At 55.9% G+C, this 113,619-nt stretch carries 114 protein-coding genes, 1 tRNA gene, 2 other RNA genes and 1 riboswitch (2 of these 118 only partly in view); of the genes, 36 read left to right on the top strand and 81 right to left on the bottom strand.

Annotated elements, in window-relative coordinates; genetic code table 11:
- The 17 genes from PQR63_RS06000 to gyrA form a co-directional block, all read right to left on the bottom strand.
- Positions 1-1,327: the 5' portion of a DNA polymerase III subunit gamma/tau gene (locus PQR63_RS06000; RefSeq protein WP_408166477.1), read on the bottom strand. Its footprint begins 707 nt before the window's first position; the window shows 1,327 of its 2,034 coding nt (coding positions 1-1,327); it begins with the start codon at positions 1,325-1,327; the stop codon falls past the left edge of the window.
- A 142-nt stretch (positions 1,328-1,469) separates the two neighbouring features.
- Positions 1,470-2,915 (bottom strand): mannose-1-phosphate guanylyltransferase/mannose-6-phosphate isomerase, encoded by a 1,446-nt coding sequence (locus PQR63_RS05995; protein ID WP_408166475.1) that lies wholly within the window; start codon positions 2,913-2,915, stop codon positions 1,470-1,472.
- Positions 2,916-2,977: 62 nt separating this feature from the next.
- Positions 2,978-3,946 (bottom strand): sensor domain-containing diguanylate cyclase, encoded by a 969-nt coding sequence (locus PQR63_RS05990; protein WP_408166474.1) that lies wholly within the window; start codon positions 3,944-3,946, stop codon positions 2,978-2,980.
- A 304-nt stretch (positions 3,947-4,250) separates the two neighbouring features.
- On the bottom strand, positions 4,251-4,619 hold the full coding sequence (locus PQR63_RS05985; protein WP_408166472.1) for a ComEA family DNA-binding protein: 369 nt from the start codon (positions 4,617-4,619) through the stop codon (positions 4,251-4,253).
- 128 nt (positions 4,620-4,747) lie between these two features.
- Positions 4,748-5,689: a D-glycero-beta-D-manno-heptose-7-phosphate kinase gene (gene rfaE1 / locus PQR63_RS05980; RefSeq protein ID WP_408166471.1), complete on the bottom strand. Its 942-nt coding sequence runs from the start codon at positions 5,687-5,689 to the stop codon at positions 4,748-4,750.
- 4 nt (positions 5,690-5,693) lie between these two features.
- Positions 5,694-7,070 carry a UDP-glucose dehydrogenase family protein gene (locus PQR63_RS05975; protein WP_408166469.1) on the bottom strand — a complete coding sequence of 459 codons (1,377 nt, stop codon included), beginning with the start codon at positions 7,068-7,070 and terminating at the stop codon, positions 5,694-5,696.
- 32 nt (positions 7,071-7,102) lie between these two features.
- Complete coding sequence (gene lapB, locus PQR63_RS05970; RefSeq protein ID WP_408166467.1) at positions 7,103-8,278, bottom strand: lipopolysaccharide assembly protein LapB; 1,176 nt, start codon at positions 8,276-8,278, stop codon at positions 7,103-7,105.
- Between the two features lie 10 nt (positions 8,279-8,288).
- Complete coding sequence (locus tag PQR63_RS05965; RefSeq protein WP_408166784.1) at positions 8,289-8,621, bottom strand: LapA family protein; 333 nt, start codon at positions 8,619-8,621, stop codon at positions 8,289-8,291.
- Positions 8,622-8,842: 221 nt separating this feature from the next.
- Complete coding sequence (locus tag PQR63_RS05960) at positions 8,843-9,148, bottom strand: integration host factor subunit beta (RefSeq protein ID WP_007876341.1); 306 nt, start codon at positions 9,146-9,148, stop codon at positions 8,843-8,845.
- A 13-nt stretch (positions 9,149-9,161) separates the two neighbouring features.
- Positions 9,162-10,877 (bottom strand): 30S ribosomal protein S1, encoded by a 1,716-nt coding sequence (gene rpsA / locus PQR63_RS05955; protein WP_408166465.1) that lies wholly within the window; start codon positions 10,875-10,877, stop codon positions 9,162-9,164.
- A 185-nt stretch (positions 10,878-11,062) separates the two neighbouring features.
- Positions 11,063-11,725 (bottom strand): (d)CMP kinase, encoded by a 663-nt coding sequence (cmk, locus tag PQR63_RS05950; protein WP_408166464.1) that lies wholly within the window; start codon positions 11,723-11,725, stop codon positions 11,063-11,065.
- A gap of 71 nt (positions 11,726-11,796) precedes the next feature.
- A complete protein-coding gene (gene aroA / locus PQR63_RS05945) occupies positions 11,797-13,128 on the bottom strand; it encodes a 3-phosphoshikimate 1-carboxyvinyltransferase (protein WP_408166462.1) in 1,332 nt (443 codons plus the stop codon).
- Between the two features lie 142 nt (positions 13,129-13,270).
- Entirely contained in the window at positions 13,271-14,167 is an 897-nt protein-coding gene (locus tag PQR63_RS05940) for a prephenate dehydrogenase (RefSeq protein WP_408166460.1), read from the bottom strand.
- Positions 14,168-14,179: 12 nt separating this feature from the next.
- Complete coding sequence (gene hisC / locus PQR63_RS05935; protein ID WP_408166458.1) at positions 14,180-15,286, bottom strand: histidinol-phosphate transaminase; 1,107 nt, start codon at positions 15,284-15,286, stop codon at positions 14,180-14,182.
- Positions 15,287-15,304: 18 nt separating this feature from the next.
- The gene (gene pheA, locus PQR63_RS05930) at positions 15,305-16,378 is read right to left on the bottom strand and encodes a prephenate dehydratase (protein WP_408166456.1); all 1,074 of its coding nucleotides are present in this window, start codon (positions 16,376-16,378) and stop codon (positions 15,305-15,307) included.
- 169 nt (positions 16,379-16,547) lie between these two features.
- Positions 16,548-17,645, bottom strand: a complete 1,098-nt coding sequence (gene serC, locus PQR63_RS05925; RefSeq protein WP_408166455.1) for a 3-phosphoserine/phosphohydroxythreonine transaminase — start codon at positions 17,643-17,645, stop codon at positions 16,548-16,550.
- Between the two features lie 168 nt (positions 17,646-17,813).
- On the bottom strand, positions 17,814-20,486 hold the full coding sequence (gyrA, locus tag PQR63_RS05920; RefSeq protein WP_408166454.1) for a DNA gyrase subunit A: 2,673 nt from the start codon (positions 20,484-20,486) through the stop codon (positions 17,814-17,816).
- Between the two features lie 328 nt (positions 20,487-20,814).
- Here gyrA and PQR63_RS05915 point away from each other — a divergent pair, with 328 nt between their 5' ends.
- From PQR63_RS05915 to ssrA, 6 genes are all read left to right on the top strand, one after another.
- Complete coding sequence (locus tag PQR63_RS05915) at positions 20,815-21,504, top strand: OmpA family protein (RefSeq protein WP_408166452.1); 690 nt, start codon at positions 20,815-20,817, stop codon at positions 21,502-21,504.
- A 280-nt stretch (positions 21,505-21,784) separates the two neighbouring features.
- Entirely contained in the window at positions 21,785-22,405 is a 621-nt protein-coding gene (gene ompA, locus PQR63_RS05910) for an outer membrane protein OmpA (protein ID WP_408166450.1), read from the top strand.
- 110 nt (positions 22,406-22,515) lie between these two features.
- Entirely contained in the window at positions 22,516-23,211 is a 696-nt protein-coding gene (gene ubiG / locus PQR63_RS05905; RefSeq protein WP_408166448.1) for a bifunctional 2-polyprenyl-6-hydroxyphenol methylase/3-demethylubiquinol 3-O-methyltransferase UbiG, read from the top strand.
- Positions 23,212-23,294: 83 nt separating this feature from the next.
- Positions 23,295-23,954 (top strand): HAD family hydrolase, encoded by a 660-nt coding sequence (locus PQR63_RS05900; RefSeq protein ID WP_408166446.1) that lies wholly within the window; start codon positions 23,295-23,297, stop codon positions 23,952-23,954.
- Positions 23,955-24,091: 137 nt separating this feature from the next.
- Complete coding sequence (locus tag PQR63_RS05895) at positions 24,092-27,883, top strand: DUF748 domain-containing protein (RefSeq protein ID WP_408166444.1); 3,792 nt, start codon at positions 24,092-24,094, stop codon at positions 27,881-27,883.
- 86 nt (positions 27,884-27,969) lie between these two features.
- Positions 27,970-28,332: a transfer-messenger RNA gene (gene ssrA / locus PQR63_RS05890) on the top strand.
- 394 nt (positions 28,333-28,726) lie between these two features.
- On the opposite strand, the gene PQR63_RS05885 is transcribed toward ssrA, so the two are convergent.
- Complete coding sequence (locus tag PQR63_RS05885) at positions 28,727-29,644, bottom strand: lysozyme inhibitor LprI family protein (protein WP_408166442.1); 918 nt, start codon at positions 29,642-29,644, stop codon at positions 28,727-28,729.
- Between the two features lie 219 nt (positions 29,645-29,863).
- On the opposite strand from PQR63_RS05885, the gene PQR63_RS05880 reads away from it, so the two are divergent.
- The 4 genes from PQR63_RS05880 to ssrS all read left to right on the top strand — a co-directional run bounded on the left by PQR63_RS05880 (position 29,864) and on the right by ssrS (position 31,884).
- A complete protein-coding gene (locus PQR63_RS05880) occupies positions 29,864-30,781 on the top strand; it encodes a DNA-3-methyladenine glycosylase family protein (protein ID WP_408166440.1) in 918 nt (305 codons plus the stop codon).
- 171 nt (positions 30,782-30,952) lie between these two features.
- Positions 30,953-31,195, top strand: coding sequence for a DUF904 domain-containing protein (locus PQR63_RS05875; RefSeq protein ID WP_408166439.1), 243 nt, complete (start codon positions 30,953-30,955; stop codon positions 31,193-31,195).
- Positions 31,192-31,503: a cell division protein ZapA gene (locus PQR63_RS05870; RefSeq protein ID WP_094564959.1), complete on the top strand. Its 312-nt coding sequence runs from the start codon at positions 31,192-31,194 to the stop codon at positions 31,501-31,503. The genes PQR63_RS05875 and PQR63_RS05870 overlap by 4 nt, the downstream gene beginning before the upstream one ends.
- Before the next feature lie 202 nt (positions 31,504-31,705).
- Positions 31,706-31,884, top strand: a non-coding RNA gene (ssrS, locus tag PQR63_RS05865) — 6S RNA.
- Between the two features lie 246 nt (positions 31,885-32,130).
- On the opposite strand, the gene nrdR is transcribed toward ssrS, so the two are convergent.
- Entirely contained in the window at positions 32,131-32,613 is a 483-nt protein-coding gene (nrdR, locus tag PQR63_RS05860) for a transcriptional regulator NrdR (protein ID WP_094564960.1), read from the bottom strand.
- A 148-nt stretch (positions 32,614-32,761) separates the two neighbouring features.
- Positions 32,762-34,009 carry a serine hydroxymethyltransferase gene (glyA, locus tag PQR63_RS05855; RefSeq protein ID WP_094564961.1) on the bottom strand — a complete coding sequence of 416 codons (1,248 nt, stop codon included), beginning with the start codon at positions 34,007-34,009 and terminating at the stop codon, positions 32,762-32,764.
- Between the two features lie 158 nt (positions 34,010-34,167).
- A riboswitch (ZMP/ZTP riboswitch) is annotated at positions 34,168-34,271 on the bottom strand.
- A gap of 183 nt (positions 34,272-34,454) precedes the next feature.
- Here glyA and PQR63_RS05850 point away from each other — a divergent pair.
- From PQR63_RS05850 to PQR63_RS05800, 11 genes are all read left to right on the top strand, one after another.
- Positions 34,455-35,204: an SDR family oxidoreductase gene (locus tag PQR63_RS05850; protein ID WP_408166436.1), complete on the top strand. Its 750-nt coding sequence runs from the start codon at positions 34,455-34,457 to the stop codon at positions 35,202-35,204.
- 17 nt (positions 35,205-35,221) lie between these two features.
- Positions 35,222-35,725, top strand: coding sequence for a tol-pal system-associated acyl-CoA thioesterase (ybgC, locus tag PQR63_RS05845; protein WP_408166434.1), 504 nt, complete (start codon positions 35,222-35,224; stop codon positions 35,723-35,725).
- Positions 35,726-35,887: 162 nt separating this feature from the next.
- Positions 35,888-36,589, top strand: a complete 702-nt coding sequence (tolQ, locus tag PQR63_RS05840) for a protein TolQ (RefSeq protein WP_094564963.1) — start codon at positions 35,888-35,890, stop codon at positions 36,587-36,589.
- Positions 36,589-37,017, top strand: a complete 429-nt coding sequence (locus tag PQR63_RS05835; RefSeq protein ID WP_408166432.1) for an ExbD/TolR family protein — start codon at positions 36,589-36,591, stop codon at positions 37,015-37,017. Before tolQ ends, PQR63_RS05835 begins: the two co-directional genes overlap by 1 nt.
- A 1-nt stretch (position 37,018) precedes the next feature.
- Positions 37,019-37,951, top strand: coding sequence for a cell envelope integrity protein TolA (tolA, locus tag PQR63_RS05830; protein ID WP_408166431.1), 933 nt, complete (start codon positions 37,019-37,021; stop codon positions 37,949-37,951).
- A gap of 15 nt (positions 37,952-37,966) precedes the next feature.
- The gene (gene tolB, locus PQR63_RS05825) at positions 37,967-39,268 is read left to right on the top strand and encodes a Tol-Pal system beta propeller repeat protein TolB (RefSeq protein ID WP_408166429.1); all 1,302 of its coding nucleotides are present in this window, start codon (positions 37,967-37,969) and stop codon (positions 39,266-39,268) included.
- 39 nt (positions 39,269-39,307) lie between these two features.
- Positions 39,308-39,832 (top strand): peptidoglycan-associated lipoprotein Pal, encoded by a 525-nt coding sequence (pal, locus tag PQR63_RS05820; RefSeq protein WP_408166428.1) that lies wholly within the window; start codon positions 39,308-39,310, stop codon positions 39,830-39,832.
- A 5-nt stretch (positions 39,833-39,837) separates the two neighbouring features.
- Positions 39,838-40,599 carry a tol-pal system protein YbgF gene (ybgF, locus tag PQR63_RS05815; protein ID WP_408166426.1) on the top strand — a complete coding sequence of 254 codons (762 nt, stop codon included), beginning with the start codon at positions 39,838-39,840 and terminating at the stop codon, positions 40,597-40,599.
- A 67-nt stretch (positions 40,600-40,666) separates the two neighbouring features.
- Positions 40,667-40,742: transfer RNA gene (locus tag PQR63_RS05810), tRNA-Lys, on the top strand.
- Between the two features lie 820 nt (positions 40,743-41,562).
- On the top strand, positions 41,563-42,612 hold the full coding sequence (locus PQR63_RS05805; RefSeq protein WP_408166424.1) for a ChuX/HutX family heme-like substrate-binding protein: 1,050 nt from the start codon (positions 41,563-41,565) through the stop codon (positions 42,610-42,612).
- Between the two features lie 137 nt (positions 42,613-42,749).
- Positions 42,750-43,124: a DUF423 domain-containing protein gene (locus PQR63_RS05800; RefSeq protein ID WP_408166423.1), complete on the top strand. Its 375-nt coding sequence runs from the start codon at positions 42,750-42,752 to the stop codon at positions 43,122-43,124.
- Positions 43,125-43,203: 79 nt separating this feature from the next.
- Here the strand turns inward: PQR63_RS05800 and PQR63_RS05795 are convergent, their stop codons facing one another.
- From PQR63_RS05795 to PQR63_RS05755, 9 genes are all read right to left on the bottom strand, one after another.
- Positions 43,204-44,541 (bottom strand): DUF3100 domain-containing protein, encoded by a 1,338-nt coding sequence (locus PQR63_RS05795; protein ID WP_408166421.1) that lies wholly within the window; start codon positions 44,539-44,541, stop codon positions 43,204-43,206.
- 238 nt (positions 44,542-44,779) lie between these two features.
- A complete protein-coding gene (locus tag PQR63_RS05790) occupies positions 44,780-46,291 on the bottom strand; it encodes an aldehyde dehydrogenase family protein (protein ID WP_408166420.1) in 1,512 nt (503 codons plus the stop codon).
- Between the two features lie 27 nt (positions 46,292-46,318).
- A complete protein-coding gene (locus tag PQR63_RS05785) occupies positions 46,319-47,185 on the bottom strand; it encodes an NAD(P)-dependent oxidoreductase (RefSeq protein ID WP_408166419.1) in 867 nt (288 codons plus the stop codon).
- Positions 47,186-47,326: 141 nt separating this feature from the next.
- Positions 47,327-48,241, bottom strand: coding sequence for a LysR family transcriptional regulator (locus PQR63_RS05780; RefSeq protein ID WP_408166417.1), 915 nt, complete (start codon positions 48,239-48,241; stop codon positions 47,327-47,329).
- 130 nt (positions 48,242-48,371) lie between these two features.
- Positions 48,372-49,052: a methyl-accepting chemotaxis protein gene (locus PQR63_RS05775; protein ID WP_408166782.1), complete on the bottom strand. Its 681-nt coding sequence runs from the start codon at positions 49,050-49,052 to the stop codon at positions 48,372-48,374.
- Positions 49,053-49,185: 133 nt separating this feature from the next.
- Positions 49,186-49,995, bottom strand: coding sequence for an ABC transporter ATP-binding protein (locus PQR63_RS05770; protein ID WP_408166781.1), 810 nt, complete (start codon positions 49,993-49,995; stop codon positions 49,186-49,188).
- 67 nt (positions 49,996-50,062) lie between these two features.
- Positions 50,063-50,971, bottom strand: a complete 909-nt coding sequence (gene ntrB / locus PQR63_RS05765) for a nitrate ABC transporter permease (protein WP_408166415.1) — start codon at positions 50,969-50,971, stop codon at positions 50,063-50,065.
- Between the two features lie 75 nt (positions 50,972-51,046).
- Positions 51,047-52,327, bottom strand: coding sequence for a CmpA/NrtA family ABC transporter substrate-binding protein (locus PQR63_RS05760; protein ID WP_408166413.1), 1,281 nt, complete (start codon positions 52,325-52,327; stop codon positions 51,047-51,049).
- 337 nt (positions 52,328-52,664) lie between these two features.
- Positions 52,665-53,297 carry an ANTAR domain-containing response regulator gene (locus tag PQR63_RS05755; RefSeq protein WP_408166412.1) on the bottom strand — a complete coding sequence of 211 codons (633 nt, stop codon included), beginning with the start codon at positions 53,295-53,297 and terminating at the stop codon, positions 52,665-52,667.
- Positions 53,298-53,817: 520 nt separating this feature from the next.
- Here PQR63_RS05755 and PQR63_RS05750 point away from each other — a divergent pair.
- From PQR63_RS05750 to PQR63_RS05740, 3 genes are all read left to right on the top strand, one after another.
- Complete coding sequence (locus PQR63_RS05750; RefSeq protein WP_408166410.1) at positions 53,818-54,663, top strand: hypothetical protein; 846 nt, start codon at positions 53,818-53,820, stop codon at positions 54,661-54,663.
- 101 nt (positions 54,664-54,764) lie between these two features.
- On the top strand, positions 54,765-54,923 hold the full coding sequence (locus tag PQR63_RS05745; protein WP_094564977.1) for a DUF3309 family protein: 159 nt from the start codon (positions 54,765-54,767) through the stop codon (positions 54,921-54,923).
- A gap of 123 nt (positions 54,924-55,046) precedes the next feature.
- Positions 55,047-55,370 (top strand): hypothetical protein, encoded by a 324-nt coding sequence (locus PQR63_RS05740; RefSeq protein WP_408166408.1) that lies wholly within the window; start codon positions 55,047-55,049, stop codon positions 55,368-55,370.
- A gap of 269 nt (positions 55,371-55,639) precedes the next feature.
- On the opposite strand, the gene PQR63_RS05735 is transcribed toward PQR63_RS05740, so the two are convergent.
- From PQR63_RS05735 to PQR63_RS05675, 13 genes are all read right to left on the bottom strand, one after another.
- Positions 55,640-55,855 carry a YMGG-like glycine zipper-containing protein gene (locus tag PQR63_RS05735; protein ID WP_408166406.1) on the bottom strand — a complete coding sequence of 72 codons (216 nt, stop codon included), beginning with the start codon at positions 55,853-55,855 and terminating at the stop codon, positions 55,640-55,642.
- A 150-nt stretch (positions 55,856-56,005) separates the two neighbouring features.
- Entirely contained in the window at positions 56,006-56,341 is a 336-nt protein-coding gene (locus PQR63_RS05730) for a hypothetical protein (RefSeq protein ID WP_408166404.1), read from the bottom strand.
- Positions 56,342-56,578: 237 nt separating this feature from the next.
- A complete protein-coding gene (locus tag PQR63_RS05725; RefSeq protein ID WP_408166402.1) occupies positions 56,579-56,752 on the bottom strand; it encodes a CsbD family protein in 174 nt (57 codons plus the stop codon).
- Between the two features lie 189 nt (positions 56,753-56,941).
- On the bottom strand, positions 56,942-58,993 hold the full coding sequence (locus PQR63_RS05720) for a PAS domain-containing sensor histidine kinase (protein ID WP_408166400.1): 2,052 nt from the start codon (positions 58,991-58,993) through the stop codon (positions 56,942-56,944).
- Between the two features lie 237 nt (positions 58,994-59,230).
- The gene (locus PQR63_RS05715; protein WP_408166398.1) at positions 59,231-59,698 is read right to left on the bottom strand and encodes a response regulator; all 468 of its coding nucleotides are present in this window, start codon (positions 59,696-59,698) and stop codon (positions 59,231-59,233) included.
- A 112-nt stretch (positions 59,699-59,810) separates the two neighbouring features.
- Positions 59,811-60,440, bottom strand: a complete 630-nt coding sequence (locus tag PQR63_RS05710; protein WP_029363191.1) for a response regulator — start codon at positions 60,438-60,440, stop codon at positions 59,811-59,813.
- A 244-nt stretch (positions 60,441-60,684) separates the two neighbouring features.
- On the bottom strand, positions 60,685-61,002 hold the full coding sequence (locus tag PQR63_RS05705; RefSeq protein ID WP_408166396.1) for a BON domain-containing protein: 318 nt from the start codon (positions 61,000-61,002) through the stop codon (positions 60,685-60,687).
- A 94-nt stretch (positions 61,003-61,096) separates the two neighbouring features.
- Complete coding sequence (locus PQR63_RS05700; RefSeq protein ID WP_408166394.1) at positions 61,097-61,474, bottom strand: cell envelope biogenesis protein TolA; 378 nt, start codon at positions 61,472-61,474, stop codon at positions 61,097-61,099.
- 105 nt (positions 61,475-61,579) lie between these two features.
- The gene (locus PQR63_RS05695) at positions 61,580-61,783 is read right to left on the bottom strand and encodes a CsbD family protein (RefSeq protein WP_408166393.1); all 204 of its coding nucleotides are present in this window, start codon (positions 61,781-61,783) and stop codon (positions 61,580-61,582) included.
- A 131-nt stretch (positions 61,784-61,914) separates the two neighbouring features.
- Positions 61,915-62,469 (bottom strand): ferritin-like domain-containing protein, encoded by a 555-nt coding sequence (locus PQR63_RS05690; protein ID WP_408166392.1) that lies wholly within the window; start codon positions 62,467-62,469, stop codon positions 61,915-61,917.
- A gap of 65 nt (positions 62,470-62,534) precedes the next feature.
- Positions 62,535-62,846 (bottom strand): ElaB/YgaM/YqjD family protein, encoded by a 312-nt coding sequence (locus tag PQR63_RS05685; RefSeq protein ID WP_050479500.1) that lies wholly within the window; start codon positions 62,844-62,846, stop codon positions 62,535-62,537.
- Between the two features lie 355 nt (positions 62,847-63,201).
- Positions 63,202-63,420 (bottom strand): hypothetical protein, encoded by a 219-nt coding sequence (locus PQR63_RS05680; RefSeq protein ID WP_408166390.1) that lies wholly within the window; start codon positions 63,418-63,420, stop codon positions 63,202-63,204.
- Between the two features lie 52 nt (positions 63,421-63,472).
- Positions 63,473-63,688, bottom strand: coding sequence for a hypothetical protein (locus tag PQR63_RS05675; protein ID WP_408166388.1), 216 nt, complete (start codon positions 63,686-63,688; stop codon positions 63,473-63,475).
- Between the two features lie 599 nt (positions 63,689-64,287).
- Between PQR63_RS05675 and PQR63_RS05670 the strand changes: the two genes are divergently transcribed.
- Entirely contained in the window at positions 64,288-64,752 is a 465-nt protein-coding gene (locus PQR63_RS05670) for a PA2169 family four-helix-bundle protein (RefSeq protein WP_408166779.1), read from the top strand.
- Between the two features lie 121 nt (positions 64,753-64,873).
- Here the strand turns inward: PQR63_RS05670 and PQR63_RS05665 are convergent, their stop codons facing one another.
- From PQR63_RS05665 to PQR63_RS05635, 7 genes are all read right to left on the bottom strand, one after another.
- Positions 64,874-65,443 (bottom strand): NADPH-dependent FMN reductase, encoded by a 570-nt coding sequence (locus PQR63_RS05665; RefSeq protein ID WP_408166386.1) that lies wholly within the window; start codon positions 65,441-65,443, stop codon positions 64,874-64,876.
- A gap of 117 nt (positions 65,444-65,560) precedes the next feature.
- Positions 65,561-66,286, bottom strand: coding sequence for an ABC transporter ATP-binding protein (locus PQR63_RS05660; RefSeq protein ID WP_408166384.1), 726 nt, complete (start codon positions 66,284-66,286; stop codon positions 65,561-65,563).
- A gap of 163 nt (positions 66,287-66,449) precedes the next feature.
- Positions 66,450-67,220, bottom strand: coding sequence for an ABC transporter ATP-binding protein (locus PQR63_RS05655; RefSeq protein WP_408164636.1), 771 nt, complete (start codon positions 67,218-67,220; stop codon positions 66,450-66,452).
- A gap of 29 nt (positions 67,221-67,249) precedes the next feature.
- The gene (locus PQR63_RS05650) at positions 67,250-68,467 is read right to left on the bottom strand and encodes an ABC transporter permease subunit (protein ID WP_408166382.1); all 1,218 of its coding nucleotides are present in this window, start codon (positions 68,465-68,467) and stop codon (positions 67,250-67,252) included.
- 194 nt (positions 68,468-68,661) lie between these two features.
- Positions 68,662-69,591 carry a branched-chain amino acid ABC transporter permease gene (locus PQR63_RS05645; protein ID WP_050478544.1) on the bottom strand — a complete coding sequence of 310 codons (930 nt, stop codon included), beginning with the start codon at positions 69,589-69,591 and terminating at the stop codon, positions 68,662-68,664.
- Positions 69,592-70,134: 543 nt separating this feature from the next.
- A complete protein-coding gene (gene ispH, locus PQR63_RS05640) occupies positions 70,135-71,097 on the bottom strand; it encodes a 4-hydroxy-3-methylbut-2-enyl diphosphate reductase (RefSeq protein ID WP_408166380.1) in 963 nt (320 codons plus the stop codon).
- A gap of 10 nt (positions 71,098-71,107) precedes the next feature.
- A complete protein-coding gene (locus PQR63_RS05635; RefSeq protein ID WP_094564995.1) occupies positions 71,108-71,563 on the bottom strand; it encodes an FKBP-type peptidyl-prolyl cis-trans isomerase in 456 nt (151 codons plus the stop codon).
- A gap of 130 nt (positions 71,564-71,693) precedes the next feature.
- Between PQR63_RS05635 and radC the strand changes: the two genes are divergently transcribed.
- The 3 genes from radC to rpmG all read left to right on the top strand — a co-directional run bounded on the left by radC (position 71,694) and on the right by rpmG (position 73,011).
- Positions 71,694-72,368 (top strand): RadC family protein, encoded by a 675-nt coding sequence (gene radC, locus PQR63_RS05630; protein ID WP_408166378.1) that lies wholly within the window; start codon positions 71,694-71,696, stop codon positions 72,366-72,368.
- Between the two features lie 214 nt (positions 72,369-72,582).
- The gene (rpmB, locus tag PQR63_RS05625) at positions 72,583-72,819 is read left to right on the top strand and encodes a 50S ribosomal protein L28 (protein WP_054264245.1); all 237 of its coding nucleotides are present in this window, start codon (positions 72,583-72,585) and stop codon (positions 72,817-72,819) included.
- 24 nt (positions 72,820-72,843) lie between these two features.
- Complete coding sequence (rpmG, locus tag PQR63_RS05620) at positions 72,844-73,011, top strand: 50S ribosomal protein L33 (RefSeq protein WP_007877024.1); 168 nt, start codon at positions 72,844-72,846, stop codon at positions 73,009-73,011.
- A gap of 155 nt (positions 73,012-73,166) precedes the next feature.
- On the opposite strand, the gene PQR63_RS05615 is transcribed toward rpmG, so the two are convergent.
- The 17 genes from PQR63_RS05615 to PQR63_RS05535 form a co-directional block, all read right to left on the bottom strand.
- A complete protein-coding gene (locus PQR63_RS05615; RefSeq protein ID WP_408166377.1) occupies positions 73,167-73,547 on the bottom strand; it encodes an MliC family protein in 381 nt (126 codons plus the stop codon).
- A gap of 16 nt (positions 73,548-73,563) precedes the next feature.
- Positions 73,564-74,760: a DesA family fatty acid desaturase gene (locus tag PQR63_RS05610; protein ID WP_408166375.1), complete on the bottom strand. Its 1,197-nt coding sequence runs from the start codon at positions 74,758-74,760 to the stop codon at positions 73,564-73,566.
- A gap of 162 nt (positions 74,761-74,922) precedes the next feature.
- On the bottom strand, positions 74,923-76,260 hold the full coding sequence (locus tag PQR63_RS05605) for a mechanosensitive ion channel family protein (protein WP_408166373.1): 1,338 nt from the start codon (positions 76,258-76,260) through the stop codon (positions 74,923-74,925).
- A 49-nt stretch (positions 76,261-76,309) separates the two neighbouring features.
- Positions 76,310-76,897, bottom strand: a complete 588-nt coding sequence (locus PQR63_RS05600) for a phospholipase D family nuclease (RefSeq protein WP_408166371.1) — start codon at positions 76,895-76,897, stop codon at positions 76,310-76,312.
- Positions 76,897-78,153 carry an RsmB/NOP family class I SAM-dependent RNA methyltransferase gene (locus tag PQR63_RS05595; protein WP_408166369.1) on the bottom strand — a complete coding sequence of 419 codons (1,257 nt, stop codon included), beginning with the start codon at positions 78,151-78,153 and terminating at the stop codon, positions 76,897-76,899. The genes PQR63_RS05600 and PQR63_RS05595 overlap by 1 nt, the downstream gene beginning before the upstream one ends.
- Positions 78,154-78,175: 22 nt before the next feature.
- Positions 78,176-78,796 (bottom strand): phosphoribosylglycinamide formyltransferase, encoded by a 621-nt coding sequence (gene purN, locus PQR63_RS05590; RefSeq protein ID WP_408166367.1) that lies wholly within the window; start codon positions 78,794-78,796, stop codon positions 78,176-78,178.
- A 75-nt stretch (positions 78,797-78,871) separates the two neighbouring features.
- Positions 78,872-79,339 carry a barstar family protein gene (locus PQR63_RS05585; RefSeq protein WP_369828895.1) on the bottom strand — a complete coding sequence of 156 codons (468 nt, stop codon included), beginning with the start codon at positions 79,337-79,339 and terminating at the stop codon, positions 78,872-78,874.
- On the bottom strand, positions 79,318-79,698 hold the full coding sequence (locus PQR63_RS05580) for a guanyl-specific ribonuclease (protein WP_408166365.1): 381 nt from the start codon (positions 79,696-79,698) through the stop codon (positions 79,318-79,320). The genes PQR63_RS05585 and PQR63_RS05580 overlap by 22 nt, the downstream gene beginning before the upstream one ends.
- A 124-nt stretch (positions 79,699-79,822) precedes the next feature.
- Positions 79,823-81,019 carry a patatin-like phospholipase family protein gene (locus tag PQR63_RS05575; protein ID WP_408166362.1) on the bottom strand — a complete coding sequence of 399 codons (1,197 nt, stop codon included), beginning with the start codon at positions 81,017-81,019 and terminating at the stop codon, positions 79,823-79,825.
- Between the two features lie 99 nt (positions 81,020-81,118).
- Positions 81,119-81,877, bottom strand: a complete 759-nt coding sequence (locus PQR63_RS05570; protein ID WP_408166360.1) for a 3-hydroxyacyl-CoA dehydrogenase — start codon at positions 81,875-81,877, stop codon at positions 81,119-81,121.
- 81 nt (positions 81,878-81,958) lie between these two features.
- Positions 81,959-84,076, bottom strand: coding sequence for a sodium-translocating pyrophosphatase (locus tag PQR63_RS05565; protein ID WP_408166778.1), 2,118 nt, complete (start codon positions 84,074-84,076; stop codon positions 81,959-81,961).
- A gap of 278 nt (positions 84,077-84,354) precedes the next feature.
- On the bottom strand, positions 84,355-85,011 hold the full coding sequence (gene adk / locus PQR63_RS05560) for an adenylate kinase (RefSeq protein WP_408166358.1): 657 nt from the start codon (positions 85,009-85,011) through the stop codon (positions 84,355-84,357).
- A gap of 312 nt (positions 85,012-85,323) precedes the next feature.
- On the bottom strand, positions 85,324-86,127 hold the full coding sequence (gene kdsB / locus PQR63_RS05555; RefSeq protein WP_408166356.1) for a 3-deoxy-manno-octulosonate cytidylyltransferase: 804 nt from the start codon (positions 86,125-86,127) through the stop codon (positions 85,324-85,326).
- A gap of 49 nt (positions 86,128-86,176) precedes the next feature.
- Positions 86,177-86,386 carry a Trm112 family protein gene (locus PQR63_RS05550; RefSeq protein ID WP_408166354.1) on the bottom strand — a complete coding sequence of 70 codons (210 nt, stop codon included), beginning with the start codon at positions 86,384-86,386 and terminating at the stop codon, positions 86,177-86,179.
- Complete coding sequence (lpxK, locus tag PQR63_RS05545; RefSeq protein WP_408166776.1) at positions 86,367-87,350, bottom strand: tetraacyldisaccharide 4'-kinase; 984 nt, start codon at positions 87,348-87,350, stop codon at positions 86,367-86,369. The genes PQR63_RS05550 and lpxK overlap by 20 nt, the downstream gene beginning before the upstream one ends.
- Before the next feature lie 84 nt (positions 87,351-87,434).
- A complete protein-coding gene (locus PQR63_RS05540; RefSeq protein WP_408166352.1) occupies positions 87,435-87,893 on the bottom strand; it encodes an ExbD/TolR family protein in 459 nt (152 codons plus the stop codon).
- A gap of 12 nt (positions 87,894-87,905) precedes the next feature.
- Positions 87,906-88,511, bottom strand: a complete 606-nt coding sequence (locus PQR63_RS05535) for a MotA/TolQ/ExbB proton channel family protein (protein WP_408166350.1) — start codon at positions 88,509-88,511, stop codon at positions 87,906-87,908.
- Positions 88,512-88,836: 325 nt separating this feature from the next.
- Here PQR63_RS05535 and xseA point away from each other — a divergent pair, with 325 nt between their 5' ends.
- The 5 genes from xseA (at position 88,837) to PQR63_RS05510 (ending at position 93,255) form a co-directional block, all read left to right on the top strand.
- Positions 88,837-90,210 carry an exodeoxyribonuclease VII large subunit gene (xseA, locus tag PQR63_RS05530; RefSeq protein ID WP_408166348.1) on the top strand — a complete coding sequence of 458 codons (1,374 nt, stop codon included), beginning with the start codon at positions 88,837-88,839 and terminating at the stop codon, positions 90,208-90,210.
- Between the two features lie 199 nt (positions 90,211-90,409).
- A complete protein-coding gene (sodB, locus tag PQR63_RS05525; RefSeq protein ID WP_007876983.1) occupies positions 90,410-90,988 on the top strand; it encodes a superoxide dismutase [Fe] in 579 nt (192 codons plus the stop codon).
- Between the two features lie 125 nt (positions 90,989-91,113).
- Complete coding sequence (locus PQR63_RS05520) at positions 91,114-91,500, top strand: OsmC family protein (RefSeq protein WP_094565012.1); 387 nt, start codon at positions 91,114-91,116, stop codon at positions 91,498-91,500.
- 358 nt (positions 91,501-91,858) lie between these two features.
- A complete protein-coding gene (locus PQR63_RS05515; protein WP_094565013.1) occupies positions 91,859-92,560 on the top strand; it encodes a pirin family protein in 702 nt (233 codons plus the stop codon).
- 80 nt (positions 92,561-92,640) lie between these two features.
- Positions 92,641-93,255: an FMN-dependent NADH-azoreductase gene (locus PQR63_RS05510; RefSeq protein ID WP_094565014.1), complete on the top strand. Its 615-nt coding sequence runs from the start codon at positions 92,641-92,643 to the stop codon at positions 93,253-93,255.
- 65 nt (positions 93,256-93,320) lie between these two features.
- Here PQR63_RS05510 and PQR63_RS05505 read toward each other — a convergent pair whose 3' ends face one another.
- From PQR63_RS05505 to PQR63_RS05470, 8 genes are all read right to left on the bottom strand, one after another.
- Complete coding sequence (locus PQR63_RS05505; RefSeq protein ID WP_408166346.1) at positions 93,321-94,247, bottom strand: LysR substrate-binding domain-containing protein; 927 nt, start codon at positions 94,245-94,247, stop codon at positions 93,321-93,323.
- 31 nt (positions 94,248-94,278) lie between these two features.
- Positions 94,279-95,202, bottom strand: a complete 924-nt coding sequence (locus PQR63_RS05500) for a rhodanese-like domain-containing protein (protein ID WP_408166344.1) — start codon at positions 95,200-95,202, stop codon at positions 94,279-94,281.
- An 85-nt stretch (positions 95,203-95,287) separates the two neighbouring features.
- Positions 95,288-96,007, bottom strand: a complete 720-nt coding sequence (locus PQR63_RS05495; protein ID WP_408166342.1) for a YoaK family protein — start codon at positions 96,005-96,007, stop codon at positions 95,288-95,290.
- 1 nt (position 96,008) lies between these two features.
- Positions 96,009-96,476: a DoxX family protein gene (locus PQR63_RS05490; protein ID WP_408166340.1), complete on the bottom strand. Its 468-nt coding sequence runs from the start codon at positions 96,474-96,476 to the stop codon at positions 96,009-96,011.
- Positions 96,477-96,525: 49 nt separating this feature from the next.
- The gene (locus PQR63_RS05485; protein ID WP_408166338.1) at positions 96,526-96,693 is read right to left on the bottom strand and encodes a XapX domain-containing protein; all 168 of its coding nucleotides are present in this window, start codon (positions 96,691-96,693) and stop codon (positions 96,526-96,528) included.
- The gene (locus tag PQR63_RS05480; RefSeq protein ID WP_408166337.1) at positions 96,690-96,887 is read right to left on the bottom strand and encodes a DUF1427 family protein; all 198 of its coding nucleotides are present in this window, start codon (positions 96,885-96,887) and stop codon (positions 96,690-96,692) included. Before PQR63_RS05480 ends, PQR63_RS05485 begins: the two co-directional genes overlap by 4 nt.
- 16 nt (positions 96,888-96,903) lie before the next feature.
- On the bottom strand, positions 96,904-98,763 hold the full coding sequence (locus PQR63_RS05475; RefSeq protein ID WP_408166335.1) for an amidohydrolase: 1,860 nt from the start codon (positions 98,761-98,763) through the stop codon (positions 96,904-96,906).
- A 103-nt stretch (positions 98,764-98,866) separates the two neighbouring features.
- Positions 98,867-99,520, bottom strand: a complete 654-nt coding sequence (locus PQR63_RS05470) for a hydrolase (protein WP_408166333.1) — start codon at positions 99,518-99,520, stop codon at positions 98,867-98,869.
- Positions 99,521-99,880: 360 nt separating this feature from the next.
- On the opposite strand from PQR63_RS05470, the gene dkgB reads away from it, so the two are divergent.
- Together dkgB and PQR63_RS05460 are read left to right on the top strand one after the other, a co-directional pair.
- Positions 99,881-100,684, top strand: a complete 804-nt coding sequence (gene dkgB, locus PQR63_RS05465; RefSeq protein ID WP_408166331.1) for a 2,5-didehydrogluconate reductase DkgB — start codon at positions 99,881-99,883, stop codon at positions 100,682-100,684.
- 373 nt (positions 100,685-101,057) lie between these two features.
- Positions 101,058-102,089: an alpha/beta hydrolase gene (locus tag PQR63_RS05460; protein ID WP_408166329.1), complete on the top strand. Its 1,032-nt coding sequence runs from the start codon at positions 101,058-101,060 to the stop codon at positions 102,087-102,089.
- Positions 102,090-102,166: 77 nt separating this feature from the next.
- Here PQR63_RS05460 and PQR63_RS05455 read toward each other — a convergent pair whose 3' ends face one another.
- The 7 genes from PQR63_RS05455 to PQR63_RS05425 form a co-directional block, all read right to left on the bottom strand.
- The gene (locus tag PQR63_RS05455; RefSeq protein ID WP_408166327.1) at positions 102,167-103,465 is read right to left on the bottom strand and encodes an MFS transporter; all 1,299 of its coding nucleotides are present in this window, start codon (positions 103,463-103,465) and stop codon (positions 102,167-102,169) included.
- Positions 103,466-103,604: 139 nt separating this feature from the next.
- Complete coding sequence (locus PQR63_RS05450; protein ID WP_408166325.1) at positions 103,605-104,039, bottom strand: MarR family winged helix-turn-helix transcriptional regulator; 435 nt, start codon at positions 104,037-104,039, stop codon at positions 103,605-103,607.
- Between the two features lie 1,047 nt (positions 104,040-105,086).
- Positions 105,087-106,733 (bottom strand): methyl-accepting chemotaxis protein, encoded by a 1,647-nt coding sequence (locus PQR63_RS05445; RefSeq protein WP_408166323.1) that lies wholly within the window; start codon positions 106,731-106,733, stop codon positions 105,087-105,089.
- Positions 106,734-107,233: 500 nt separating this feature from the next.
- Positions 107,234-108,775, bottom strand: coding sequence for a methyl-accepting chemotaxis protein (locus PQR63_RS05440; RefSeq protein ID WP_408166321.1), 1,542 nt, complete (start codon positions 108,773-108,775; stop codon positions 107,234-107,236).
- Between the two features lie 234 nt (positions 108,776-109,009).
- On the bottom strand, positions 109,010-110,167 hold the full coding sequence (locus PQR63_RS05435) for an NAD(P)/FAD-dependent oxidoreductase (RefSeq protein ID WP_408166774.1): 1,158 nt from the start codon (positions 110,165-110,167) through the stop codon (positions 109,010-109,012).
- Between the two features lie 37 nt (positions 110,168-110,204).
- Positions 110,205-111,728, bottom strand: coding sequence for an amidase (locus PQR63_RS05430; RefSeq protein WP_408166320.1), 1,524 nt, complete (start codon positions 111,726-111,728; stop codon positions 110,205-110,207).
- Positions 111,729-111,754: 26 nt separating this feature from the next.
- Positions 111,755-112,987 (bottom strand): MFS transporter, encoded by a 1,233-nt coding sequence (locus PQR63_RS05425; protein ID WP_408166318.1) that lies wholly within the window; start codon positions 112,985-112,987, stop codon positions 111,755-111,757.
- Positions 112,988-113,167: 180 nt separating this feature from the next.
- Between PQR63_RS05425 and PQR63_RS05420 the strand changes: the two genes are divergently transcribed.
- Positions 113,168-113,619, top strand: partial view of a LysR family transcriptional regulator gene (locus PQR63_RS05420; protein WP_408166316.1) — the start only. The gene runs 484 nt beyond the window's last position; only the first 452 of its 936 coding nucleotides appear in the window; its start codon is at positions 113,168-113,170; its stop codon lies off the right edge, out of view.

Here is a 113,619-nt window from a genome sequence, read left to right as displayed (position 1 = left end):
CTGATGCCGCGCGGGCTGCTTCCAATGCAGCGGCGCGGGCCGAGTTGCCCGGACCTGGTGCAGGAGCTGCAGCCGGTGGACGTGAAACTGGCGTACTGGTCGTTGCGACCTGCGGTGCTGCGCTCAAGGGAGCGGCAGCAGGCGTCGACCTGGCCGGTGCTGTGGTTCTTGCCGCTGGTGCCGCTGGTGCCGCCGGAGCGCTGCCCGCAGAGCCGGCCGCGCTTGCAGCTACTGGACGGAAAGCCAGCATACGCAACAAGGTCATGCTGAAACCGGCATATTCATCCGGCGCGAGACCCAGCTCATTGCGACCATGAACAGCGATCTGATAAAACAACTGCGCTTCTTCAGGATTGAATTGGGATGCCAGACGCATGATGTCTTCACGCTGCGGCACGTCTTCCGCCAACGCAGCGGGAACAGTTTGCGCCAAAGCGATCTGATGCAACAGCGTCGCCAGATCTTGCAAGGCCGCGTTATACGACAGGCTGCGGGTAGCCATTTCGTCGGCGACCGACAGGAGGGCTGCACCGTCTTCTACAGCCAGCGCATCCAGCACGCGGATCAGATAGGACTGATCGAGCGCACCGAGCATGCCCTGCACGGCTTCCAGGGTCACTTTGCCGGCGGCGTAGGCAATCGCTTGATCGGTCAGCGACAAGGCGTCACGCATGGAACCATGCGCGCCTTGTGCCAGCAGGCGCAGTGCGGGTGCTTCGAATTCGATGTTTTCCTGGCCAAGAATATTGTCCAGGTGGCTGATGATGTGACCCGGCGGCATTTGCTTCAGATTGAACTGCAAGCAACGCGACAGCACGGTCACGGGAATTTTTTGCGGATCGGTCGTCGCCAGGATGAACTTGACGTGTTCAGGCGGCTCTTCCAGCGTCTTCAGCATGGAGTTGAAGGCGTGATTGGTGAGCATGTGCACTTCGTCGATCATGTAGACCTTGAAGCGGGCGTTGGATGGCGCATAAATCGCCTGCTCCAGCAGTTGCGCCATTTCATCGACGCCGCGGTTGGAGGCGGCATCCATTTCGATGTAGTCGACGAAGCGACCGGCATCGATGGCAACACAGGCTTCGCACACGCCGCAAGGCTGCGCGGTAATGCTGCCGTTGCCGTCAGCGCCCACGCAATTGAGCGACTTGGCCAGAATACGGGACAAGGTCGTCTTGCCAACTCCACGGGTGCCGGTGAACAAATAGGCATGATGCAGACGCTGCTGTTCCAACGCATGTGTCAGCGCCCGCACGACGTGCTCCTGCCCGACCAGCGTATCAAAGCTGCGGGGGCGGTATTTGCGTGCGAGAACTTGGTAGGACATAAACGTTTGGGTGCTTTAGGACAGTGGCGTTGGGTCAGACGGGCATTTTATTCTATTTCGGGCCCGTCTTTACCGACTATCGAGGAATTGGCCTGCTTGACCGGTCAAGCACCGGAAGAAATATGTATTTTTAAATGATGGACTATTTCCGTCCGTAAGTGTCTTCGAAGCGGACGATATCGTCCTCGCCCAGATAGCTGCCGGATTGCACCTCGATCATTTCCAGTGGGAACTTGCCAGGATTTTCCAGGCGATGCGTGACGCCCAGAGGGATATAGGTCGACTGGTTTTCCGATAGCAGGAATACCTCTTCCCCGCGCGTAATGCGCGCTGTGCCTTTGACAATGATCCAATGCTCGGCGCGGTGATGGTGCATCTGCAAACTTAGCGTACAACCAGGGTTCACCACGATGCGTTTTACCTGGAACCGTTCGCCGGCATCGATGGAATCATACCAACCCCATGGGCGATGAATCTTGCGATGTGTCACGGCTTCGCCGCGCTTTTGGCCCTTCAACCGGGCAACAATCTGCTTAACTTCCTGCATATTGCTTTTGTCGGCAACCATGACTGCGTCGGAGGTCTCGACAATCACCAGGTTATCGATGCCTACGCAGGCAACCAGACGCTCCTGCGCGAACACAAGATTGTTTGACGCCTGAACCAGCATGACATCGCCACGCACGACATTACCTGCCCCATCTTTCTCGGACACATCCCACAACGCGTCCCAGGCGCCGACATCTGACCATCCAGCGTCCAGCGGAATGATGCGTCCATCAATGCCAAGCGTCGAAGCAGTCGCCAGTTTTTCCATGATGGCGTAGTCGATGGAATCGGCGGGACACGACTCAAAAGCAGCCTTATCGATACGATAAAAATCATGATCTTGCTTGCCCCCCTCAAATGCAGCGCGGCAAGCGTCGGCCATAGCCGGTTGAAAATGATCCATCGCACGCAACCAGACGCTTGCGCGCATCATGAAAAGGCCACTGTTCCAGAGATAATCACCAGAGTCGATGTAAGTCTGTGCCGTGGCAGCGTCGGGCTTTTCGACAAAGCGATCAATGACATAGGCATCATCGACGACTTTCCCGCGTCGAATGTAGCCGTAACCGGTTTCAGGGCGGTCCGCGACAATGCCGAATGTCACCATGGCTCCTGCGACTGCGTGAGGGATGCCTTTCTTAATCGCGATCTGAAAAGCATCGGCGTCTCGAATAACATGGTCTGCCGGCATGACCAGCAAAATCGGATCCGCTTTATCCCGATGAGCAAGCAACGCTGCCAGTGTCAAAGCCGGGGCCGTGTTGCGCCCGACTGGTTCAAGCACAATATGATTGCTGGGACGTCCTGCGGCACGCAACTGCTCCGCAGTAATGAACCGATATTCTTCGTTGCAAACGACGACAGGCGCTTCAATCAATGTGTAATCGTCGCCACCATCTTGAATTCGCAAGGCAGTCGCCTGCAGCATCGTATCGGTGCCGACCAGTGGCAATAGCTGTTTGGGATATTGTTCGCGGGAAAGTGGCCACAAGCGCGTACCGGAGCCGCCTGAAAGAATTACTGGCTGCAGATAAGTCATTAATCTATCGCTGTATTTAATCGCTGTTTATTGGAGGATGGCTACTGCAGCGCCTCAAAAAATTATGGTGCCTCGCGCCGCCTTTTCTTTTGCTGATACATCAGCGCATCGGCGCTGCTCATCAAGTCGCCAATCGTATCATGGGAGGCGGGATCATATTCGATGGCGCCGACGCTATACAGCAAATCGTAGCCCCGCTTGCTGTCACGATTATACTCATTGACCGCTGTCTCCAGATGGCCAAGCACGGCCTGGGTTTCTTGGGCAGGCGTATTGGTCAGGAACACGGCAAACTCATCCCCTCCAAGACGGCCGATCACATCCGATTCGCGAAAATTACCCATCAGGATGCGCGCGAAATTGACCAACGCCCTATCCCCTTCGGCATGACCGAAACGGTCGTTGATTTGCTTAAACAAATCCAGATCGAAATACAGCAAGGAAGCTGGCTTCCCTAGCCGTTTGCACATACTCAATGCATGTTCCGACAACGACTCAAAGCCGCGCCGGTTTGAAAGCTTGGTAAGTTCATCCATGGTTGCCAGATGCACAGCGGCCATTTCCTGTTCGACCATGCGCGCCAGATCCGCCAGCATGACTTTGTCGTCTTCGTCAAATTCACGGGGAATGGTATCGAGAATGCATAAGGTGCCCAACTTATAACCTTGCGGGCTCCGGATCGGGCATCCTGCATAGAAGCGGATGTAGGGGTCTCCCACCACCAATGGATTGTCATGAAAGCGAGAATCTTCTAAAGCATTGCTTACTACCATGACTTCATCACGCAAGATCGCATGCGAGCAAAAGGAAACATCGCGCCCCATTTCACAGACATCCATCCCAACACGCGCTTTAAACCATTGCCGTTTGGCGTCCACCAGACTCACCACCGCTGTCGGCACTGAAAAAAGCCGACGCGCGAGCCGGGTCAGGCGATCGAATCGCTCTTCGGGGGGTGTATCCAGAATGTTCAGCTTGTGCAAATCGTCAACGCGCGCTTGCTCGTTGACAGGAATATCAGCGATTTTCATAAGTCCCTTTTTACCCAGTAATCGAGAGAACTCGTTGACACACAGAGCCATGGCACCGCCCTATGCGTGCCATTGAAACATCCCCACCTTGATCGTCTCGCACAGACACGCTTTGTGCTCGCGACAATTACCCTGTCGGCAAATCAAGGTTATTTATTCTTGATCTTTTAATCACTGTAATGCCGATTATTTTTATGTGCAAGCAAGGACCGCGCTGAATGACTACTTGCTGCCACAAGAACAAAAAACCCCGCAAAAGCGGGGTCTGTCGGCAAACCTGTCGATGTACGGAGCCGTCGGGCAATTAACCCTTGCTGACTGCCGGTTTGTCCGCTTTGGCGTCCTGTTCTTTCATCTTTTTAGGAAAAGGTTTGGCTTCGCCCTTGCTCGTGACCAGCGATTTGTTACGAGGCTGCCCGTTCACCGTCAGGCCGGCATCGGACAATTTATTGGCGCTTTTATCGCCAACGCCTTTGACGCGCGTCGTGAAGTCCGACCAGTCCTTGAAATCACCCTTTTTACGCTCGTCCAGAATGCGCTTGGACATTGCAGGGCCGATGCCTTTGATGCCGTCCAATGCGGCCTGATCCGCCTTATTGACGTCAGCCTGAGCAAATGCCAAACCGGCAGTCATGGCGAACGCACAGATTGCCAGCAAGATTTTCTTCAACATAGTGTTCCTTTCGAGGTAAGTGTTGAGTCCATTAACAACACCGGCAAACAAAGTTGGCCGGCTGAATGACTTAACGATACCTCGGAACAAAAGTTGACAAAATAACAACCAAATAAAACCGAAATAAATTAGAGAGAAAGTTCTTCGCGGGTGACAGTCGCCGTTCCCAGTTTGCCCACAACGATCCCACCTGCCAGATTCGCGATTCGGACCGCTTCCGGCAACGCAACGCCATTGCCCAACATGACGGCCAATGTCGCAATCACGGTGTCTCCGGCGCCGGAGACGTCAAACACTTCGCGCGCGACAGCGGGGAAGTTGAGGACCTCGCTCTCCAGATACAGCGTCATGCCTTCTTCGGAACGTGTCAACAGCAGCGCTTCCAGCTCAAGCGCCTTGCGCAGATTTTGCGCCTTTGCAGTCAACTCCTCTTCAGTCTTCCAATTGCCGACAATCCGGATAAGTTCGGAGCGATTCGGCGTCAGCATGGACGCGCCTTTGTAGCGCGAGAAATCATCGCCCTTGGGATCCACCAGAATCCGCTTGCCCAGCTTGCGGCCGACGCTGATCATATCGGCGACATTGACCAGGCTGCCTTTGGCGTAATCGGACAAGATGATCACGTCGTAGTTGCTGACCAGCGCGTTGTATTGCGTCAGCTTGTCGCGCAATACGGTGTCGGTCGGCGCATCTTCGAAATCAACTCGCACCAGTTGTTGCTGGCGGCCAATGACGCGCAACTTGATGATGGTGGAAATTGCCGGATCGCGATTGAGATAACTATCGATGCCCAGTTCGGTCAACAAACCTTCGACAGCCGAACCCGCCTCGTCCGCCCCGATGACGCCGAGCAAACCGGTGTTCGCGCCCAGTGTCGCTGCATTGCGCGCAACGTTTGCGGCACCACCCAGACGTTCTTCGCGCCGCTCCACGCGTACGATGGGAACGGGTGCTTCAGGCGAGATGCGATTCACTTCGCCGAACCAGTAGCGGTCCAGCATGACGTCGCCAACGATCAGGATACGGGCTTTATTGGTAGCAGTAAGGGTTGCGGAAAGCGTTGTTGCCATGAATTTATGCCTTGGTCAAAATGGAGCGGCCGATACCGTGGTATTCGATACCAATATCAGACATCACTTGCGGTTCAAACAAATTGCGGCCATCGAAAATAACCGGCGACTTGAGCTTGCTCTTGAGCTGATCGAAGTCAGGGCTTCTGAAAGCCTTCCATTCGGTCACGATGGCCAAAGCATCTGCATCTTGCAACGCATCCATCGGACTTTCGCAGAAGCGAACGCGGGAGAGTGCTTCCTTGTTGTCAGCGAAATCCAATGCCAGGACGCGCTTAGCTTCCTTCATGGCGACCGGATCGTACACGGCGACCGTCGCACCACGCTCAATCAGTTCGCCGAGCAAAACGCGCGACGACGCTTCACGCATGTCGTCGGTGTTCGGTTTGAACGCCAGCCCCCAGATTGCAAAATGCTTACCTTGCAGGTTCTCGCCAAAACGCGTCACAACCTTCTTGCCGAGTACATGCTTCTGGTTGTTGTTGACCTGCTCCACTGCGCGCAAGATATGCAACTCCTGCCCATAATCGCGCGCCGTGCGCTCCAGCGCCTGCACATCTTTCGGGAAGCAAGAGCCGCCGTAGCCGCAGCCCGCATACAGGAAGCTGTGACCGATGCGCGGATCAGAGCCGATGCCGTGACGTACCGCTTCAATATCGGCACCCACTTTATCAGCGAGATTGGCCAGTTCATTCATGAAAGAGATGCGCGTGGCCAACATCGCGTTCGCAGCATACTTGGTGAATTCTGCGGAACGCACATCCATCCAGTAGGTGCGCTCGTGATTGCGGTTAAATGGTGCATACAGCTTTTTCATCGTCGCATAGGCACGCTGCCCTTCCGGCGTATTGTCGTGACCAATGACAATACGATCTGGACGCATGAAATCCTCGACCGCTGCCCCCTCCTTGAGGAATTCGGGATTAGACACCACCGAAAAGGAAGCATCCTTGGCAGCACGCTGATCCAGCTCTTGCTGTATCGCAGCGCTCACGCGATCTGCCGTGCCGACAGGCACCGTCGATTTGTCGACGATGACCTTGAAGCCAGTCATGTGTTTGCCGATGTTGCGTGCCGCAGCGAGAACGTACTGCAGATCCGCAGAGCCGTCTTCATCGGGCGGCGTACCTACCGCGATAAATTGCACATCGCCATGCGCTACGCTGGCGGCGACATCGGTGGAAAACGTCAACCGGCCGGCAGCACGATTACGTGCAACAACATCTTCCAGACCGGGTTCATGAATGGGAATACCGCCGTTGTTGAGAATGTCGACCTTGGACTGATCGACATCGAGACAAAAAACGTCGTTGCCCAACTCTGCAAGACAAGCACCGGTGACTAGCCCGACATAGCCGGTGCCGATAATGGTAATTTTCATAGTGTTCCTACAGATGCAAGCGCATGCGCGCTTTAGTTCATCACATTCAATTCTTCAGTACGACGCGGCGGATACGTTTCCCAATGATTGCAGCCGGGGCAATGCCAGTAGAACTGGCGTGCCTTGAAGCCGCAATGCGTGCATTGATAGCGCGCCAGCTTTTGCGTGTAGCTATGTACCAGCGTTTTGACGACAGACAGTTCAGGACGGATTTCCGGCGGGGCATTGATCAGGCGAGCCTCGAGGAATTTATCCAAACCCAGCAACGTCGGCGTCCTGCGCAGTTCATCGCTGACTAGTTGGTTAGCAGCCTCGACGCCTTCCAGCTCCAACACCGCCTTGAAAACCACTTCCAGTAAATCAATGGAAGGAGCCTCTGCCTGATAGGCACGCAGCAAATTCAAGCCTTCTTTGAGACGTCCGACTGCCTGATAGCCATCAAGCAAACGCTGGGCCACCAAAGCAGCATGAGGCACGCTTTGATGTTCGACACGACGCCAGGCCAGCAAGGCGGCTTCGACGTCGCCCTTGGCCAGATATACGTCACCCAGCAGGATGTTGGCACGCACACTCTTGCGATCGGTTGCCAATGCCTTTTCAAGCATGTTCATGGCGGCATCAGGGTTGGTATGCACCAACTCGTCTTCCGCCAGTTCACAATAGAACTGCGCAATTTCTTTTTGTCGCCCGCCCGCGCCCGAAGCCTGCAAAGTCTCGGCGGCTTTGATGGCCCTCGCCCATTCTTTTTCGCGCTGATAAATTTCCAGCAAGGCGCGTCCGGCTTGTGCCCCGTATTGTGTATCGTTGAGCAGATGAAAAGTTTCTTCCGCACGATCCAGCAAGCCCGCTTTCAGGTAATCCTGCCCGAGTTCGTATTGCGCATGCGCCTTATGCTCCGCCGGCAAATCCGGGCGCGCCAGCAAGTTTTGGTGAACACGAATCGCGCGCTCTGTCTCGCCACGGCGGCGGAACAAGTTGCCCAGTGCGAAGTGCAGATCGACGGTTTCCGGATCAAGTTTGACGATTTCGATAAACGCATCGATCGCCTTGTCCGGCTGCTCATTCAAAAGAAAATTCAGCCCTTTGAAGTAACCGCGTGGCAACGTGCGCGACTCGGAAATCAACTGGTTGATATCGACACGCGCTGCAATCCATCCCAGACCGAAAAAGACGGGAATACCAAGCAGCCACCAGAATTCAAATTCCATAAAAGTCTTTTTAGATGAGATGCTGCGGTGGAACAGGAACGACGCTGTCCGGCTGCGGCTGCTGAATCTGCGCCAGTTGCTGGGCTTCGCGCTCTTTCTGCAGCGTCGAGACGGCTTTCTTGTGTTTGGATGCTTCGCGGCGATGGCGGAACACGATCGGCGTCATGGCCAGTACACCAAGAATGGCGCCACCGACAAAACAGACCAGCAATACGAGCACCAAAGGATCGGTGCGCTCATAACCGAGGAAGAAATGGAGCGTAATTTCTTGCGTATTTTTCAGCGCAAAGAAAAAGAAAAGAATAAAGAGGACGGCCGCAATCAGTCTTGAAATTATCTTCATGGCGCTAATCCTTTTTGATGTATTGGCCAACCGCAACGGTGTGGCGATAAGGTACAGCATGCAGCACAGACAACCAAACAATAAAATCAGGTCGCCGATACGGCAGATGTGAAATTGTACGTGAAAAAAAACGGCATCCAAAGATGCCGTTTAATTTGTTAAGCGCTATTTACATTCAGTAGGCTCAACAGTCCCGCTTGCTCTACAGCAGGCGCAACAACTTAGTCTTCCTTGATGGGTTGCCCCACCATGGCGTCGACACGCTCCCGCAATTCCTTGCCGGGCTTGAAATGAGGTACACGCTTTTCCGGCACCATCACTTTGTCGCCCGACTTGGGATTGCGACCGATACGAGGCGGCCTGCGATTTAACGCAAAGCTGCCAAAACCACGGATCTCGATACGCTGGCCGGTTGCAAGTGCATCGACCATTGCATCGAGGATGGTTTTGACCGCGTAATCCGCATCCTTGGCGACAAGTTGCGGATAACGCTCAGCCAGGCGAGCGATCAGCTCAGACTTGGTCATTATGCTCGACTAATCAGTTCTTGTTGTCGAGCTTTGCCTTCAGCAGTGCACCCAGGCTGGTGGTACCGGAAGCAGCGCTGGAGTCCGAAGACATCTTTTGCATTGCTTCTTGGGTCTCCGCATTGTCCTTTGCCTTGATCGACAATTGGATGCTGCGTGCCTTGCGGTCGATGTTGATGACCAGTGCTTCGACGCTGTCGCCGACCTTCAGGTGCGTACCGGCATCTTCAACGCGATCGCGCGAGATTTCGGATGCACGCAGGTAGCCTTCGACTTCTTCGGACAACTGAATCACTGCGCCCTTAGGCTCGACCGACTTGACCGTACCGTTAACCAGTGCGCCCTTGTCGTTCATTGCAGCGAAGTTGTTGAACGGATCACCTTCCAGTTGCTTGACGCCCAGGGAAACGCGCTCACGCTCGACGTCGATTGCCAGAACAACTGCTTCCAGCTCGTCGCCCTTCTTGAAGCGGCGGACAGCTTCTTCGCCGGTTTCAGTCCAGGACAGGTCAGACAGGTGAACCAGACCGTCGATGTTGCCGGTCAGGCCGATAAACACACCAAAGTCAGTGATCGACTTGATGGCGCCCTTAACCTTGTCGCCCTTCTTGTGGCTGATCGCGAAATCATCCCAAGGATTTGGCTTGCATTGCTTCATGCCCAGGCTGATACGGCGACGCTCTTCGTCGATTTCCAGAACCATGACTTCAACTTCGTCACCCAGCTGAACAACCTTGTTAGGCGCGACGTTCTTGTTGGTCCAATCCATTTCGGAAACGTGCACCAGACCTTCGATACCTTGCTCGACTTCGACGAATGCGCCGTAGTCTGTCAGGTTGGTGACCTTACCGAACAGGCGTGTGCCTTGTGGGTAACGACGGGACAGACCTGTCCATGGGTCGTCGCCCAGCTGCTTGACGCCCAGCGAAACGCGGTTCTTCTCTTGATCGTACTTGAGGACCTTGGCAGTGATCTCTTGACCGACTGTGAGCACTTCCGATGGGTGACGCACACGACGCCATGCCAGATCGGTGATGTGCAACAGGCCGTCGATACCGCCCAGATCCACGAACGCGCCGTAGTCGGTGATATTTTTGACGACACCGGTAACCACAGTGCCTTCTTTCAGGGTTTCCATCAGCTTTTGACGCTCTTCACCCATCGATGCTTCGATGACTGCGCGACGCGACAACACGACGTTGTTGCGCTTGCGATCCAGCTTGATAACCTTGAATTCCAGGGTCTTGCCTTCGAAAGGCGTTGTATCCTTGACCGGACGTGTATCCACCAGCGAACCTGGCAGGAAGGCACGAATACCGTTGGTCAGAACGGTCAGACCGCCCTTGACCTTGCCATTGACAGTACCAACGACGATCTCGCCGGACTCCATCGCTTTTTCGAGCGAGAGCCACGATGCCAGACGCTTGGCCTTGTCACGCGACAGGATAGTGTCGCCGAAACCGTTTTCCAGCGATTCGATCGCGACGGAGATGAAATCACCGACGTTAACTTCGAGTTCGCCGTTGTCATTTTTGAATTCTTCGATTGGAATGAAGGCTTCGGACTTCAGGCCGGCGTTGACGATAACGAAGTTATGGTCGAGGCGGACGACTTCAGCCGAAATGACTTCACCAGAACGCATGTCTTGACGTGACAGCGATTCTTCAAACAGCGCTGCAAATGCATCAGCGCCAGCGGCTCCAGGAGCCAGGATAGTTGTGGTAGACATAGATTTAAGAAAGGTGTTGGCCAATATCCGGTCGCGATTTGCAGAAATCAGACTGCTGACGATGCACGCAAAGGGCGATAAATAATGGGTTTAGGTTTATCAACACTCGCCGGACTTTGCATCTGGCGAGCACCAATGGCATTACAGAAACAACAGATAAAACTGCTCAAAAATACTTCAGATGCTTATAAAGCCGCGTACCAGCCGAGTACCTGCTTGACCGCTTCATCAGCTGTCATGTCGGAAGTATCCAGAAGATATGCCCCTTCCGCCGGCTTGAGAGGCGCAGACGCACGATTCATATCCCGTGCATCACGCTCCCTCAAATCCTTCGAGAGGTCTTCCATATTAGCAGGAAAACCCTTGTCAATCAATTGCTTATAGCGTCTTTGCGCTCTTGCTTCGACGCTGGCGGTCAAAAAGACCTTCAGGGGAGCATGCGGGAAGATCACTGTGCCCATGTCGCGACCATCCGCCACCAGGCCTGGTGCCTTGCGGAAACTGAGCTGCAAACCATACAGAGCATGGCGAACCGTTGCCAGAACAGCAATTTTTGATGCGGTATTGCCGACTTCTTCAGCCCGGATCGCCTGCGTAACATCTTCATTGGCGAGAAAAATATGGCCGCCGTCAAAATGGCAATGCAAGTGCTCCGCACTCTTGGCCAGGCCATGCTCGTCAGTCATGGCGACACTACGACGGATCGCGGACAAGGCCGTGAGCCGATACAAGGCGCCGGAATCCAGATAGTGAAAGCCGAGATGCTGCGCCACTTTTTGCGCCACCGTACCTTTGCCTGAAGCAGTCGGGCCATCGATGGCTATAACGGGAATAGTTGCCGCATTCATAGGAATCCCCGTTTCTTCATAAAATTTTCAATCACAGTGTTAATCAAATTCTTAGTCAACATTCCGACGGATCAAATCAGTGTCTGTTCGGCAATCTGCTCGAACACCCGGAAATAGTCGGGAAAAGTCTTTGCCACGCATTTCGGATCGTTGATACGTACGCGCGTACCCTGACGCGCAGTGCCGTCCAGCGAGGCCAGCGAAAAACACATCGCCATGCGGTGGTCGTCATAGGTATCGATGGTCGCAGGCGTTAACTGGGCGGGAGGCGTCACGCTCAGGTAGTCCTCGCCCTCTTCCACGGTCGCACCGAGCTTGCGCAGCTCCGTTGCCATGGCGGCCAGACGGTCGGTTTCTTTTACGCGCCAGCTGGCGATGTTGCGCAAAACGCTGGTGCCGTTGGCATACAAGGCCGCCACGGCGATCGTCATGGCCGCGTCCGGGATATGGTTGAAATCGGTATCAATGGCTTGCAGCACGCCGTTGGATGACGCCTCAATCCAATTGTCGCCCATGGTGATGGTCGCGCCCATCTGACGCAGCGCTTCGACGAAACGCACATCGCCCTGGATACTGTCCTTGCCGACGCCTTCCACTCGGATCGGTCCGCCGGCAATCGCTCCCGCCGCCAAAAAGTAGGACGCGGATGACGCGTCGCCTTCAACGTGAATCGTGCCCGGGCTCTGATAGTGCTGCCCGGCGGCAACCGTGAACGATTGCCAGCCGTCGCGCTGCACTTCAATACCGAAGCGGCGCATCAGGTTCAGGGTAATTTCAATGTACGGCTTGGAAATCAGTTCGCCGATCACTTCGATCGTCATCGGCTCCGTCTTGGCCATTAATGGCGCAGCCATCAGCAGCGCCGTCAGGAATTGACTGGATACGTTGCCGCGCACCTTCATGCGATGCGCGTTGAGCATGCCGCGGCGGATATGCAAAGGCGGATAACCGGGGTTGCCGGTGTATTCGATCTGCATACCGACGTCGTTCAAGGCATCCACCAGATCACCGATCGGGCGCTCATGCATGCGCGCCACGCCATGCAAAGTGTAGTCGCCGCCGATGACCGCCAATGCGGCCGTCAGCGGACGAATCGCGGTACCCGCATTGCCCATGAACAAATCCGCCTGATGCACCGGCAGCACGCCATCCACGCCATGTACGATGTAGTCCTGCGTGCCGTCGACCTGCTCCCATTTGACGCCAAGCTGCTGCAAGGCCATCAGCATCACCAGCGTATCGTCAGATGCCAGCAGATCCATGATTTTGGTGGTGCCGCGCGACAAGGCCGCCAACAGCAGAATACGATTGGAAATACTCTTCGAACCCGGCAATTTAACCGTACCTTGTACGTGAGCGACAGGCGCCAGATCGATGTGATGCGGATAGGAGGCTTGCTTCATGAGAATTCGTGATTCACCAGGTTGATAGTGGATTGGTAGAGCTTGACAGTAGATTAATAAAAGATTGGCCTCGGATTAGCTGCAAAGGAGCCGCGAAAGCAAGCGCAGACAACTACCGCAACGCGAACAACTTGCAAGCCGCTCAGTCGCCACCCTCTTTGCTTTGCCGTTCGGCGGTTTCGATCGCTACAGACCAATTGTGCCGCGCCTGCTGGGCATTTGCGTAAATTTTTTCCAGAGCGTCGCTGTCGCGCTCGACGAGCATTTTGCGCATGCGGATCAGTTGAACCAGATAGGCGTCCAGTTCATGCAGCAAAGCCGCCCGATTGGCGAGCGAAATATCACGCCACATTTCCGGCGAAGAACCGGCAATGCGCGTGAAATCACGGAAGCCACTGGCAGCGTACTGAAACAGAATCGGCGCATGCGGCTTCGATGCGATGTCGTCTACCAAGGCGTACGCCAGCAAATGCGGCAAATGACTGACCGAGGCGAAGACAGCGTCGTGCTCTTGTGGCGTCAGACGATGAATGATCGCACCGCAGGCCTGCCAGGCTTGCGCCACACGCTCGATATCCTGCTCGGTGTTTTCCGGCAAGGAAGTGATTACCGTCTTCTTGCCCACGTACAAATCGGCCAAGGCGGCGTCGGGACCATTTTGCTCACGCCCGGCAATCGGATGCCCCGGTACGAATTGCGCGATCTTGTCGCCAAACGCTTCGCGTGCCGCGGCAACGACATCGGCCTTGGTGCTGCCGGCATCCGTCACAATGGTACCCGGCTGCAAATGCGGCGCGATGCTCGCCAGAATCGCACCGGTCTGCGCGACCGGCGCCGCCAGCATAATCAAATCCGCACCTTGCACGGCATCGGCAACGTTGGTGCTCACCTCATCGATGATGCCCAACTCCTTTGCGCGCAACAGGGATGTTTCGGTACGACCGACACCGACCACGTGCTCAACGGCACCAGCTTTTTTCAATGCCAGTGCAAACGAACCGCCGATCAGGCCGACGCCAAAGACAACAATTTTCTTCACTATGCTCAGCCTTCAGCCCAGAACGACTTTCAACGCGTCGATAAACGCAGCATTTTCTTCAGGCAGGCCAATGGTGATGCGCAGCCATTGCGGCAAGCCGTAGTTGCCGACCGGACGCACGATGATGCCCTTCTTCAACAACGCCAGATTAACGCGAGCACCGGCGCCGTCGTCATCGCCTACCTTGACCAGCACGAAGTTGCCGAACGACGGCACATACTTCAGTCCCAGCATATCGAAGGCCGCAATCAGTTGCTTGTAGCCTTGTGCGTTGATCTCGGCGCTCTTTTGCAGAAAAGCTTTGTCGTTGAGCGCAGCAACTGCGGCTGCCTGTGCCAGCGAATTGACATTGAACGGTTGACGGATACGGTTAAGCAAATCGGTCACGCCTGGTTGGGCGATGGCAAAACCAACGCGCAAACCGGCCAGGCCGTAAGCCTTGGACATAGTGCGCGAGACGATCAGATTCGGATAAGTACGCACCCAGTCGGTCGACTCATATTGCAGGTCGGCCGACAGATATTCGTTATAAGCCTCGTCGATAACGACGACGACATGCTGCGGCACCACCTTGAGGAAGGCATCCAGCTCTGCCGGTGGCAGGAAGGTGCCGGTCGGGTTGTTCGGATTGGCGATATAGATCAGACGCGTGTCATCGGCAATAGCCGCCGCCATGGCTTGCAAGTCGTGACCGAAATCCTTGGCCTTGACTTCAATTGCGCGGGCGCCCACCGCCTGGGTCGCCAGTGCGTAGACCAGAAAACCGTATTGCGCGTAGATCACCGACTGCTTCGGTTGCACGAAGGCGTGCGCCGCCAGTTCCAGAATGTCGTTGCTGCCGTTACCGAGCGTGATCCAGTCTTGCGGGACATTATATTTGGCGCTGATTGCCGCCTTCAGATCAAAGCCGTTGGCATCCGGATAGCGGCCGATATCGGCGACGGCCTGCTGCATGGCCAGCTTGGCCGACTCGGGCATGCCCAACGGGTTTTCGTTGGATGCCAGCTTGATGATCTTGCTTTCTTCCAGGCCGAATTCACGCGCGACTTCGGCGATCGGTTTGCCTGCCTGGTATGGCGCGAGTGCGCGCACATATTCCGGACCAAATTGTGTGGACATAATGAACCTTCGGATGACTTAAACGGTAAAAGGATAAGAGCCCAGCAGCTTGAAGAAAGCAGCGTTCTCTTTTAATTCGGCCAGTGCCTTGGCGACTTTTTCGTCTTGCTCGTGACCTTCGAGGTCGACGTAGAAATAGTATTCCCACGCCCCCATGCGCGCCGGACGCGACTCGAAGCGCGTCATCGACACGCCGTGCTTGGCCAGCGGCGCCAGCAAGTTGTAGACGGCGCCGGCCTTGTTCGGCACCGACAGCACGATGGAGGTCTGATCACGTCCCGACGGCGCAGTTTGCAGGCGGCCAATCACGGCAAAACGCGTGCGGTTGTGCGGATCGTCCTGAATATGCGCGTTGACGGTTTGCAGACTGTACTTCTGCCCGGCGATCTCGCCGGCAATGGCGGCCACGGTGAGATCTTCGCCAGCCATACGCGCCGCTTCGGCATTCGATGCTACTGCCTGACGTTCAATGGACGGATAGTTCTGATTCAGCCATGCATTGCATTGCGCCAGCGCCTGCGAGTGTGCGCAGATGCGCGTGATGCCTTGCATGCCACCATCTTTGGTCATCAGGCTGTGATGTACCGGAATGGAAATCTCACCACTGATACGCAGCGTGGTTTGTAGCAACAGATCCAGCGTACGGTTGATCACGCCTTCGGAAGAATTCTCGATCGGCACCACGCCGAAATCGGCCGTACCGGCTTCAGCATCGCGAAACACTTCATCGATCGAAACGCAAGGCAAACCTTCCACCGCATGACCGAATTGCTGATACACGGCTTGTTCGCTGAAGGTGCCTTCCGGACCGAGATAAGCGACCACGACACGTTTTTCCAGCGCACGGCAGGCCGACATGACTTCGCGAAAAATGGTTTGAATGTCTGTACCCAGCAGCGGACCGGGATTGCGCTCGGCAGCCTTGCGCAACACCTGCGCTTCACGCTCAGGGCGAAACACCGGCGCATTGGTCTCGGCCTTCACATGGCCGACTTCTTGTGCGACGCGAGCGCGCTGATTCAGCAAATCAAGAATTTGCGCATCGATGGCGTCGATCTTCTGACGCAGGGGCAAGAGTTTATCGTCACTCATCATAGTTCTTTCTGATTCAGTCTTGTTCCGGCCGTTTGCAGGAAGCAGCTTCCCGTTCGGCTCTTGGAGAGCGGCTGACAAAGCGCCGGTGGCAAGGCGCGCCGACGCAGACAGTGCGCTAGCACGGCAAGGAGGCCCAACGCCGCCAGCGGTGCTTTGCCGGTCGCTCTCAGCCGTGAGTTTGCTCGAAGTCGCGCAGATACCCGACCAGCGCCTCAACACCTTCAATCGGCATCGCGTTGTAGATCGATGCGCGCATGCCGCCGACCGACTTGTGGCCTTTCAGCTGCAGCAGACCGCGCTCTTTCGCGCCAGTCAGGAATGTCTCGTTCAATGCCTCGTCATGCAAGAAAAACGGCGCGTTCATGCGCGACCGGCATTCCTTGGCAATGCGGGTTTTATAAAATTCGGTGCTGTCGAGATAGTTGTACAACAAGTCCGCCTTGGCGATGTTGCGACGCTCCATCTCAGCCACGCCGCCTTGGCGCTTGAGCCATTGGAACACCAGTCCGGCGATATAAATCGCGTAGGTCGGCGGCGTGTTGTACATGGAATCATTGTCGGCGACGATCTTCCAGTCGAACGCGGAAGGACAGATCGGCAAGGCATGACCCAGCAAGTCTTCGCGCACGATAACGATGGTCAGGCCGGCCGGGCCGATATTCTTTTGCGCACCACCGTAGATGACACCGTATTTGGAGACATCTACCGCGCGCGACAGAATGTGCGAAGACATGTCAGCGACGATCGGTGCATTGTCGGTATCGGCAGCGACGTCCGGCGTGAATTGATACTCAACGCCGTCAATGGTTTCGTTGGTACACAGGTGAACGTAGGCAGCGTTGCGGGACAGCTTCCACGACGCGCGCGCAGGAATGCTGGCGAACTTCTCCGCTTCGGACGTTGCGGCGACGTTGACTTCGCAATAACGGCGCGCTTCCTTGATCGATTTGGCCGACCACGAACCGGTGTTGACGTAATCGGCAACACCAGGCTTGCCACGCAGAGCCGCCAGATTCATTGGGATGATGGCGTTCTCGGCGATGGCGCCGCCTTGCAAAAACAGGATTTTGTAATTGGAAGGAACAGCAAACAGCTCGCGCATATCGCGCAATGCTGCTTCGATGATCGACATGTATTCCTTGCCGCGATGACTCATTTCCATCACGGACATGCCACTACCGTGCCAGTCCAGCATTTCGTCAGCGGCTTGCTGCAATACTTCTTTCGGCAATACGGCTGGACCAGCGGAAAAATTGTAGACCATGATCTAGGGTAAAAATAAGGAAGAGACGAAGCAACGATACAAGAACAGGACCAGAAAAAACAGGAACAGACGAAGGATGAAACAAGCAGAACAAACCGAATAAATCGAACAAACACAACAGGATGAAAATGACCGGCCATCAGCCGGTCATTTTCTGTTCAACCCTGATTATTCTGCAGGTGCGTCGCCTTCGCCGGCGGCTGCAGCACCGCCTTCGGAGTCAACTGCGCCTTCGGCATCGTCTTCGAGCTTGTCTTCTTCAGCATCAGACTCAACAACACGCTGCAGACCGCTCAGCTTGGTGCCGTCTTCCACTGCAATCAGCGTCACGCCTTGTGTTGCACGCCCCATTTCGCGAATTTCTGCGACGCGGGTACGGATCAACACGCCACCAGTGGTGATCAGCATGATTTCATCGCTGGCTTCAACCAATGTTGCAGCAACAACCTTGCCGTTGCGTTCGCTGGTCTGGATCGCGATCATGCCCTTGGTGCCGCGGCCATGACGGGTATATTCGGTAATCGGCGTACGTTTGCCGAAGCCGTTTTCAGTTGCCGTCAGGACCGATTGCTGTTCGTTCTCAGCAACCAGCAACGCAATAACCTGCTGACCTTCTTCCAGGTTCATGCCGCGCACGCCACGTGCCGTACGGCCCATCGGACGCACGTCGTTTTCATCAAAGCGAACCGCTTTTCCGGAGTCGGAGAACAGCATGACGTCATGTTGACCGTCAGTCAGCGCTGCGCCGATCAGGAAGTCACCCTCGTCGAGGTCGACTGCAATGATGCCGGCCTTGCGTGGATTGCTGAAGTCGGACAACGGCGTCTTCTTGACAGTGCCGAGGCTGGTCGACATGAAGACATAACGGTCTTCTGGGAAAGTACGGTTCTCGCCGGAGACCGGCAGAATGACTGTGATCTTTTCCCCGTCTTGCAGCGGGAACATGTTGACGATCGGCTTGCCGCGCGAATTGCGCGAGCCTTGCGGCACTTCCCATACCTTCAACCAATACATGCGGCCACGGTTGGAGAAGCACAGGATGTAATCGTGCGTATTGGCGATGAACAGTTGGTCGATCCAGTCGTCGTCCTTGGTCGCCATGGCTTGTTTGCCGCGGCCACCACGTTTTTGCGCGCGGTATTCGGAGACTGGTTGCGACTTCATGTAACCGGTGTGCGACAAGGTCACGACCAGATCTTGCGGCGTGATCAGGTCTTCCGTGCCGAGGTCGGTGGCGTTGAGTTCGATGGTCGAACGACGCTCGTCCTTGGCGCCGATGCCGAAGTCGTTCTTGGCGGCGTTCAGTTCGTCGGTGATGATCGCAGTAACGCGAGCCGGCTTGGACAGAATATCCAGCAAGTCGGCGATCTGCTCCATGACGTCCTTGTACTCGTTGACGATCTTGTCTTGCTCCAGACCGGTCAGACGTTGCAGACGCATTTGCAAAATTTCCTGCGCCTGATCGTCGGACAGCTTGTACAGGCCGTCGTTTTGGATACCGTAATGCGTCGGCAGATTTTCCGGACGGAAGGCATTGATACCGCCGGTATTTTCAGCACCGGTACGGGACAACATTTCGCGCACAACGGAGGAATCCCAGGCGCGCGCCATCAGTTCCGTCTTCGCGACCGGCGGCGTCGGCGCCGCACGGATGATCGCGATGAAGTCATCGATGTTGGCCAGCGCAACCGCCAGGCCTTCCAGGACGTGACCACGCTCGCGCGCTTTACGCAGTTCAAAAATGGTACGGCGCGTAACGACTTCACGACGGTGGGACAGGAAGCATTCCAGCATCTGCTTCAGGTTCAGCAGCTTCGGCTGACGATCCACCAACGCCACCATGTTCATGCCGAAGGTGTCTTGCAGCTGTGTCTGCTTATACAGATTGTTCAGCACGACTTCAGGCACTTCACCGCGCTTGAGCTCAATAACGACGCGCATACCGGACTTGTCGGACTCGTCGCGCAGATCGGAAATACCGTCCAGCTTCTTGTCGCGAACCAATTCAGCGATACGTTCCAGCAACGCCTTCTTGTTGACCTGATACGGCAGCTCGTCGACGATGATCGCAGTACGGCCTTCGCGGCCAAACTCTTCGAAATGCGTCTTCGCGCGCATGACCACGCGACCACGGCCTGTACGATAACCATCGCGTACACCGGAGACGCCGTAGATGATGCCGCCCGTCGGAAAATCCGGCGCGGGAATCAGCTCAATCAGCTCATCGATTGTGCAATTGGCGTTCGACAACACGTGCAGCGCGCCATTGATGACTTCGGTGATGTTGTGCGGCGGAATGTTCGTCGCCATACCAACCGCGATACCGGACGAACCGTTAATCAGCAGGTTGGGGATGCGAGTCGGCAGAACCGAAGGTTCTTTTTCCTTGCCGTCGTAGTTGGGATCGAAATCGACAGTTTCTTTTTCGATATCGGCCAGCAGCTCGTTGGCAATCTTGTCGAGGCGGCACTCGGTGTAACGCATCGCCGCAGCGCCGTCGCCGTCGATCGAGCCGAAGTTGCCCTGGCCGTCGACCAACATGTAGCGCAGCGAAAAGTCCTGCGCCATACGCACCAGCGTGTCGTAAATCGAAGCGTCGCCGTGCGGGTGATACTTACCCATGACTTCACCGACCACACGCGCACACTTCACAAACGGGCGGTTCCAGACATTGTTCATCTCGTGCATGGCAAACAGCACGCGGCGATGCACCGGCTTCAGGCCGTCACGCACGTCCGGCAGAGCACGGCCAACGATCACGCTCATCGCGTAGTCGAGGTAGCTCTTGCGCATCTCTTCTTCAAGGGAAATGGGGATGGTTTCTTTGGCGAATTGATCCATTGGCAAGTCGATAGGTATTGATCTTGGTTGTTAAATCAGACCCGCAACAGCATGGCTAAAACATCCATAGCGGGTAGCGACTTTAAACCAAGCATTCTAGCACGCCGAGCCTTAGTGCCACCGGTTTTAGCTCTGCGGCAATATGCAGCGCCCGGCATAAACAATTGGAGGCAAGGCGACGATTATGATTAAAATGCGAGCCTTCTCTAGAAAAATTGCAATTTGATGCGAGCAGGGATTTTTTCCTCAAAGCAAATTGGCGAACAATCGTCCTTTTGATGCATTCTCGAAATAATTCGCCCGCCTCCGTCTCAACATACTAACTAATATGTCTTATCAATTTATCGCCGGATTACTGCTACCCGCTTTCGCCTCGGCAGCCAGCGCACAAAGCCCCACCAACATCGCTGCCACTCCCGCATCGACCGCCTACAATCAGGACAATCAAGGCAATATTGCACGCAGCCAATATGGACTGTGCTGGCGTACGGGCTACTGGACACCTTCCAACTCTGTCACTGGCTGCGACGGGGATTTGACGCCACCAATCGCCAACCCGATTGCACCGGCGTTGGTCAGCAATCCCGCCGCCCTCATTAATACGGAGCAGCGCACCTCGCCCAACAATCCGGATAACTGCAATTTTACCGTCGCCCTCTCCGGCGATCAGACCTTCGGCTTTGGCATGACGCGTTTAAATAACGCAGCTAACCGCATTCTCAATAAGGAAGTCGTAGAAAGACTGAAGACCTGCGGTCAGATTGACAACATCACAGTAACCGGTCACGCCGATCGACTTGGCTCGCAGAAACATATTCAGGAAATCTCACTCAAACGAGCAGAAGCGGTTGCGGACTTTCTGAAGAGCAAAAATATTTCCACTCCGATAGAAATCGTCGGCGCAGGCAACAATGAACCGATCAGTCACTGCCCCGAGAAACTTGCATACAAGAAATTAACAAGCTGCCTATCACCTGACCGGCGTGTGGTTATTTCTGTGCAAGGGCATGAAAAATAAGGTTTTTTAGGTAAAAATTGGCTTTTTTGGTAACTCATATAGCGTGTTCTTAGAGGTAAAGGTCTTGTTACCAAAAAACAACAGAGTGTTAAAAACGTTGATTGGACTATTTGGCAACGTTCGCCGATTGCACCAGCCTGTGGCAGAATGGCGGCTAAGTTCATTGCATGCCCCTGCAAAGGGACATGTGACGACCTGAACACATGATATTATTCGTTTTTTTGATGTCGTAATTTTGTAGCGCAGTTTATCTGCGGATATCTCACCCGAGAGGAGAAACATGAACAAATTAGCAAAACTCGTCTTCGCTGCTGCGTCCGCAGCCATCGCTCTGTCTGCGACTGCACAGGAAATCAAGGACATCAAGGTCCGTCCAAACAGCCTGTACTTGCAAGATGGTCGTGACGTTGTAACCCGCAGCGGCTACGGTCTGTGCTGGCAAACTGCATTTGTTAACGGCCCTTGCGAAGAAGCACCTGCTCCAGTTGCTGCTGCCGCTGCTCCTGCTGCTGCTCCAGCCGCTGCTCCTGCTGCTGCACCAACATCGGAAAAAGTTACATACGCTGCTGACGCATTCTTTGACTTCGACAAGGCAGTCCTGAAGCCAGCTGGTAAGTCCAAACTGGACGAACTGGTTGCCAATCTGAAGGGTCTGAACCTGGAAGTCATCATCGCTGTTGGTCACACTGACTCCGTCGGTTCGGTTGCTTACAACCAAAAACTGTCGGTTCGCCGCGCTGAATCGGTTAAGGCATACTTGGTTTCCAAGGGTGTTGAAGCTAACCGCGTCTACACTGAAGGTAAGGGCAAATCGCAACCAGTCGCAGACAACAAAACTGCTGCTGGCCGCGCCAAGAACCGCCGCGTTGAAATCGAAGTTGTTGGTACACGTAACAAGTAATTACCAGCACGCGATTTTCAATCGAAAAAAACCCCGCTTCGGCGGGGTTTTTTTATGGAAATTTGTTTTGTGTCGGACAGCGAGCGATTGCTTCGGCTATCATTCGTCCTATGAATGCCGATCCTCTAGAACTGCAAAAATTTAGCGATCTCGCCCATCGTTGGTGGGATCCCACATCCGAATTTCGTCCCTTGCACGAAATCAACCCTCTTCGCCTTGAATGGATCAATGCCCGAGCGGCGCTATCCGGCAAGAATGTGGTCGATATCGGCTGCGGTGGCGGCATCCTTGCCGAATCCATGGCGCGCAAAGGTGCCAAAGTTACTGGCATCGACCTCTCCGAAAAAGCGCTGAAAGTTGCCGACCTGCACGGCATGGAATCCGGTGTGCAAGTTCGCTACGAAAAAATTGCCGCCGAAGATCTCGCCGCACGCGAAACCGGACAATTCGATGTCGTGACTTGTATGGAAATGCTGGAACACGTTCCCGATCCGGCCTCCATCGTGCGCGCCTGCGCCGCCCTCGCCAAGCCGGGCGGCCATGTGTTTTTTTCCACGTTGAACCGTAATCCGAAGGCGTATTTATTCGCCATTCTGGGTGCCGAGTATTTACTGCGCATGCTGCCAAAGGGCACGCACGATTACGCCAAGTTCATCACGCCGGCCGAACTGGCGCGCTTCATCCGCGAAGCAGATCTGGAACTCGACGGCATCAAAGGACTTTCCTACAATCCTCTGACCAAACTGTATTCGATCAATCAGGACACCAGCGTCAACTACATGGTGGCTTGTCGCAAGCCGCTGTAGTCGCTCAGACTGCTCCAGCCACTGGCAGATACGAGGTTCGGATCAACCGGGCCTCGCCCCCAAAACAACATCACACATCCACAATGTCTCTGAAGAAGCCACGCGCAATCCTGTTCGACCTCGACGGCACACTCGCCGATACCGCCCCGGACCTCGCGGAAGCCGTCAATGCATTGCGCGCGGATCGCGGCCTGGAACCAACACCCTACGAATTGCTGCGCCCCGTCGCATCGGCAGGCGCCCGCGGTCTGATCGGCGCCGCCTTTGGTATCAAGCCCGACGACGCAGCGTATGAAGAATTGCGCGTCAGCTTTCTGAACCGTTACGAAGCAAATCTGGTCGTCAAAAGCAAACTGTTCGACGGTATCACCGATCTGCTGAAGCAGCTGGAAGCACAAGGTCTGGCCTGGGGTATTGTCACGAACAAGGCCTCCCGCTTCACCGATCCGCTGGTGCCGCAAATCGGTCTGGGTCACGCCGGGTGCATCGTCTCCGGCGACACCACGCCGCATACCAAGCCACACCCCGCACCGCTGCTGGAAGCCGCGAGCCGCCTGCAACTGCCTGCAGAAGATTGCTGGTACGTCGGCGACGACCTGCGCGACATTCAGGCCGGGCGTGCTGCCGGCATGCAAACCGTGGCAGCAGCCTGGGGCTATTGCGGCCACGCCGAACCGGCATCCTGGGAAGCCGATGCACTGTTACATGACCCGTTGCACTTGCTTGACCTGATCAAGTCATAATCGTCGTAGTCTTATTCGTCGCATTTATTGCAATTGCAGCGCAGCCGGAAGATCGCTTCCATCCGACTTCCGGCCACATCAAAATATATTGAAGGCGCTTGCCTGCCGCAAGCGCACTTCTTCACGAGGAAACGATCATGGCGAATCATCCCCGTCCTGCCTGGCAACTGCGCACACTGCGCTGGTCCGCATACACCATCACCGTTCTGCTGCTGCTCGCATTAATCAGCTGGCTGGCACTGCCATCGCTGGTCAAGAAAATTGCCGCCGAACAGACTCAGGCAAAAATCGGACGCAAGCTCGACATCGGCGAAGTCAGCTTCAATCCCTTCATCCTTGCCCTGCGCGTGCAGGATGTCACGCTCTATGAACCTGATCAGAAAACCGCCGCGTTCAGCGCCAAAGAACTGGTGGTCAATGCCTCCGCGACTTCCCTGCCACGGCTGGCTGCCATCCTCGACGAAGTCAAACTGGTCGATCCCAAGGTCCATATCGTCCGTCTGAGCGATGAAGGCATCGGCCGCTATAACTTCTCCGACATCATCGACCGCGTTCTCGCCATGCCAAAAAGCGAAGGAGAAACCTTCTTCTCGCTGGCTAACCTGCAACTGCAGAACGGCGCCATCCTGTTCGACGACAAGGTCACTGGCAAGACCATCGACATCCGCACACTCAACATCGGCGTCCCCTTCGTATCGAACTTACCGCGCAATGTGGACACCTTCGTCCAACCTGTCCTGTCGATGACCGTCAACGGTACGCCGTTTTCGCTGAAAGGCCGCAGCAAACCATTCGCCAGCTCGCTCGACACCACGCTGGCCGTCGACATCGACAAGCTGGACCTGGCGAGCTATATGCCCTTCGTTCCGGTTACGCTGCCGATTAAACTTGAGAGCGCCAAACTCACTACTCAGCTTGACCTGACCTTCAGCCGCGACAAGGACAAACCGCAAATCGCACTCGACGGCGACGTGACGCTGGCGGATATCTCAGTGCAGGAAAAAAATGCGGCGCAATTGCTAAAAGCTGGTTCTATCGCGGCAAAAATCAACAAGCTCGATCTGGTCAAACTCAGCGGTGTCATTGGTCAGGTCACCATCGACAAGCCCGAAATATGGGCAGAGATGAACAGCAAGGGTGAAATCAACTGGACGCGCATCGGCAAAGACAACGCCAAGCCTGCCACGACAAAGAAAGCGGCAACCTCTGGCAGCGCCAAGCCAGTTGCAGCCGCAGCAGCATCAGCTGCACCAACGACACCTGCGGCCCCTGTTGCACCAGCACCTGCGACGACAGACACCAAACCCGCAGCAACCGCACCAGCCATCACCGTTCGTAAATTGATCGTGCGAAACGGTAGCGTCAAATGGACGGACGACGCCAACGCCTCGCCGCGCCAGACTGTCCAACTGGAAAAAATCAACGTCGACGCCGGAGAAATCTCCACCGTCGCTGATGCCAAACCTGCCAAGATCGTCTTGTCGCTGACTGAAAACGGCCATGGTGAAATAGGCTTCAACGGCGAAGTTGCGCCCCTCAAAGGCAACGTCAACGGTAACGCAACGCTGAAAGCCGTAGAGTTGAGCGGCTATCAGAATTACCTGAACCGCTCCCTCAATGGCGCGCTCAGCGGTAAAGTTTCCGGCCAGACCGATGTGCAAATTGCGGGCGGCATGGTCAAACTGGGCAAACTCGGTATTGAGGTGAGTGACCTGAAGCTGGCTTCCAAAGCCAAATCTGCCGCCGCCGTCATCGGCGCCAAAGCCATCGCACTGGACAACGCATCAATCGATCTCCAGGCGCGCAAAGCAGAAGCGGATGCATTCCGCATTACCGGCCTGAACGGCGACCTGCGACGCGACGCAAAAGGTGTATTGAATCTGCAAGATTTGCTCGCCACCTCCACAGGAGCCACTACGGCCAGCAAGACGACGAACACCGCCGACACGCCCACCAAAACTCAGTCCGTCACAAAGACCACGCCTGCCACCGCCGCGACCAGCACCGCCTGGCAAGCGAAGCTGCGCAGCCTCGCTATCACCGACAGCGCCATCGCCTACGAAGATAGCGCCACCACGCCGACGCAAAAACTGCGCGCCGATGGCATCAACCTGAAGATCGACAATCTCTCCAGCTTGCTGGATCAGACCATGAAGATCTCACTGCAAAGCAAACTCAACAAGAACGGCAAACTCAACGTCACCGGGCAGGCGGCACCACAGTTGAAGACAATCGATCTGGTGCTGGATGCACAAAACCTGCCGATCGCACCGTTCCAGACTTACTTCACTGACTATCTGAATGTCACCCTCACCAGCGGCACGCTAAGCACCAAAGGCAAGCTCGCGGTAACGCCACCGCTTAACAAGCAAACTCTGGCGCTGCAATATAACGGCTCGGCAAGCCTGAATAACTTCCGCGTACTCGACAAGCTGACTTCCAGCGATTTCCTGCGCTGGAGAACATTAAACCTGCAAGGCATCAACGCCAAGATCGGTGGCAAGCCGATCGTCTCTCTGGAAAAAATTGCCCTTTCCGATTTCTATGCACGCGCCATCTTGTCCGATCAGGGTAAGCTAAACCTACAAGAAATCATCGTCTCCAAAGACCAGCCGCCGAGCTCCGTCACGACACCAGCGAGCAGCGATGGCAAGCCGTCCACCACTGTCGCAAAAACCACCACCTCAACAGCCCCGGTCACACCCGCAGCACCGGACCCGAACGCACCGGTTGTACGCATCGGCCAGACGGTTCTGCAGGGCGGCAACATCAACTTTACCGACAACTTCGTCAAGCCCAATTACACCGCCAACATGACCGGCATGGGCGGCACCATCGGCAGCATCGCCTCCGACAAGCCGGAGCCAGCCACCATCGACCTGCGCGGCAAGATCGACAACGATGCGCCGTTGCAGATCTCCGGCTCGCTCAACCCCTTGTTCAAGCCGATGTTCCTCGATGTCAAAGCCAGCGCCAACGGCGTACAGCTGCCGCGCCTCACGCCTTATTCAGCCAAGTACGCCGGCTACCCGATCACCAAGGGCAAGCTGTCGATGGATGTGCAATACAAAATTGAAAATGACAAGCTGGTCGCGCAAAACGACGTACGCATCGAGCAACTGACCTTCGGCGACCACGTTGACGGCCCCAACGTCACCAAACTTCCGGTCATGCTTGCCGTATCGCTGCTCAAAGATCGCAACGGCACAATCAATCTCAACCTGCCGATTTCCGGCTCGCTGTCCGATCCGCAGTTCTCGATCGGCGGCATCATCATGCGCGTGTTCGTCAACCTGATCGTCAAGGCTGTCACATCGCCATTCGCATTGATCAGCTCGATGTTCGGCGGTGACAGCGACGCAGGCGAACTGAGCTACATCGAGTTCGAACCTGGCTCATCAGAACTGACCGACGACATCCGCAAGAAACTCGACACCCTCGGCTACGCGTTGCATCAACGTCCGGCACTGAAGATCGATGTCATGGGCCGCGCTGATCCAGCCGTCGACGATATGGGTCTGCGCCAGGAACTTCTCAACCGCAAGATGCGTGCGTTCAAGCGCAAGGACATCATTGAAAAAGAAGGCCAGCCCTCCGGCAAAGATCTGCAGATCAATGAAGCGGAGCGCACCAAGTACATGGAAAAGGTTTATAAGGACGAAAAGTTCAAGAAACCGCGCAACGTCGTCGGCCTCACCAAATCGTTGCCACCGGAAGAAATGCAGAAGTTGATCGTCGACAACACCACGATTACCGAGGACGACTTGCGCAATCTCGCGCAACGCCGCGCCGATCTGATTCGCAACTACCTGCAAGATCAAAGCATCATCTCAGCCGACCGGATCTTCCTGATTGCCCCGAAGCTCAACGCCGACGGCATCAAGGACAAGGGCAAGACCAGCCGCGTCGAACTGACTTTGCAACAGTAAGACGAGCATTGAAGCAGTTGAGTAGGGGCGGACTCTTGATAACCCGGCGAGCCGCCCCCATACTGAGATATAATGCAGATCTGCATGGGGCCGACTTGGTTTCGACGTGGGTTGCAAAGCAGCGCAGGGCATACCGAGGCCTGACTACCTCGTAAATACAATCAGACAAGATATAACTGCAAACGATAACTCGTACGCACAAGCGGCTTAATACCCGCTTGCTCTACACTACTTCTTCCTTGGGGTAGGCTGGTCAAACAGCAGTAGAGTCATTTACAAGGAATCGCTTTGAATCGGGTCACTTGGTTCAAGGCTAAATCTAAGGTGACTCGCCTTAACGAAGCGTGCGCGTCCGCGTCGTTCGGGTTAAATCAAATGGCAGCGCTAAGTATGTAGAACTGTCTGTAGAGTGCTTGCGGACGCGGGTTCGATTCCCGCCGGCTCCACCACCAATACAAAAGGTCACCCTAGGGTGGCCTTTTTTATTGGTGTTGCGCCTGAGAGAACCGAATCCGCGTCCGGCTCGGATGCGGGGCGAGTCCGGGGTTGCACGAAGCACTGCTTCGTGCCGGACGAGCCAGTTTGGCTTGCAAGCCAAACTGTGGGAGATTCCTTCTCAATCCAATGTCATCGCCAATAAAAAACATCCTCAGATGGCTGTTTCATTGATGTAGGTCTGAGAAAACCGAATCCGCGACCTGCACGGACGCGAGGAGAGTCCTGAGTTGCACGAAGCACTGCTTCGCGCCGGACGAGCCAATTTGGCTTGCAAGCCAAACTGTGGGAGATTCCTCTGCGCATCAATCACATCACCAACGAAATCGATGCCAGTCCGCCCCCTGCTCACTCACTCTCCACCAACAACCCATTCATCGCATCCCGCATCATGATCGACGCCAGCGATGCATGATCATTCTTCACCATATCAAGATCATGCAAACCATACCCTGGCAACATCAGCTGCTTGATATAAGCACAATCGCTATCGCAGGTATAACGCACCCTCCCCGCTTTCTTCTGTACTTCCAGCGTGTACTCGCCATGCACCTTGCCGCGATAGCGGACCATGACCTGTGGGCGGGCATCGAGAGCCGTGGCTTCGTTTAAATCTTCGTAGACATATTCGCCATCGGCCCCGCTAAGGTAGTGCGGCTTTAACGGTACCGCAGGGGCAGACTGAGACGCAGCAGAGACAAGGAACAGATGATTGCCACGGGCTGGCTCTGCAATCAGTTTCTGCACTTGCGCCATTGCCGCTTGCATTTGCTCCGGCGTCACCGCTTGCGCCGGGATAGTTGTAACCGCACCGGATGCAGGCACAGGCAAGGATTGCAATACTGTCGATGCGACAGATATCCCCGCCAACTCGGCATCCAGCGCAATCTGACGCTGCCGATACCAGTCGAGCAGACACTCGCGCGTCTGGCAGTTCTTCTCTCGCCAGCGCCAGAAGCCGTCTGAACGCGCGGCAAATTCACGACGGTCCGCGGCTTTCGCCTTGGCGTGCTTGTATGTCTTTCCCAATTGATCGTCGAGGCGGGATAACTCGGCATCGCCGCAAATGATCTTCTCCGTTGCGGATCCTGCTTTGCTGCAATTGAAACTGGCACCGAACGCGGAAGTGACGACACCGCTGGCCAACAGAGTCGCCAGCAGCAATCGTCGCTTCCAATCTGACGCGCTGAAAACAATGCGATGACGGGTATCGTCCGGCGAAAGCGGCGCAATGGCCGATGCGAAGAGGCGTTGAATCTGGCTCATGATCTCGTGTGCGTGTCTGAGATGGGGGAAGCCGAAGGATCGCATCGACGCACGGGCGGCAAAATCGAAATGAAGCAGGCTTTCCCGCCGAAATCTTTACAAATACCGGGTAACATTTACGTCCGTTACAAGCCGTTGCAAATTGCTGCCATTCCTTTACTGATCTGCTGAATCCATCACGATGCAGATCACTCAACATCCACCATGCCGGATTCGGACATGCCTTCAGAAAAGCAAAGCGCTATACGAGAATTGCCTTTCAAGCCGCCATTTGATTGGGAGCGGCTGTTACGTTTTTTTAGCGGGCGCTCAACGGCTGGTGTGGAGGCAGTAGAAAACAGTGTCTATCTGCGCGCCATCGAATGGCATGGCGACGCGGGCACGCTAGCGGTCTCACGGCATCCACAAGACAACGCTCTGATCGCCCTGTTGGAGGGCAAGGTCAGCCGCCACGCGGACGCGCTGGTTGCGCCGCTAAGCCGCATGTTCGGGCTGGATGCAGATCCGCAACCGATTCGCCGCCATCTCGCCGCAGATCCTTGGTTGGCACCGTTGCTGAAGGAGGCTCCCGGCCTGCGCGTGCCCGGTGCCTGGTCTGCATTTGAACTGATCGTGCGCACCATCGTCGGCCAGCAGGTCAGCGTGAAAGCAGCAACCACCATCGTAGGACGATTGGTGGAACGTGCCGGCGAGCGTATCGAACATCATGCGCATGCAGCGACCTCGTGGCGCTTTCCCACGCCGGGTGCTTTGGCGGTGGTAGACCTCACTGCCATCGGCATGCCCGGAAAACGCGTCGCCGCACTACAAGGTTTTGCGCATGCAGTGGAGATCGGCGATGTGCCCGTCGACGCGCCCGAGGTCGATCTTGCCGATCGGCGCAAGACCTTGTTGGCTTTACCTGGTATCGGTCCATGGACAGTCGAGTACGTCGCCATGCGTGCGTGGCGCGATGCCGATGCATGGCCGGCATCGGATCTGGTGCTGATGCAAGCGATAACGAGTCGCGATCCGGCCTTGCTCAAACTTGCTCACCAACGTGCTCGGGCTGACGCTTGGAGACCATGGCGTGCTTATGTGGCAATGCATCTGTGGAACGAAATTGCAGACCGGACAGGGAACAATAGCGACGGTTGACGCTATGACAACAAACCCGCCGCCTCGCGCACTCTGCCCAACAGAATCCCTGCTCTTAGCGGTAAAAACGGGATAGATTCTGTAACCGTCTGCAACCGTTGCGCTATTTGTCGCGCCCGACGCCGCCAAGAGAATATAATGGCGCTCATCTTTTGCACTACACCTTAGGCCATGAGCTCCGAATTTCACCAACTCTCCGAGAAAGTTGCGCAACTTGCCGCTCTGACTCAGTCATTGCGCCGCGAAAACGCCGATCTGCGTCTTAACGTCACCGCGCTGACCACCGAGAAGGTGGACTTATCGCGACGCATGGAAGAAGCCCATCAGCGTATCGAAGCACTGCTGGAAAAATTGCCGGTCGCAATCGCGGCGACACCGACAACGCCAGCCATCAATGAAGAGGAGACAGCATGATTCAACTCAACGTGACAATCATGGGCCACTCTTACACGCTCGCATGCAAAGAAGGTGAAGAAGCAACGCTGCAACAAGCCGTCGCTTATCTCGATGAAAAGATGTGCGTCATTCGCGACTCCGGCAAGATCAAAGGCAACGATCGTATCGCCGTCATGGCTGCACTCGGTATCGCCGCAGAATTGCTGTCGACACAACCCGGAGACGGCCCTTTTGCCGGCATGACGGTTGCAGAATGGAAGCAAAGCATCGCCGCCATGCATACTGTTTTGGATGAAGCGCTGACACCACAAGAAAATTTGTTCTAAGCATATTTTTTAGTGCATTTTCTTGCCTGCCTTTTTCAACTCTTGATCTGCAGGAAACTCCCGTTTCGCTTCGCACATGAGCGCTTCCTATTCGCCGATGTCAATGCTTGTGCGTGAATAATTTTTAGTCACATCTGTCTGCGCAAATACCCGATATTTTTACGCAAACACTTTGACAAGAATGGCGAATAGAGTAGACTTAAGTCTCCTGCCGTGTTCGCGAATGCTTATATTCCTTGAACCATTTATGTGCACAGGCTGTGGGATTTTGTTTGGTGGGCGTGAGCGTCGCTAGTCCGATGAACCCGAAATTAAACTAACTGCAGCCAACTTGAACCGCTTGGTTCAGGATGCCAGCATAGCGGCACAGGCGGGACTAGTTTCAGAAGAAAGCGACTGTAGAAATACGGTCGCTTTTTTTATGCAAAAACGCTTTGTGAAATTCAGTGCTGCGCCGGCATTGATACCTGAGCGTCGATCTCAGTCAGAGACCTCGCGAGGCGTTCATATTGCTTGCGCAATACAGCGATGTAGTTTGCGGGGAGATTGCGAAGACGCGCATGAACAACTGTGCGGATATGCCTATAGATAACTGTCAGTGACTAGCGTAACAACGAGCGACTGCGATCAGTCGCTGCGCTTCTTGGCTGCAGCTTTACGCTCGTGCCCCACTTCGGCAATCGCATCCTGGAATTCCGTGACGTCTTCAAAGCTCTTGTAGACCGAGGCAAAGCGAATGTAGGCGATCTTGTCGAGGCGCTTCAATTCACGCATGACCAATTCGCCGACCTGCCCCGACACGACTTCACGGGCGCCGCTGGACAACAATTTTTCCTGAATGCTCTGAATCGCCGCATCGACCGCTTCGGCCGACACCGGACGTTTGCGCAAGGCCAGCATCAGACTGGCGCGCAGTTTGGAAGGATCGAACTCGCTTCGGCTGCCGTTCTTCTTGACGATGACGGGCATCGTCAGCTCAATGCGCTCGTAGGTGGTGAACCGCTTGTCGCAATTGGCGCAACGACGACGACGACGAATCGCGTCGCCCTCTTCCGAGAGTCGCGTATCCAACACGGGCGTGTCGTCATGATTGCAGAAGGGACATTTCATAGAGGCGAGTAGAAGCTGACTGCTGGGTTAATACCGGAGACCATCTTACTGCGCCTGCGGCCTTCACCCCTGTCATATCGACAAAGATGAAGGCCGCAGGATGAAACAACAACTTTACTGAATTGCGACTGACCGGGCTTGCGCCTGATTAAGCAGCATAGACCGGGAATGCATCAGTCAACTTCTTGACTTCAGCCTTCACGCGCTCGATGGTTGCGGCGTCATGCGGATTGTCCAGCACATCGGCGATCAGGTTAGCAACCTTTTCCGCTTCCGCTTCCTTGAAACCGCGTGTAGTCATCGCCGGGCTGCCCAGACGGATACCGGAAGTCACAAATGGCTTCTCAGGATCGTTAGGAATGCCGTTCTTGTTGCAGGTCATGTGGGCCGAACCCAGAATCGCTTCGGCTTCCTTGCCGGTCAGATTCTTCGGACGCAGATCCACCAGCATCACGTGGGACTCGGTACGACCGGACACGATGCGCAGACCACGCTTGATCAGCGTCTTGGCCAATACGTCGGCGTTCTTCACGACTTGCTGTTGATACGCCTTGAATTCCGGCGACAGCGCTTCCTTGAATGCCACTGCCTTACCGGCGATGACGTGCATCAGCGGACCGCCCTGGATGCCAGGGAAGATCGCGGAGTTGATGGCCTTTTCGTGCTCGGCCTTCATCAAGATCACGCCACCGCGCGGACCGCGCAGCGACTTGTGCGTTGTCGATGTGACGAAGTCGGCAAACGGCACAGGATTCGGATACACGCCTGCAGCGATCAGGCCGGCGTAGTGCGCCATGTCGACCATGAAATAAGCGCCGACTTCCTTGGCGATCTTGGCGAAACGTTCGAAGTCGATACGCAGTGCGTAGGCGGATGCACCAGCGATGATCAGCTTTGGCTTCTTTTCACGCGCCAGTGCTTCCATGGCTTCGTAGTCGATTTCTTCCTTGTCGTTCAGGCCGTAGGAAACGACGTTGAACCACTTGCCGGACATGTTCAGCGCCATGCCGTGCGTCAGATGGCCGCCTTCTGCCAGCGACATGCCCATGATGGTGTCGCCTGGTTTCAACATGGCGAAGAACACACCTTGGTTCGCTTGCGAACCGGAGTTCGGCTGCACGTTGGCGGCTTCAGCGCCAAACAACTGCTTCAGGCGATCGATGGCCAGTTGCTCGGCCATGTCGACGAATTCGCAACCGCCGTAGTAACGCTTGCCTGGATAACCTTCAGCGTACTTGTTGGTCAGTTGGGTGCCCTGGGCTTCCATGACTGCCGGCGAAGTATAGTTCTCGGAAGCGATCAGCTCGATGTGATCTTGCTGACGGACGTTTTCTTTCTGGATGACCGACCACAATTCCGGGTCGATATTCGCGATGGTGTGATTCTTTGCAAACATGATTTCTCCAATGGATGAGGATGCGCCTGAAGGCATATCAGTTCGACGCGCCCAAAGCAAAAACACAATGGGCGAAGCCGACTTGACTGACTTCCAAATCGAATGAGGGCCAAAAATAAAAGGGAATTGCAGGCAGCCTCAGTCGTACGTTCTCCATTCAGGGCTGCCCAGGCGCACGGCTAATGAAATCTCACGCTTCCCGATGGATACCCATCTTGTGCCGGAACAGGGTTCCGGTTTTTCGCCAGTTACGTGAGACGAAATGGTCTGCTCATTGTAAGTGAAGGCTTAAAATTCAGCAAGATTTGCGTCTGCCGCCCTGCGTGAAAATGTTGCATCGCACGCCGCCTCTCGCCGCGGCGCGCTTTGGGCTACAATTTCGGGTTGTAGATGCAATATGAATTCAAATACTGCATTGCTCAGACACCAACACGGAGAACACACAATGATCGTCTTGATTACAGGTGCAACAGCTGGTTTCGGCGCAGAAATGGCGCGCAAGTTCGTACAAAACGGTCACAAGGTCATCGCTACCGGTCGCCGCAAAGACCGTCTCGACGCCCTCGCCGGCGAATTTGGCGACAAAGTACTGCCTCTGGTGCTGGACGTCACCGACAAGGCTTCCATCAAATCCGCGCTGGCCAGTCTGCCGCAAGGGTGGCAAGACATCGACGTACTGATCAACAACGCCGGCCTCGCACTAGGTCTGGAGCCTGCACATCAGGTCGCGCTGGAAGACTGGGAAACCATGATCGACACCAACGTCAAGGGTCTGGTCACCGTCACGCATCACATCCTGCCGAACATGGTCAAGCGCGGCACCGGCACCATCATCAATCTGGGTTCGATTGCAGGTGCTTATCCGTATCCGGGCGGCAATGTTTATGGCGCCACCAAGGCATTCGTGGATCAGTTCACCCTGAATCTGCGTGCGGATCTGGTCGGCACCGGTGTACGCGCCACCAATCTGGCACCCGGCCTGTGTGGCGGTACCGAGTTCTCCAACGTGCGCTTCAAGGGCAATGACGGCGCAGCTGCCAAGGTCTATGAAGGCACGACGCCACTGACCGCCGAAGACATCGCCGAAGCGGCCTTCTGGGTTGCTACCCTGCCGCCGCACGTCAACATCAACTACATCGAACTGATGCCAACTTGCCAAGGTTTTGGACCGCTGAATATCAAACGCGCCCAATAAATCCAATAAACATCCAGATGTCCGATTTAAACAATAAAAACAATATCAGCAGCAACAGCGTCGGCGGCAGCAACAATGGCAGCGACGCTTTCTCCTGGCCGGTTCGGGTCTACTACGAAGACACCGACACCGGCGGCGTCGTGTTTTACGCCAACTATCTCAAGTTCTTCGAACGCGCGCGCACCGAATGGCTGCGTGCGCTTGGTTATTCCCAGCAAGCACTGGCAGAATCCTCGGGTCTGATCTTCGTGGTCAAGAGCACCGCGGTGGATTACTTTTCGCCTGCGCGACTCGACGATGAACTGAAATTGACCGTCGTGGTCGAACAGTTCCGCAACGCGTCGCTGGCTTTCGTTCAGGAAGCGTGGCGCATCGAGAAAACATCGCAGGGAACGCTGCAGGGAACACAACAAACATTATTGGCGCGCGGCCGCATCACCATCGTCTGCGTCAACGCGGCGAGCTTCCGGCCTCAGGCCATTCCGGAAAAAATGCTGGCGCGCTTCAAGGAAAATTTATAATTCGCCATCTATTCAACATCTGCACGGCTTGTGATTCAAGCTTGCCCATCAAGCCTGCAACCCATGATCGCAGCGGCATCTTTACACCTGCCGCAACGGGATTGAAAAAATTTGCACGTACAATTGACCATCTCTGACTGAACCTCCGACCCTCACGCCCCCATGAATGTCACTCAAGATCTATCCTTCGTTACCCTGATCGCCAATGCTTCCATCATTGTGCAACTTGTCATGTTGCTCTTGTTGTCGGCGTCGATTTTCAGCTGGACCTACATCTTCCGCAAGATGTTCACGATCCGCAGTTCGCGCATCCAGACCGAAGAGTTTGAACGCTCGTTCTGGTCCGGCGGCAATCTGATCGCGCTGTATCAGGACACGCTGTCCAACCGCCGCAAGGGCGGCGGCCACGGCGGTGCGCTGGAACGCATCTTCCAGGCCGGCATGGGCGAATTCAACAAAGCCAAAGCACAAGTCGGCAAAGGCGCCACGATCGATTCGACCGGTTTGCTGGACGGTGCCCGCCGCGCCATGCGCGCAGCCTACCAGCGCGAAATGGATGCGCTGGAATCGCACCTGGCCTTCCTGGCGTCAGTCGGTTCGGTGTCTCCCTATGTTGGTCTGTTCGGCACCGTATGGGGCATCATGAATGCCTTCCGCGGCCTTGCCAATGTGCAACAAGCAACGCTTGCTGCGGTCGCTCCCGGCATTGCCGAAGCGCTGATCGCGACTGCGATCGGTCTCTTTGCCGCGATTCCTGCTGTGATTGCCTACAACCGCTATTCACACGACATCGACCGCCTGGCGATCCGCTTTGAAAGCTTCATCGAAGAGTTCTCCAATATCTTGCAACGTCAGGCACGCTAATGGCCGGTTCATCCATGCGCGGGGGACGCCCCCGCAAGTTCAAATCGGAAATCAACGTCGTGCCATACATCGACGTGATGCTGGTGCTGCTGATCATCTTCATGGTGGCCGCACCGGTGAATGACCCGAGCGTCATCAACCTGCCGACCGCCGGCAAGTCGACCGTGCCGCCGAACGAATACATCGAGATCGCGTTGAAGCCAGACGCCAAGGCCACCATCAAGGTCAACGGCCCCAAGCGCGGTGAGACGCAGACGGCGAGCAGCCGCAACGATCTGGCGCAAAAACTGCAGGCCCTGCATGCGGACAGCCCGGATATGCCGGTGATGATTTCCGCCGACAAAGATATCAAGTACGACGAAGTGATTCAGGCCATTGCGTCCGCCAAGAAGCTGGGCATCACACGCGTGGGACTGGCAACAAAGTAATATGAGCTCTCCTTACCAAGTACCAAGACAACCGGGCCGCTGGCGCGCCATCACGCTGGCGGTGGTGGTGCATATGGCCTTGCTGGCTTTTCTCTGGTTCGGCATCAGCTGGCAAAGCCAGACACCGCTGACCGTCGAAGCGGAAATCTGGGATCCGAACGTCAAGGAAGCCGCTCCCCTGCCACAACCCGAGCCGGAACCGGAACCACCGAAACCGACGCCGCAACCGGTTCCAGAACCAGTCAAACCGCCACCACCACCGAAGGTCGAAGAACCTCCGGTGGTGAAGCCTGATATCGCGCTGGAAAAAGAAAAAGAAAAAGAGAAAGAAAAGAAGCGCAAGGAAGCGGAAAAGAAAGATCGCGAAGAAAAGGCAAAGGAAGCCAAGCTCGAGCGTGAAAAAGAAGATCAGCTGAAGAAGGAAAAGCAGGAGAAGCTAGACGCCGACAAGAAACTCGCCAAGCAGAAAGAAGACGCTGAGGCGAAGAAGAAAGCCGACGCCGACAAACTCGCTGCCGAGAAGAAACAGAAACAGCAAGCCGCCGACAACAAGGCCGCCGAACAACGTCGCCAGGATGACCTGAAACGCATGATGGGTCAGGCTACCAGCTCCAGTGGCGGCACCGGTACGGCGGCGCAATCGCAAGGCCCGCGCGGTGCGGCAGACTATGGCCGGAAGTTGGGCGCGAAGATCCGTTCCAACACCATCTTCGACGTGCCTGGCGAGTTAAGCGCGAACCCGGCGGTAGAATACACTGTCGAACTGCTGCCAGACGGCACCGTACGCAGTATCCGCAAGAACAGAACATCCGGCATTCCGGGCTTTGACGAAGCAGTCCTGCAAGCGATCAACAAATCGCAACCTTTCCCTCCAGACAAGGATGGACGGGTGCCGAACAGCTTCACCTTCACCCATTTACCGAAAGATCAGTAAACGATGACAATGAGGATGATGAAAAACTCACGCACCTTGCCACTTGGTTTTCGCCGCCTGACAGGCATTGCTCTGACCGTCGCAGGTATCGCCATAGCACCAGCCTCGCACGCAGAGTTGCGCTTTGAAATTTCCGGTGTCGGCGCCAGCCAGATCCCGGTCGCCATCACCTCCTTCCCGGGAGAAGAAGGCGCGCCGCAACAGATCACCAACATCATCAGAGCCGACCTGACGCGCAGCGGCGTATTCAAGTTGATTGACAACAGCGACTCGCTGTCGGACTCTTCCACGATCAATTACAACGACTGGAAAGGTCGCGGTGCCAATGCGCTGGCAGTGGGCAGCGTGCAGCGTCTGGCCGATGGGCGCTTCGATGTGCGCTATCGCCTGTTCGACACCATCAAGGCATCACAATTGTCGGCACTGTCGTTCGGCAGCCAGCCGCAACTGATCCGCCTGACCGCACACAAGATTGCCGACGATATCTATGAAAAGCTGACCGGCATTCCAGGCATCTTCTCCACCCGTATTGCTTATGTGACACGTTCCGGCAAGGAATATCGCCTGGAAGTTGCCGACGCGGATGGCGAAGGCGTGCAGGTCGCACTGCGGTCCAACGAGCCGATCATCTCTCCGGCCTGGTCCCCAGATGGCGGCAAGGTCGCTTATGTTTCATTCGAAGCCAAAAAACCAGTTATCTATATCCAAAACCTCGTAACGCGTCAGCGCACCCTGGTGGCCAACTTCAAGGGCAGCAACTCGGCACCGGCCTGGGCACCTGACGGTTCGCGCCTGGCCGTGGCACTCACGCGTGACGGCCTGACGCAGGTCTACATCATCAACGCCGATGGCAGCGGCCTGCGTCGTCTGACCAACACCGCCGGCATCGATACCGAGCCACGCTTCTCGCCGGATGGTAATTACATCTACTTCACCAGCGACCGTAGCGGCGGCCCGCAGATCTACAAGGTCAGCCCCAACGGCGGCGAAGCGCAGCGCGTGACCTTCGGCGGCAGCTACAATATCAGCCCGCGGATTTCACCGGACGGCAGGACGCTGGCATTTATCTCGCGCCGCGAGGGTAAATTCCAGCTTTACGCGCTGGATTTGACCAACGGTCAGGAACAACGCCTGTCCGACACCGTCAAAGATGAGTCGCCCAGCTTCTCGCCAAACGGCAAGTACATCATGTACGCGACGGAATCGGGTCGTCGCGGATCTTTAGCCATCGTCTCCACGGATGGCCGGATCAAACAGCGCTTAACAACCCAGGTCGGCGATGTCAGGGAGCCAACCTGGGGGCCGTTCATGAAATAAACAATTATTCACATTCATTCACGACACAAGGAGTTTCAGATGCGCACATTCAGTTCTTTTGCAATCGTTCTTTCGGCAGCAGTGCTGCTGGCAGCATGCTCGTCCACCAAGCTGGACGACAAAAACGCACCGGTGGAAAGCCGTGCTACAACCGGCACTAACAGCGGCGCAGATCCACGCGCAGTCAACACCGTCAACGCTGGATCCGACCCACTGAACGACCCGCAAGGCATTCTCTCCAAGCGCAGCGTCTACTTCGACTACGACAGCTACTCCGTCAAGGAAGAGTTCCGTTCGGTGGTAGAAGCACACGCCAAGTACCTGAACTCGCACAAGGATCGCAAGGTCATCATCCAAGGCAATACCGATGATCGCGGCGGTACCGAATACAACCTGGCCCTGGGTCAGAAGCGTGCAGAAGCCGTCCGCAAGGCACTGGTTCTGCTGGGCGTCTCCGACGCACAAGTTGAAGCTGTTTCCTTTGGCAAAGAAAAGCCAAAGGCATTGGGCAGCGACGAAGCAGCATGGGCTGAAAACCGCCGCGCTGATATCGCTTACCAATAAGACCTATGCGCACTTCCCTGAAAACCAAGTTCAAATCGGTTTCTGCAGCGGCCATGTTGGCCGCTGTCGCGTGCCTGCCAATGACAGCGCACGCGGGCTTGTTTGACGACGACGAAGCGCGCAAGGCCATCCTCGATCTGCGCAACAAAGTCGATAGCCTGCAAAAGGATATGGTCAACAAGTCGGACAAGAACAGCGCGCTGAGCCTGTCCGATCAAAACGACCAACTCCGCCAGGAAATCGCCCGACTGCGTGGCCAGATCGAAGTATTGACCAATGAGCTGTCCAATACGCAGCAACGCCAGAAAGACTTTTACGTCGATCTGGATGCACGTCTGCGCAAGCTGGAACCGCAAAAAGTCAACATCGACGGCAAGGAATCCAGCGTCGATCTGAATGAGCAAAAATCCTATGACGCCGCACTGAACCTGTTCAAGGGTGGCGACTACAAGGGTGCCGGCGCAGCGTTCAACGACTTCCTGAAGCGTTACCCACAATCCGGTTACGCGCCATCGGCGCAATACTGGGTCGGCAACGCACTGTATGCGCAGCGCGACTACAAGGGCGCCATCGCAGCACAGCAGGCAGTAGCGAAAAATTATCCGGACAGTCCCAAGGTGGCCGACGCCATGCTCAACATCGGCAGCTCATATATCGAGCTGAAGGACAAAGCAGCGGCGAAGAAATCGTTGGATGCGCTGATTGCGAAGTATCCGGAAAGCCCGGCAGCCCAGACAGGCAAAGAAAAACTGGCAACATTGAAATAGCGCCTTGAAATATTTTCCCTACCTGTTTGACACCGTCGATCAATATTGCATATAATAGCGGTCTTTCGGGTCGTTAGCTCAGTTGGTAGAGCAGCGGACTTTTAATCCGTTGGTCGCAGGTTCGAGTCCCGCACGGCCTACCAGAAATTCGCAGTAGATAAAAAGGGTTCCAAGCAATTGGAGCCCTTTTTGTTTTGCGCGCTTTGCACGTCGAGCGTCTTCAAAACTGCTCCACAACATGTGGCGCCATTGTTCTTCCGACCTCTTGTCGCCCTGTCCTTCATCCGCTGATTTCTACTCGCGTGATCACCATCCCTATCGTGTGCAGTAAATCAGTTGCAGCGGCGATGCGTTTATTCATCGATCTATTCAAGCAGTTCCTCTTTGCAAGATTCAACGTCCAGTCGATCTGACAGCAGTGATTTACATTGAGATGCCTGGCTCTTCCCTCTCCAATAAATCCGGGCAAAAAAAAGCCCCCGAACTTTGCAGGTCGGAGGCTAAATCCAATCCAGGGAGGAGTTGGAGGAGACAGGTTCACTTTATCGCAGCGCACCATCCGCCTCCAGAACAATTACACAATGACACATCCTCAACACTTTTCTAACAGCTGACGACGCGCTGGATAAGCAAAGCTGACAGCGCCGCCAACTTTTGTAAAAGACTATGACCGTCCTTGCAATTTTGATCGTCATACACAATAATAGATGAGAATTATTCTCATCTAAAGAATTTCTCCGTCGACGAGTTTGCTGACAAATCGCTGTTGTTTGCCTACGGTTGTTCGCCGACATCTCACAAGGCCTCGTTCACTCGGCCTCATGAAGTCGACGATATGTTTTTTCTTTAGATGCCAGACAGCAGCAACTTGGATATCGGCAACCCGTCCCCACATGGGACGGAATCACGCGGGACCGCTCAGCCATGCCAAAGCCATGCACCTTCAGTTTTCCTGGATGGGTCATGCATGACAATCACGGCCGCCCCCCTCTGCAACACAGCAACAACGAAGGAAAGATCATGATGCGTCTGCGCCCTCTCGACGATCAGCAACTCCCCAACCTGACAGACGTGCAACGCATCGCGCTGCATCCGCAAGCCACCCGACTGCAAGGTGAATTTGCACCGCTGCTCAACCGTCTTGCAGCACTCGGCAACCTCACAGAAGTCACCCGCAACTCGTCCGCCCTGCTGGAAAAAGACAATGTCAGCGGTGCACTCTATGTGCAGAACGAAATCGAATTTGCACCCGCCGAGGCCATGCATCTGCGCATCTTCTATCCGCAATGGGAACACGGCTACGCGCTGGAAGAACACGACGAGTGCAGCGGCAACAAACAGCACAGCTTCCAGTTCTTCGATCGCTACGGCAACATGCTGCACAAGATCGTCCTGCGCGAAACCGCTGACATCGCCGCTTTTCGGAAGCTTGTCAGTGAACACGCCGCCGCCGATCAAACCTCACCTCTGCAGCTTGTGCACCCACTTGAGGACAAAGCCGATACCCGCAAAGAAATTGATATCGATGCGCTGCGTGCCGATTGGGCGCACACGCACAACCACAACGATTTCGTCCAGCGGCAGGAAGCATTCGATCAACAACGCTTGCGCAAGCTGCGTCTGGCCGGCAAGGCCTTCGCGTATCAGGTCGCCAATGACTCGGCGCGTATCATCCTGCAGCGCATGACGGAGTTCGGCACCGCCATCATGGCGCAAGTCGGCAATGCCGGCATCGTGCAGGCCTACTACGGCAAGATCAAAAACATCGGGTTCAAGGATTCGCGCCTGAAAATCATGAACTCGGGCTTTCGCATGTCGCTGCGCGAAGACCACATCGACTCGGTCTGGGTGGCAAAGAAACCGACTACCGACGGCATTATCACCTCGCTCGAACTGTTCAATCGCCAGGGCATGCATATCGCCAGCTTCCTCAGCAAGAAAGACAACGGCCAGCCGGAGCCGCGCGAATGGCGTGAATCCATCATGCGCCTGCTGCCGATCTTTGGTACCTGAAAAAGGATGCAGTACTACCCACTTCCGTCGGCCGTACTGCGTCAAGTTGGAAGCGTCGCAACAGATCCGACGCCGACTGCATCGCTCGCGAACGCAGAACAATTACAATACCCGCAGATCAATTTAGGGAATCACTTATGAGCGAACGTCTTCTCGTCATTCTGGCTGGCATCAACATGTTCATCGCTGTGGGTGCCGGTGCTTTCGGCGCGCATGGGCTGAAACAAATCCTCGACGCCGACATGCTGGCGATCTGGCAAACCGCCGTCATCTATCAGATGGTGCATGCGCTGGGCATGTTTGCCGTGGCCCTGCTGATTCCGAAATTCGGACCGGCGATACTGGGCTGGGCAGGCAGTGCGATGTTCATCGGTATCGTGATTTTCAGCGGCAGCTTGTATGTGCTGGCGTTGAGCGGCGTCCGTTTTCTGGGCGCGATCACACCGATCGGCGGCCTTGCTTTCCTGGCCGGCTGGCTGCTGGTCGCGTGGGCAGCATATAAAGCGCAATAACGGATAGCAAACCTCTGCAAATAAAAACGGCCGGTGCATTTACATGCCCGGCCGTTTTGCATTACCGATGATCAAATGGTCAGTGGAAGAACTCCGCAATCAGTGTCGCACCGATAAAGGTTCCGGCGTTCGCCGCGAACGACACCAGCACGATGCGCCAGCCCAGTTTGCGGAAAGCCGGGATATCCTTGGCAATCGACAGACCCGCAAACGTCAGCATCGGCGTAATCACGGCGAGGAAATTGATCTTGCCGGTAATGGCAACGATCGCATCCGCCCACGGGCAAACCGGCGAAGTCAGGAACATCGCCACCAGCGTCACCCAGCACACTGCCGGAATCTTCTTGCCGGTCACATTGCACAGGATATCGCCGACAAACACCGCGGCAATCATGATCACGATACAGCCGATCGATTCCAGCGGCGCCACCTTATAGGCGATCCAGTTGGCGATGATGGTCAGCACACCCGCGAACACCCAGGCGCCAATGCGGCCGGCCATGTTCAGATCCGCCACTTCCACATGCGTTTGCGTGTGCAAATCATCGGATGCTGTGCTCGAGGACGAGGTCGTGCGGCCGATAATCGGTTCCAGCACACGATAGCCCCACACCGCTAGCGGCAGCGAGATGAACAGCGTGAAGTAAGTCCCGATGGTGGTCGTGATCAAATTGCTGGCAGCCGCAAAAGTCGCAACATCCTTGGCGACTTCAGGCGTTTGCTGGGCGGCGATGGCGCCTGCCGCAGCGGCCATCATGCTGCCGGAGCCGACACCCGCGCCCATTGCCAGCGCAACCGGATGGAAGATGTTGAGACTGGTGATGAAGCCCGCAAAGATGGCAATGAAGACCGCGCCGAACAAGGTGCCGGTAATGTATTCCGCCAGCACGCCGCGTCCTTCCGGTGAATTCATGCCATAGCGTTCGCCGATGATGGCGAGGCTGGGTTCACGTCCCACAGAAAACGTCGCGCCGATCGCTTCGCGCTTGATGCCCAACAGCAGCGCCAAAGGCAGACCGATAATGATGGTGCCGACGAAATGGCCGAACTCCTGAAATACCAGCGCCCAACCGGCACCGATGATCTTCGGCAGCGAACTGCCGACCATCAGGCCCAGCTTGGCGACGAACAGCAGCAACGCAGGCTGCAGGATCGCCGCTGCGCGAAACTGCAAAGGCTGACTCAGGGAGAGCGGCCCCGGCATCTTCGATTGCAGGCTGCCGATAACGGCACCCATGATCAAGGCCCAGACCATCGGCAGGAGCACGACTTTACCCGGGCCGACCTTGAAGGTGACGGAACCGATCAGCTCGGCAACGACGAGAATCACGACTGCAAAAACGTAGAGCTTCCAGGTTTGCAGCCCGGGCTGCGTAAGATGTGATGGTGTAGCGGTTGTGGTTGGTGCTGCTTGCATTTTCTTCCTCCGGATTTGCATCCTGCATGAGGTCTGTCAACAAGCCGTCATGCCAATGCGCGGCATGCGGCCCTCCCTTTTTTCACTCCCTGTACAACAAAAATTCAACGGCCTTCAACACCCTTCGCCGTTGCCCCGGCACCAATGATGCCCTGTGACGTCCCGCATCGCAATTGAAAAGCAAACGTTCTCATGCGATGGGAGACATCACCTCCCTGCAACCTCCTGTCGATGCCAATCAAACGTAACCGAAAGTCGCCGCCGGCGAAGCCGCCGTCTCGACCCACACACTCTTGGTTTGCGTGTACTCGTACAAAGCTTCGACACCGCTGGACCGGCCATAGCCACTTTGTCCGTAACCACCAAAAGGTGAAGTCACGTTGATTGTCTTGTAGCCGTTGATCCAGAAGGTGCCTGCATTGACGCTGGCCGCGACGCGATGCGCGCGCGCCACATCGTTGGTCCACACGGCGCCGGCCAGGCCGAACTCGCTATCATTGGCGATGCGCACCGCTTCTTCTTCCGTATCAAAAGGAATCACCACCACAACCGGCCCAAAGATTTCCTTGCGCGCCACGTCCATGTCGTTGCTGACTTCGGCCAGTACGGTCGGCCTGACGAAAAATCCCGGCTCCGAAAAATCCTGCACTGCCGTCGCCAACTTGGCGCCGTTGCGCAGGCCTTCGGCAATCATGCTGCGCACGTGCTCGTACTGCTTCTGATTGGAAATCGGGCCGACTTCTGTTTGCGCATCGCCCGGTTGGCCAACCTTGATCTTGCCCGCTCCGGTCGCCAGCATGTCGACGAATTCACGATACACCGAACGCTGCACCAACAAGCGTGAACCCGCGACGCAACTCTGCCCGGCCGATGAAAAGATCGCAGCTTGTGCACCCAGGCAAGCGCGCTTGAGATCGGCATCTTCGAACACGATATTGGCCGACTTGCCGCCCAGTTCCAGCACGCAAGGCAGCAAGCGCCGTGCAGCCGACTCGGCGATTTTCTTGCCGGTTTGGGGCGAACCGACGAACACCGCTTTCTTGACCACCGGATGATCGATGGCAGCTTGCCCCACGGTGTGCCCATAACCGGCCAGTACATTGATGAGCCCCTTGGGCACGCCGGCTTGCTCAGCCAAGGCAGCGACCGCTAACGAAGTAAAGGGAGTCAGTTCGGAAGGCTTCAGCAAAACCGCGTTGCCCATCGCAATCGCGGGCGCCACCTGCCAGCCGCAGGTAAAAATCGGCGCATTCCAGGGCGTGATCTGCAGCACCGCACCGACCGGTTCGCGGCGTGTGTAGTTGAGATGCGAACTCGGCACAGGAATCACGTCACCGTAAAACTTGTCGGCCCAGCCGGCGTAGTACTCAAACATCTCGGCGACCTTGGCCACTTCGCCACGGCAATCGCGGATCGGCTTGCCGGCGCTGATCGACTCCAGCTGCGCAAGCGCTTCGGTGTTGTCGCGGATCTTCTGACCGACGGCAAACACGATGCGACCGCGCGCGGCGTGGGTCAGTTTCCACCACTCCGCTTGCGCAGCGATAGCGGCATCGGCTGCCAGTTGCACTACGCGCGCATCGGCGTCGCGGTAAGTTAATGTTGCCTGGCCGGTCGCGGGATTCTGCAAGCCGATGGATTCGCCTTCGCCCTGGATCAGCTTACCGCCGACATAGGAACCGACAAAGGCGGTGCCCGGAAAGAACGGTGCAAACGCCGCCAGCAATTGTTCTGCTTCATTGGATTTCATGTAACGCTCCTGACTCTGTTCGGTAGATTATTTTTCGGCGAAATGGACAATGCGATTGAAGTCTTCGCCATCAGCCACGGTTTTGTCGCTGGCGGCCCACAGACGTCCAACTTCACCGGCCAGCGGCGCGGATGTTCCCAATTCGGAGAGCAAGCCCATCGCCAGGCGCAAGTCCTTGCGCATGAGTTTCATGGTGAAGCCGGAATTGAACGCGTCGTTGAAAATCCAGGTCGGATAATTGACTTGTGTGACACCACTACGTCCCGAACCTGCGTTGATGCCTTCGAAGATTTGCTGCGGATCGAGTCCGGCTGCCTCGGCGATGCGCGCCGCCTCACCGGCGACGATCAGGTGTGCGCCGCACATCAGGTTGTTGAGCAGCTTGGTGACGTGGCCTGCACCGACCGGGCCGACATGCACGCGCTTGGTGCTCATGGCTTCCAGCACCGGCGTGACCGCTGCGACGTCGTCGGCCGCACCGCCCAGCACCATGGTCATGGTGCCCGTCGCCGCGCCCTTGGGGCCGCCACTGACGGGTGCGTCGATGAAGCGCACGCCCTTCTCCGCAAGCGCTGCCGCCACTTTACGTGTGCTATTGGGGTCGGCGGTTGTCGTGTCGACCACCAGCAACCCGGGCTTGGCACCGGCCAGCAAACCCTCAGCCCCGAACACCACCGCCTCGACCACGTCCGACGTCGGCAGCGACAGGATCAATACATCCACCGCACCAGCCAACGCCGCCACCGAGGCAAACACTTTCACGCCTTCGGCTGCGATACTTTCTGTTGCCGCAGCCGACGGATCGTAGCCCGATACCGTAAAGCCACCGCGTTGCAACGACAGCGCCATGCCGCGCCCCATATTGCCCAAACCCGCCACACCAATGTGTTTCATGCTGCTCCTCGCTGGAAAAAAATCTGACAGGTCCAGTGTGCAAGCAGCGCAAGTGAGCGTCAATTACATCGAAAAGCAAACATTGTTCTATTTAAGAGAACACTGAAAAATACAAGGCGAGCGACGGTTCAATGGTCGGCTTCAGCTGGTGACCTGAAACGCCTGCATCAGCGAACTGGCATAGGAGACAAAGCGGTTGGCAGCCACTGAGAGCTTGCGTCCGACTCGGGTGACCAGATGCACTTCGGCCAAGGTCAACACGTCATCATCGAGGGGAATCGCAAACAGCTCGCCCGCCGCGAGTTCGGTCGACACCGCAAAGCGCGGCAACAAGGTGACGCCCAGCCCGGATTTGACGAAGTGCTTCAGCACATTGATGGAGTTGGTGGTGAGCGTCGGATTGAGTTTGATCTTGGCGGCATACTCGGCCAGCGCCAGCAATTGCCGCGTACCGTAAGAGGAGTGCATGAGGCCGATCGGATATTCGCTAAGCTCCTGCAAGGTGCAGGACTTGCTGTTGCGCAGTGGCGATCCGGCACTGACAACCGCCAGCATGGGTTGCCGCTGCACCGCGCGCGAGACAATTTTGGGGTCGGTCGGCGGGTTGTAGACCAGACCGATCTCGGCGGTGTCTTCGGCGACCAGCCGCAACACGTCATTGGTGCCGGCGAGATCAAGAGATACCGAAATTTGCGGATGGCGTTCGCAAAAATAGACCATCGGCTGGCTCATGAAATCGCTCACGAACCCCTCGCCGATGACAATGCTGACGTGGCCGCGCTTGAGTCCGCGCAAACCTTGCAGCTTGGACAACAGATCCGCCTGGTGCGCCCCTTGTTCGCGGTAGTAATCGATCAGTAGCTGCCCGGCTTCGGTCGGCACTACGCCGCGACGATGCCGCTCCATGACCGGAATTGCCACCTCCTGCTCCAGCAAGGCAATCTGGCGGCTGACCGCCGATGGGGCGATATCCAGCTTGTCGGCAGCAGCACGCACGCTGCCGCACTGGACCGCTTCAAAGAAATAGACGAGGCGCTGTTCACTGAGTTTTTTCATGGCCCTTCCCTGTTTATTCTGTTTTTTGAGTTGCCTCAATTAGAACAGAGTTCAGGAAATGCCATCACAAACCGTCGGGTAAACACTGGTGCAGAAGTTGCACCCAAGCCGCACGAAAGTTGTCCGAAAGCTATGCTGCCGCGCCGCTCAATGCCACCTTGACCAGATCATCGATCTCGGTCGTGATATTCGACAGCACCCCCGCCACCACCGAAAACTCCTTACCGGCCTGCCCTGCGCGCGCCGCGACGATGCGTGCGTTGAAGGACACCATCTTGGCCTGCTTGGCGATGGTTTCGATATCGGTCATGATGCCGCGCAGTTGCTTCTTCATCAGCAGCGCATGACGCTTCGACTGCTCTTCGTACACGCTGGTAATCTGGTTCAGCACGCTCAGCATCGGCGTGGTGATGCGCACCAACTCCTCCAACAATGCCGGTGCATCACGCAAGCTATCGTCGATGGCGTTGAGCGTACGCTCCGCCAGATTGATGAAATAGACAATCTGCGCGTCGCCATCCAACCTGCCGAAATACGCCTCTCGCACTTCTTCGCAAAAAATACCGGGAACGGTATCCGAACCTTTCACCAACGCGGTATGCGCACCGCGGAACAAGGCCAGCGCCTCGCGAGCGATCGTGGTGGCGCCTGCATGGCCTTGCGACGCCAACACCGCATACAACACCAGACGCTGCGACGTGAAACGGCGGCGTCCCGACAGGTTGATCAATGCGCCAAACACTTCGCCCGACAAAGGCTTGGTATCGGCAGCGGAAGTCGTCTCGCTCTTTCCGGTACCGCTGTTTTGCATCAGCTTGATTTGCCCGGTGACCGCCATATTGTTCCTTTCGTTTGAATCCGCTCTTGCATTGCTTCTTGCATTGCTTCTTGCGTTGCTTCTTGCGCTGCTACTCTGCGTTTTACTCTATTTGTGCTGCGTTTTTCTACGCGGCTTCCTTCGCCGGATGCGCTTGCTTGCGATAAAGGAACTCAAGCACCGCCGTACGGTATTCGGAATACTGTGCATCCTGCGCCAGCGCCACACGCTCGCGCGGACGCGCCAGTTTGACGTCGAGGATCTCGCCGATGGTTGCGGCAGGTCCGTTGGTCATCATGACGATACGATCCGACAGCAACACAGCCTCGTCGACATCGTGCGTGACCATCACAACGGTCGATGCCGTCTTCGCGACAATTTTCAGCAACTCGTCCTGCAGGTGGGCACGGGTCAAGGCATCCAATGCACCGAACGGCTCGTCCATCAGCAAGACCTTCGGCTCCATTGCCAACGCGCGGGCAATGCCGACCCGCTGCTTCATGCCGCCGGAAATCTCATTCGGCCGCTTGCTTTCAGCAGCCGTCAGGCCAACCAGGGCCAAAGCGGCGCGCGTGCGGTCGCGCAGTTGCGTACGGTTTTCCGTCGCACCGAACACCCGCTCCACGCCGAGATAAATGTTTTCGTAACAGGTCAGCCAAGGCAACAAAGAATGGTTTTGGAACACCACCGAACGTTCCGGCGAGGGGCCGGCGATTTCGCGATTGGCGCACAACAGCAAACCGTCACTCGGCTTGAGCAAGCCGGCGATCAGATTCAACAGTGTCGATTTGCCGCAACCGGAGTGGCCGATCAGGGTGATGAACTCGCCCTTTTGCACACTCAGATTGATATCGCGCAGCGCATGAAAGGTGCCCTTCTTGGTATGGAACACCATCTCGACGTCATTGATCTCGATAAATTTGTTCATCGCTTCCATCAGAATTTCCTTCTCGGCTTCGACTGCATGATCGTTCAAAATAAGTATTCAAAATGGGGACGCGGGGTCAGTTACTGACCTGTTCGTAAGTGAAGGCCTTAGCCAACGCTACCAACAATTGTTCGAGGATCAGCCCCACCACGCCGATCACGACGATTGCGATAATGATGTGCGGCACGTTCAGGTTGTTCCATTCATCCCAGACCCAGAAACCGATGCCCACGCCGCCGGTCAGCATTTCTGCCGCGACGATCACCAGCCACGCCGTACCGATGGCCAGGCGCACGCCGGTCAGCATGTACGGCAAGACGGATGGAAACAGGATCTTGGTCAGGATCTTCCATTCGGACAGGTTCAACACGCGCGCCACGTTCATGTAGTCCTGCGGTACGCGCTGCACGCCAACGGCCGTGTTGATGATCATCGGCCAGATCGAGCAGATGAAGATCGACCAGATCGCCGCCGGATTGGCCGACTTGAACACCAGCAGGCCGATCGGTAGCCAGGCCAGCGGCGACACCGGCTTGAGCAAGCTGATGATCGGGCCAAACATGCCCGACAAGAAGCGTACGCGGCCAATCAGAAATCCCAATGGAATGCCCACCAATGCCGCCAGGCCGAAGCCGATCGCCACGCGTTGCAGCGATGCCAGCACGTTCCATCCGATGCCCTGATCGTTGGGACCAGTGCGATAAAACGGATCGGAGAACAGCTTGATGGCTTCCTGCAAGGTCACCAGTGGCGTCGGGAAATTGCCGGTCTTGGCGGCGATGATCTGCCACACCAGTACCAAAAAAGCGAGGCCCGTCAGCGGTGGCAATACCTTCATCAGCAAGCCTGCCATCAGCGGAGATCTCTTCGGCTGCTTCGACTTCGTCTTGACGACCGGCGTTGCAGCCGCTGTTGAAACCGCAGCTGCACTTGCAGCAGCCGGCTTCGGGTTTTCATTCATCGTCGTTTCCATGACTGCGCTCATATCGATTCCTTTACTCTGTGCTGCGACAAAAACGTGCGCCTGCTTGATCAGGCGCACCGCCGATGAAGCACGTGCTTACGTCTTGATCTTGAACGATGCGGCGTAGGCCTTCGGGTTCTTGCCGTCCCATACGGTGCCATCCATCAGCTTGGAAGTGCGCATCGGATCCTTCGGAATACTGGTCTTGGTCATGGTGGCGGCTTCCTTGTAGAGGTCGATCTGATTGACCGACTTGGCCACGGCCAGATAGTCCGGATCGTCCTTGAGCAAGCCCCAGCGGCGATGCTGCGTCATGAACCACATGCCGTCCGACAGATACGGAAAATTGACCGCGCCGTCGTTGTAGAACTTCATGTAATTCGGGTCGTCCCAGGTCTTGCCGAGACCATTCTGATAGCGGCCCATGATGCGTTGGTCGATCACATCCTTGCTGGTGTTGACATACGACTTGTCGGCAATGACTTCGGCCATCTTATTCTTGTTGGCCAGCGAGGCATCGATCCATTTGCTCGCGTCGAGGATCGCCGCCATCATGGCGCGGCAGGTGTTCGGGTTTTTCTTGACGAAGTCGAGCGAAGTGCCCAGGACTTTTTCAGGATGGTCTTTCCAGATGTCTTGGGTGGTGGTGGCGGTGATGCCGACACCGTCAACGATGGCGCGGTGGCCCCATGGTTCGCCAACGCAGAAACCATCCATATTGCCCACGCGCATATTGGCGACCATTTGCGGCGGCGGTACGGTGATGACCTTGGCATCCTTCATCGGATTGATACCATTGGCGGCCAGCCAGTAGTAGAGCCACATGGCGTGCGTACCGGTCGGAAAAGTCTGTGCAAAGGTGTATTCGCGCTTTTCGGTTTGCATCAGCTTGGCCAGCGATGCACCGTCGACGCCGCCCTTGTCGGCGATCTTTTTGGACAGCGTGATGGCCTGGCCGTTATTGTTGAGGCTCATCAGCACGGCCATGTCTTTCTTCTGGCCGCCAATGCCCATTTGCACGCCATAGATGAGGCCATACAGAACGTGCGCAGCATCGAGCTCGCCATTGGTCAGCTTGTCGCGCACGCCGGCCCAGGAGGCTTCCTTGCTGGGCACGATCTTGATGCCGTATTTCTTGTCGAAGCCGAGCACCGAAGCCATCACCACGGAAGCGCAGTCAGTCAGCGGGATGAAACCGATCTTCACTTCTTCTTTTTCCGGCTTGTCCGAGCCGGCTGCCCAGGCTCCTCCTGTTGCTAGTCCCAACATGGTCGCTCCTGTTGCAAGTCCTGCAGTCTGAATTAATTGACGACGCTTGAAATCCACTTCCTCGACAGTTGCCACGGCCTTGTTCGGTTGTTGCTCTTTGAATTCCATCGCGTTTCCCCATTCAGCAAATAAAAAAGGCGTCCCTTCAGCACGCAATGAAGCATGCTGAAAGACGCCTTTGTCTTGGATGGTTCAACCGCCATTGGCCGAACCGTTCGATGCGCAAACCTTGCGCTATACCGAGGATTCAGCAAAGAGCGTGCCAAGCGAGCCCAAGAATGGCAAAAGCCGCCTAGCTACGCTATGAAAGAAGCAATAGGGATGATCTGAGAAGGATTCAACGCACTAACCGCATGCCGGAATTAAGCGCACCGCGTTTGTGCTGCGCACCAATTTGGCGGTGCAAGACTGCCGACGATGATCGATATTAAGGAAAGAAAAAATGTCAGCCGAGCAAGTCTTCGACATCCAGCAGGCGCTGGGCGATTTCAGAAAGTTTGAGATTTTTGTTCATGGCCATGCTGCGCAGTTTTTGGTAGGCCTGCTCTTCCGACAGCTTGTGCTTGGCCATCAGCACGCCCTTGGCGCGCTCAACCACCTTGCGCTCAGCCAGCTTGTGCTTGGTGTCCGACAGTTCGGTCAACAGCTTCTGCTCCTGCCGAAAACGCGCCAGCGCTACGTCCAGCACCGGCTTGATGCGTTCCGACTGGAGACCGGCAACGATATAAGCGGTGACACCGGCTTCCATCGCCGCTTCCATGGTGGAGGTTGTATCGTCTTCAGTAAACATGACGATGGGACGACGCTCATCACGCGTGGTGATGACGATGTGCTCCAGCACGTCGCGCGCATCGGACTCGGCGTCGATGATGATCATGTCGGGCTGCAGCTGGGCGATACGTTCCGGCAGATAGAGATCGGCGGGCAACGAGGCGATGATGTTATAGCCCGCTTCCAGCAAACCGATACGCAAGGCTTTTCCACGCTCCGCCTGCTCGTGGAGCGCGTCGTTACTTTCATCGCTTTCATCGACATGGTCGATGATGGTATTGACGACAACGATGCGTAAGTTGCGCATGTGCGGTTCCAATGTTTGCCTGGACATCGTAAATCGATTCTGAACTCGTTGCGGATCTATGGGCTGTTTTTGTTGCTGCGTCTGTTGAGGTTGTTGCTTCGACTGCTTCACTGCTCTTCCCTCAAATACGACCGGGCGCAACCAGGCGAATAGTAACTCATTTGCTGCGGCCGCACACTTTATATCACCTCATGATGCATTCAGGCTAGAGGGCCATGCTTGCAGCCCCTCCGTAACGTCGCCATCACGCTGGGATCACATTGACCTCACCGCATTCTCTGCTGTTGTCAGTCTTCTGCAAGCAAAAATCAAACCAGAAAATACCACCATGCTTGCCGCAAGCACGACGTTGCTCTCTGATTCTCTCCTACTCCGCAACTCGCCTTTTCCTACAGGAAATTGAGACGCACACCTATCTACCGCGACGACGGCGATAGATAAGATCCATTGCGTCATCTCCTGCTTTTCGCAGGCGAACCTGACACTGCATCTGCCCCATTTAAGCCAGGAGGAGACCCACATGTTACGCCGTACCCGCACATCGCCCGCCGTCAGAAAAACCGCGCAACTTGCCACCTACTTCGCTGCGGGCAGTGCGCTTGCACTGACATCGGCAAGCGCACTGGCTGAGCATTCGCCGGCACTTGACCGCTTCAGCCTGTCGGCAGGCGCCTACTATGTCGACCCGACGTTTCGTGTGAACGCTAATACGCAATATGGCAACTTCCAATCCGGCGACATCGATCGCGACCGCACTACGCTGCCGCGCATCCGTGGCGAGATATTGCTGTTCGACAGCCAGGGTCTGTCTTTCGATTACTTCACATACAAGAAAAACAATAGCGGCGCCATCGACAGATCTGCGCTGATCGGTGGCAGCACCTCCAGCCTGAGCGCCAACGCCGACGCTAACTTGCAGGTCGACATGGCATCAGTGGCCTATAAGTGGTGGATCGGACAGGGCAGCGACGTGTTCGGCATTGGTCTTGGTGGCGGATACTACCGCGCCCACCTGGACGTCAATGCAGCGGCAACGCTCAACGGCACCTCCGGCACATTCAACGAAAGCTATACCGAAAAAACCTGGGCGCCGTTGGTGGAACTTGGCTGGAAACACGCCTTCAGCAAAGACTTCCGCCTTTATGCCGAAGCCTCCGGCGTGAAGAAAAACTGGGGCCGCGTCACCGGCCATATCTATAGCGCCGCATTCGGTGCGGAATGGTATCCGCTGGCCAACCTGGGTATCGGCGCCGACTATGGCATCACACGCATCAACATCAATCGCAGCGGTGGCGGCACGATCAACGACGCCAACCTCGACATCCGTCTCAAGGGCCCCTCTGCTTATGTGAAGGTGCGCTTCTGAGTTTTTATCATTGACGCTTTGCGCCCGCCACCCGGCGTGGCGCAAAGCGTTGGTAACCGCGGTAACCACTGCAAATTTTGCAGTACAACAAGGAGAACAACATGACCATCGGCACCATTCTACTGATCGTACTAATCCTGATTCTTATCGGCGCCCTGCCGGCATGGCCACATAGCCGTTCCTGGGGTTACGGTCCAAGCGGTATCGCCGGCACTGTTGTGGTGATTCTGCTGATTCTGGTTTTGCTGGGACGGTTATAGACCTGTAAAGCTGTAGAAATACAGGTTTTGCTTGCCTGCACCACAAACAGGATATGATGAGCGGCGTTGCATCTTCGAGATGCAGCGCCGCTTATCATTTTGACTGGAAGGGAGCTCGTAACGATGACAAAAAATCGCCAAAAACACCTCTTGCTACTACCGTTCTTCCTGGCCGCTTGCTTGACCGCTCATTTGCCTGCCATGGCAGCGGAAGAAGATGTGTCACAACAGGATCCACAGCGCTGGTATGAAGGCGACGACACCGCCAAACTGCATAACAAGACCTTGCTGAAAGAGGCGCACGCGGCTTACGCGCAGGCGCTGCAGGAATGCAAACCGCTCAAACGCACCGAAGCCAAGGCCTGCCGCAAGGAAGCCCGCGATCTGCTGCAAAGCGATTTGGCACGCGCCAAACGCATTTACGCGAACACAACTGCAAGCGAATAGAGCCAGCCATACGGAGATCGCACAGCGTTCTTGATGTGACCCCTCTACATAGCCTGCCTGGAATGAATTAGGCACGGCGCTGCCGTTATTTTTATTTCGTAAAGACGCAAAAACAAGGGGACCAATAAGGTCCCCTTGTTCTTCTTAGGCTGTGTCTCCTGCATTTTCCCCATGCGCCACATCCGGATCAGATGTAGCGCCGGGTAAGTCCGGCCGAGTTTGCGCTTACATATTATTCAACAAGCTTGCTTGCAAACTTAGTTGCCAAATTATTTGCCGACTTGATTACCGATCACACCACCGACCGCTGCGCCACCGGCTGTACCGATACCACTACCACCCGTCAGGATGGCGCCGCCGACTGCGCCGACGCCAGCGCCGACCGCAGTATTCTTGTCGCGCTGAGACATGCCGCTACAGCCGCTCAACACCGTAAGGGCGCACACAGTGATCGAAGTCACTGCAATTTTATGTATTTTTTTCATGATGACACCTCTATATAAAGTTGATTGATGCTGCCGATGCAGCACATGACTCAGGAAATGGTTCAAGCTGATTTAAGCGAGTGAATCAGTCGTGCACCCATTGCAGGTTTCAGGGCACATACTTTTTAGACGCTCTGGCGGTGGATAGTTTCACACCGATGGCCGTCCTAAACATTCGCTTACACTTGCAGGATCGTGCGCATCGCATGCTTTCTTTCTCATCAGCACATGGTCGTACACGATGACGGCATTGCGGATCGAAGAAGGATGCTTTCTCTCAACCATGTCGAGATAACGGAATTTCTTTTTCTCCAATGCGGGTTTTGCCTTGGATGCCTGCGCATGACTTTTTGCCATGACAAACGGCGTCGCATCACCAGCATGCACTGAAGCTATGCTCGCGGTCGTTACAGGGGCGGCTAGGGCGGCAGCACATGCCATCATGCCGGTCAGTACGAGCGAAGCAACTGTTCCTGTTTTTTTCATAATCCCTCCCTCGACACTTCCGGCGCACTACATTCCGGGAATGCCTGATCCTGCACAATCGAGACTGGCGATACTAATGATTCGTGATACCTGCCTGTTTTTTCATCGAGCCATCATGACAAAACCGAGGATGGCTCAATAGCCGTGCTTCTCCGATTCTGGCGTAAGACAATTCCTACACGACATGACGAGCACACATGAAAATGGGAGCATTTGCTCCCATTGACTGGCTAAGGATCAGCGATCCTTCAGAGCTTCCTTGGCATCGCCGTAGCTCTTCTGAACGCTACCGTCGATTTGCTTGGCGGCGCCCTTGATCTGTTGTTCCTTGCTGTTCGCAACTTCACCAGCCTTTTGTTGAACCTTGCCGGCTACCTGTTTTGCGCTACCTTGAACTTGATCTTTATTCATGATTACTCCTGAAAGTTGAAAGACCAGCTACTGCGATGCTCAACAGTCAACTGCACACATCTCCATGAGTGGAAACGCGATGAGTTCATCTTAGTGGAGGGGGAGATGCGGGACTATAAGACAGCCCCGCTTTGAAATGTAGGACAAGCAGAGTAAAAAACGACCTGAAAACCGAAGTCAGCGTCAGGTTTATGCGGAAGGCGCTGAGGCACTTGTTGCTGGAGGCGCAACAGGCAAACGGATAGTGATCAGCGAACCTGTTCCTGGCGTGGAGCGGATATCCACTTCCCCACCGAAGAATGTGGCGCGCTCGCGCAAGCCGCGCAAACCATAAGTTTTGTTGTTGTCGCGCCGGTCTTGCGAAATACCGACACCGTTGTCGCGTACGGTCAATGCAACCTGCTCTTCGTCGACATCCAGAATCACATCGACCTGCGTTGCTTTGGCATGTTTGGTAACGTTATTGAGCATCTCTTGCAACATGCGGTAGATGGCGATTTCCATCTGATGACCGATGGCGACATCTTCGTCCGGCAGGCTGGCCTTGCAGGTCATTCCGGTACGCTCGGCAAGCTCATCCATTTGCTCGGTGATGGCAGCCTTGAGTCCAAACAGATCAAGCATGTTGGGCCGCAATTCAGTCTGAATCCGCCGTGTGGTGCCGACCAGAGAATTCATCAGTCCTTGAATGCGTGGCTTGCGCTCTTGCCACTTTTCATCGTCGGGCAAGATCTTGTAGACACTTTCCAGATGCATGCTCAGGGCGGTCAACGATGCGCCCATGTTGTCGTGAAGCTCACGTGCAATGGCCCGCTTCTCTTCTTCACGGACGGTTTCCAGATGGTTGGTCAATTCACGCAGCAAGGCCGTGCGTTCGATCACGGTCTTCTCCAGCTGCGCTTCGCGCTCGCGCAAAGAGTCTTCCGCGCGTTTGCGCTCCGAGATATCCGTGCTGATACCGATCACGCCCAGTACATCGCCAAGCTTGTCGAACCAGGGGACGCGTGTCGATTGATAGGTGAAGACGCCATGCGGCAAATGGAGGGTCTGCTCGATGGTCTCCGGCAAGCCGCTGGCCATCACGCGCTTGTCGTCTTCATCGATACGGTCGGCATCTTCTTTTTTTGAAAACAGTTCACGGCTGGCGCGGTACATCGCCTCTTCCCAGGTCTTGCCGACTTGCTGCAGCATGGCCGGATTGGCAAATACCAGCAAGCCCTGCCGATTCTTGACAAAGATCGGTTCACGCGTGCTGTCGCTGACTGCTGTCAACAGGGAATTAGTCTCGGCCAGCTTGGCGGCACTTTGCATGCGCGCGCCATATTCACGGTCAAGCCGGCCAGCAAAACGCCAAAAGATGAACACTACCAGCGCGCCATCAATCAACGTCAGGAAAGGCAGCATCAGCCGATCCGCATATAAGCCGTATTCAGCGCCTTGCGCCACCAGCAAATTAAGAATCAGGATCAGCGCCAGCATGGATGGCAGCAAGCGACGCAGCATGTTGCCGCCGGGCGCATGGCTGACAATGATCGCCATCAGGCGATGCGACGGCCGCGCCATCAATAGCGCCGCACCCAGCAACAGGAACACCAGTGCCGACAGGAAAGGGATACCGGTCGAATAATGCAGGAAAGTCAGCTTGTTGATGCCGTACAAATAACCGACAAGTGGAATGGCGCTCAGGCCGATGAGGATGAAGGCCAGATATTCGGCTGGATAATGACGTGCACCAATGCGCCAGTCATGAATCAGCAGCGTCAGCGCAATCAACATGAAACTACCTGCTGCCAGTGGATGGATCGCCGCGCCGAAGGCGCTGTGGGCCAGAGATATTCCGGACAGCATGACAGGCAGGCGATCACCCAGCAAGCTCAGTCCGAAGACGTTTTGCAAGAGAAATCCGGCACCCAGCAACAATAGTAAAAATGCAACGACGCGTGCAGCAATCGCCAGACGCCGGCTGGATTGTCCGACGTTGAGACATTGCATGTACAAGGCAGAACCAGCGAGGATAAATCCGACCGCAGTGCTACCCTGCACGGCAATCAGATCCGCCAGAATTTTGCGATAGTCGTCTTCGGCATAACAACTGATCAGCACCACAATGCCGAACAAGACAATCATCATTGCCAGGCTCATTGCGGCAGTGGCGATGCTGGCAAAGTTTGCCTGGGTGGCGACGTAATGCTCCAGCGAGGAGGTTTCACCGATCTCGTTGCGTGCTGCCTTCATTTGCATGTGCTGAAGCCCCCGATTGTGCGTTGATCGCATGACCGCCACGCGTCAGGCGCGTGGCGACCGTTCTTGCGTCGACATACATTATATTTAATACTGCGTGCTCAGGAATAAGTCCTACCGCATCTTCGGTGAGACGTCGGTGACCGGTGCAGTCTTTATTTCAACGGCTAGGTGCCGCCTCTGCAGAATGTGCCGGGCATCGTAAAGACTTAACGTCGACCCAACACGACATTGCCATCACGCCGACGTATATCTGCGCGACGATGCCAATCCGTCTCCCTTACCGCTGAGCCGTTCGATCAAGCTGCGTAGTTTGGTGAATTCGGAAGATTTGTCGAAGAAGAACTGCACACCGCATTGCAAGCCGACGCGGCGATACGTTGCACTGACGTGGTTACTGAAGATGATCTTGAGTTCGTCATGGCTTTTCTTGCCGGAACGCGCGAGCGACTGCAACAAGTTCATGCCGTTGCCCTGCTTGAGCTGGATGTCCAGAATCAGCACGTCGTACGTTTCGTTTTCCAGATGCGCCGCGGCCTCTTGCTCGGTCTCGGCATAGCCGGCCAGCTCAACACCTGGAATCTCCGCCAGGCTTTCCATGATCAGATCGCGCACGTCCGCTGAATCTTCGACAAGGAAAACCTTCAGCGGCGCATTCGTGGTGCGCCCCATCCTTTCCGACATGTCCTGCAATACGTGCTCCATGATCACTATCCTGACACTCAATACTCAATTTCAAAAAAGCCCCGCTCGGCGACGCAAGTAAAGGCGCAACGTAGGTTCAATACCGCACCCTGCGTACCTGCGGCCTCTTCCGTTAATCGATCAGATTATTCTTGATGGCGTAATAAATGATATCGGCGTTGTTGGCCATGTTCATCTTCTGCAAAACGCGCGACCGGTAAGTACTCACAGTCTTCACGCTCAGACAGAGTTCATCGGCGATCTGCGTCACGCCCTGACCCTGGCCCAGCTTGTAAAAAATCTCGTATTCGCGTTGCGACAGAGTCTCGTGCAGCGGCTTCTCCGAATCCACAGGATCGGTCGTCAGCAGCTCTGCCACGCCGTAACTGATGTACTTGTGACCCCGCAAGATGGTGTTGATCGCACTGACCAGATCCGTCGCAAGGGCTTCCTTCTGCACATAGCCGCTGGCACCGCTGCGCAACACCTGAACCGCATAGCGGCTTTCCGGATGCATGCTAAGCATCAGCACCGGCAAATTTGGTTTTTCGCGTTTGATTTGCTTTAATACTTCGACGCCGCTTTTGTCCGGCATCGCAATGTCGAGCAAGACAATGTCCCACTCTTGGGTCCGCACCAGACGGATCGCTTCTTCAGCGGTACTTGCTTCTCCGCCGACTTCCATGTTTGGAATGTCCGCAATAAAGTGCTGAACACCAGCACGCACGACAGCGTGATCATCGACTACTAATATTTTTGTCATAGTTTTTACCAGCATCAAGACAATGCTGCAGTCCTTCCTGATCAGGCAAATGCGGTTTCGCTGCGCTGTTCCCTGCCTGATTTGCAGCGTTCCCATCATTTGATTGAGTTGCCCGGCGGCACCGGGGCCTTCCGCGGCTAACTATACCTTATTACCTGTTACTGCTTGATTCCAATACAACAATATTCAGGCAGTGAGCCTGAATAAGCAGGCGCGGTGGCCGTAGCCACCGCGCCGTATTACATTACTTCAGACGCAGGTCGTTCTTCACCGAGGTGACGCCCTTCACACCACGTGCCAGTTCAGTAGCACGGGTTGCGCTCGTTGCCGAGCTCACAAAACCGCTCAACTGAACGACACCCTTGTAGGTTTCGACGTTGATTTCTGCCGACTTCAGGTTAGGTTCCTGCAAGATCGCACTCTTCACCTTGGTGGTGATGACAGCGTCATCGACATATTCGCCGGTGCCTTCCTTGTTTGGCCCGGAAGCGCAGCCGACGAGCGACACCATCATCAGTGCGAGGAAAAAGCCCATAAAGCGTTTGGTCAAAGATGAAGTCATGATGATTTCCTTGTTGGTAAATTCAAATACAGATGTGTGATTGTTTTTATGGAGAAGCATCGCATCTCCATGACCTTACTGGATTACTACAGAATTACTTGCCGTACTTGGCCTTAGCGGCGGTCGTACACTTGTCTTGTTCCGCACCCTTCAGGGCATCGCACTTTTCCTTGGCGACGCTATAGTCGGCATCATTGGTGGTCTTGGCTGCGTCTTTGTTGGCATCTTTGGTCTTGCGCTTGGCCTTCGCATCGGCGATCGCTGTTTCATGCGTGGCCTTGGCTTCCTTGTCGCAAACGTCCTGATCGTTGCCCTTCAGTGGTTTGCACTTGGCCTTGGCGGTCTTGTAGTCGGCGTCAGCGGCAGCGACGTCGGCTTTGTATTGAGATTTGACGGCGTCAGCGGCAGTTGCCAGGCTGTGAGCACCGAAAGCGGCGGAAGTCAGAATACAAGTGGCGATGAATTTTTTCATGAGAACTCCTTGGTTTTAGTTTTAGGTTTTGGTTTTAAAGACGAGGTCCGAACAATGCCTGACTGGCGACGGGATAACACCGATGCCGGCGTATTGTTCAATAACTCAATCCTTGTTGTTATCTTCGAAAGCCTTGAGTTGTTTCTCGGCTTCTTCCTTGTTGATGCCATAGACTTCCTGGATACGGCCGGCCAGCTCTTCGCGCTTGCCGTTGATGGTATCGAGCTGATCATCGGTCAGCTTGCCCCATTGCTGCTTGGCTTTACCCTTGAATTGCTTCCAGTTTCCTTCAATGATGTCCCAGTTCATGCTGCTCTCCTTGATTGTTGTTAATGAGGCGGTATGTGCGATATATGTGGTATGCCGCTGGATTTCGCTTGGCTTTTTTGCCTGGCTTTATTTACTTTCCCAACCGTCGTCTAAGCGCCGGTCAGGCGCATTCAATCCAGCAGATCGCTCATGTCGTCGGCGTGTTCCTCTTCCTTCGCCATGATGGAAATAAGCAAATGCTTGGTCGTCGGATCGTCGTCGCCGATGCGTTCAATCATCTGGCGATAGGTTTCGATCGCAATACGCTCGGCAATCAGATTCGCGCGAATCATCGACTTGATATCGGTCGATTCGTCGTAGTCCGCATGGCTGCGCTCGGACAGTTCGCGTGGATTGAAATTCGGCTCGCCGTTGAGTTGCACGATACGTTCGGCAATTTGATCGGCGTGGCCTTCTTCTTCCATCGCATGCTCAAGGAACTCGGCCTTGATCGGCTCGTTTTCCAATCCGGTGGCGGTGTAGTAATGACGCTTGTAACGCAGCACACAGACCAGCTCGGTCGCCAGGGCATCATTGAGCATGGCGATGATTTCCTCGCGATTACCTTTGTATCCCTCGGTGACGGCGCCGTTGCCGGTCTTCATTGCTGCTTCGCGTACCTTCTCGCGATCAATACGAAACGGCTTGTCGCTGATGTGATGCACCGTTGATGGCTTGCTTGACATAATCTTGTTCCTTTATCCGGTTGGCTATATGGCTGAGGACAGGCTGGCTAACTATTGAGCGAAGCTCAGCGTTCGCAGCTTCGCGAAACACACAGACCCAGCAAGAGACCGACACCGGTCGAAATGGCGATGGCGCGCCATGGATTGGACTGCACATAATCGTCGGTGGTGGCAGCAATCTCTTTGCCGGTTTGCACCACATACGATTGAATTCCCTGAGCCTTGATAAAGGCGCGGTCGAGGATTTCCTCGCCCTTGGCGCGCAGATCTGCAGCTTTCTGGCCGGTCGCCGCTGCGGCTTCATTGAACAGTTCCTGAGCTTCTTGCAACAGCACCTGGACGTCAGTTCGGACGGTTCGCAATTTTTCTTCGCGCATTTTTTACACTCCTTCTTTGTTAGATTGCAGTTTCAATACATGAAGTATTGAAGAATGAGCAGCATCAACAGGGGCATGCCCACCAACCAGCAAATCACCATTTTTTCCATGATTGCACCCGTTTCGGTATGTTCTTGTCTTGTGAAACGAACCGCTTGTCTCTTCCGTTCTTTCCCTGGGTATCCGCGCCGCAGATCTGATCTGGAGCAACTGCAGAACCGGTAACTGAACGATACTTTCTGCCCTCACCATCAGCGATAGGACTGCTGCTGATTGCCTTGTAGGACAAGGCCGGTAAAACATTGCTTCTTACATGACACTGGACTTGCAAAACTGAAAATACTGAACTCTCTACTCACGGTGTCGCATCTTGCGACAGCTCGTCGGCCTTTGCAGCCGGTACTGGCATGGCTGGCTGAAACACATTGCCGCCTTCGCCTTCCCAGCGTTGCAATGCCCTGCGCTGAGCACGTTTGTCGGCACGCTCAAGACGGTTGGCGCAGATGTTGAGTACGGCGACAACGGCTGCGCTGGAAATACCCAGCGCCAGCAGCAGATTTCGTTTGGTCAGCATGACAAGCTCCCTGTTATGGTTATTCGCTGGCTGTTCGCGCAATGCAGGCGGCTCAGGCCGACATCTGCTTTGCGGAATGCTTCAGCGTATGTTTGATTGAATGCTTGATGATTTCGCGTGCATCACCCATCGTGCGCTGCACCTCACCCGCTTCCTGCAATCGCAGGGCATGACGGCGGCGCGCCTGATTACCGGAAAAGCTTGCCATTTTTTCATCCAGACGACCAAGTGCAATTTTCAGATTTCCTACCAATTGATCCTTGTTCATGACGCGCTCCCCGGCAGTTAGTGATGCATTAGTGGTGCATGAATGATGCTTGGCGATGAATCAGTGATACGACAAATTGATACGATGGGATGGATCGTAGCAATGCCTTTGAGCAAGAGGTATAGGACGCCCGCCCATTGTCTTGTAGGACAAGATGAGAAGCCAGGCCGGATAAGGCTTTGCGACTTATCCGATAGTGATCGTTACCGCCGTTTGCAGTTGCCCTCCTACAAACAATTGAGCGAGCGTCTGATGGCTGCCGCGAGCTACAGCTACTACGATGCAGACATTGGCTGGTGAACCGGTGCAAACACGGTTCCACGCGAATAAGCGCGGAGGAATCTTTAAAAGCATCTCCCTCCGTCACAAACTGATACTGATTGCAAACAGGCTCGCCGAATGGATTGACGCGCGTCTCTTGGTCAATACGTTGGCCTCACATTTCAAGGAGCAGACATGGGTAAGTATTTCCTCGCCTGGATACTGGGCGTTCCCGCCTTCGTGCTGGTGCTGATCTATCTCTTCGTGCACTGATTTGCACTGATGCTTGAGCAGAAAAAGAAAAAACTTTTTCCCTCCATTTCAATGAAAGGTACATGATGAAAAACGATCAACTGATTGATACGCTGAACGATCTGATCCAGATTTCGAAGGATGGCGAAGAAGGTTTCCGCGTCTGTGCGGAAGACGCCTCGGAACGTCAGGCGTACTACAAGACGCAGTTCCTGGAGCGTTCGCAGGCTTGCGGCCAGAGTGCCTTGGAATTGCAAAATCTGGTGCGCGCGCTGGGCGGCGAGCCGACCAATCACACCACGGTGAGCGGCGCTTTGCATCGCCAATGGATCAACATCAAGAGCGCCATCGTCGGCAAGAACGACGAGGCCATCCTGAACGAATGCGAGCGCGGTGAAGATGCTGCCGTCAACGCCTATCGCAAGGCGCTGTCGGAAGATTTGCCAAGCGACGTGCGCTTGATCATTGAACGTCAGTATCAGGGCGTGCTGGCAAACCACGACCGCGTTAAGGCATTGCGCGATCAGGTGCGAGCCAAGAAGGCGGCTTAAATATTCACTAGCAAAAGATGCAAGTGAAGCAGAAGTAAAGCGTGAATGCCCCCGGGGATTCGCAGCGAAGAAACGAAAAGAGCGGCCCGAAAGCCGCTCTTTTTTATTGTCGTTCTCAGTCTTATTTTTTGTGATGCTTCAACATGAGCGCCAGCTCTTGCAGCGCAACCAACATGGTCTTGATGAATTCACGCGTAGGTTCATGGGTCAGCTTGCCGCTGGCGTCAAAGCGATCACCCGCACCGCCGATCATGACTTCCGGTTTATTGAGAATTTTCAGATCGAGAAAAACGCCGATCTGACGCAAGTGATACTGCGCGCGTGCAGTGCCGATAGCACCCGGACTGGCACCCATGATCGCCGTTGCCTTGCCTGCAAACGGCTGCTCAGGCGGACGTGAAGCCCAGTCAATCGCATTTTTCAGCAAGCCTGGAATGGAGTAGTTGTATTCTGGCGTAGAGAACAAAATCGCATCCGCTTCCGCGATCTGTTTGCGAAAGCGCTCTACCGACGGAGGCCAACCTTTGGCGCGCACATCGTCGTTATACAAGGGGATGTCGGAAATATCGGCCTGAATCAGGCGCACGCCGGGCGGCAGCAATTCCGCCGCGGCGTGAAGAGCCGCCGTGTTGTAAGAACCTGCACGCAAGCTGCCGGAGATGCCAAGAATCGTGATCGGGGTATCGCTCATTTCACTGTCCTTTATGGGGGAGTTGAATCTGCAAACCGAATCTGAAATTGCGTTTGCAAACAGCGGAAAACACCGACCTATCCTACACCAGACTTCGCATCCCCTATAACGTGCTCCTTATGCTTCCCCCAGATAAGCCGCCTTCACACGTGGATCGTTGAGCATCTCCTTGGCGTTGCCGGTCATGGTGATCAGCCCCGACTCCATCACATAACCGCGGTGTGCCGCTTCCAAGGCCAGCTTGGCGTTCTGCTCCACCAGCAGAATCGTGATGCCCTGTGCCGATACCGTGCGGATTACTTCGAAGATCTTCTCCACCATGATCGGCGACAAGCCCATCGACGGTTCATCCAGCAACAGCAGTTTCGGATGGCTCATCAGTGCGCGCGCCATCGCCAGCATCTGCTGTTCGCCGCCGGAGAGCGTACCTGCCATCTGGCTGGCGCGTTCTTTCAGGCGGGGAAACACCGTGAACCAGTGCTCGATGTCTTGCGCAATCTGCTGTTTGTCGTCGCTGGTGTAGGCACCCATGAGCAGATTCTCGTGAATGCTCATGCGCGTAAAAACACCGCGCCCTTCCGGTACCATCGCCAGCTTTTGCTGCACCAGGTTGAAGGAGCTTTGGCCCTTCAGCGCTTGGCCGAGATAGGTGATGTGGCCGCTGACTTTGCAGTTCGGCAGCGTACCGGTGATGGCTTTTAAGGTGGTGGTCTTGCCGGCACCATTGGCGCCGATCAGCGTGACCAGTTCGCCTTCGTTGACTTCCAGGCTCGCGCCCTTGACGGCCTTGATGCCGCCGTAGGCGACGCTGAGGTCTTCAACTTTTAAAATGTTCGTTGTCATGATGATCTTTCAACTTTTTATACAGCGCTTCGTTGACTCTGTGGCGTACCTTGAGCGCCGTAGCGAGCGGGGGCAGGCCGGCAGGAGAAGCGCAGCCGTACGGCGGTACGGCGAGCATCGCAGTGCTGGTCTGCGCGCGCGCAGTAGGCGAACAAGGTGCGCATTAATGGGCAGCGCCCAGATACGCCTCAATCACGGCGGGGTTCTTCTGCACATCGGCCGGTACGCCTTCGGCAATCGGCTTGCCGTAGTCCAGCACCGTCAGCCGGTTGCACAGGCCCATCATCAGTTTGACGTCGTGTTCGATCAGTAGAATCGTCTTGCCTTCCGCCTGGATCTTGACCAGCAGTTCACGCAGGCCGAGCTTCTCGGTGGCGTTCATGCCGGCGGCAGGTTCGTCCAGCGCCAAGAGTTGTGGCTCGGTCGCCAGTGCGCGGGCAATCTCCAGTCGGCGTTGATCGCCGTAGGACAGGTGACGCGCGGTACGCGACGAGAACTGGCCGATGCCGACGAAGTCGAGCAGCTTCTGCGATTTCTCTTTGATTTGTGCTTCTTCGTCTCTTGCTGCCTTGTGACGGAAGACGGCGCCGAAGACGTTTTGCTTGGTGCGCACGTGGCAGCCGACCATGACGTTCTCCAGCACGGTCATGTCGCCAAACAGACGGATGTTCTGGAAGGTGCGGGCAATACCTGCCTTGGCCACTTCATGCGGGGCGCTGGGGCTGTAGGGCTTGCCGGCCAGCTCGAAGCTGCCGGTGTCGGGTTGGTACAGGCCGGTGATGACGTTGAAGAAGGTGGTCTTGCCGGCGCCGTTGGGGCCGATCAGGCCATAGATCTGGCCTTGTTCGATCGTCAGGCTGACACCCGACAGGGCTTGCAGGCCGCCGAAGCGTTTGCTGACGTCGGCGATTTTTAACAGGGTGGTGGTGCTCATTGATTCGTCCTCTGTGTTCGTCGATGTGGTTACGCTTTGACGACGCCGACCGGCTCGTCGCTGTGCGGGTGGTCGGCTTCGGGGCGGTCTTCATGCTTGGGCGAAGGCCACAGACCGGCCGGACGGTTCAACATGATGACGACCATGGCCAGGCCGTAGAGCAGTTGGCGCAGCACTTCGGCGTCGATCCAGACTTTGCCGAACAGGCTCATCTGCACCGGTTCGACCACGTGACGCAGCACTTCCGGCAAGGCGGCGAGGATGATGCCGCCCAGCACGACGCCGGGGATGTGGCCGATGCCGCCCAGCACCACCATGGCCAGCACGGCGATGGATTCTGTCAGGGAGAAGGATTCCGGCGAGACAAAGCCTTGGAAGGAGGCGAACATGGCGCCGGCCACACCACCGAAGGAGGCGCCCATCGCAAACGCGAGGAGTTTGACGTTGCGCGTGTTGATACCCATGGCCTTGGCGGCGATCTCATCTTCGCGAATCGCCACCCAGGCACGGCCCAGACGCGAGTCCTGCAGACGGATCGAGAAGAAGATAACGCCGATGCACAGCAGCAGGAACAGGAAGTAGTAGGCGTTCACCGACGGCATGGAGAAGCCGAGGAATTTGACGATGGAGCCGGAACCGGGTTCACCGGCCAGCGAGACGCCGAAGACGCGGATCGGGTCGATCAGGTTGATCCCTTGTGGCCCGTTGGTGATGTTGACCGGGGCGTTGAGGTTGTTCATGAAGATGCGGATGATTTCACCGAAGCCCAGGGTCACGATGGCGAGGTAGTCGCCACGCAACTTCAAGGTCGGTGCGCCCAGCAGTGCGCCGAACAAGGCGGCAATCAGGGCCGACAGCGGCACGATGATCCACAGCGACAGGTGGATACCGCTCTGCACGATCTGCGGGCCGCAGATCATGACGAGGAAGTTGCCCACGGCCGGATAGGTGTTGACGAAGGATTGCAGCACGTCGGCGAACTGGGGTGAGGCCAGCAAACCGGCGGTATAGGCGCCGATCGCATAAAACGCGATGTAGCCCAGATCCAGCAGGCCGGCAAAGCCTACCACCACGTTCAGGCCCAGGGCCAGCATGATGTAGAGCAAAGCCATGTCCATGATGCGCACCCAGGAGTTACCAAACATGCTGGCAACAAACGGGAAGACGATCATGACGATCAGGAGCGCAGCCAGGCTGATGTTTGCCTGGCGCGGGTTGCGTTTCTTGTCGAAGGTGAGGAAGGCCATGTCGGTCTCTCTTTCTTTATCTGTTCTGAGGCTATTTGCGTTAGCAAATGGAAAATTTGCTTAGGTTCCGTAGCGAGCGAACGTCAGCTGTCGTCGACCGGAGCACAGCCACCGGAGTGTACTGAAGTACACGAGGATGGCGAGCACCGTACGGCGGCAGATCACGTTCGCGCAGTAGGAACATGAGTAAATTTTTAAGCGCGGTCTGCGACGCGTTCTCCCATGATTCCGGATGGGCGTAAGGTCAAGACGATGATCAGCACGATGAAGGCGAAGATATCCTGGTAGTTACTGCCCAGGAAGTCGCCCGTCAGATCGCCGATGTAACCGGCGCCCAGACTTTCGATCAGGCCCAGCAGAATGCCGCCCAGCATGGCGCCATAGATATTGCCGATACCGCCCAAGACCGCTGCCGAGAAGGCTTTCAGCCCCGGCACGAAGCCCATGGCGAATTGCGCTGTGGAGTAGTTGGCTGCCCACATGACGCCGGCAATCGCTGCCAGCGCTGCGCCGATGATGAAGGTGACGACGATCACGCGATTCGAATCCACGCCCATCAACCCGGCAATGCGCGGGTTCTCGGCGGTGGCGCGCATGGCGCGGCCCATCTTGGTCTTCTCAACGATCAGCACCAGGCCGATCATCGCGGCGAGCGCCAACAGCAGCAGCATGATCTGCGTTGGCGAGATCAGCGCGCCGGCGATATGCACCGGATCCGACGGCATGATTTGCGGGAAAGGAACCGGGCTGCGGCCCCAGATCATCATAGCCAGTGTTTGCAGCAGGATCGAGACACCAATGGCGGTGATCAGCGGGGCAAGACGCGGTGCATTGCGCAGTGGGCGATAGGCTACCCGTTCGATGATCATGCTGACGATCACACACACGGGAATCGCGCCGATGATCGCAATGATCAACTTGACGATGCCGGGCAGATCGGGGGCAACGTGCTGCACCAGTTTCAGAATGCTCAAACCGGCCATCGCCCCGATCATCAGCACGTCGCCGTGCGCAAAATTGATCAGGTTCAAGACCCCGTACACCATCGTGTAACCCAAGGCAATCAGGGCGTACATGCTCCCCAAGACCAGGCCGTTGATGATTTGCTGGATGAATATGTCCATAAGAATGCCTGCTTCCTAAATTCGTAACGTCAATGAGATATGTCGATGCAAGATGCCTGAGCATCTACGATTGCATGCGAGCTTTAGAGCAAAAACTGTTCCCGATCCGAGAATCTGTGCAAATGACCGATAGCCTTGCGTACCAAGGCCGTCAGCCCCGAATGCTATGGATACAGATAAGACGAGAGGTCAAAGAAACGCGTCAAGATGGAGCGTGTGCGGGCAAGCTGGGGCAGATAATTGAAAGTGCTCATGGGGATGCTCATGATCGATTGCACTCCTTCTTGGTCGAAAGATCTGTAATGTGAATAAAGCGAGCGTACCTTGTGGGGACTCGCCGGTTGGAGCGGGATTATACCTAAGCCGCTCCCACAATACGAGAATAGACGCTAATGCACGCCGGCATTGGATATCCGACCGACGACAGACGCAAAAAAAGCGCAACGAATGCGCTTTTTTTGCTTTAAAGATGTGTGGCAAACAAGGACTGGAATTGCGAACCGGATTACGGATTACAAATCGCGATTGCCCGGCGAACCGAATTCAGCCGTTACTGACGATGGAACGCCCGCCACCCAGACCTTTCGGCATGGGGAAAGTCACGTTCTCTTCGATGCCGTCGAGAATACGCACGCTGCGCGTTGCGCCCTCTTTGAGCCGGTCGATGACGGCCTGCACCAGTACTTCCGGAGCCGAGGCGCCCGCGGTGACACCAATGCGCTTCTTGCCCACCAGCCAGTCGGCATTGATGAGATCAGCGTTGTCGACCATGTAGGCCGGCACGCCCTTCTTCTCGGCCACTTCGCGCAGGCGATTGGAATTGGAGCTATTGGGACTGCCGACCACGATCACGACGTCGACTTGGGGAGCCATGAACTTGACGGCTTCCTGACGATTGGTGGTGGCATAGCAGATATCGCCTTTTTTCGGCTCGGCGATGTTGGGAAACTTGTCTTTCAACGCAGCGATGATGTCGGTGGTGTCATCAACCGACAGCGTGGTCTGCGAGACATACGCCAGCAAATCCGGATCAGTGACCTGGAGCTTCACGACATCGTCGACAGTCTCGACCAGATACATGCCTGCCTCAGTCTGGCCCATGGTGCCTTCAACCTCGGGATGGCCCTCGTGCCCGATCATGATGATCTCGCGGCCTTCGCGGCGCATCTTGGCGACTTCCATGTGGACTTTGGTGACCAGCGGGCAAGTGGCGTCGAACACGGTCAGGCCACGTTCTTGCGCTTCTGCCTGTACAGCCTTGGACACGCCGTGCGCAGAAAAAATCACGGTGTTGCCGGCCGGGACATCCGCCAGTTCTTCGATGAAGATGGCGCCTTTGTTGCGCAGGTCGGCAACGACATAGGCGTTATGGACGATTTCGTGACGCACGTAAATCGGTGCGCCGAACTGTGTGAGCGCGCGCTCAACGATTTCGATGGCGCGATCAACCCCTGCACAGAAACCGCGCGGTTGAGCCAATAAAATTTCAGGTTCTTGCTTATCCATATCGAGCACCTTACAGAATCCCGATGATTTTCACTTCAAATTTCAACGTTTGTCCGGCCAGCGGATGATTGAAATCAAACAGCGCGCCCTGCTCGTCAATCTCGCGCAGCACGCCGGCAAAGCGTCCGCCGCCCGGTGCTGCAAAATCGACGAGGTCACCGACGCGATAATCTTCATCCATGGACGAATTTTCTTCCAGCGTGGCGCGCGAGATGCGCTGAACCAATTCCGGGTTGCGCGGCCCAAAAGCCTTATCGGGAGACAGCTCAAACGTCTGATGCGCACCCTCTTCCAATCCCAGCAAGCAAGCCTCCAGAAACGGCGCCAATTGGCCCTGGCCAAATTGCAGCGTAGCGGGCTTTTCCTCAAAGGTGCTGACGATATTTTCGCCGGCCATGGATGCCAGGCGGTAATGCAGTGTGAGGTAGGCGTTTTCGGTGACGACCGGGACAGATGCGTTGGACATGAAGAGTATTCAGTAAATTCAGTAGGCGTGACAGCCCGCTATTGTAAGCCACCTTGCCCTACTCCGTAAAAACAAGCCTCGACTTCAGACCGCTTAATTCATTCACTAAATTTAACGAACCAAGGACTCCATGGCGATTACTGACTGGCCGGAAGACCAGCGCCCGCGCGAACGTCTCATTAAACAAGGCGCCCATGCCCTCTCTGACGCCGAATTACTGGCAGTGTTCCTGCGTGTTGGCGTGGCCGGCAAAAGCGCGGTCGATCTGGGGCGCGATATGGTGGGACATTTCGGCTCGCTACAGGCCTTGTTTGCCGCCAGGCTGGCCGATTTCGTCCGCATCAATGGGCTGGGCCCGGCCAAATATGCTCAGTTGCAGGCGGTACTGGAGCTTGCCCGGCGCGCCTTGTCGGAAGAGTTGCGCGCAGGAACCACGCTCAACTCTCCGCAGGCGGTGAAGCAGTATCTACAGTTACTGTTCCATGGAAAAGCCTATGAAGCCTTCGTCGTCCTGTTTCTCGACGTCAAAAATCGCCTGATCGAGTCGGAGGAACTGTTTCGCGGCACACTGACGCATGCGAGCGTCTATCCGCGCGAAATCGTCAAAGCGGCGCTGGCGCATAATGCGGCCAGCCTGATTCTTGCGCACAACCATCCATCCGGAGAAGTCGCGCCGAGCGCCGCCGACCTGCATCTGACCAGCAATCTCAAACAGGCGCTGAACCTGGTCGACATCAAGGTGCTGGATCACATTGTAGTGGCCGGGCGGGAAACACATTCCTTCGCAGAGCACGGGCAGCTATGAATACTGCTGTAGCCTTGCGTCCCGTGCCCACGGAGAGCTGCGGGGCCACGATAGCAATTCCGCGAAACTCAGGGGATGCATAGCATGCATATTTAATTGTTAAATTAAAAAACAAACTCCGACACAATTGTTTTTCGCAAGTCATTGAAAAATCAGAGTTTTCTGTATATACTCTCCTTTTTTCCAATTTCTGGAATTTATAAGGAGTATCAACATGGCACGTGTCTGCCAAGTCACCGGGAAGGGGCCGATGGTCGGCAACAACGTCTCCCATGCGAATAACAAGACCAAGCGTCGCTTTTTGCCTAACCTGCAAAACCGTCGCATTTTCGTTGAGTCGGAAAACCGCTGGGTTTCCCTGCGCTTGTCCAACGCTGGTTTGCGCGTAATCGACAAAGTCGGCATTGATGCCGTTTTGGTCGACATGCGTGCTCGCGGCGAAAAAGTCTAACTAGCAGAGTAAAGGAAACCTATCATGGCTAAATCCGGCCGCGACAAAATCAAGTTGGAGTCGACCGCAGGTACAGGTCACTTCTACACCACGACAAAGAACAAGCGTACAACGCCTGAGAAGCTGGCGATCATGAAGTTTGATCCCAAGGCACGTAAGCACGTCGAATACAAAGAGACCAAGATCAAGTAATTGATTTTTCTCTTGTAAGTAAAAAGCCCCGCGATGCAAATCTGCGGGGCTTTTTATTGCGTTGAATATTATTGCCTGGAATATTGGTATTAGCGCTAACCTTGTTGATGGACGTGACCGCTCAGGCTCACTGCCATTTGTACGACCAGACTGCTCTACCAGTTTTCGATCTGCTTGCAGTCCCTCAAGATCGGCTCGGCATCCTCGCCCTGCGTTTTATCGGCCAAAAAGCCTTCCCTGCCTTTGCTCCACCAGACGTAGTTTCCGGCCACATACTTCACGCCGGAAGCGGCGACCACACTGACGAACAGTAGCCTCTTGCCGCCCGCAGGCAAATAGGCAAGCGCGCCGGCATCCGTGTTGAGATAACGCACAGGCAAGCGCACGTCGCCTGCACAGCGGTAAATCACGCGTTGCTGACTGAACAGTTTGATACCAGGGAGACTAAGGTTTGAAGTCTTCGCCAGCGTTGCGCCGGGAAGTGCCGCCAAAGCGGCGACGGCCGTGAGCAAAACCGAAGAATAGATTTTACCCACAGCCGACCAAGACAAATTAAGCGTAGCTACGCAGGCGTTGGGCGAAGTCGCGCAACGCATGGATGCCGGAAGCTTCTGCACGCACGCACCAGTCTTGCAGCTGATGCAACAGCTGTTCGCGCGTCGAGTTGGAGCGGCCCCAGATCAAACCCAGTTCCACACGCATTTCGTGCATGGTTTGCAGCGCCTTGCTGTGTGTGAACAGTTCGGACAATTGTTGCTTTTGACCGTCTTCCAGCTTGGCCGGCTCACGTTGCAGCAACTTCTTGGATGACTTCAGGAAACGTGATTCCAGCTTGGCCTTTTCAGCCAGATGTTCCAGCTCATCAGCCCAGGCGCGCTTGAGCGACTTGGCGTACTTGGACATGACATCGTAGCGATTGGCGATCACGGATTGCAGCGTGTCGAAGTCGGCGACCAGCTTCTGACGATCAAACTTCGGTGCCGGTGCAACCTTCTTGACCTTGGCCAGACCCATCATCTCCAGAATGCGGATGTACATCCAGCCGATGTCGAACTCATACCACTTGGACGACAGCTTGGCCGATGTGCCGAAGGTGTGGTGATTGTTGTGCAGTTCTTCGCCGCCGATGATGATTCCCCATGGGAACACATTGGTCGCAGCATCGTTGCAATCGTAGTTGCGGTAGCCCCAGAAGTGGCCGATACCGTTGATGATGCCGGCGGCGGTGATAGGGATCCACAGCATCTGCACAGCCCAAACGGTCAGGCCGATAACGCCGAACAGCATGACGTTGATGATCAGCATCAGGCCGACACCTTGCCAGCCGAATTTGCTATAAATATTGTGCTCGATCCAGTCGTCCGGTGTGCCATGGCCATACTTTTCCATGGTTTCGGCGTTGCGGGATTCAGCGCGATACAGTTCGGCGCCTTCCAGCAGCACCTTTTTGATGCCGCGTACTTGCGGGCTATGCGGATCTTCTTCAGTTTCGCACTTGGCATGGTGCTTGCGGTGAATCGCAGCCCATTCCTTGGTGACCATGCCTGTGGTCATCCACAACCAGAGACGGAAAAAGTGGCTTGGAATGGCGTGCAAATCCAACGCACGGTGCGCCTGGCAGCGATGCAGGTAAATGGTCACACCGGCGATCGTGATGTGCGTCATGATCAGGGTGTAAAAGAAAATCTGCCAACCGGTTGCGTGCAGCAAGCCGTTCGAAAGAAAGTCCAGGATCGAATCTACTGTCATTACCACTCCAAAAGAAATACGTCACGGCAATTGAACTTGCCAAGCTGAGTCGCCAGCCGATAAGGGCGACAAGGTTAGAACCTCGTTGCAAACAAGAGTTGCAAACTTAGGCTGCAACCATCTACCACTTATATTCTTGTATTTTCCGGCATTGTACGCTGATTATGCATCCTTGTGCATGGAAGATGCCTGACCGACAACACTTTGTTCAAAACTGCGCTGATCCATCACGCGAATGTCGCGTTTTGGATGCGCCACCTGGATTCCCTGGGTTTTAAACACCCGCCAGATTGCTCTGTTAACGTCCGAGAGCACATTCAGACGACCGTTTTCAGGGTCGGTGATCCAAAAACCTATTTCCAGCTGCAAACCGTCTTCCCCGATCTTGATCAGGAGGGCTTGCGGCAGAATCTGGTCTGACACCCGCTCCACGTTAATTGTGGCCTGCTCCAGCATAGACAATACCGTTTCGATATCGTCCTGATACAAAATGGTAACTTGTGTTGCCAAACGTATAATTTTTCGATTCAGCGAATAATTCTGCACCGGGCTGGACATGAACATCTCATTCGGCAACACCGATTCGATGCCGTCCAGACCTTCCAGAATAGTGTAGCGCGTATTGATCTGCGTGACTTTTCCGAAATAGCGATCGACGTTGACCATGTCGCCGATAGCCAGACTGCGCTCCAACAAGATCACAAATCCCGATACGTAGCTGCTGGCAATCTTTTGCAAACCCAGACCGAGGCCGACGCCCAAAGCGCCGCCGAACACGGACAACACCGTCAGATCGATGCCGACCAGCGAGAGGCTGACCAGAATCGCCACCAGAATCAAGATCGCACGCACCAGCCGCGCCACCACGGTTCGCAGCGACGAATGCATGGTATTGAGCTTCATGAGGCGGTCTTCCAGCATGGCGCCTGCCCACATGGCGATGATCAATGTCACCAATACCGATGCCGTCGCCTGCAGGATGGTCAACATCGACGTCTTGTGACGACCCAGCGGCAGCATGGTGGTATCGAGGTAATCAACCAGATCAGGCCACAGCCCGGTGATGTAGAGCACTACGCAGATCCAGACCAGAATCGCGAAGATTTTTTCAAATAGCTGAAGGAAAGCGCCTGCGGTGACGTCCTTGATGAAGATCCGGCGCAGCACATAGAACACGAAGCGCATCGCCACCTGCGAAATCATCAGCGGCAACATGACTTGCCACAGCGTCACCGGCAGCTTCAGGCGCATGAGCACTAGCCGCGCCACGACCAGCAGGATCAAAATCAACAGCGGCGATAACACCCGCACGAAGCTTTTCACGCCGATATTAACGACGCTGTCTTCGCTGGAGGAAAGTATAAACAGCTTGCGCAGCCAGCGTGACAAGCCCAGCCCAACCAGTACGCACATGAGAATGACGACGGCCTGGCGCATCAGCTCCAACGGGGCCAGATCGCCAAACAGGTATTCGTAGAAATCGGAGAGCAAAGTTGACATGGTCCTTGTAGAGAAGCAGACGCGCTATGCAGTCAATCTGTAGTCAATCTTATTGATACGCCTCGGCTTCCTGGAAATGGCGCATCCAGTTGGCGGCGTATTTGGCAGCGAGCGGCGGATTTTTGCGTGCAACCAGGATATTTTCCGCGTTCTTGTTTTGCGCAGTCCAGGTGAAATTGTAGCTACCGGTAATCACCGTCGCGTCAGCATTGCCGGCGTCGATGACGATAACTTTATTGTGGGCGCTCTTGTATTTTGTTTCTTGCAAGACCTTGATGCCAGCTTTCTGCATATCGGCAATACGCTCGCGCCCGGACTTGTTGAGCTGGTCGGCATCGACCAGCACACGCACATCGACGCCGCGTTTGTGCGCAGCGATCAAGGCGTTGGTCAGCGGTTTGCTCGTCAGAATATAGGCTTGCATCAGAACCTGCTTGCGCGCCTTGTCGAGCGTTTCCGTAATCAGGCCTTCGATGTCGTCGCCGGGTGTGAAAGCGACCTGCAGGGTTCCCTGCGCCGCCATCGGCTGTGTACCGTTGGCGCCGCCGGAGTCAAAAGCCTGCGTCGCTGCGCTGACGGATAGCAGCGCCAGCGACAGCCAGATAGCCCGGCGCGCCGGCCAGATGCCTGCCCGCATTATTTCTTGCGTTCCAATACGGCAGCGAAGAAACCATCCGTCTGATGCAGGTTCGGCAGCAGCTTCAGGTAGTCACCCATTTCCAGTGCAATCTTTTGCTCTTCCAGCACGACGCTCATCGGCACCAGCGTGAAGTCGGCATTGTTTTGCAAGAATTCAACGACGACATCTTCGTTTTCTTCATTGAGGAAACTGCAGGTGCCATAGACCAGGCGACCGCCAGCCTTCAACAGACGGGCTGCGCTGGTCAGAATATTGACCTGCTTGGCGTGCATCTCTGCGATGGTTTCCACCGTCTGACGCCATTTCATGTCGGGATTGCGGCGCAAGGTGCCCAAACCGCTGCAAGGCGCATCGACCAGTACACGGTCGATCTTGCCTGCCAGGCGCTTGACCTTGGCGTCGTTCTCATGCGCGATCATGACCGGATGCACGTTCGACAAACCGCTGCGCGCCAGACGCGGCTTGAGTTTGATCAAGCGCTTCTCTGAAACGTCGAATGCATATAAACGACCTGTATTGCGCATGGCTGCGCCCAATGCCAGCGTCTTGCCACCGGCACCGGCACAAAAGTCGACGATCATTTCGCCACGTTTGGCGCCGACGACCTGAGCCAGCAACTGGCTTCCTTCGTCCTGCACTTCGATGGCACCATCCTTGAACAGGGGCAGATTTTGCAAGGCCGGCTTCTTGATCACGCGCAAACCCAGCGGCGAGTATGGTGTCGGTTCGCACAGAATCGGCGCGGCGGCCAACTCTGCGGCAACGGCTTCACGATTCGACTTGATGACGTTGACGCGCAAATCCAGTGGCGCCGGTTGGTTCATGGCTTCGGCCAGTTCCATGGTGGCAGCTTCGCCGTCACGCGCGATCAGTTTTTCCAGCAACCAGGCGGGCAAATTAGAACGCATCGCCAGCGGCAATTTGTTACGGTCGATTTGCGCGGTGCGCGTGAGCCATTCGACTTCTTCCGTCGACAAGCCGGCGATCGATTCGATGCTGACGGTATCCGTCAGGCCCAGCAATGCCATACGGCGCATCATTGGACCGACGCCGGATTCCGCAAAATTGGTGTAGACCGACTTGTTGCGCAACAAGCCATAGACCGATTCGGCGATGACGCCGCGTTCACGGCCGCCCAGCTTGGGATTCTCGCGGAAATAGCGCGACAGCGTCACATCGGCCGGGCCGGTAAAACGCAAAATTTCACGCAAGACTTCTTCCGTGTGGGGAACGATTGCGGGTGGCAATCTCATACTGCTTCCTTCAAAGTGATATTCAGACTTGCTCGGCGGACGGGTCGATGTGAACACGACCGTTGTCCAGGCGGAGCTTGCCTTCGACGAACCAGCGCACAGCGCGCGGGTAAATTAGATGTTCCTGTTGCAGCACGCGCTCAGCCAGCACTTCTTCGCTGTCGGTGCTCAACACCGGCACTGCCGCTTGTACCACGATAGGTCCGTGATCCAGATCGGGAGTGACGAAATGCACTGTCGCGCCATGCAGCTTGACGCCCACCGCCAACGCTTGCCGGTGCGTTGCCAGCCCGGGAAAGGATGGCAGCAGCGACGGATGAATATTCAGCATCCGTCCGGCGTAGTGTTCGACAAAAGGCGTTGTCAGGATACGCATGAAACCGGCCAGTACCACCAGATCGGGCGCAAACCCATCAATGACGGCGCGTAAGGCGGTGTCGAACAGCTCGCGTGTGGGGTAGTCCTTGTTAGCGACGACTGCGGTCGCAATACCATGCTGCCGGGCGAAATCAAGACCGGCCGAATCAGACCGGTTACTGATGACTGCTGCGATGGAAACGGGCCAGTGTTCAGCCTCTGCGGCCCGGACGATGGCTTCCATATTACTGCCGCGTCCGGAAATCAGGATAACAATGCTTCTCATGGTCGGCATTGTAACCGCTGCCCGTGGTCAAATTGACGAAAAATCGGCAAAAACGCAACTACGGGCGGGTAAATGTTACTGAAATGAGTAAAAAACGCGGAAAGCAACTTTCTTGTCGGCCCAGAAATCCGCCGCATCGCGGAACACGTCCAACAAGGTTTCGCGCGCTTCCTTGTCGAATTTTTGTGTATTCGGCAATTGCTCGATAACAACAATAAATCCAGGTTGAGGGCCGGCCTTATGCGTCAAATCGGTCAGGCAGTCGCCGAGCGCATCAAAATTCTTGCCGAAATGGCGGGGGAAATGAAAAGCACCCGCAATGATCGCCAGAACCTGCTGCTTCGTCATTGCCTCGGCGCAATAGGCGTACAAAAAGTGCTGGCCAAGACGAGCAGCCTCTTCCTGCAAGTCGCCGACGCGAAAGGCGCGGATGGACTGCACAACATTTGGCGGCACCGTTTTAAATAAACTCATTTCTCCCTCAGATTTTGCAATGGATGCTGCAACCAGAATCTGTTTGTTCATTCCCTGATGCGCTGGAATGTCTGATAGTGATCCTTGGTGTAATAGTACTCACCCGACGTTTGCGGATTGCCGCCGGAGATGATCCGACGCGCGCCGCGATTACGTGCTTTCGGCGTTTTCACGGTGAATTCGTGATAATACCCGCGCTTCTGCCTGGGTAAAACCCCTTCGTAATTGCCAAACACGACGCCGTCCTTGGCATACGGATACGGACCGCCCTGCTTGATCAGAGCCAAAGTCTGCTGCGCTTCCGGCGGTAACGTGCCTGCGGCGACGTTGCCGACGCCACTATCGGGCGAGCCTTTGGCGAATACGGAGAACGATAACAACAGTGCTGCGAGAAATACACACCACTGTTTCAGAAAGGTTGTCTTCAAGAGCAGGCTCGCATTATTTTATGTTGCAGAAGTATCAATTTTTTGCAATACCATCGTCTAGAGTAACGTTTTGCTTCAAACCAAGCAACCCGTATCTGCGTTCTGCAAGGTAGGTGCGTGACGCTCAGGCTTGGAGCGCCAAGGCCAGATCTGGTTCAAAAAATGCAAGAACCTGATCGCGCATGGCGTAGGTATCGCGTTCGCCGAGGGCGATCAGCTCGCGCGTAAAGCTCTGCTCGAACAAGAGATAGGATGCCAGCGCCGCACCGCGTACTTCAGTAGCGCCGATGCCACCGAGCATCACGCGTACGGGGCGCGGCAGGCTGTTGACGTGCCGGCTGGCGATCTCGTCAATGCGCTCGGAGGGGGAAATCACCAGCACTTCGATCGGCCGCAATGGCATCTTGGCGCGCTGCTCGGCGGTGAGCATGGATAAAGTCTGATTGACGCGGTTGGTGCGCTCGATGTCGGCCGCCAGCCCGTCAAGGAAAATGCTCGACAAGGCGTGACCGGCCACCTGCGCCAGACTCGGGTATTGCGCCAGCTCGGTCGGCGCTTCGGAGCGCTCGCCCATGCGACCGGCGCCGATTACCAGAATCTTGCTCGAACCCAAGTGAATCGCGGGCGAAATCGGCGCAATCTGGCGCATCGAACCATCACCGAAATATTCGCGACGGCCTTCGTAAAAAATCGGAATCGCTGGAAAGATGAACGGAATTGCCGACGACGCCAGCAAATGCTCGACGCCGATCTGGTCCCGAATAGCGCCGCGCTGCGTGCGCCGCCACGGTTCGATTTCCTGCATCGATTGATAAAAGGTCAGATGCTGGCCACCGGTATAGGACGAGGCTGTCACCGCCAGCGCATGCAAGGTGCCGTTGGCCAATGCATCATCCAGCCTCGGCAGATCCAGCAGGCGATGCAGCATGGTGACCAGCGGAGTATTGTCCAGCAGAGAATTAGGCGGATTGGCGCGCCACTTGCGCAGCATCCAGCCAAAGGAAAACAGCGACAGCCAACGCGCGCCGGAGCGAATCACGCCGAGCGAGTCAGAGCGATAGACCTGTTCGACCCGGAAGTTAGACCAGACGCTCATCAGCTCACGCACGCCCTCGCCGAAGTCATCAGCGCGGCAGGCCAGCGCAGTCGCATTGATTGCACCGGCCGAGGTACCGCAGATGATCTGGAAAGGATTCCGATGGGCCGGCCAGCCGGCTTCCATCAAAATCATGGATAAAGCGTTCAACACGCCAACTTGATAAGCCGCGCGTGCGCCTCCGCCAGTCAGGATCAATCCTGTTTTTTTATCTGTTGACTCCATGCCAACAGCTTATCAGGGCGCACGCGCTTTAGGCGATATTTGGCCAGCAAAAATGTGAGATGTTGCCAAAAATACGCAAAGAAAAATTACGTAACCGTTCTATTTTGGCGGCATGCGAATGGCACCGTCGAGACGGATGGTTTCGCCGTTGAGCATGAGGTTTTCAATGATGGTCTTGGCCAGGTGGGCATATTCCGTTGCCTTGCCCAGACGCGGCGGAAAAGGCACCGCGCCACCGAGTGAATCCAGTACCTCTTGCGGCATGGACATCATCATCGGTGTCTCGAAAATCCCCGGCGCAATCGTCATCACACGGATGCCACTGCGCGCCAGATCGCGCGCCATCGGCAGCGTCATGCCGACGATCGCCGCCTTGGATGCAGAATATGCCGTCTGCCCGATCTGACCGTCAAATGCGGCCACCGAGGCGGTATTAATGATCACGCCACGCTCGCCCTGCTCCAACGGATCTTGCTTGCTCATGGCGTCCGCAGCCAGACGCGCCATGTTGAAGGTGCCGACCAGATTGATGTTCAGCGTTTTCTGGAACAAGGCCATGGTATGCGGGCCGTCCTTACCGATCAGCTTGGCGCCGGGCGCGATGCCGGCGCAATTGATCAGGCCGCGCAGACTGCCCAGCTGTTTGGCCGCTTCGATAGCCTTCAGACCGTCTTCTTCGGTCGTGACATCGCAGCGCACAAATTTGCCTTTCAGCTCGGTTGCCAGCTTCTCACCGGCCTCCTCCTGCAAATCTGCCAGCACCACCTTGCCGCCGTTTTCCGCCAGCATGCGCGCGGTTGCCGCGCCCAATCCCGATGCCGCGCCTGTTACTACAAACACTTGTCCAGCAATCTGCATGTCTCTTCTCTCCAATATAAAGACCGGCATGGGATGCCCATGCCGGTCGTTTTTTTGATCATCCTTGTGGGATGGGAAAAGCTATTTTCCCACGGGGACGGTCACAACAACAGCTGTTGTCTCAGTTACCGCTGCAGGCACGACGGCTGACGCAGCAGTCAAAGCCGGTGCCGGCAGCAAAGGCACCAGCAGCAGGGCCACGATGTTGATGATCTTGATCAGCGGATTGACTGCGGGACCGGCCGTATCCTTGTAAGGATCGCCCACCGTATCACCGGTCACGGCCGCCTTGTGTGCATCGGAACCCTTGCCACCGTGGTGGCCGTCTTCGATGTACTTCTTGGCGTTGTCCCAGGCACCGCCGCCGGTCGTCATCGAGATAGCGACGAACAAACCGGTGACGATGGTTCCCATCAGCAATCCACCCAATGCCGCGGGCCCGAGAAGCAAGCCGACGATGATCGGCACGACCACCGGCAACAGAGACGGCACGATCATTTCCCTGATCGCCGACGAGGTCAGCATGTCGACGGCCTTGTCGTACTCAGGCTTGCCGCTGCCATCCATGATGCCTTTGATTTCGCTGAACTGACGGCGCACTTCGATCACCACCGCACCCGCCGCGCGCCCCACCGCTTCCATCGCCATGGCGCCGAACAGGTAGGGAATCAAACCACCGATGAACAAGCCGACGATCACCATCGGATTGGACAAATCGAAGGATGTGCTCTTGCCTACCGAATCGAGCGCATGCGTGTAATCGGCAAACAGCACCAGCGCCGCCAGACCGGCCGAGCCGATGGCATAACCCTTCGTCACCGCCTTGGTGGTATTGCCTACAGCATCCAGCGGATCAGTAATGGCGCGGACCGACTCCGGCATGCCTGACATCTCGGCGATACCGCCTGCGTTATCGGTAATCGGCCCGTAAGCATCCAGCGCCACGATGATGCCGGCCATCGACAGCATCGACGTCGCCGCAATGGCAATGCCGTACAAACCGGCCAGCCAATACGATGCAAGGATCGCTGCGCACACCGCCAGCACGGGATAAGCGGTCGACTTCATCGACACGCCGAGACCGGCGATGATGTTAGTGCCATGGCCGGTCGTGGAGGCCTCCGCGATATGCTGAACCGGTTTGAAATCTGTGCCGGTGTAGTACTCCGTGATGTAGACCATCAGGCCGGTCAACACGATGCCGATCACCGCCGAGCCCATCATCGCCACTCGCAGTTCCGGTGGCATCACCGTCCAGGTGACGATGGCAAAGCCGACCAGACTCAATCCCGCCGCCCACCACAAACCGGTGTAAAGAGCCGACATGATCTTTTTGCCAGGTGCCACCTTGACCATCATGCAACCGATGATCGACGCCAGAATGGAGACGCCGCCCAAGAGCAGCGGATACACCACTGCCAGCACTTCTGCGCCTTTGAGCAGCAGGCTGCCGAGCAACATGGTCGCAATCAGCGTGACGACATAGGTCTCGAACAAGTCCGCGGCCATACCCGCGCAGTCGCCGACGTTGTCACCAACGTTATCGGCAATCACCGCCGGATTGCGTGGATCGTCTTCGGGAATCCCTGCCTCGACCTTGCCTACCAGATCGGCACCAACGTCCGCACCTTTGGTGAAGATGCCGCCACCCAGGCGCGCAAAGATGGAAATCAGCGAAGCGCCGAACGCCAGGCCAATCAAGGGTTGAATGGCGTCATGCAACGACGGCGCGTTGCCGACGCCGCGCAAAAACAGCCACCAGAAAAACAGCACCACGCCCAGCAGGCCCAGCCCGACCACCAGCATGCCGGTAATTGCACCGCCGCGAAACGCCACGTTGAGCGCCTCGTTCATGCCTTTGGTCGCCGCCTGCGCAGTACGCACATTGGCACGCACCGAGACATTCATGCCGATGAAACCGCACGCGCCCGACAACACGGCACCGATCAGAAAGCCGAGCGCCGTAATCCAGCCGAGGCCGGGAATCAATGCGATGACGATGAAGAGCACCACGCCGACCAGCGCAATGGTGCGATATTGACGCGCCAGGTAAGCCGCGGCACCTTGCTGGATCGCGGTCGCGATATCCTGCATGCGCTGGTTGCCGGGGTCTTGTTTGAGAATCCAACTACGGGAAATGAGGCCATAGATCACTGCGACGACGCCGCATGCTACGGCAAACCATAAGGCTCCTGCCATCATGTCTCCTCCTTGTTATCACGACAAAGTAAACAATCACGACCTTCTGCACCGCCGCTCTCTTTGACCGGTTCTGTACAGACACTGCGCACTGCAAAACTTTACGTCGCCCTTTTTTTATGGATCTTTATGGATCTTATATGTGATGCCGGGCTTCTACCCCTTCGCTACTTTGGCCTGCTCTCCCGCTGACGTTACTGATGTTACTGCTGATGCCACTGTCGCCACTCCAGCCTGGTCACAGGCGTAAAAAAAGCGGACACATGGTCCGCTTCATTTTATGCCGACAGTGCGTTAAATGCACTCTCTCTGATTTGCTCCACCGGTCCGACGCCGGCGATCTTGCGATATTGCGGCGCACCCGGTTGACCCGACTCGGCCCATTTACCGTAATAGCCAACCAGCACTTCGGTCTGTTCGTGATACACCGACAGACGCTTCTTGACGGTTTCTTCCTTGTCGTCGTCACGCTGGATCAGCGCTTCGCCGGTGACGTCGTCCTTGCCTTCGACCTTCGGCGGATTGAACTTGACGTGGTAAGTGCGGCCCGAAGGCTGATGCACGCGACGACCGCTCATGCGCTCGACAATGGCGCTGTCGGGAACGTCGATTTCCAGCACGTAGTCGATCTTGACGCCGGCATCCTTCATGGCGTCGGCTTGCGGAACTGTGCGCGGGAAACCGTCGAACAGGTACCCGTTGGCGCAATCAGCCTGCTTCAGGCGATCCTTAACCAAGCCGATGATGATGTCGTCGGACACCAGACCACCTGCGTCCATGACCTTCTTTGCGGCAATGCCCAGTTCCGTGCCGGCAGCAACGGCGGCGCGCAGCATGTCTCCGGTCGAAATCTGAGGAATATTGTATTTTTCCTTGATAAAAGTGGCTTGCGTACCTTTACCGGCACCAGGCGCTCCTAGAAGGATGAGGCGCATATTTTTTCCTAAATTGAAGTTTTGAATTCTGTTGCGATGGCCACTGAACGTAACAACCTATCCAATTACTGCCATCGAAGGCGATTGTCTCTGTTGACGCCGTGTATCTCTGCTCTGTACGAAACTTACCACAAAATCTTACCAGATCATGACAAACGCCTATTTTTTAGGCAACCCGGTTCACTGAATTATCAATGGTGAGAATGACAGCAGACTTACAAAGCGAACACTCATGGATATCAAAGACGATACGAGTCGTCTCATTATTATGCCGAACGCATATCGCCCCCATCAACCGATCAGGGACAAAAATTACAGTGCAGAAATTGCCGCGACCAGCGGGCTGTCCGGCGGCGCTTCGAAATGCTTGCGCACGCGCTCCAGGTCTTCCGGCGTATCGACACCGGCTTCCGGCAACAGCGACGTCACATGCACGGCAATCGAATAGCCGTGCCAGAGCACGCGCAATTGTTCAAGCGCTTCGATGCGTTCAAGCGGCGAGGCCGTCAGCGTCGGGTAGATCTGCAGAAATTTGTTGGTGTAGGCGTACATGCCGATGTGCCGCAAGGGTGCGAACTCGTGGCTGTGCAACTCGGACAGACTTTCTTTGGACTGCGCGAAACCGTCGCGATGCCATGGAATCGCCGCGCGCGAAAAATACATGGCCCGGCCTTCCTTGTTCAGCACCACCTTGACGACGTTCGGGTTGAACATCTCCGGCAGCAGCTCGATGCTGTGCGCGGCGGTCGCCATCGGCACATCCGATTTGATATGACCGGCTGTCGCCGCGATCAGCCCCGGATCGATCAGCGGCTCGTCGCCCTGCACGTTCACGACCACCGCGTCGTCGGCCAGATCCAGCGCGGCCGCTACTTCAGCAATGCGATCGGTGCCGGACGGATGATCGGCACGCGTCATGGCGACGTCGATGCCGTGCTGCTCGCAAGCGGCGTAGATATCGCGATGATCGGTTGCCACCACGATACGCGCGGCTCCCGACAAAGCGGCCCGCTCCGCCACGCGCACGATCATCGGCTTGCCGCCGAGATCGGCCAGAGGCTTGTTCGGCAAACGGGTGGAAGCAAGGCGCGCGGGAATGATGACGGTAAAGGACATGGCGGGTGCAATCAGACGGTCAACAAGACAGAAACAGGACTAAGGCAGTTTATTCGGCAGCTGGAGCAACCGGAGCAGCAGGTGTCGCAGGCGCAGCACCGAGATCGCGCGCTTCGTCAGCCCACATGATGGGAATGCCGTCGCGAATCGGATAAGCCAGCTTGTCGCCGTTGCAAATCAGTTCCTGGGCTTTTTTGTCGAACTCGAGCGGTCCCTTGCAAATCGGGCAAACGAGAATATCAAGCAGTCGGGCGTTCACGGAGTTTCTCCACTATATGTTCAGCCAGCGCGCCGTCTATGCGCGCCGTCACGGGCACGACCCAGATACGCGGGTCGTTTTTGATGGCCTCAATTGCCCTGCATTTTACTGCATCCTTCTCGGTGATCAGGATCACCGCGGCCGACAGGCCGGCAAAAGGGTTTTGCACAAAATCATAGTGATCTGGCAATGCCACCGCTTCAAAGTTCAGGCCGGCTCGGGTCAGTGTTGCAAAAAAACGCGATGGATTGCCGATACCGGCGACCGCCGCGATGCCCTCAGCCCGGCTCAGTGCCTCCAGCGGCTGTTTGCAGGCACGATCCTTCAACAGCTCAACCTGGTCAGTTACCAGCTGCATGGAAACAGCGCCTGCGGGCGCAGTAGCGCTAGCGTCACTACCGACATTGCACACCGTGAAATCGCGACGACGCGAAACAGGCTCACGCAACGGGCCTGCCGGCAACAACCAGCCATTACCGTTGCCGCGCGCATCCGACAAAACGATCTCGACATCGCGCGCCATGGCGTAATGCTGCATACCATCGTCCGAAACAATCACATCAACTTCAGGATGCGCGGCCAGCAAAGCCTGACCGACGGCCACGCGTGCGCGTCCGACCATGACCGGGCAAGTGGTGCGTTCTGCAATCAACAGCGGTTCGTCACCGACGTCCTGTGCCTGCGAGGCAGAAGTTACTTCGCGCACTTCGGCCACTTTCGAGCCGTAGCCGCGCGAGATCACACCCGGCGTATAGCCTGCCTGGCGCAAGGCTTGCACCAGCCAGATCGTCAGTGGCGTCTTGCCGGTGCCGCCGACAAAGATGTTGCCGACCACAATCACAGGTACCGGCAGACGCGCCGCTTTTTTTAAGCCGATACGGTACAAAGTGCGCCGCACCAGCGCAATCAGCCCGAACAGCAGCGACAATGGCCACAGCAGGCACGCCAGCCAGCCGCGCTGCATCCAGGCGCGCGTCAATGCGGATTCAAAGGAAGCGTGATCGGACAAAAGTAGGCCTGGTCAGAGAAACGAAAACAGCGTCCGCAATTACTTGCCGCTGCTGCTTTGTGCAGCAAACGTCACGCGCGAAAAACCAGCCGTGCGCGCCGCTTCCAGCACATTGATCACGGTCTGATGTGCGGCCAGCGCGTCGGCATTGATGATGACCACCGGATCTGCCTTGGCCGTGCCGGTGCCGGCAGCAACACTGGCCTCGTTAGCCTGGACTGCACTTTGCAATTCCTTGGCGATGCCGCTCACATCGCGCGCCGCAATCTGCACGTTATTGATGGCGTAATGCCCTTGCGCGTCGACGGCAACATTCAGTTCAAACGGCTGCTCCAGCGCCTTCTCAGCGTCGGCGGTCGGCAGCGTAATCTGCAAGGCGGTGAACTTGCTGTAGGTCGTCGTCACCATCAGGAAGATCACGATCACTAGCAAGACGTCGATGAAGGGGATCAGGTTGATTTCCAGATCTTCCCGTCCGCGGCCTTTGCGAAAATTCATGGCGGTTCCTCTTTACTGGCGGGCGCCGTGTACAACGTCGACGAACTTGACCGCTTGCTGCTCCATGTCGACCACGAAGCCGTCAACGGACGCGCGGAAATGGCGATAGAACACGAGGGCGGGCATCGCGATCGCCAGACCGAAACCGGTGTTGTACAAGGCAATCGAAATCCCGTGCGCCAGCTGTGCAGGATTGGTGCCGGCGGCGTTTTGCGAGGCGAAAATTTCGATCATGCCGATGACCGTGCCGAACAAACCCATCAGCGGCGCCAGCGAGGCAATCGTACCCAGCGTGGTCAGATAACGTTCCAGACGGTGTGCGGCGGCCTGACCGGCTTCTTCGATGGCTTCCTTCATGACTTCGCGCGGCGCGTCAACATTGCGCAAGCCGGCGGCGAGCACCTGGCCCAGCGGTGAATTTTGTTCCAGCTTGTCGATCACATCTTCGTTGACACGGCCGGACTCATAGACGCGTACCACTTCCGGCAACAGATCTTCAGGCAGGATGCGCGAGCGGCGCAGATACAAGAGTCTTTCGATGACCAGCGCAAGGCCGATGACGGAGGCGATCAATAACGGCCAGATCGGCCAGCCTGCGGCTTGGATGATTGCGAACAAGAGAGACTCCTTTGATAACTTAAAGAACTGAACGAACTGAACGAACTGAATATATACGGATTAATTTTCCGGTGCAGAATGTAACGCGTTGCCCCCGGCCCGGCAAGGTCAAGATGCATTTTGCCGGACACCGCGCGCAAACAGCTTTAGAATCGCGCTTTGCAAGCCTGTGCACTTTACCCACATTTTCTGTGCATAACTTTGTGAACAAGCACGTGGCAAGACGTTAAGCCCCTTGATTTCAAAGCGTTTTTTAAAACTGAGCAGAAACGATGCACAGCATCTGCAACACGACCGCAAGACTACCCGATTCCACGCCGGCACCATGACTTTTGACGATTTTTCCAGCTCCTCACCCTCTACTCCGCCTTCCGGTCCGCCGGTGCTCGCCGTCTCGGCGCTCAATCAGGCGGTCGCGCGCGTGCTGGAACGGACGTTCCCGCTGGTCTGGGTATCCGGCGAAATATCCAATTTTACCCGCGCTGCATCGGGACATTGGTATTTCACGCTGAAAGATGATGCCGCCCAGGTGCGCGCCGTGATGTTCAAGGGTCGCGCCCAGCACGCCGGTTTTTCGCCGCGCGAAGGCGACAAGGTCGAAGTGCGCACACTGGTCACACTCTACGCGCCGCGCGGCGACTACCAGCTCAATGTCGAAGCAATCCGCCGCGCCGGTGTCGGCAATCTTTACGAAGCCTTCCTGCGACTGAAAGAAAAACTGGAGCACGAAGGCCTCTTCGACCCCGACCGCAAGCGCCCTCTACCGACCTTCCCGCGCTGCATCGGCATCGTCACCAGCCCGCAGGCGGCAGCGCTTCACGACATCCTGACCGCACTGCGCCGCCGTGCCCCGCATGTGCGCGTGATTCTGTACCCCACACCGGTGCAAGGTGAAGGCGCCGGCGCCAAAATTGCACGCGCCATCCGGACCGCTGCACAGCGCGACGAATGCGATGTACTGCTGGTCGGCCGCGGTGGCGGCAGCATGGAGGACTTATGGGCCTTCAATGATGAAGCTGTCGCGCGCGCCATCGTCGACTCGCCGATGCCGGTGATTTCGGGCGTGGGCCACGAGACCGATTTCACCATTGCCGACTTCGCTGCCGACCTGCGCGCACCGACGCCGACCGCCGCCGCTGAGTTGTGCGCCACGCCGCGCGCAGAGTGGCTGGGAGAATTGCACAGTCACGCGCTCGACCTGACACGCGCCTTCAAACGCCAACTGACCGAACGCAGCCAGACCGTCGACTGGATGTCGCGCCGCCTGGTAAGTCCTACCGCCTACATCACGCATGAGCGCGTCAAACTCAATGCCCTGCAAGCCAGACTGGAACACGCCACGCGCACACCGGTCACCAAAGCGCGCTACCAGCTCCAACATTTGCAGATGCGTCTGCAAAACCGCCTGCCCGACACGCGCGCCGTACGTCTCTTGCTGGGCGACCGCCAGCGTCGCATCGGCAACGCCGTCGCCCAGTTCAACCAGCACAGACGCCAGTTGCTGGCGGCACAGAATGCCCAGCTTGAATTGCTCAATCCCCAGCGCACGCTGGAGCGCGGCTACGCGATCGTCACCGACAGCAAAGGCAAGGTCTTGCGCGCACCATCGGATCTGCAGCCGCGCAGCAATGTGACGCTGCGATTGGCCGAAGGCAGCGCCGAAGTCGGCATCGCCAGTGTGCAGCCGACGCTTGATTGAAGTCTGATTGACGCCTGATTGAGAATCATCACGTTTTGCAACGCTGATGTGGGCTGATGTCAGCATTTCCTACATTAAATACCGGCAGTCGATACCTGCTTACGCGGGCTCGGAGAGTGCAAAGAATCGCTATCCGCTTTAGAATCACAGACTCAGAATAAAAACCTTGTTTTAATCAACAAACCCGAAAGGATTCACCATGGCGCATACCCTACCGGCATTGCCTTACGAACTCGACGCACTGGCACCTACCATCTCCAAGGAAACGCTCGAATATCACTATGGCAAGCATCATCAGACCTATGTGACAAATTTGAACAACCTGATCCCTGGTACTGAATTCGAAAACCTGTCCCTCGAAGACATCATCAAGAAGTCCTCCGGCGGCGTGTTCAACAACGCAGCACAAATCTGGAACCACACTTTCTACTGGAACGGCCTGACCCCAAAGGGCGCCGGCGCTCCAAGCGGTGCACTGGCTGACGCCATCAACGCCAAGTGGGGTACTTTCGACGCATTCAAGGCTGAGTTCACCAAGCAAGGCCTGGCAAACTTCGGTTCGGGCTGGACATGGCTGGTCAAGAAAGCCGACGGCACTCTGGACATCGTCAACACCACCGGCGCCGGCACACCGCTGACCACCGACAGCAAGGCTCTGCTGACGATCGACGTCTGGGAACACGCTTACTACATCGACTATCGCAATGCACGCGCGAAGTATGCAGAAGCATTCTGGGGCATCGTGAACTGGGATTTCGCAGCGAAGAATTTCGCATAAGCAAATCCGGTTTTTGCTCTTGGAAAAAGCCTGCCCGCGTGCAGGCTTTTTTTACGCCCGGTGAAAATCTGAAAACGGAATATGCAACAATCGCGGCATCCCCATAGAGAAACAGGACTCGCATCATGGCAACCGTACACCTGCACAATGACGCCGGCTACGCGCAAAAAATCCGCGCGCGCACTCACCAGCTGACTGCCGACGAACCGCTGGACAACAAGGGCACCGATACCGGCCCTGCGCCGTATGAGCTGTTGCTGGCCGCATTGGCCGCCTGCACGTCGCTGACCCTGCGCATGTACGCCGATCGCAAAGGCTGGGATCTCGGCAGCATCCACGTCGATGCCCGTTTCTCGCGCGACGATTGCGGACTCGAAAATATCGAACGCACCATCACCTTCGGCAATGCCCTGACACCGGAACAGCTCACCCGCCTTGGCGAGATCTGCGAAAAGACGCCCGTGACCAAAACCCTGCGCGAAGGCACACCGATTCGCACGGCATTTCCCTGATTGCCATGGCCGGCTCGATCAGCGGCCAACTCCCTTCCCCACACTCTTCAGCATCCTCGCGACAATGCATGCAGGACTTGGTAATCGCGATTTTCGATTTTTATCGACAACAGCCGTGAAAATCGCTTTAAAACATCGCAAATAGCCTTATAAAAATTAAAATAAAATCATATTTATCAATAACTTATAACTATCATCGAATTATTCGATGATAGCCCACCAATCTTTCCGTTTTTCTTTTCTTTTTGCCCCGCGCATACTCCGTTCTGTCCACTTAATCCTGCAAACAACAAGCAGTTCAGCGAGATCAAAAACACCTCGCCAACCGCCCTGTCTGCACTAACCGACGGAGAAAAACATGCTTCAAATTCGCAAAAGCAACGAACGCGGTGTCGCCGATCACGGTTGGTTGAATTCGCACCATACATTTTCATTCGGCCATTACTACGATCCGGAACATGTCGGCTTCGGTCCGCTGCAAGTCATCAATGAAGACCGCGTGACACCAGGCATGGGCTTCGGCACGCACGGTCACAGCGACATGGAAATCATCTCCTATGTCCTCGACGGCGCACTGGAACACAAAGACAGCATGGGCACAGGTTCGGTCCTGCACTATGGCGACGTCCAGCGCATGAGCGCCGGCAACGGCGTGCGTCACAGCGAGTTCAACCACTCGAAGACAGAACCGGTGCACTTCCTGCAGATCTGGATCCAGCCGAACGTGAAGGGCATTCCGCCAAGCTACGAAGAGAAGAATTTCACTCCGGAGCAAAAGCAAGGCCAGTTGCGCCTGATCGCCTCGTCTGATGGCCGCGACAACTCGGTACTGATCCATCAGGACGCATCGATCTTTGCCTCGATCCTGAACGGCGACGCCAAACTGGAGCACACACTGGCCGCCAAACGCCTGGGTTATGTACACCTGATCCGCGGTCAGCTGACCGTCAATGGCAAGCAATTGTCCGGCGGCGATGCGATCAAGATCAGCGCAGAGAGCCTGATCACGTTCGAGAAGGCGGAAGCGGCTGAATTCCTGCTCTTCGATCTGCCTTACTAAACCCACACTCCCTGCACCGCTACGCCACTACGGCGGCGGTGCAGGCAACAACCTCACAATCACGAACACAAGGAAAAATCATGGCAAACATTCTCTTCATCAACAGCAGCGCTCGCACCACCGGCTCTATCTCGCGTCAGGTCGCCGGCGAATTCGTCGCCAAGTTGCAAGCATCCCAACCAGGCAGCGTCGTGGTCGAACGCGATGTCGCGGCCAACCCGATTCCTCATCTGGACGAGCAAAAGCTGGGTGCGTTCTTCACGCCAGCCGACAAGCGCAGCGCTGAGCAACAAGCCTTGGTAAAAGTCTCGGAAGAACTGATTGCTGAAGTCAACGCCGCCGACATCATCGTCATCGGTGCGCCGATGTACAACTTCTCGATCACTTCGACACTGAAGACCTGGATCGACCACGTAGCACGTGCCGGCGTGACATTCAAGTACACCGAAACCGGCCCGGTCGGCCTGATCCAAGGCAAGAAGGTTTATGTCTTCACTTCGCGCGGCGGCGTGTACAGCGAAGGTCCGGCCAAGGTCATGGATTTCCATGAAACCTATCTGCGCGGCGTGCTGGGCTTCATCGGCATGACCGACATCACCTTCGTGCACAGCGAAGGTCTGGGCATGGGCGAAGCAGCTGTTGAAAAAGCCATCGCACAAACTCGCGAAACCATCGGCACTCTGGTTGCGGCATAAGCTGTCGCCCCAATAAAAAAGCGCGACGGCCACAAGCTGTCGCGCTTTTTTTACATTTGTTCAGTCTACAAACCGCCGTCGGCAATCTGCGACAGCATGCGCTTGAGGACATCCGTTTCACGCATGCGCTTGAGCCACCAGCTCAAGGCCGCGCCATCTTCACCGACACGCCAGGCCAGCGAGAAGGTTTCTTCTGCGCGCGGCTCTTCCACTTCCTTCACGATCAGTGCGCCGGATGCAATCGACTTTTGCACGCACGGCTCCGGCAAGAATCCAAAACCTACACCCGCCAGCTGCAAAGCATATTTGCTGCGCATGTCCGGCACGGTCAAGGTGTCCTGACCGAACAGCAAACCAACCGTGCGCGGCGGCATCTTGCGCGCCGAATCCGCCACGCTGATCGCGCGATACGGATGCAGGTCGGCCTTGCTCAACACCTTGTTCATTTTGGCCAGCGGATGATGCGGCGCCACCACGAAGACGAACTTCACCGACCCGATTTGCTCTGCCACATAACCACCGCCTGCGGGACCTTCACCCGGTGCCGCAATCAACAGGTCGACGCGGCGATCAAGCAATGCCTCCCAGGTACCTGCCAGCGATTCGCGCGCAATGCGCAGGCGCGTGCGGTCGGCGACCTGATAGAAAGCAACGATGTCGGGTTCCAGCGATGCCGCGGAATACAGTGAATCGAGGCCGATGGTGAACTCAGTTTCCCAGCCCGAGGCCACGCGGCGCACGCGATGTTCCAGATCTTCGGCCGCCTTGAGCAGATAGCGCCCTTCTTTCAGCAACTCTTCCCCGGCACGCGTGAGCACTACCTTGGGCCCTTGCCGCTCGAACACTAGGACGCCAAGGTCTTGCTCCAGCTTCGACACGGTGTAGGAAATCGTCGACGGCACGCGATGCAACTCCAGACCTGCGGCGGAAAACGAACCGCGCCGGTCGATGGCATCAAGGATCAACAAGGCGTCGAGGCTGATTCTGAACATAGGAATTGACGAAAAGAGAAATGGAAGCCGCTTAGGCTTCGACGGAATAACCGGCAGCGACCCAGGCGTCGATACCGCCGGTCAACGGCCGCACGCGCTTGTAACCGCGCCGCATGAGCGCTTTGGCGACCAGCGCAGCCGAAGCTTCATTGGGACAGGCGCAATAGACGATGACTTCATCTTCCATCGGCGCATCGAAAGCAAAGGTCTGGATCTCCTGATTGGAAATCGTCAGCGCACCGGGAATCCGTCCAGCCTGTTGTGATGCCGGCGAGCGTACGTCGACGATAGTCGGCCGCACACCGCTCTTGAGCAAGCCATCCAGTTCACCTACGGAGATGCGCGCCATCTCCAGCGATCTGCGGAAACGACGGCGCTGCCACCACTTGCTGGCGACGAACACGGCAAAGCCGATCCCCACCAGAATCATGCCGTACTGACCCAGCTCGGCCAACACATTGAGCACATCGTCAATCGCGGTATTGAACAAGGCGCCGAGGAAAATCGCCACGCCGGCCCACAAGGCCGCGCCGATACCGTCATACAAAATGAACTTGCCGCGCGAGGTGCCGACCGTTCCCGCAAGCGCGCTGGCAATCGAGGCAAAACCGGGGATGAACTTCGCCAGCAGCAGCGAACGCGCGCCCCAGCGCGAATAGATGGATTCAGTCTGGCGTACGCAGGAATCGGGGGAGAGGGAAATACGGCACAGCGTCGACATGATACGACGACCGTAGCGCCGGCCGGCGAGATACCAGACATAGTCGGCGATCAGTGCGGCCACCACCGCCACCAGCAACAGCAAGACAATCGGATATTGACCACGGTAGGCCAAAGCGCCCGTGATAACCAGCGTCGGATAGGCAGGGACAGGTGCGCCGAGTTGTTCAATCAGCACGTTCAGAAATACGATGATCAGACCGTACTGTTCAATCAGATGATACAAATAAGTCATCGCCGCACCGCTACCCTTGTCTGTCGATCTGCAGGGTGAGCTGCAGATCTCTATTTTTGATGCCCGAATTCAGCCCAGGCGCTCATTATAGGGTTGAAGACGTTGCCGCTCCCGACTTTCGTCCCGGATATTCCGCCCAGATCATGGCCACCAGAATCGCTGCAGGCAGCAGCAAGGCTAGAAATAAGGCATAGCGATAAGCGAACGCGCCGCCGATTGCACCCACGCCAAAGGCGACGATGGGCCAGAAGAACTTGACGCAGCGCTGGCGCACGCTCTGATCTGCTGCACCCCGCACGATATCCACGACGTCGATCACCAATTGCGTGACGTTGCCGGTCATGACCGTAGTTGGCGCTGATTGCGGCAAAATCAAGCGGGCTGCGGCGTTCTGCACACCCATCGCCGCCGCGCCAAACATGCCTGCCAGCAAGGCTGTCATGGCTCTCGCATCGGCCACGCCGACCGGTGCAATGCTCTGCCCCAAGATCATGAACGCCAGCAAGAACAGCAGTTGCAGCGTCAGCACATAAGGCAAGGCCGGCTTGCCGCTGCGCTCCAGCCAGATCACCGCCATGCGTGTCAGGATCACCGATCCGATGAAGGCTGGAAACGCCAGAAACTTGATCAGCACGCCGTGCGAAGGATTCGCCAGCTCACTGCCGATCAGCACGAAGTTACCGGTAACGTGCGCCGTGAACAGTCCGAACAGGGCAACAAAACCCACCGTATCCACATACCCTGCCAGGAAGCTCATGGCGACACCCTGACAAGTCGCACGCGGAATATTGCCGACTATGCGCATCTCAGTCCTCGACTTTTTGGCTCAGTGCGGCATCGATAGAAAAACCACCGGCGCCCATCAGTGCAATGCTGCCGAAGACGATCATCAGCAACCAGCCGAACTGACCTTCTGCGATGCTCCAGTCAGAATGCACCAAAAACATCGACACGCTCAGCAAGACCAGCACGGCAGCACTCGCCAGACGTGTCAGGATGCCTGGCACGATCAGCACCGGGCATAGAACTTCAGCAAAGATCGCAAAACCGAGCGTGAAGGCACGGCCAACGTGCAGCGGATCGTCGATATGCTGCACGTTGGCAAAGTTGATGATCTTCGGCAGGCCATGTACATACAGCAACAGCAAGGCGCCGGAGAGGCGCAGGAACAGCAGGCCGAGATCTTGTGCCGGCGCCCACAGCAGGCGCGGCAGCCAGGTTTGTTTTACGGTTTGCCCTGATTGTGTGGTTGGTGCAGTTTGATAAGTTTGCATGATGATTCTCCTCAGTTGGAAATCAAAGATCAGAAATTGAATTTGAAAATTAGAAATGACCAACCAGGACAAACCCGGCGACCACATAGCCCAGCGTCATTGCCACCACCAGAGAGGCGCCGACTGGTGTCGGCGGCGTCGGCGATGGCAAACCGAACCAGCGGCAGACCGCACCGATCAGGGCGCCCAGCACGGCACCTGTAAAGAGCGCACTCATGCTTTCACCTCTACGCCCTTGGCAACGCGTGAGGCCAGGTAACGATCCACCAGCCAGTAACCACTGCTCATCGTGAACACCAGCAACGCACCGCTGAGAACCGGCGGCGACGGCACGGGAATCTGCGCCAGATGGCAGCAAAAGCCGACTAAAAAGGAGAGCACCAGTCCCCAGATCACTTTGGAATACGACATTTTTAAAATCTCCAGATCAGAAAGCGAAGCAGCTGCAGCCGAGCGCGCCCCAGAAGCCTGAGTAGTTCGAGGCCGGTACCGACGAGCGGCGGGCGACATCATGCGAGTGGGCGTGTACGTTGCAAGCGCCCGCGCATTGATGCGGCATCGCGGATTGTTTTTGTTGAGTGGCTGACGACTTTGCCACCGGACGATAGTGGCCCGGCACGGTCTTCACCGGCGACCAGTCAGGCAAGACCGGGATCGGTGGCGGCGCCAGCGGATCGAACTCGGCCGCACCGTAGACGATCTTGCCGCCGACTACTGTCATCACCGATTCGATGGCTTTGATATCTTCTTCCGGTACGCTGAAAAAGTCCGAGGACAACACGACGAGATCAGCCAGTTGACCGTCCTTGATGCGGCCCTTCTTGCCTTGCTCGTTGGAGAACCAGGCACTGCCTGCAGTCCACAGTTCGAGTGCCGTTTCACGCGGCAAGCCGGCCTCAGCCAGTTGCATGCCGCCGACGGTCTTGCCTGATACCAGCCAATACAGCGCAGTCCACGGGTTATAGCTGGCAACGCGAGTGGCATCGGTGCCTGCGCCGACCGGTACGCCCATGTCGAGCATGCGCGCCACTGGTGGTGTTGCCTTGGCGGCCTCCTTACCGTAACGATCAACGAAATATTCGCCCTGGAAGGCCATGCGATGCTGGATCGCCAGACCGCCGCCGAGTTCGCGCACGCGCTCAATGTTGCGCGGCGAAATGGTTTCGGCGTGGTCAAACATCCAGTGCAAGCCGTTGAATGGAATGTCGCGATTCACTTTTTCGAACACATCAAGCATGCGGCTGATCGATTCGTCGTAGGTCGCATGCAGGCGGAACGGCCAGCGGTTCGACACCAGATGGCGCACCACTTTTTCGAGTTCGTCTTCCATGCCGGCGGCCAGTTCAGGACGCGGTTCGAGGAAGTCTTCAAAGTCGGCCGCCGAGAACACCAGCATTTCGCCGGCGCCGTTGTGGCGATAGAAATCGTCGCCCTGCCCCGGCTTGATCATGTCGGTCCAGCGCTCGAAGTCTCCCAGCTCCTTACCCTTGTTCTGCGTGAACAGGTTGTAGGCGATGCGGACGGTCAGTTGCTGATCGCGCGCCAGCTGGTCGATGATGGCGTAGTCTTCCGGATAGTTCTGAAAACCACCGCCGGCGTCGATGGCGCTGGTGACGCCGAGACGATTGAGTTCACGCATGAACTGGCGTGTGGAATTGACTTGCTGGTCCAGCGGCAGCGACGGACCTTTGGCCAGCGTCGCGTACAAGATCATGGCGTTCGGACGAGCGATCAGCATGCCGGTCGGATTGCCGCTGGCGTCACGCTGGATTTCGCCGCCCGGTGGATTCGGTGTGTCCTTGGTGTAACCAACGGCACGCAAGGCGGCGCGGTTGAGCAAGGCACGGTCATACAAATGCAGGATGAAAACCGGGGTGTCAGGTGCTGCAGCGTTGATCTCGTCGAGCGTCGGCATGCGGCGTTCGGCAAATTGGAATTCGGTCCAGCCACCGACCACGCGCACCCATTGGGGATGCGGTGTGCGCAGGGCTTGCTCGCGCAACATGCGCAGTGCGTCTGCCAGTGATGGCACGCCTTCCCAGCGCAGTTCGAGATTGTAGTTCAGGCCGCCGCGAATCAGGTGGATGTGCGAATCGTTCAGACCCGGCACGACGCTGCGGCCATTGAGGTCGACCACTTGGGTCTTGCCGTTGCGGTGGCGCATGACGGCTTCGGCATCGCCGACAGCGAGGAACTTGCCGTCCTTGATCGCGACGGCACTTGCCAGCGGTTGCTCTTTGTCGATGGTGTGGAATTTTCCGTTCAGCAGAATCAGGTCGGCGCTCATGTTCACTCCTGGAGGTAGTCGTTATGTTTTGTCAGGGAATTTCTGCAACGTTGGGATCCTGCTCGCTATTGAGTCAGGATCCCGCTTGAAGCTCGGCTAAGGATTAATGGCCTTCGGATGCATTGAACATAGTCTTTGCGTAGATCAGGCCCAGACCGTAGGCGCCGCCGTTGGCAATCGCGGTTGCCACAGTCTCGTTGTAAGTCTCGGTACGTGCCCAGTCGCGTTGCAGTTCGAGCAGATATTGCAGCGATGTCATTGGACGCGCACCCAGCTGGATCATGCGTTCTACGGCACGTTGGTGGGCTTCATTCGACACGTCGCCGCTGGCGTCGGTGATGACATACACTTCAAAACCCTGATCCAGCGCCGACAGCGCAGGGCCGACGATGCATACCGATGTCCACAGACCGGCCAGCACGATCTTGTCCTTGCCGATGGCGTTGACGCGGTCGGCGATGCGCGGGTCTTCCCAAGTGTTCATGCTGGTGCGGTCGATCACTTCTTCATTGGGGAACACCGATTTGATTTCGTCGAACATCGGGCCGGAGAAGGATTTCTCGGCAACGGTTGTCAAAATTGTCGATACCTTGAATTCTTTGGCGGCCTTGGCGACCAGAGCAACGTTGTTGCGCAGGGTGACCATATCGATCGAATGTGTCGCAAACGACATTTGCGATTGATGGTCAATCATGATCAGCGTGTGGTTAGTTGGGTTCAACAGTGTTTTGCCTGGTTGTGCTTTTGCGATTGCCATGATGTTCTCCTGAGGTATGGTCGATTAATTCGATAAGGGTGTTTACTTAATTTTGTCGTTCCTTGGTGCCCGTATTTCTCTATGTCGTTCACCATGGAGCGAAGTATGGGCGAACAGGAAACGAAAGAAAAACGGAAAGATTAAGGATCAATTATCGAAATATTCGAAAATAGATTTCAAAGCACTCAGCATCGACATCTTTGCCTACCAGGCAATAAAGTTTTGCCTTTCCACCTATTTTTGCAACGGCGCTTTAACCGCATACTGCAGTCCATGCAGGGGCGCTGAGGAACATCACATATCCCCGCCTCCGCCATTGCGCCGGCCCACGTGCGCGCTTCAACCCCATAAAGGAAAACCATGAACAACATTCCCGCTTTCGGTCTCGGCACCTTTCGCCTGAAGGAACAACAAGTCATCGATTCGGTCACCAACGGCCTCGACCTCGGCTACCGCCATATCGACACCGCCCAGATCTACGGCAATGAAGCCGAGGTCGGCAAAGCCATCGCTGCCGCCAAGCTGGCGCGCAACGAGCTGTTCGTCACTACCAAGATCTGGACCGAGAATTTGTCCAAAGACAAACTCATCACTAGCCTGAAGGAAAGCCTCTCCAAATTGCAGATGGATCAAGTCGACCTGACGCTGATCCACTGGCCCGCGCCGAACGACACCATCGCCGTCGCGACCTACATGGAAGCGCTGGCCGAAGCCAAGGTGCAAGGCCTGACGAAGCTGATCGGCGTATCAAACTTCACCATCGCGCATCTGAAGCAGGCCATCGATGCCGTCGGCGCCAAGGAAATCGCGACCCAGCAGATCGAGATCCACCCTTTCCTGCAAAACCGCAAGGTGGTGGATTTCGCGCGCAGCCAGGGTATTCACCTGACTGCTTATATGCCCCTGGCGTATGGCAAGGTGATGACCGACCCGGTGATCGTTGAAATCGCCAAGGCGCATCAGGCCAATCCGGCGCAAATCGCTCTGGCATGGTCGCTGCAGCAAGGCTTTGCCACCATCCCCTCCTCGACCAAGCGCGCCAATCTGGAAAGCAATCTGGCGGCAAAAGACATCCGCCTGACAGATGCGGAGATGGATGCCATCTCCCGGCTCGATCGCAATGATCGTCTCGCCAATCCTGACTTTGCGCCGCAGTGGGATTGAGCTGAATGCAGCGCTCTCTTTCCGTCTTGCGGGAAGAGAACGGCACAGAACGGCATGCCACCCCGCCTGCATGGCTGATGCCGGCGGGGTGTTGTGCTTATTGCAGCGCTATCGTTTGCCTCGCATCGCTTTCCGGAAAATGCCGCGTGCTGTATTTTTATTTAAATTGCTTGCAATTTAATTTTACTCAATTTAATATCCATTCCATGCACTAACCAAACGAACCGGACGCCAACGATAAAGGGTCCCAAAGAAGAGGAAGGCGCATGCATTACGCATTGAAGAATTTTAGATACAGAAGCGCCAAATACATTGCACACAATTTAATTGCTTGATTTTAAAAACCACCTCGCCCCCCCTGAAAGGAAACATCATGAAATCGATCAAACAAGTTCTCGCCCTCAGCGCCGTCGCACTGGCCGCTTCCACAGCCCTCACCGTGCAAAGCGCGACTGCCGCTTCGGTAGAGCCACAAACCCAAGGCTTCCTCGACGTGCTGTCCGCAGCCGGCGGTCCTCCGATCTACACACTGACTCCTGAACAAGCCCGCAACCTGCTGGCCGGCGCACAGGCGGGCAAGGTCGCAAAACCAGCCGCCGATATCGAAGACCGTGTGATCCCGGTCGGTCCGACCGGCAGCACACGCATCCGTATCCTGCGCCCACAAGGCAACAAGGAAACACTGCCGGTGGTGATGTATTTCCACGGCGCAGGCTGGGTGATGGGCGACGTCAATACCCATGATCGTCTGGTGCGCCAGATCGTTGACGGTGCCAAAGTCGCCGTGGTGTTTGTCGACTACGACCGCTCGCCGGAAGCACGTTATCCGATCGCCATCGAGCAGGACTATGCCGCGACCAAATATGTCGCCGAGCATGCTGCTGAATTCAACGTCGATGCAAGCCGCCTGGCAATTGCCGGCGACAGCGTGGGTGGCAACATGACTGCTGTCGTGAGCCTGCTGGCGAAGGAACGCAAGGGACCGGCGATCAAGTATCAGGTGTTGTTCTACCCGGTAACCGACACCAATTTTGAAAACGGTTCGTACAACCAGTTCGCCAATGGTCCGTGGCTGACCAAGGAAGCAATGAAGTGGTTCTGGAATGCCTACCTGCCGGCTGGCGCCAACCGCAAGGATCCGCATATCGCACCGCTGAACGCGACACTGGAACAGCTGAAGGATCTGCCGCCGGCACTGGTCATCACTGATGAAAACGATGTGCTGCGCGACGAAGGCGAAGCCTACGCCGCCAAGCTGGCCAAGGCAGGCGTACCGGTGACACAAGTGCGCTACCTCGGCACCATCCATGACTTTGTGATGCTCAATGCGCTGGGCGATACACCAGCTGCGAAGAGCGCCATCGATCTGGCGACTTCCAACCTGCGCAAGGCACTGGCGAAGTAAACACTGCTCTCACCTTGAGGCAATAAAAAACCGCCCGCTCCTTTTCAGGATGCGGGCGGTTTTTAGTAGATGGTGCTTTACGCTGCAACAGCCACCGGCTTGCCGTGCTGCTCACCCTTGATGCGCAACACCATGACGGCGCCGATCAGACAGGCCACGCCCATCAATATCGACGACGCCGTGTAATCACCAAGGTTGGCACGCATGAAGCCCGATATCGTGGTGGCGGCAGCGGCGCCGAGCTGATGACCGGCGACGATCCAGCCGAACACGATAGGTGCTGCCAGACGACCGAACACATCATTGGCCAGACGCACGGTCGGCGGTACGGTAGCGATCCAGTCAAGTCCGTAGAAGATCGCGAACACGGTCAGGCCGAAATAGTCGAGACCAAAAGCATAAGGCAGGAAGATCAGCGCGATGCCGCGCAGACCGTAATACCAGAACAGCAGCACGCGTGGATTGAAGCGATCCGACAACCATCCCGACAAGGTGGTGCCGACCAGATCGAGCATACCCATCGCCGCCAGGATGCTGGCGCCACCGACTTCTGAAATGCCGTAGTCATTGCACATGGCGATGAATTGCGTGCCGATGTAACCGTTGGTGCTCATGCCGCAGACGAAGAAGCTGAAAAACAGCAGCCAGAAGTCGCGCACCTTCATCGCCTGGCGCAGCGAATCGAAAGCGATCGTCAGCGGATTACGCTGCTTCACCTCTGCATCGGCAGGCGCATCAGCAGCCTGGCCATAGCGGCGCAGACCGACGTCGGATGGACGTTCCGGCAGGAACAGCGCGACCAATGGCACAGCGACAGCAGCCACGATGGCAACCAGGAACGCCACCGAGCGCCAGCCGTAATGCTCCACCATCGACGCCATCAGCGGCAAGAACACCATCTGCCCGGTCGCGGCGCTGGCAGTAAGCAAACCCATCGCCAGACCGCGGCGCATTTCAAACCAGCGGCTGACAATCGTCGCACCCAGCGTATTGGCGGCAACGCCGGTGCCAGAGCCGACCAGCAGGCCCCAGGTCATGACCATGTGCCACGGCATTTGCATCAGCGTACTCAGAGCGGTGCCGACCGACAGCAGCACCAGCGCGCCCATCACCACCGGACGAATGCCGAAGCGCTGCATTGCCGCCGCTGCGAAGGGACCGATCAGACCGTACAAGGCGATGTTGAAAGAAATCGCCAGCGAGATGGTGGAACGATTCCAGCCGAACTCATGCTCCAGCGGCAGGATCATGACCGACGGCGTGGCGCGGATCCCGGCCGAGGTCAGCAAGACGAGAAAGATGACCGCGACCACGACCCAGGCATAACTGAACCGATGTGAAGTGCGCGTGGCGATGGCTTGCGTGACTTTATTCATGACGCTCAATCAGAGAAGGATAAAAAGAAGAATAAAAAACCATCAGTGCCTGACGTGCTGACGGCAATGATGGTGCTCAATGGGTGTTCGGTGTTCGCTTGATGCCAATCGCTTGTTCGTTCTCGCGGAGACTGCCGGATCAAGCTTCCTGCAATCGCTCATAGGCATCGTCGATCATGCCGGACAGCGCCGCATGCATGTCTTCGCCCAGCAAGCCGTCGATTTCCAACTGCGCCTCCACCCAGTTATGGCGTGCAGCCTCCAGCTTGGCCTTGCCTGCCGTACTCAAGGTCAGGCCGAACGAGCGCTTGTCGACGTGTTCGTCGGGTGGCATGTCGACGGTGGCGATCCACCCGGCGGTCATCAGCGGCCTGATGTTGCGGCTCAAGGTGCTTCGATCCATGCCCATCTCCGCCGCCAGGCGAATATTGGCGATAGAACCGTGCCTGCCCACGCGGCTCAGCAACGAGTACTGGCTGATGGTCAGCTCGTCCGGCAACAAATGCCGGTCATAAATCGACGTAATGCGACGGGTAAGCCGGCGCAAACGGGTGCAAGTACATTGGTTAAACATGCTCAATTACCTTCCGAACCGACCTTTCAACAAGCGCGTTAAAAACTTGCCGAATAAATCGATGCATATGCATTAATGTATATGCATACTAATGAGCAGATCAATGCCTGTCAAGCCGCCTAGAAAAGCGTGAGTTATTGTCCGTAAATTGAGTAAACTACCTCGAACTCATCAATCGAAAGCATGAAACGAGCTGCTAGTGCGCTCCTATGCTGACGTCCGGATGTAGATCTGGATCGAAAACGGGCCCAGTTATTGGAGTGATCGACGTGGCGTTAGCAGGGATTATTCGGCGCCGGCACCTGCATGACCAGATATCGCTGAGGGCGATTTCCAAGCGACTTGGCAATCTCCAGGAATACCGTAGACGCACCCTGCGCTCTGAAACTATAGCGCCAGCCTACGCTGACCGGCGTTCAGCCAGTGCGTTGGATGTGCCCGCATTCAAACTGTCCACAGCGCTGAAAACTGAATCCACCAAATCTCGCAAGCAAAAACGCAGCCTCAAGCAAATGCATGCGTTCTTATGATCGCGTTGCCGCGTTCGGCCGACAACGGAAAGTGGATCAATTGGAAGAGAGCAATTCTGCCTGCAAAGGAACAAAACGATTACCGACCGAGCTGCCATTCAAGGAAATCTATGCCCTCGCATCCCATTTTCGGTCGAAGTACAGAGTTCGGTATATAAATTGATGGCGTCCTGAGCGGATCCCTCCTTCTGAAGAGTCGCCCGTGCATTTTCTGTTGTTGTTCGAAATATGGTCAGGGCGATATCGCGCTGAGTTGGAGATAGCGCTGAGTAGATTGCATGCAGAGCTGTGTTGTATATCGTCAGTTGCAACTTGAGTTTTTGAATTTCGAGCGAATCGATCATGAGGTTTTTTTGAGATGGAGTGAGCCAAATACCAAAGCACGTGCAGGTTCAGTGGAGCTTTCCACAACGCTCTTTGAAGACACTGTGGGATGGATCGACGTCAAGTTAAAGAAGATCGCATCGGCGGTGCAGCGCTGTGGACGGCACGCATGATATTTCCCCTATTTCTCCTGTTACGCAGCGATTCTTTTAACTGGCGTAGATGTTGAAGTGACATTCCTTATTGCCGCAGGGTGTGCAGTTACGGAACCGACTGATTCCTCCACTTTAAAAATAGACACGGAGGCGCGGAGACGGTCGGCCTGATCTGCCATTGCTTGTGCTGCGGCTGTTGCTTGCTCGACTAGCGCAGCATTCTGCTGAGTTACTTCATCCATTTGAGTTATGGCGATATTGATCTGGGCGATACCGGTATGTTGTTCGCTCGAGGCTGCCGCGATCTCACTCATGATATCCGTAACGTTTTGTACGGACTGAACGACTTCTGACATCGTCTTGCCGGCGTCCGAGACAAGTTGCGACCCCGCGTTAACATGCTGAACTGAGGCGCCGATGAGGTCCTTAATTTCTTTTGCCGCAATTGCGCTGCGCTGTGCCAACGTACGAACTTCGCTGGCAACGACCGCAAAGCCTCTGCCTTCTTCTCCCGCGCGCGCTGCTTCTACGGCTGCGTTGAGTGCAAGAATGTTGGTTTGAAAAGCAATCGCCTCCACCGAAGCAATAATCTCTGTAACTTTGCGAGAGCTTTCCGAAATATCAGACATCGTCTTCACGACGCCCTCCACAACTTTTCCACCCTTTAACGCATTGGTAGAGGCCGCATTCGCCAGTGTGCTCCCTTGCTTTGCGTTGTTCGTGTTTTGCTCAACAGCCGATGTAATTTCCTCCATGCTTGACGCGGTTTCCTCCAGCGACGCAGCCTGTTCTTCTGTGCGCCGGGATAAGTCGAGGTTTCCTTGTGCGATTTCGCCGGCAGCTGTTGCTATTGACTCAGCAGAGTGCTGGATACCGATCACTACGCTATTTAACTGGCTACGCATTTTTTCCAACGAGACCATCAAACTACTAGGACTGGCTGCATTTAAATCCAGAGCGACAGCCAGATTACCTTGTGAAATCTCGCTTGCAATATATTGCGCCTGGCTAGGCTCGCCACCCAATTGTTTCAATATACTTCTGACGATTAAAAATGCAGTAAGGATTCCCAAAAGAAGCGCGATCCCTGAAACGATGAAAGTTGTTCTGCGCAATCGCTGATATGTTACGTCAGCCTCAGCTGCTGCCTCGTCATTGAGCTGATCCTCAAAGGCAACCAGTTCTGCAAGACGATTCAGCCAAATCGTTTGTTTAGGGCGGATTTCTTGAACAAGAAGCGACGCGATCGACTCAACATTGTTACTCGCACCTAGCGCTGCGGCCTTTTCAATAAGAGGGGTTACTGCTGCTTCATCAGCTTTTAGCGCGGCAAATAGTTCGCGCTCTCTCTGCGTGGTTCCTGACTCCTGCGTAAAAAGCCTGCCTAGTTCCTGATAGGAATCAGCATATTTTTTTTCAAGCGGTTTCAGGCGAGCCAACTCATTTTTAATAAGCTCCTGATCTGTGAATAGTGCCAAATTCCTTACGACAAGAGCGCGAGTTTGCACACTTGTTGCCATTTGGTTCGCCAATTTTGCTTCGGCATTGTTGACGTAGGTAATTTCGTTCAGCTTATCTCGGAGGCTCGACATTCCAGAGATGCCAAATATTGCTACTACAATCAGGGCTACCAACACGACTGAAAAGCCAATGCTCAGCCTGGTGGACACTTTCATATTTTTCATTTCCCTCTCCTCGACGATACGTTACGTTAGGATGTTTCAGAAATAGATAGAGCCAACAACCTCGCGTGAAACTACTGAATAGCGGCTTACCAATATTTGGGATTGAGATAATTTTTCGTTTAGTTTGCGGATTGAGATTTGGTCGCACCTGAATGTGCCTTCACATCGAAGGGACACAATTCCAATTAACATATCGAGTAACGGATCAGAATAATCGACATCGCATCATTCGATATCATTCGTCGGTAGTCACGTCGCCGTAGAGCAGCCGAGCAGCCGAGCAGATAAGGGGCCTCGCAGCACTTTAGACAATTCCACCAAAGATACGACGTCGTGCCAGTTGAATCGATATGTACATCGAATTCCCACAGCGACGGTATACATAGTAGAAACGGATAAACTCGCTAAACTTCATCTTATTGATTCTTCAATCTACGCAACTCTATGCAAACATTTGAGCTGATATCAGCCTTCATTTGTGCTTGCAGTCGGCGCGTTACTCACTTTAATTTGAAAATCGTGACAAGTTGCTTAAGATTCCTAGCCTGGTCTTCCAGCGAATGTGCTGCTGCTGCTGCCTCTTCAACCAGCGCTGCATTTTGTTGTGTCACACCGTCCATCTGTACAATCGCCTGATTGACTTCCTTGATACCGGCGGCTTGTTGCTGGCTGGCTGAATTGATCTCCCTGACAAGGGTATTAGCGCTCTGCACACTTCCCACCACTTTGCTCATGGTAGCGCCGGCCTGCTCCACCAGCCTGCTGCCAGAGGCGACTTTGTCTACCGACTCATTGATGAGTATCTTGATTTCCTTTGCGGCAGTGGCGGAACGCTGAGCCAGGCCGCGGACTTCGGATGCCACGACAGCAAACCCTCTACCCTGCTCGCCCGCACGGGCCGCTTCTACCGCTGCATTGAGTGCAAGGATATTGGTCTGAAACGCAATGCTGTCGATGACGCTGATAATGTCGACGATCTTGCGGGAAGAATCGTTGATCGTATTCATCGTTTGAATCAATTGGGCCATGACATCGCCGCCTTCGCCGACAACTTCGGCGGCAGACGCCACAAGTTGCTGCGCCTTACTAGAATTTTCGGCGTTCTTGCCAACGCTTGCCGTCAATTGCTCGATGGATGCGGCAGTTTCTTCAAGCGCACCAGCCTGCTCTTCCGTACGGGAAGAAAGATCGAGGTTTCCAGATGCAATCTCGCCCGAGGCGATGGCAATACTGTCTGCGCCATTGCGCACGTTTGAAACAATCACGTGCAGTTGTTCGCTCATCCTCTGCAGCGACATGACGAGTTCTCCGACTTCGTCCTTGCGAGTAACCTTCGCCTCCGAAGTCAGGTCGCCGGAAGAAACTTGCTTGGAAATTGCCAATGCCATGTCGATCGGGCGCGTAATGCTCTTTGTCAGCACGATGGCGAAGAAGATGCCGGCGAGGAGAATGACACCTTCCAGAATGAGGATCAGTTTTTGACTGTTTTCAGCCGTATTTTCAACATGTTGCGCAATTGTGTCTATCCTGCCGCGCTCGAAGTCGAGTAGCTTGCGCATTGCGTCTTGAGTCCCTTTTGCGACGGGAAGATATTCAGACTCGAAAATACCTGATATCTCATCTGTCTTGCCCTCCTTCTTCAGCTTGTAAATACTGTCCCTGACGATCAGAAACCTCTTGCGATAGTCATTGATGTTCTTGAACAGCTGACGCTCTTCGTCCGTCGAAAGCAGTTTCTCTACTTGCGCCAAGGTCTCGGCAGAGGCCTTGCTGGACTGGGCGGCTTCCTTTGACAAAAAAGCGTCCAACTCAGGGTCTTTGCTTTTAACCACCGACGTCGTACGTTGAATGGCGTTAAGTAACAGCGTGTTCCATTCGGAGACCAGACGCTCCGAGCGCAACGGCTCGTCCATCATGGAGCGAGTCTCTTCCGTCACGGCTTTCAGTCGCAAAACACCGATACCAGCAACCAGAATCGAAAAGATCAATACGACTGCGAAACCGCCCCCTAAGCGCGGACCAATTTTTATATTTTTCAACATGAGGTGTACCGTCATTAAGACCGTTGCGTGCAGCGGTCTGCAGTTCTATGAAATATTTGACATGCTTCCCCAGCATGCCCCGGAAAATCCGGTGATTATCTGCCTGGCACCGACTGTCACGATAGAGGCACTCCAGCATCACGCTGGATTCTAGAAGTGTCTACGCATGCTCACCATATCAATATTGCGAACGGATATTTGCCGTATCGGCAAAGCACCTGCCACTTTGTCAACTCAGCGAAGACGAATGCAACTCAATGCCTCAACCTTGACACCGAATGTTGCAATATGCGCTGGTACAGGCAAGCCCCGGGCTAATGCCGCATAGGCTTCGCCAGCGGCGGGAGCGGACTGGATACCGTACCCGCCTTGCCCTGCCGCCCAGAAAAAACCTGGCAGCCGGTCATCGAACCCACCGACAAAACTGCCATCCTCGACGAAAGAGCGCAAACCTGCCCAGACGTGCGAGGGTCGGCGGATAGAAAGCGTGGTAGCGGCCTGGATGTGGTCGATGGCGATCGCAATATCCAGTTCCTCCGCCTGTACGTCGTGTGGCTCGACCGGATCCGCATTGGCTGGAGAGCCCAGTAACAAACCAGCGTCGGGCTTGATATAGAACGACTCATCGACGCTCATGAACATTGGCCATGCATCGCTGCGGTACGCGCTGTCTACAGCGAAAGTAAATGCCGAGCGGCGTTTTGGCACTAACCCGATCGGCAAGGCACCCGCCATTTTCCCGATGACGTCAGCCCATGCCCCGGCAGCATTGATCACTACCGGTGCATAGAAATTTTCTTGCGATGTCGACACCTGCCAACGACCTTCTGTGTAGGCAAGCCCCTGCACATCGGCGTCGCAGACTACACATGCACCAGAGTTCCGCGCGCCGCGCAGGAAGCCTTGGTGCAAACTGTGAACGTCGATGTCCGAGGCATCTGCTTCATATACGGCGCCACCGATCTCTTCGCGACGTAAGACCGGAACGAGCAGGCATGCCTCATCGGCGCTCAGCCGCTGCACCTTGTCCGATACCGAACGTACCAGCGCTTCATGGGCATCAAGTTGCGCCAGTTGATCGGGTCGCGCGATAAACATTGCGCCGCGTGGCGTCAGCAGCGGATGTTCAGAGAATCCCACTGGTGGATGGTCGAAAAATGCACGGCTGGCACAGGTTAACGCCCTTACCTGCGGTGGGCCGTAACTTTCCATATAGGCCGCAGCAGACCGTCCGGTGCTGTGATACCCGGGCTGAGATTCCCGCTCCAGCAGGATGACACGGCCATGCGGCGCCAGCCAGTACGCAATCGAGGCACCGGCAATACCGGCACCGACGATCAGAAAATCTACTGATGTCTCGGCAGCAGAAGACGATGAATGGTGATTTTGCATAGTAATTAATATCCTCTCGGCACAACCTTGCGCGCCTTCAGACCGCTGGAGCGGCAGCCATGTCCGTTTTCCCATGCACTTCCTGTGGCGGATGCGTGACGATGGATTTCAAATCAACTTTGCTACGCCGGAGCTGCGGCAAGTCCGGCCGTGGCCTGCGGAGTTCATTGGTGCTGTTGAATAAATGCTCCAGCGCCGCAGCACACCCAAGTAGTTGGCGATCGGCACGGAAGGCTCCCGTCACCTGCAGTCCGAATGGCATCTGCTTGTGATCCAGGCCGCACGGCAAAGAGATCGAAGGATTGGTCGCCAGCGTCACCACGTAGGTCAACGCCAGCCAGCGATAATAATTTTCCAGCGCTACACCATTGATCTGTTTCAGATACAGTTCGCTCCAAGGAAAAGGCGACACGGGCGTGGTCGGCGACAAGATCAGATCAAACTTGGTGAATAGCGTTTGAAAGCGCCGGAAAATGCGCGTTTGTTCGCCTTGTGCCCAAGCGCTGTCCGCCAACGTCATGGCAGCGCCCAATTCATAGTTGGCGCGCGTGTTGGGTCCCAACGACGACGGGTCACGGCGATAGGCGGCCTCAAAGCCGGCAAAGAAACTCTCTGCACGGATCACGTCGAAGCAGCGATGGGCTTCACCCATCTCCACACTCATCTCCTCACATACTTTCACATGAGGGCTGATGGCTGCGATTTTGTTGCGAAAGACTTGGCGGATGTCGTTATCAACCTCGCAAATGCCGAAATCTTCGGTATAGCCGATGCGCAGCTGTGACAGATCGACATCCGGCAAGGTCGCAAACGGATCCTCTCCCAACGGGTAACTCAGGGGGTCGGTGATATCCATGCCGGCGCTTGCACGCAGTTGCAATACGGTGTCTGCCACGTCGCGTCCCATTGGGCCGACGACCGAGATAGGCGTCCAGCCCAGCAGTTTTCGCTCACTCGGCACCAGCCCTGGCGAGGGCCGAAAACCTACCACACCGCATTTGGCCGCCGGAATACGCAACGACCCGCCGGTATCGGAACCGCTGCAAAGTGGCAGCAGGTCGATTGCCAGTGCCGCTGCCGAGCCACCCGATGAACCACCGGCATTGAGAAGCGGATTAAATGGATTGCCGGTCGCTCCCCAGACTGTATTTCGACTATTAGCGCCTGCCCCCATTTCAGGCACATTCGTCTTGCCGGCGACAATGGCGCCCGCGCGGCGCAAACGGGCCACCAACACGTTGTCGCGCGCGGGAATATTGTTGCGGTAAATAGGCGATCCGTAGGTGGTCAGCAAACCTTCGGTTTCTTCCAGATCCTTGATGCCGATCGGCAAGCCGTGCAGCAGACCCAATGGCCTGCTTTCCATTACGGCCTGCTCTGCATGGCGAGCTTCACGCCGGGCGCGCTCGAAGCAGGTTGCCGTGACGGCGTTGATACGAGGATTGAGGTCTTCTATACGGGCGATGCAGGCGTCCAATAATTCTACCGGCGAAAGCTGCTTCGCACCAATCAGTGTACGCAGGCGGACTGCACTTTCTTCTACGATGTTGGGATCCGGCATAAAGGTCCTTGAGATGGCTGACAGGCTCACGCGTGCTGTGCGTAGGCAGAGGATTTCATCGTGCGGATGAAGAGACTGACAAGCACCGAGAAACATGCTGCGGCAATCAGAAAGCTGAATGCGTAGTCATAATTACTAAAGGCACTGACCAGGAAACCGATTACTAGCGGAGAAATAAAACCCGCTGACTGGCCACCCAGATTGACCATTCCGATGCTGGTGCCGATAAGGTTCGCGGGCAACATCTTGGTCGGCAGCGCAATGCAAGTTGCCAGCACGAAGGACTTAAAGAAGTACGCCATGCACTGATAAGTGATCAGCGCGGCGATACTGTGAGAGGTGTACATACAATAAACGAAGATCGCCGTCAGTATTGAGCTACCGATCAACAGATAGCGTTCGCGTCCATCGAAAAACCGTATCATCACCCAGCCGCCAATGGCCGTGGCGATGCCGGCAAGCACATAGGGCAAGGGCAATAGCAAGCCAACCGATTTCAGGTTCAGGCCGCGCTGTGTCATCAGGTACGTCGGCATCCAGGAGTCCAACCCCTTGTTGACGATGCTCAGCCCGAACCAGACCGCCACGATCTGCCACATCAGGGGCATTTTCAATAGGGTGCGAAAAGCCTCTTTATTGATCGCCTTTTTTTCCATTTCTTCAATAGGACTGCCCTTAACTGTCCTGATCGGTTTCACCAAAAACCAATACAGCAGCGCAAACACCAGGCCGGCGATGCCGATGTAATGAAACACATTGCGCCAGCCAAATTGGATGATCATCGGAGCAATAATCAGCGGCGCCAGCATGCTGCCTACGTAGTTGGATGACATCAGCAGCGATGACATCTTGGGACGCTCATCCTTATTGAAGGTTTCTGCCACGCCCTTAACGCTGGCAGCCGGAAACGCCCCTTCGCCAAGACCGAAAACGAAGCGGATGATGACCAAGCTGGAGATCGACCATGCCAGGCCGGTGAAGGCGGTAAATACCGACCACATCAGAATCGAAATGACGATCACCGGCCGCGATCCGAAACGGTCCGCAAGCCAGCCTCCCGGTAATTGCAAGAGAGAGTAGCCAAGAAAAAAACTACTCAGCAAAATTCCCAGATCGGAAGGCTTTAGCTGAAATTCGCTGGCAATATAAGTCGCCGCAAACGTAATTGCGGCTCGGTCGACATACGACACGCACCAGCCCAGGTAAAGCAGCGACAGCACCACATATTTGTATGCTCCCGTTCCTGTTGCTACCTTCATGCTCAGCTTCCTTCCGGGTGGAATTGACTTTATGGCGTCTGTAACTTCGTTGCGTAGAAGATCGCAAGCGTATTGGGATGCCGGTTGTAGTCGATCCTAAGACCAGCGTTGGTTTGCCACAAGAATAAAGTTTCGAATAACTGATTGCCGATTCGGCAAACCACTCCTAAAATGTGCTTCATGACAAATACTCGTGTCCTCCAAGAAACGGCTGTGCGTTACTTCCTTGAAGTAGTTCGGCGCGGTTCCATTACTGAGGCGGCGTTAACGCTGAATGTGGCTTCTTCCGCCATCAGTCGTCAAATTTCCCGACTGGAAGATGAGCTGGATACCCCTTTGTTCGAACGTATATCGCGCGGCATGAAACCGAATGCTGCGGGGGAATTGCTGGCCGCCCACGCCTTGCGGGCGCAACTGGAAACAGAGCGTATCGGCAATGAGTTGCTAGCCCTGAAGGGCTTGCGCCGCGGCGAAGTGAAACTGGCCAGTACAGAAGGGTTCGCCCTGGACTTCCTGCCGGAAGCGATTGAGCACTTCCGCAAGCAGCATAGCGGCATCCGCTTCGAGCTATCCGTCGGGGCCGCTGGCGACGTGGCGCAGGCAATCCGCGAAGGCTCGGTCGATATCGGCCT

Source organism: Herbaspirillum rhizosphaerae, from assembly GCF_046025915.1.
GTDB lineage: Bacteria > Pseudomonadota > Gammaproteobacteria > Burkholderiales > Burkholderiaceae_D > Herbaspirillum > Herbaspirillum rhizosphaerae_A.
The sequence above is the reverse complement of the archived record's forward strand: the minus strand, read 5'-3'. Positions and strand labels throughout refer to the sequence as shown.

What these genes read in the sequence shown, in the direction of transcription:
- PQR63_RS05785 (WP_408166419.1), bottom strand. Translation starts at nt 47,185, where the DNA reads ATGAAACACATTGGTGTGGCGGGTTTGGGCAATATGGGGCGCGGCATG.
- PQR63_RS05440 (WP_408166321.1), bottom strand. Translation starts at nt 108,775, where the DNA reads ATGTTGAAAAATATAAAAATTGGTCCGCGCTTAGGGGGCGGTTTCGCA.
- PQR63_RS05575 (WP_408166362.1), bottom strand. Translation starts at nt 81,019, where the DNA reads ATGGAGTCAACAGATAAAAAAACAGGATTGATCCTGACTGGCGGAGGC.
- PQR63_RS05475 (WP_408166335.1), bottom strand. Translation starts at nt 98,763, where the DNA reads ATGAGCGCCGACCTGATTCTGCTGAACGGAAAATTCCACACCATCGAC.
- PQR63_RS05775 (WP_408166782.1), bottom strand. Translation starts at nt 49,052, where the DNA reads ATGCAAAACAGCGGTACCGGAAAGAGCGAGACGACTTCCGCTGCCGAT.
- PQR63_RS05680 (WP_408166390.1), bottom strand. Translation starts at nt 63,420, where the DNA reads ATGCTGACCAAACGAAATCTGCTGCTGGCGCTGGGTATTTCCAGCGCA.
- tolA (WP_408166431.1), top strand. Translation starts at nt 37,019, where the DNA reads ATGAGCTCTCCTTACCAAGTACCAAGACAACCGGGCCGCTGGCGCGCC.
- PQR63_RS05995 (WP_408166475.1), bottom strand. Translation starts at nt 2,915, where the DNA reads ATGACTTATCTGCAGCCAGTAATTCTTTCAGGCGGCTCCGGTACGCGC.
- PQR63_RS05655 (WP_408164636.1), bottom strand. Translation starts at nt 67,220, where the DNA reads ATGAGCACCACCACCCTGTTAAAAATCGCCGACGTCAGCAAACGCTTC.
- tolB (WP_408166429.1), top strand. Translation starts at nt 37,967, where the DNA reads ATGATGAAAAACTCACGCACCTTGCCACTTGGTTTTCGCCGCCTGACA.
- PQR63_RS05800 (WP_408166423.1), top strand. Translation starts at nt 42,750, where the DNA reads ATGAGCGAACGTCTTCTCGTCATTCTGGCTGGCATCAACATGTTCATC.
- PQR63_RS05975 (WP_408166469.1), bottom strand. Translation starts at nt 7,070, where the DNA reads ATGAAAATTACCATTATCGGCACCGGCTATGTCGGGCTAGTCACCGGT.
- hisC (WP_408166458.1), bottom strand. Translation starts at nt 15,286, where the DNA reads ATGTCCACACAATTTGGTCCGGAATATGTGCGCGCACTCGCGCCATAC.
- PQR63_RS05795 (WP_408166421.1), bottom strand. Translation starts at nt 44,541, where the DNA reads ATGCAAGCAGCACCAACCACAACCGCTACACCATCACATCTTACGCAG.
- ubiG (WP_408166448.1), top strand. Translation starts at nt 22,516, where the DNA reads ATGAATGCCGATCCTCTAGAACTGCAAAAATTTAGCGATCTCGCCCAT.
- PQR63_RS05740 (WP_408166408.1), top strand. Translation starts at nt 55,047, where the DNA reads ATGACAAAAAATCGCCAAAAACACCTCTTGCTACTACCGTTCTTCCTG.
- PQR63_RS05605 (WP_408166373.1), bottom strand. Translation starts at nt 76,260, where the DNA reads ATGTCAACTTTGCTCTCCGATTTCTACGAATACCTGTTTGGCGATCTG.
- PQR63_RS05450 (WP_408166325.1), bottom strand. Translation starts at nt 104,039, where the DNA reads ATGTTTAACCAATGTACTTGCACCCGTTTGCGCCGGCTTACCCGTCGC.
- tolQ (WP_094564963.1), top strand. Translation starts at nt 35,888, where the DNA reads ATGAATGTCACTCAAGATCTATCCTTCGTTACCCTGATCGCCAATGCT.
- PQR63_RS05885 (WP_408166442.1), bottom strand. Translation starts at nt 29,644, where the DNA reads ATGAGCCAGATTCAACGCCTCTTCGCATCGGCCATTGCGCCGCTTTCG.
- PQR63_RS05725 (WP_408166402.1), bottom strand. Translation starts at nt 56,752, where the DNA reads ATGAATAAAGATCAAGTTCAAGGTAGCGCAAAACAGGTAGCCGGCAAG.
- PQR63_RS05495 (WP_408166342.1), bottom strand. Translation starts at nt 96,007, where the DNA reads ATGCGCATAGTCGGCAATATTCCGCGTGCGACTTGTCAGGGTGTCGCC.
- pheA (WP_408166456.1), bottom strand. Translation starts at nt 16,378, where the DNA reads ATGAGTGACGATAAACTCTTGCCCCTGCGTCAGAAGATCGACGCCATC.
- PQR63_RS05780 (WP_408166417.1), bottom strand. Translation starts at nt 48,241, where the DNA reads ATGAAAAAACTCAGTGAACAGCGCCTCGTCTATTTCTTTGAAGCGGTC.
- glyA (WP_094564961.1), bottom strand. Translation starts at nt 34,009, where the DNA reads ATGTTTGCAAAGAATCACACCATCGCGAATATCGACCCGGAATTGTGG.
- PQR63_RS05490 (WP_408166340.1), bottom strand. Translation starts at nt 96,476, where the DNA reads ATGCAAACTTATCAAACTGCACCAACCACACAATCAGGGCAAACCGTA.
- gyrA (WP_408166454.1), bottom strand. Translation starts at nt 20,486, where the DNA reads ATGGATCAATTCGCCAAAGAAACCATCCCCATTTCCCTTGAAGAAGAG.
- PQR63_RS05710 (WP_029363191.1), bottom strand. Translation starts at nt 60,440, where the DNA reads ATGACAAAAATATTAGTAGTCGATGATCACGCTGTCGTGCGTGCTGGT.
- PQR63_RS05515 (WP_094565013.1), top strand. Translation starts at nt 91,859, where the DNA reads ATGCTTCAAATTCGCAAAAGCAACGAACGCGGTGTCGCCGATCACGGT.
- PQR63_RS05565 (WP_408166778.1), bottom strand. Translation starts at nt 84,076, where the DNA reads ATGGCAGGAGCCTTATGGTTTGCCGTAGCATGCGGCGTCGTCGCAGTG.
- PQR63_RS05805 (WP_408166424.1), top strand. Translation starts at nt 41,563, where the DNA reads ATGCATGACAATCACGGCCGCCCCCCTCTGCAACACAGCAACAACGAA.
- PQR63_RS05735 (WP_408166406.1), bottom strand. Translation starts at nt 55,855, where the DNA reads ATGAAAAAAATACATAAAATTGCAGTGACTTCGATCACTGTGTGCGCC.
- PQR63_RS05960 (WP_007876341.1), bottom strand. Translation starts at nt 9,148, where the DNA reads ATGACCAAGTCTGAGCTGATCGCTCGCCTGGCTGAGCGTTATCCGCAA.
- PQR63_RS05900 (WP_408166446.1), top strand. Translation starts at nt 23,295, where the DNA reads ATGTCTCTGAAGAAGCCACGCGCAATCCTGTTCGACCTCGACGGCACA.
- PQR63_RS05645 (WP_050478544.1), bottom strand. Translation starts at nt 69,591, where the DNA reads ATGGACATATTCATCCAGCAAATCATCAACGGCCTGGTCTTGGGGAGC.
- lapB (WP_408166467.1), bottom strand. Translation starts at nt 8,278, where the DNA reads ATGGAATTTGAATTCTGGTGGCTGCTTGGTATTCCCGTCTTTTTCGGT.
- rfaE1 (WP_408166471.1), bottom strand. Translation starts at nt 5,689, where the DNA reads ATGGCAACAACGCTTTCCGCAACCCTTACTGCTACCAATAAAGCCCGT.
- PQR63_RS05730 (WP_408166404.1), bottom strand. Translation starts at nt 56,341, where the DNA reads ATGAAAAAAACAGGAACAGTTGCTTCGCTCGTACTGACCGGCATGATG.
- PQR63_RS05455 (WP_408166327.1), bottom strand. Translation starts at nt 103,465, where the DNA reads ATGAATAAAGTCACGCAAGCCATCGCCACGCGCACTTCACATCGGTTC.
- PQR63_RS05570 (WP_408166360.1), bottom strand. Translation starts at nt 81,877, where the DNA reads ATGCAGATTGCTGGACAAGTGTTTGTAGTAACAGGCGCGGCATCGGGA.
- PQR63_RS05880 (WP_408166440.1), top strand. Translation starts at nt 29,864, where the DNA reads ATGCCTTCAGAAAAGCAAAGCGCTATACGAGAATTGCCTTTCAAGCCG.
- PQR63_RS05595 (WP_408166369.1), bottom strand. Translation starts at nt 78,153, where the DNA reads ATGAGATTGCCACCCGCAATCGTTCCCCACACGGAAGAAGTCTTGCGT.
- PQR63_RS05720 (WP_408166400.1), bottom strand. Translation starts at nt 58,993, where the DNA reads ATGCAAATGAAGGCAGCACGCAACGAGATCGGTGAAACCTCCTCGCTG.
- radC (WP_408166378.1), top strand. Translation starts at nt 71,694, where the DNA reads ATGGCGATTACTGACTGGCCGGAAGACCAGCGCCCGCGCGAACGTCTC.
- PQR63_RS05755 (WP_408166412.1), bottom strand. Translation starts at nt 53,297, where the DNA reads ATGCGCAACTTACGCATCGTTGTCGTCAATACCATCATCGACCATGTC.
- xseA (WP_408166348.1), top strand. Translation starts at nt 88,837, where the DNA reads ATGACTTTTGACGATTTTTCCAGCTCCTCACCCTCTACTCCGCCTTCC.
- PQR63_RS05435 (WP_408166774.1), bottom strand. Translation starts at nt 110,167, where the DNA reads ATGCAAAATCACCATTCATCGTCTTCTGCTGCCGAGACATCAGTAGAT.
- PQR63_RS05915 (WP_408166452.1), top strand. Translation starts at nt 20,815, where the DNA reads ATGTCTTATCAATTTATCGCCGGATTACTGCTACCCGCTTTCGCCTCG.
- serC (WP_408166455.1), bottom strand. Translation starts at nt 17,645, where the DNA reads ATGGTCTACAATTTTTCCGCTGGTCCAGCCGTATTGCCGAAAGAAGTA.
- ompA (WP_408166450.1), top strand. Translation starts at nt 21,785, where the DNA reads ATGAACAAATTAGCAAAACTCGTCTTCGCTGCTGCGTCCGCAGCCATC.
- purN (WP_408166367.1), bottom strand. Translation starts at nt 78,796, where the DNA reads ATGAGAAGCATTGTTATCCTGATTTCCGGACGCGGCAGTAATATGGAA.
- PQR63_RS05445 (WP_408166323.1), bottom strand. Translation starts at nt 106,733, where the DNA reads ATGAAAAATATGAAAGTGTCCACCAGGCTGAGCATTGGCTTTTCAGTC.
- nrdR (WP_094564960.1), bottom strand. Translation starts at nt 32,613, where the DNA reads ATGAAATGTCCCTTCTGCAATCATGACGACACGCCCGTGTTGGATACG.
- PQR63_RS05965 (WP_408166784.1), bottom strand. Translation starts at nt 8,621, where the DNA reads ATGAAGATAATTTCAAGACTGATTGCGGCCGTCCTCTTTATTCTTTTC.
- PQR63_RS05505 (WP_408166346.1), bottom strand. Translation starts at nt 94,247, where the DNA reads ATGTTCAGAATCAGCCTCGACGCCTTGTTGATCCTTGATGCCATCGAC.
- PQR63_RS05470 (WP_408166333.1), bottom strand. Translation starts at nt 99,520, where the DNA reads ATGGCAATCGCAAAAGCACAACCAGGCAAAACACTGTTGAACCCAACT.
- PQR63_RS05835 (WP_408166432.1), top strand. Translation starts at nt 36,589, where the DNA reads ATGGCCGGTTCATCCATGCGCGGGGGACGCCCCCGCAAGTTCAAATCG.
- PQR63_RS05685 (WP_050479500.1), bottom strand. Translation starts at nt 62,846, where the DNA reads ATGCGCGAAGAAAAATTGCGAACCGTCCGAACTGACGTCCAGGTGCTG.
- PQR63_RS05870 (WP_094564959.1), top strand. Translation starts at nt 31,192, where the DNA reads ATGATTCAACTCAACGTGACAATCATGGGCCACTCTTACACGCTCGCA.
- PQR63_RS05665 (WP_408166386.1), bottom strand. Translation starts at nt 65,443, where the DNA reads ATGAGCGATACCCCGATCACGATTCTTGGCATCTCCGGCAGCTTGCGT.
- PQR63_RS05600 (WP_408166371.1), bottom strand. Translation starts at nt 76,897, where the DNA reads ATGCGGGCAGGCATCTGGCCGGCGCGCCGGGCTATCTGGCTGTCGCTG.
- PQR63_RS05745 (WP_094564977.1), top strand. Translation starts at nt 54,765, where the DNA reads ATGACCATCGGCACCATTCTACTGATCGTACTAATCCTGATTCTTATC.
- ntrB (WP_408166415.1), bottom strand. Translation starts at nt 50,971, where the DNA reads ATGAGCGCAGTCATGGAAACGACGATGAATGAAAACCCGAAGCCGGCT.
- PQR63_RS05675 (WP_408166388.1), bottom strand. Translation starts at nt 63,688, where the DNA reads ATGAACAAGGATCAATTGGTAGGAAATCTGAAAATTGCACTTGGTCGT.
- pal (WP_408166428.1), top strand. Translation starts at nt 39,308, where the DNA reads ATGCGCACATTCAGTTCTTTTGCAATCGTTCTTTCGGCAGCAGTGCTG.
- PQR63_RS05895 (WP_408166444.1), top strand. Translation starts at nt 24,092, where the DNA reads ATGGCGAATCATCCCCGTCCTGCCTGGCAACTGCGCACACTGCGCTGG.
- PQR63_RS05985 (WP_408166472.1), bottom strand. Translation starts at nt 4,619, where the DNA reads ATGTTGAAGAAAATCTTGCTGGCAATCTGTGCGTTCGCCATGACTGCC.
- PQR63_RS05500 (WP_408166344.1), bottom strand. Translation starts at nt 95,202, where the DNA reads ATGACTTATTTGTATCATCTGATTGAACAGTACGGTCTGATCATCGTA.
- PQR63_RS05705 (WP_408166396.1), bottom strand. Translation starts at nt 61,002, where the DNA reads ATGACTTCATCTTTGACCAAACGCTTTATGGGCTTTTTCCTCGCACTG.
- PQR63_RS05750 (WP_408166410.1), top strand. Translation starts at nt 53,818, where the DNA reads ATGTTACGCCGTACCCGCACATCGCCCGCCGTCAGAAAAACCGCGCAA.
- rpmB (WP_054264245.1), top strand. Translation starts at nt 72,583, where the DNA reads ATGGCACGTGTCTGCCAAGTCACCGGGAAGGGGCCGATGGTCGGCAAC.
- PQR63_RS05430 (WP_408166320.1), bottom strand. Translation starts at nt 111,728, where the DNA reads ATGCCGGATCCCAACATCGTAGAAGAAAGTGCAGTCCGCCTGCGTACA.
- PQR63_RS05660 (WP_408166384.1), bottom strand. Translation starts at nt 66,286, where the DNA reads ATGACAACGAACATTTTAAAAGTTGAAGACCTCAGCGTCGCCTACGGC.
- aroA (WP_408166462.1), bottom strand. Translation starts at nt 13,128, where the DNA reads ATGAAGCAAGCCTCCTATCCGCATCACATCGATCTGGCGCCTGTCGCT.
- PQR63_RS05485 (WP_408166338.1), bottom strand. Translation starts at nt 96,693, where the DNA reads ATGAGTGCGCTCTTTACAGGTGCCGTGCTGGGCGCCCTGATCGGTGCG.
- rpmG (WP_007877024.1), top strand. Translation starts at nt 72,844, where the DNA reads ATGGCTAAATCCGGCCGCGACAAAATCAAGTTGGAGTCGACCGCAGGT.
- PQR63_RS05690 (WP_408166392.1), bottom strand. Translation starts at nt 62,469, where the DNA reads ATGTCAAGCAAGCCATCAACGGTGCATCACATCAGCGACAAGCCGTTT.
- PQR63_RS05425 (WP_408166318.1), bottom strand. Translation starts at nt 112,987, where the DNA reads ATGAAGGTAGCAACAGGAACGGGAGCATACAAATATGTGGTGCTGTCG.
- PQR63_RS05480 (WP_408166337.1), bottom strand. Translation starts at nt 96,887, where the DNA reads ATGTCGTATTCCAAAGTGATCTGGGGACTGGTGCTCTCCTTTTTAGTC.
- dkgB (WP_408166331.1), top strand. Translation starts at nt 99,881, where the DNA reads ATGAACAACATTCCCGCTTTCGGTCTCGGCACCTTTCGCCTGAAGGAA.
- lpxK (WP_408166776.1), bottom strand. Translation starts at nt 87,350, where the DNA reads ATGCAGCGCGGCTGGCTGGCGTGCCTGCTGTGGCCATTGTCGCTGCTG.
- PQR63_RS05520 (WP_094565012.1), top strand. Translation starts at nt 91,114, where the DNA reads ATGGCAACCGTACACCTGCACAATGACGCCGGCTACGCGCAAAAAATC.
- ybgC (WP_408166434.1), top strand. Translation starts at nt 35,222, where the DNA reads ATGTCCGATTTAAACAATAAAAACAATATCAGCAGCAACAGCGTCGGC.
- PQR63_RS05695 (WP_408166393.1), bottom strand. Translation starts at nt 61,783, where the DNA reads ATGAACTGGGACATCATTGAAGGAAACTGGAAGCAATTCAAGGGTAAA.
- adk (WP_408166358.1), bottom strand. Translation starts at nt 85,011, where the DNA reads ATGCGCCTCATCCTTCTAGGAGCGCCTGGTGCCGGTAAAGGTACGCAA.
- PQR63_RS05670 (WP_408166779.1), top strand. Translation starts at nt 64,288, where the DNA reads ATGAAAAACGATCAACTGATTGATACGCTGAACGATCTGATCCAGATT.
- PQR63_RS05760 (WP_408166413.1), bottom strand. Translation starts at nt 52,327, where the DNA reads ATGGAATTCAAAGAGCAACAACCGAACAAGGCCGTGGCAACTGTCGAG.
- kdsB (WP_408166356.1), bottom strand. Translation starts at nt 86,127, where the DNA reads ATGTCCTTTACCGTCATCATTCCCGCGCGCCTTGCTTCCACCCGTTTG.
- PQR63_RS05790 (WP_408166420.1), bottom strand. Translation starts at nt 46,291, where the DNA reads ATGAAATCCAATGAAGCAGAACAATTGCTGGCGGCGTTTGCACCGTTC.
- PQR63_RS05610 (WP_408166375.1), bottom strand. Translation starts at nt 74,760, where the DNA reads ATGACAGTAGATTCGATCCTGGACTTTCTTTCGAACGGCTTGCTGCAC.
- ybgF (WP_408166426.1), top strand. Translation starts at nt 39,838, where the DNA reads ATGCGCACTTCCCTGAAAACCAAGTTCAAATCGGTTTCTGCAGCGGCC.
- PQR63_RS05700 (WP_408166394.1), bottom strand. Translation starts at nt 61,474, where the DNA reads ATGAAAAAATTCATCGCCACTTGTATTCTGACTTCCGCCGCTTTCGGT.
- PQR63_RS05635 (WP_094564995.1), bottom strand. Translation starts at nt 71,563, where the DNA reads ATGTCCAACGCATCTGTCCCGGTCGTCACCGAAAACGCCTACCTCACA.
- PQR63_RS05715 (WP_408166398.1), bottom strand. Translation starts at nt 59,698, where the DNA reads ATGGAGCACGTATTGCAGGACATGTCGGAAAGGATGGGGCGCACCACG.
- PQR63_RS05460 (WP_408166329.1), top strand. Translation starts at nt 101,058, where the DNA reads ATGAAATCGATCAAACAAGTTCTCGCCCTCAGCGCCGTCGCACTGGCC.
- rpsA (WP_408166465.1), bottom strand. Translation starts at nt 10,877, where the DNA reads ATGTCTACCACAACTATCCTGGCTCCTGGAGCCGCTGGCGCTGATGCA.
- sodB (WP_007876983.1), top strand. Translation starts at nt 90,410, where the DNA reads ATGGCGCATACCCTACCGGCATTGCCTTACGAACTCGACGCACTGGCA.
- PQR63_RS05875 (WP_408166439.1), top strand. Translation starts at nt 30,953, where the DNA reads ATGAGCTCCGAATTTCACCAACTCTCCGAGAAAGTTGCGCAACTTGCC.
- PQR63_RS05770 (WP_408166781.1), bottom strand. Translation starts at nt 49,995, where the DNA reads ATGGAAGCGATGAACAAATTTATCGAGATCAATGACGTCGAGATGGTG.
- PQR63_RS05650 (WP_408166382.1), bottom strand. Translation starts at nt 68,467, where the DNA reads ATGGCCTTCCTCACCTTCGACAAGAAACGCAACCCGCGCCAGGCAAAC.
- ispH (WP_408166380.1), bottom strand. Translation starts at nt 71,097, where the DNA reads ATGGATAAGCAAGAACCTGAAATTTTATTGGCTCAACCGCGCGGTTTC.
- cmk (WP_408166464.1), bottom strand. Translation starts at nt 11,725, where the DNA reads ATGAATGCGGCAACTATTCCCGTTATAGCCATCGATGGCCCGACTGCT.
- PQR63_RS05540 (WP_408166352.1), bottom strand. Translation starts at nt 87,893, where the DNA reads ATGAATTTTCGCAAAGGCCGCGGACGGGAAGATCTGGAAATCAACCTG.
- PQR63_RS05990 (WP_408166474.1), bottom strand. Translation starts at nt 3,946, where the DNA reads ATGAAAATCGCTGATATTCCTGTCAACGAGCAAGCGCGCGTTGACGAT.
- PQR63_RS05510 (WP_094565014.1), top strand. Translation starts at nt 92,641, where the DNA reads ATGGCAAACATTCTCTTCATCAACAGCAGCGCTCGCACCACCGGCTCT.
- PQR63_RS05850 (WP_408166436.1), top strand. Translation starts at nt 34,455, where the DNA reads ATGATCGTCTTGATTACAGGTGCAACAGCTGGTTTCGGCGCAGAAATG.